The 115,343-nt window shown below is 68.8% G+C and carries 95 protein-coding genes, 1 tRNA gene and 1 other RNA gene (2 of these 97 cut by a window edge); 41 read left to right on the forward strand and 56 right to left on the reverse strand.

Annotated elements, in window-relative coordinates; translation table 11 throughout:
- Window positions 1-261 carry the 5' portion of an RDD family protein gene (locus ACFYRU_RS37500; RefSeq protein WP_387668162.1) on the reverse strand. The gene continues 201 nt to the left of window position 1, outside the view, so only the first 261 of its 462 coding nucleotides appear in the window; it begins with the start codon at window positions 259-261; its stop codon lies off the left edge, out of view.
- A gap of 201 nt (window positions 262-462) precedes the next feature.
- Here ACFYRU_RS37500 and glnA (ACFYRU_RS37505) point away from each other — a divergent pair, with 201 nt between their 5' ends.
- Window positions 463-1,887 carry a type I glutamate--ammonia ligase gene (gene glnA / locus ACFYRU_RS37505; protein WP_387668165.1) on the forward strand — a complete coding sequence of 475 codons (1,425 nt, stop codon included), beginning with the start codon at window positions 463-465 and terminating at the stop codon, window positions 1,885-1,887.
- A 153-nt stretch (window positions 1,888-2,040) separates the two neighbouring features.
- Window positions 2,041-3,726, forward strand: coding sequence for a sialidase family protein (locus ACFYRU_RS37510; protein WP_387668168.1), 1,686 nt, complete (start codon window positions 2,041-2,043; stop codon window positions 3,724-3,726).
- Here the strand turns inward: ACFYRU_RS37510 and ACFYRU_RS37515 are convergent.
- Window positions 3,716-4,597, reverse strand: coding sequence for an aldo/keto reductase (locus ACFYRU_RS37515; protein WP_387668169.1), 882 nt, complete (start codon window positions 4,595-4,597; stop codon window positions 3,716-3,718). The two genes, ACFYRU_RS37510 and ACFYRU_RS37515, sit on opposite strands and share 11 nt — an antisense overlap.
- A gap of 87 nt (window positions 4,598-4,684) precedes the next feature.
- On the opposite strand from ACFYRU_RS37515, the gene ACFYRU_RS37520 reads away from it, so the two are divergent.
- The gene (locus ACFYRU_RS37520) at window positions 4,685-5,281 is read left to right on the forward strand and encodes a TetR/AcrR family transcriptional regulator (protein ID WP_387668170.1); all 597 of its coding nucleotides are present in this window, start codon (window positions 4,685-4,687) and stop codon (window positions 5,279-5,281) included.
- Here the strand turns inward: ACFYRU_RS37520 and ACFYRU_RS37525 are convergent.
- The 3 genes from ACFYRU_RS37525 to ACFYRU_RS37535 form a co-directional block, all read right to left on the reverse strand.
- Window positions 5,262-7,139: a glycoside hydrolase family 76 protein gene (locus ACFYRU_RS37525; RefSeq protein ID WP_387668171.1), complete on the reverse strand. Its 1,878-nt coding sequence runs from the start codon at window positions 7,137-7,139 to the stop codon at window positions 5,262-5,264. The two genes, ACFYRU_RS37520 and ACFYRU_RS37525, sit on opposite strands and share 20 nt — an antisense overlap.
- Before the next feature lie 73 nt (window positions 7,140-7,212).
- The gene (locus ACFYRU_RS37530; RefSeq protein ID WP_387668173.1) at window positions 7,213-8,073 is read right to left on the reverse strand and encodes an aldo/keto reductase; all 861 of its coding nucleotides are present in this window, start codon (window positions 8,071-8,073) and stop codon (window positions 7,213-7,215) included.
- A gap of 68 nt (window positions 8,074-8,141) precedes the next feature.
- A complete protein-coding gene (locus ACFYRU_RS37535) occupies window positions 8,142-9,476 on the reverse strand; it encodes a DUF2252 domain-containing protein (RefSeq protein WP_387668176.1) in 1,335 nt (444 codons plus the stop codon).
- A 93-nt stretch (window positions 9,477-9,569) separates the two neighbouring features.
- Here ACFYRU_RS37535 and ACFYRU_RS37540 point away from each other — a divergent pair, with 93 nt between their 5' ends.
- Together ACFYRU_RS37540 and ACFYRU_RS37545 are read left to right on the forward strand one after the other, a co-directional pair.
- On the forward strand, window positions 9,570-10,619 hold the full coding sequence (locus ACFYRU_RS37540) for an LLM class flavin-dependent oxidoreductase (RefSeq protein ID WP_387668178.1): 1,050 nt from the start codon (window positions 9,570-9,572) through the stop codon (window positions 10,617-10,619).
- A gap of 106 nt (window positions 10,620-10,725) precedes the next feature.
- Window positions 10,726-11,478, forward strand: coding sequence for a peptidoglycan recognition family protein (locus ACFYRU_RS37545; RefSeq protein WP_387668181.1), 753 nt, complete (start codon window positions 10,726-10,728; stop codon window positions 11,476-11,478).
- A 117-nt stretch (window positions 11,479-11,595) separates the two neighbouring features.
- Here the strand turns inward: ACFYRU_RS37545 and ACFYRU_RS37550 are convergent, their stop codons facing one another.
- From ACFYRU_RS37550 to ACFYRU_RS37570, 5 genes are all read right to left on the reverse strand, one after another.
- A complete protein-coding gene (locus ACFYRU_RS37550) occupies window positions 11,596-12,156 on the reverse strand; it encodes an HAAS signaling domain-containing protein (protein WP_387668183.1) in 561 nt (186 codons plus the stop codon).
- Complete coding sequence (locus ACFYRU_RS37555) at window positions 12,153-12,494, reverse strand: PadR family transcriptional regulator (RefSeq protein ID WP_350851139.1); 342 nt, start codon at window positions 12,492-12,494, stop codon at window positions 12,153-12,155. Before ACFYRU_RS37555 ends, ACFYRU_RS37550 begins: the two co-directional genes overlap by 4 nt.
- A 51-nt stretch (window positions 12,495-12,545) precedes the next feature.
- On the reverse strand, window positions 12,546-14,087 hold the full coding sequence (locus tag ACFYRU_RS37560; protein WP_387668186.1) for a DUF6297 family protein: 1,542 nt from the start codon (window positions 14,085-14,087) through the stop codon (window positions 12,546-12,548).
- Window positions 14,088-14,187: 100 nt separating this feature from the next.
- Window positions 14,188-14,832: an ATP-binding cassette domain-containing protein gene (locus ACFYRU_RS37565; protein WP_387668189.1), complete on the reverse strand. Its 645-nt coding sequence runs from the start codon at window positions 14,830-14,832 to the stop codon at window positions 14,188-14,190.
- On the reverse strand, window positions 14,829-15,464 hold the full coding sequence (locus ACFYRU_RS37570) for an O-methyltransferase (RefSeq protein WP_387668192.1): 636 nt from the start codon (window positions 15,462-15,464) through the stop codon (window positions 14,829-14,831). The genes ACFYRU_RS37565 and ACFYRU_RS37570 overlap by 4 nt, the downstream gene beginning before the upstream one ends.
- Window positions 15,465-15,573: 109 nt before the next feature.
- Here ACFYRU_RS37570 and ACFYRU_RS37575 point away from each other — a divergent pair, with 109 nt between their 5' ends.
- On the forward strand, window positions 15,574-16,569 hold the full coding sequence (locus ACFYRU_RS37575) for a carbohydrate kinase family protein (protein WP_387668194.1): 996 nt from the start codon (window positions 15,574-15,576) through the stop codon (window positions 16,567-16,569).
- Between the two features lie 40 nt (window positions 16,570-16,609).
- Here ACFYRU_RS37575 and ACFYRU_RS37580 read toward each other — a convergent pair whose 3' ends face one another.
- The gene (locus ACFYRU_RS37580) at window positions 16,610-17,050 is read right to left on the reverse strand and encodes an ester cyclase (RefSeq protein WP_387668196.1); all 441 of its coding nucleotides are present in this window, start codon (window positions 17,048-17,050) and stop codon (window positions 16,610-16,612) included.
- An 89-nt stretch (window positions 17,051-17,139) separates the two neighbouring features.
- On the opposite strand from ACFYRU_RS37580, the gene ACFYRU_RS37585 reads away from it, so the two are divergent.
- On the forward strand, window positions 17,140-17,733 hold the full coding sequence (locus ACFYRU_RS37585) for a TetR/AcrR family transcriptional regulator (RefSeq protein ID WP_387668199.1): 594 nt from the start codon (window positions 17,140-17,142) through the stop codon (window positions 17,731-17,733).
- Here the strand turns inward: ACFYRU_RS37585 and ACFYRU_RS37590 are convergent.
- The 10 genes from ACFYRU_RS37590 to ACFYRU_RS37635 all read right to left on the reverse strand — a co-directional run bounded on the left by ACFYRU_RS37590 (window position 17,721) and on the right by ACFYRU_RS37635 (window position 31,056).
- A complete protein-coding gene (locus ACFYRU_RS37590) occupies window positions 17,721-18,416 on the reverse strand; it encodes a GntR family transcriptional regulator (RefSeq protein ID WP_387668201.1) in 696 nt (231 codons plus the stop codon). The two genes, ACFYRU_RS37585 and ACFYRU_RS37590, sit on opposite strands and share 13 nt — an antisense overlap.
- 39 nt (window positions 18,417-18,455) lie before the next feature.
- Entirely contained in the window at window positions 18,456-19,769 is a 1,314-nt protein-coding gene (locus ACFYRU_RS37595) for an alpha/beta fold hydrolase (RefSeq protein WP_387668203.1), read from the reverse strand.
- Window positions 19,766-20,590 (reverse strand): ATP-binding cassette domain-containing protein, encoded by an 825-nt coding sequence (locus ACFYRU_RS37600; protein WP_387668206.1) that lies wholly within the window; start codon window positions 20,588-20,590, stop codon window positions 19,766-19,768. Before ACFYRU_RS37600 ends, ACFYRU_RS37595 begins: the two co-directional genes overlap by 4 nt.
- Window positions 20,587-21,390, reverse strand: coding sequence for an ABC transporter ATP-binding protein (locus tag ACFYRU_RS37605; protein ID WP_387668209.1), 804 nt, complete (start codon window positions 21,388-21,390; stop codon window positions 20,587-20,589). Before ACFYRU_RS37605 ends, ACFYRU_RS37600 begins: the two co-directional genes overlap by 4 nt.
- Window positions 21,387-22,370: an ABC transporter permease gene (locus ACFYRU_RS37610; RefSeq protein WP_387668212.1), complete on the reverse strand. Its 984-nt coding sequence runs from the start codon at window positions 22,368-22,370 to the stop codon at window positions 21,387-21,389. The genes ACFYRU_RS37605 and ACFYRU_RS37610 overlap by 4 nt, the downstream gene beginning before the upstream one ends.
- The gene (locus ACFYRU_RS37615) at window positions 22,367-23,314 is read right to left on the reverse strand and encodes an ABC transporter permease (RefSeq protein WP_387668215.1); all 948 of its coding nucleotides are present in this window, start codon (window positions 23,312-23,314) and stop codon (window positions 22,367-22,369) included. Before ACFYRU_RS37615 ends, ACFYRU_RS37610 begins: the two co-directional genes overlap by 4 nt.
- Complete coding sequence (locus ACFYRU_RS37620; RefSeq protein ID WP_387668218.1) at window positions 23,311-25,008, reverse strand: ABC transporter substrate-binding protein; 1,698 nt, start codon at window positions 25,006-25,008, stop codon at window positions 23,311-23,313. Before ACFYRU_RS37620 ends, ACFYRU_RS37615 begins: the two co-directional genes overlap by 4 nt.
- Window positions 25,008-26,876: a glycoside hydrolase family 127 protein gene (locus tag ACFYRU_RS37625; protein ID WP_387668220.1), complete on the reverse strand. Its 1,869-nt coding sequence runs from the start codon at window positions 26,874-26,876 to the stop codon at window positions 25,008-25,010. The genes ACFYRU_RS37620 and ACFYRU_RS37625 overlap by 1 nt, the downstream gene beginning before the upstream one ends.
- Before the next feature lie 230 nt (window positions 26,877-27,106).
- Complete coding sequence (locus ACFYRU_RS37630; protein WP_387668223.1) at window positions 27,107-29,632, reverse strand: polynucleotide kinase-phosphatase; 2,526 nt, start codon at window positions 29,630-29,632, stop codon at window positions 27,107-27,109.
- Entirely contained in the window at window positions 29,632-31,056 is a 1,425-nt protein-coding gene (locus ACFYRU_RS37635) for a 3' terminal RNA ribose 2'-O-methyltransferase Hen1 (protein ID WP_387668225.1), read from the reverse strand. Before ACFYRU_RS37635 ends, ACFYRU_RS37630 begins: the two co-directional genes overlap by 1 nt.
- Window positions 31,057-31,278: 222 nt before the next feature.
- Here ACFYRU_RS37635 and ACFYRU_RS37640 point away from each other — a divergent pair, with 222 nt between their 5' ends.
- Complete coding sequence (locus ACFYRU_RS37640; RefSeq protein WP_387668228.1) at window positions 31,279-31,596, forward strand: hypothetical protein; 318 nt, start codon at window positions 31,279-31,281, stop codon at window positions 31,594-31,596.
- Window positions 31,597-31,626: 30 nt separating this feature from the next.
- Here ACFYRU_RS37640 and folE read toward each other — a convergent pair whose 3' ends face one another.
- A complete protein-coding gene (gene folE / locus ACFYRU_RS37645) occupies window positions 31,627-32,238 on the reverse strand; it encodes a GTP cyclohydrolase I FolE (protein ID WP_387668230.1) in 612 nt (203 codons plus the stop codon).
- Window positions 32,239-32,312: 74 nt separating this feature from the next.
- Between folE and ACFYRU_RS37650 the strand changes: the two genes are divergently transcribed.
- On the forward strand, window positions 32,313-33,032 hold the full coding sequence (locus ACFYRU_RS37650; RefSeq protein ID WP_387668233.1) for a helix-turn-helix transcriptional regulator: 720 nt from the start codon (window positions 32,313-32,315) through the stop codon (window positions 33,030-33,032).
- 86 nt (window positions 33,033-33,118) lie between these two features.
- Window positions 33,119-33,607: a Cys-tRNA(Pro) deacylase gene (gene ybaK, locus ACFYRU_RS37655; RefSeq protein WP_387668236.1), complete on the forward strand. Its 489-nt coding sequence runs from the start codon at window positions 33,119-33,121 to the stop codon at window positions 33,605-33,607.
- A 68-nt stretch (window positions 33,608-33,675) separates the two neighbouring features.
- On the opposite strand, the gene ACFYRU_RS37660 is transcribed toward ybaK, so the two are convergent.
- From ACFYRU_RS37660 to ACFYRU_RS37670, 3 genes are read right to left on the reverse strand one after another with little or no spacing between them, the layout of a single operon-like run.
- Window positions 33,676-34,470: an ATP-binding cassette domain-containing protein gene (locus ACFYRU_RS37660; RefSeq protein WP_387668239.1), complete on the reverse strand. Its 795-nt coding sequence runs from the start codon at window positions 34,468-34,470 to the stop codon at window positions 33,676-33,678.
- Window positions 34,467-35,465, reverse strand: coding sequence for an ABC transporter permease (locus ACFYRU_RS37665; RefSeq protein ID WP_387668241.1), 999 nt, complete (start codon window positions 35,463-35,465; stop codon window positions 34,467-34,469). The genes ACFYRU_RS37660 and ACFYRU_RS37665 overlap by 4 nt, the downstream gene beginning before the upstream one ends.
- A gap of 6 nt (window positions 35,466-35,471) precedes the next feature.
- Window positions 35,472-36,500 (reverse strand): substrate-binding domain-containing protein, encoded by a 1,029-nt coding sequence (locus ACFYRU_RS37670; protein WP_387668243.1) that lies wholly within the window; start codon window positions 36,498-36,500, stop codon window positions 35,472-35,474.
- A gap of 142 nt (window positions 36,501-36,642) precedes the next feature.
- Between ACFYRU_RS37670 and ACFYRU_RS37675 the strand changes: the two genes are divergently transcribed.
- Both ACFYRU_RS37675 and ACFYRU_RS37680 read left to right on the forward strand, forming a co-directional pair.
- Entirely contained in the window at window positions 36,643-37,698 is a 1,056-nt protein-coding gene (locus tag ACFYRU_RS37675; protein ID WP_387668245.1) for a LacI family DNA-binding transcriptional regulator, read from the forward strand.
- The gene (locus ACFYRU_RS37680) at window positions 37,695-38,339 is read left to right on the forward strand and encodes a nucleoside/nucleotide kinase family protein (protein WP_387668247.1); all 645 of its coding nucleotides are present in this window, start codon (window positions 37,695-37,697) and stop codon (window positions 38,337-38,339) included. The genes ACFYRU_RS37675 and ACFYRU_RS37680 overlap by 4 nt, the downstream gene beginning before the upstream one ends.
- Before the next feature lie 55 nt (window positions 38,340-38,394).
- On the opposite strand, the gene ACFYRU_RS37685 is transcribed toward ACFYRU_RS37680, so the two are convergent.
- Window positions 38,395-40,500 (reverse strand): phosphocholine-specific phospholipase C, encoded by a 2,106-nt coding sequence (locus ACFYRU_RS37685; RefSeq protein WP_387668250.1) that lies wholly within the window; start codon window positions 40,498-40,500, stop codon window positions 38,395-38,397.
- A gap of 53 nt (window positions 40,501-40,553) precedes the next feature.
- Window positions 40,554-41,633, reverse strand: a complete 1,080-nt coding sequence (locus tag ACFYRU_RS37690; protein WP_387668253.1) for a 3-deoxy-7-phosphoheptulonate synthase — start codon at window positions 41,631-41,633, stop codon at window positions 40,554-40,556.
- Between the two features lie 297 nt (window positions 41,634-41,930).
- On the opposite strand from ACFYRU_RS37690, the gene ACFYRU_RS37695 reads away from it, so the two are divergent.
- The 3 genes from ACFYRU_RS37695 to ACFYRU_RS37705 all read left to right on the forward strand — a co-directional run bounded on the left by ACFYRU_RS37695 (window position 41,931) and on the right by ACFYRU_RS37705 (window position 43,433).
- The gene (locus tag ACFYRU_RS37695) at window positions 41,931-42,272 is read left to right on the forward strand and encodes a hypothetical protein (protein ID WP_387668255.1); all 342 of its coding nucleotides are present in this window, start codon (window positions 41,931-41,933) and stop codon (window positions 42,270-42,272) included.
- A gap of 38 nt (window positions 42,273-42,310) precedes the next feature.
- Entirely contained in the window at window positions 42,311-42,865 is a 555-nt protein-coding gene (locus ACFYRU_RS37700; protein WP_387668257.1) for a histidine phosphatase family protein, read from the forward strand.
- Window positions 42,866-43,139: 274 nt separating this feature from the next.
- Window positions 43,140-43,433 (forward strand): WhiB family transcriptional regulator, encoded by a 294-nt coding sequence (locus tag ACFYRU_RS37705; RefSeq protein WP_387668260.1) that lies wholly within the window; start codon window positions 43,140-43,142, stop codon window positions 43,431-43,433.
- 37 nt (window positions 43,434-43,470) lie between these two features.
- Here ACFYRU_RS37705 and ACFYRU_RS37710 read toward each other — a convergent pair whose 3' ends face one another.
- The 4 genes from ACFYRU_RS37710 to ACFYRU_RS37725 are packed head-to-tail and all read right to left on the reverse strand — an operon-like array spanning window position 43,471 to window position 46,616.
- Window positions 43,471-43,857, reverse strand: coding sequence for a PLD nuclease N-terminal domain-containing protein (locus ACFYRU_RS37710; RefSeq protein WP_387668263.1), 387 nt, complete (start codon window positions 43,855-43,857; stop codon window positions 43,471-43,473).
- 26 nt (window positions 43,858-43,883) lie between these two features.
- Window positions 43,884-44,762 carry an ABC transporter permease gene (locus tag ACFYRU_RS37715; RefSeq protein WP_387668266.1) on the reverse strand — a complete coding sequence of 293 codons (879 nt, stop codon included), beginning with the start codon at window positions 44,760-44,762 and terminating at the stop codon, window positions 43,884-43,886.
- Window positions 44,749-45,534 carry an ABC transporter ATP-binding protein gene (locus ACFYRU_RS37720; RefSeq protein WP_387668268.1) on the reverse strand — a complete coding sequence of 262 codons (786 nt, stop codon included), beginning with the start codon at window positions 45,532-45,534 and terminating at the stop codon, window positions 44,749-44,751. The genes ACFYRU_RS37715 and ACFYRU_RS37720 overlap by 14 nt, the downstream gene beginning before the upstream one ends.
- Window positions 45,535-45,545: 11 nt before the next feature.
- Window positions 45,546-46,616, reverse strand: coding sequence for an ABC transporter substrate-binding protein (locus ACFYRU_RS37725; protein WP_387668270.1), 1,071 nt, complete (start codon window positions 46,614-46,616; stop codon window positions 45,546-45,548).
- A gap of 282 nt (window positions 46,617-46,898) precedes the next feature.
- Here ACFYRU_RS37725 and ACFYRU_RS37730 point away from each other — a divergent pair, with 282 nt between their 5' ends.
- Window positions 46,899-49,484 carry a family 78 glycoside hydrolase catalytic domain gene (locus ACFYRU_RS37730; RefSeq protein WP_387668273.1) on the forward strand — a complete coding sequence of 862 codons (2,586 nt, stop codon included), beginning with the start codon at window positions 46,899-46,901 and terminating at the stop codon, window positions 49,482-49,484.
- Here the strand turns inward: ACFYRU_RS37730 and trmB are convergent.
- The 4 genes from trmB to ACFYRU_RS37750 all read right to left on the reverse strand — a co-directional run bounded on the left by trmB (window position 49,462) and on the right by ACFYRU_RS37750 (window position 53,980).
- On the reverse strand, window positions 49,462-50,166 hold the full coding sequence (gene trmB, locus ACFYRU_RS37735; protein WP_387668275.1) for a tRNA (guanosine(46)-N7)-methyltransferase TrmB: 705 nt from the start codon (window positions 50,164-50,166) through the stop codon (window positions 49,462-49,464). The genes ACFYRU_RS37730 and trmB overlap by 23 nt on opposite strands.
- A gap of 10 nt (window positions 50,167-50,176) precedes the next feature.
- Window positions 50,177-50,608 carry an SRPBCC domain-containing protein gene (locus ACFYRU_RS37740; RefSeq protein WP_387668277.1) on the reverse strand — a complete coding sequence of 144 codons (432 nt, stop codon included), beginning with the start codon at window positions 50,606-50,608 and terminating at the stop codon, window positions 50,177-50,179.
- On the reverse strand, window positions 50,601-50,918 hold the full coding sequence (locus ACFYRU_RS37745; RefSeq protein ID WP_387668280.1) for an ArsR/SmtB family transcription factor: 318 nt from the start codon (window positions 50,916-50,918) through the stop codon (window positions 50,601-50,603). The genes ACFYRU_RS37740 and ACFYRU_RS37745 overlap by 8 nt, the downstream gene beginning before the upstream one ends.
- Window positions 50,919-51,073: 155 nt before the next feature.
- Window positions 51,074-53,980, reverse strand: coding sequence for a bifunctional [glutamine synthetase] adenylyltransferase/[glutamine synthetase]-adenylyl-L-tyrosine phosphorylase (locus ACFYRU_RS37750; RefSeq protein WP_387668518.1), 2,907 nt, complete (start codon window positions 53,978-53,980; stop codon window positions 51,074-51,076).
- A 203-nt stretch (window positions 53,981-54,183) separates the two neighbouring features.
- Here ACFYRU_RS37750 and ACFYRU_RS37755 point away from each other — a divergent pair, with 203 nt between their 5' ends.
- Both ACFYRU_RS37755 and ACFYRU_RS37760 read left to right on the forward strand, forming a co-directional pair.
- Complete coding sequence (locus tag ACFYRU_RS37755) at window positions 54,184-54,678, forward strand: hypothetical protein (RefSeq protein WP_387668282.1); 495 nt, start codon at window positions 54,184-54,186, stop codon at window positions 54,676-54,678.
- A gap of 52 nt (window positions 54,679-54,730) precedes the next feature.
- Entirely contained in the window at window positions 54,731-55,018 is a 288-nt protein-coding gene (locus tag ACFYRU_RS37760; protein WP_387668284.1) for a YiaA/YiaB family inner membrane protein, read from the forward strand.
- Here ACFYRU_RS37760 and glnA (ACFYRU_RS37765) read toward each other — a convergent pair whose 3' ends face one another.
- Entirely contained in the window at window positions 55,019-56,359 is a 1,341-nt protein-coding gene (gene glnA / locus ACFYRU_RS37765) for a type I glutamate--ammonia ligase (RefSeq protein ID WP_355688658.1), read from the reverse strand.
- A 113-nt stretch (window positions 56,360-56,472) separates the two neighbouring features.
- Between glnA (ACFYRU_RS37765) and ACFYRU_RS37770 the strand changes: the two genes are divergently transcribed.
- Window positions 56,473-56,880, forward strand: coding sequence for a hypothetical protein (locus ACFYRU_RS37770; protein ID WP_387668287.1), 408 nt, complete (start codon window positions 56,473-56,475; stop codon window positions 56,878-56,880).
- Here the strand turns inward: ACFYRU_RS37770 and ACFYRU_RS37775 are convergent.
- Window positions 56,806-57,708: a hypothetical protein gene (locus ACFYRU_RS37775; RefSeq protein ID WP_387668289.1), complete on the reverse strand. Its 903-nt coding sequence runs from the start codon at window positions 57,706-57,708 to the stop codon at window positions 56,806-56,808. The genes ACFYRU_RS37770 and ACFYRU_RS37775 overlap by 75 nt on opposite strands.
- Window positions 57,705-58,175, reverse strand: a complete 471-nt coding sequence (locus ACFYRU_RS37780) for a hypothetical protein (RefSeq protein WP_387668291.1) — start codon at window positions 58,173-58,175, stop codon at window positions 57,705-57,707. Before ACFYRU_RS37780 ends, ACFYRU_RS37775 begins: the two co-directional genes overlap by 4 nt.
- A 48-nt stretch (window positions 58,176-58,223) precedes the next feature.
- Between ACFYRU_RS37780 and ACFYRU_RS37785 the strand changes: the two genes are divergently transcribed.
- The gene (locus ACFYRU_RS37785; protein WP_387668294.1) at window positions 58,224-58,883 is read left to right on the forward strand and encodes a peptidoglycan recognition family protein; all 660 of its coding nucleotides are present in this window, start codon (window positions 58,224-58,226) and stop codon (window positions 58,881-58,883) included.
- Window positions 58,884-58,946: 63 nt separating this feature from the next.
- Entirely contained in the window at window positions 58,947-59,588 is a 642-nt protein-coding gene (locus ACFYRU_RS37790; RefSeq protein WP_387668296.1) for a dihydrofolate reductase family protein, read from the forward strand.
- On the opposite strand, the gene ACFYRU_RS37795 is transcribed toward ACFYRU_RS37790, so the two are convergent.
- Complete coding sequence (locus ACFYRU_RS37795) at window positions 59,575-60,717, reverse strand: DUF418 domain-containing protein (RefSeq protein WP_387668298.1); 1,143 nt, start codon at window positions 60,715-60,717, stop codon at window positions 59,575-59,577. The genes ACFYRU_RS37790 and ACFYRU_RS37795 overlap by 14 nt on opposite strands.
- Before the next feature lie 206 nt (window positions 60,718-60,923).
- Here ACFYRU_RS37795 and ACFYRU_RS37800 point away from each other — a divergent pair, with 206 nt between their 5' ends.
- The 7 genes from ACFYRU_RS37800 to ACFYRU_RS37830 all read left to right on the forward strand — a co-directional run bounded on the left by ACFYRU_RS37800 (window position 60,924) and on the right by ACFYRU_RS37830 (window position 74,580).
- Window positions 60,924-62,696 (forward strand): NAD+ synthase, encoded by a 1,773-nt coding sequence (locus ACFYRU_RS37800; protein ID WP_387668300.1) that lies wholly within the window; start codon window positions 60,924-60,926, stop codon window positions 62,694-62,696.
- A gap of 1,718 nt (window positions 62,697-64,414) precedes the next feature.
- On the forward strand, window positions 64,415-65,314 hold the full coding sequence (panB, locus tag ACFYRU_RS37805) for a 3-methyl-2-oxobutanoate hydroxymethyltransferase (RefSeq protein ID WP_387668521.1): 900 nt from the start codon (window positions 64,415-64,417) through the stop codon (window positions 65,312-65,314).
- Between the two features lie 130 nt (window positions 65,315-65,444).
- The gene (locus ACFYRU_RS37810; protein WP_387668302.1) at window positions 65,445-68,021 is read left to right on the forward strand and encodes an ATP-binding protein; all 2,577 of its coding nucleotides are present in this window, start codon (window positions 65,445-65,447) and stop codon (window positions 68,019-68,021) included.
- A gap of 656 nt (window positions 68,022-68,677) precedes the next feature.
- Window positions 68,678-68,872 carry a hypothetical protein gene (locus ACFYRU_RS37815; protein ID WP_387668304.1) on the forward strand — a complete coding sequence of 65 codons (195 nt, stop codon included), beginning with the start codon at window positions 68,678-68,680 and terminating at the stop codon, window positions 68,870-68,872.
- Window positions 68,873-69,040: 168 nt separating this feature from the next.
- Entirely contained in the window at window positions 69,041-71,395 is a 2,355-nt protein-coding gene (locus ACFYRU_RS37820; RefSeq protein WP_387668307.1) for an ATP-binding protein, read from the forward strand.
- Window positions 71,396-71,884: 489 nt separating this feature from the next.
- Window positions 71,885-72,862: a tetratricopeptide repeat protein gene (locus ACFYRU_RS37825; protein ID WP_387668310.1), complete on the forward strand. Its 978-nt coding sequence runs from the start codon at window positions 71,885-71,887 to the stop codon at window positions 72,860-72,862.
- 116 nt (window positions 72,863-72,978) lie between these two features.
- Window positions 72,979-74,580: an alpha/beta hydrolase gene (locus ACFYRU_RS37830; RefSeq protein WP_387668313.1), complete on the forward strand. Its 1,602-nt coding sequence runs from the start codon at window positions 72,979-72,981 to the stop codon at window positions 74,578-74,580.
- Here the strand turns inward: ACFYRU_RS37830 and ACFYRU_RS37835 are convergent.
- On the reverse strand, window positions 74,560-75,459 hold the full coding sequence (locus ACFYRU_RS37835) for an aldo/keto reductase (protein WP_387668316.1): 900 nt from the start codon (window positions 75,457-75,459) through the stop codon (window positions 74,560-74,562). The two genes, ACFYRU_RS37830 and ACFYRU_RS37835, sit on opposite strands and share 21 nt — an antisense overlap.
- Window positions 75,460-75,549: 90 nt before the next feature.
- Here ACFYRU_RS37835 and ACFYRU_RS37840 point away from each other — a divergent pair, with 90 nt between their 5' ends.
- A complete protein-coding gene (locus ACFYRU_RS37840) occupies window positions 75,550-76,029 on the forward strand; it encodes an NUDIX hydrolase (RefSeq protein WP_387668319.1) in 480 nt (159 codons plus the stop codon).
- A 1-nt stretch (window position 76,030) separates the two neighbouring features.
- Here the strand turns inward: ACFYRU_RS37840 and ACFYRU_RS37845 are convergent, their stop codons facing one another.
- Both ACFYRU_RS37845 and ACFYRU_RS37850 read right to left on the reverse strand, forming a co-directional pair.
- Window positions 76,031-76,207: a hypothetical protein gene (locus ACFYRU_RS37845; RefSeq protein ID WP_387668535.1), complete on the reverse strand. Its 177-nt coding sequence runs from the start codon at window positions 76,205-76,207 to the stop codon at window positions 76,031-76,033.
- 222 nt (window positions 76,208-76,429) lie between these two features.
- Entirely contained in the window at window positions 76,430-77,173 is a 744-nt protein-coding gene (locus ACFYRU_RS37850) for a helical backbone metal receptor (protein ID WP_387668321.1), read from the reverse strand.
- Between the two features lie 293 nt (window positions 77,174-77,466).
- Between ACFYRU_RS37850 and ACFYRU_RS37855 the strand changes: the two genes are divergently transcribed.
- Complete coding sequence (locus ACFYRU_RS37855) at window positions 77,467-78,048, forward strand: histone H1-like repetitive region-containing protein (protein ID WP_387668324.1); 582 nt, start codon at window positions 77,467-77,469, stop codon at window positions 78,046-78,048.
- A gap of 56 nt (window positions 78,049-78,104) precedes the next feature.
- Here the strand turns inward: ACFYRU_RS37855 and ACFYRU_RS37860 are convergent, their stop codons facing one another.
- The gene (locus tag ACFYRU_RS37860; RefSeq protein WP_387668326.1) at window positions 78,105-78,293 is read right to left on the reverse strand and encodes a hypothetical protein; all 189 of its coding nucleotides are present in this window, start codon (window positions 78,291-78,293) and stop codon (window positions 78,105-78,107) included.
- Window positions 78,294-78,346: 53 nt separating this feature from the next.
- Between ACFYRU_RS37860 and map the strand changes: the two genes are divergently transcribed.
- Window positions 78,347-79,195: a type I methionyl aminopeptidase gene (gene map, locus ACFYRU_RS37865; RefSeq protein ID WP_387668329.1), complete on the forward strand. Its 849-nt coding sequence runs from the start codon at window positions 78,347-78,349 to the stop codon at window positions 79,193-79,195.
- Window positions 79,196-79,213: 18 nt separating this feature from the next.
- Here map and ACFYRU_RS37870 read toward each other — a convergent pair whose 3' ends face one another.
- The gene (locus ACFYRU_RS37870; protein WP_387668332.1) at window positions 79,214-80,692 is read right to left on the reverse strand and encodes a S10 family peptidase; all 1,479 of its coding nucleotides are present in this window, start codon (window positions 80,690-80,692) and stop codon (window positions 79,214-79,216) included.
- A 44-nt stretch (window positions 80,693-80,736) separates the two neighbouring features.
- Between ACFYRU_RS37870 and ACFYRU_RS37875 the strand changes: the two genes are divergently transcribed.
- Entirely contained in the window at window positions 80,737-81,105 is a 369-nt protein-coding gene (locus ACFYRU_RS37875; RefSeq protein ID WP_387668334.1) for a DUF952 domain-containing protein, read from the forward strand.
- A 10-nt stretch (window positions 81,106-81,115) separates the two neighbouring features.
- Window positions 81,116-81,521: RNase P RNA component class A (rnpB, locus tag ACFYRU_RS37880), an RNA gene on the forward strand.
- A gap of 22 nt (window positions 81,522-81,543) precedes the next feature.
- On the opposite strand, the gene ACFYRU_RS37885 is transcribed toward rnpB, so the two are convergent.
- Window positions 81,544-82,272 (reverse strand): DUF899 domain-containing protein, encoded by a 729-nt coding sequence (locus tag ACFYRU_RS37885; RefSeq protein ID WP_387668335.1) that lies wholly within the window; start codon window positions 82,270-82,272, stop codon window positions 81,544-81,546.
- Between the two features lie 119 nt (window positions 82,273-82,391).
- On the opposite strand from ACFYRU_RS37885, the gene ACFYRU_RS37890 reads away from it, so the two are divergent.
- The gene (locus tag ACFYRU_RS37890) at window positions 82,392-83,537 is read left to right on the forward strand and encodes a hypothetical protein (RefSeq protein ID WP_387668338.1); all 1,146 of its coding nucleotides are present in this window, start codon (window positions 82,392-82,394) and stop codon (window positions 83,535-83,537) included.
- Here the strand turns inward: ACFYRU_RS37890 and ACFYRU_RS37895 are convergent.
- Window positions 83,534-84,019 carry a GNAT family N-acetyltransferase gene (locus tag ACFYRU_RS37895; RefSeq protein ID WP_387668340.1) on the reverse strand — a complete coding sequence of 162 codons (486 nt, stop codon included), beginning with the start codon at window positions 84,017-84,019 and terminating at the stop codon, window positions 83,534-83,536. The genes ACFYRU_RS37890 and ACFYRU_RS37895 overlap by 4 nt on opposite strands.
- 52 nt (window positions 84,020-84,071) lie before the next feature.
- Here ACFYRU_RS37895 and ACFYRU_RS37900 point away from each other — a divergent pair, with 52 nt between their 5' ends.
- Window positions 84,072-84,626: a TetR/AcrR family transcriptional regulator gene (locus ACFYRU_RS37900; RefSeq protein WP_387668341.1), complete on the forward strand. Its 555-nt coding sequence runs from the start codon at window positions 84,072-84,074 to the stop codon at window positions 84,624-84,626.
- Here ACFYRU_RS37900 and ACFYRU_RS37905 read toward each other — a convergent pair.
- From ACFYRU_RS37905 to ACFYRU_RS37925, 5 genes are all read right to left on the reverse strand, one after another.
- Complete coding sequence (locus ACFYRU_RS37905) at window positions 84,615-86,048, reverse strand: RNB domain-containing ribonuclease (RefSeq protein WP_387668343.1); 1,434 nt, start codon at window positions 86,046-86,048, stop codon at window positions 84,615-84,617. The genes ACFYRU_RS37900 and ACFYRU_RS37905 overlap by 12 nt on opposite strands.
- A 4-nt stretch (window positions 86,049-86,052) precedes the next feature.
- The gene (locus ACFYRU_RS37910; RefSeq protein ID WP_387668346.1) at window positions 86,053-87,180 is read right to left on the reverse strand and encodes a bifunctional RNase H/acid phosphatase; all 1,128 of its coding nucleotides are present in this window, start codon (window positions 87,178-87,180) and stop codon (window positions 86,053-86,055) included.
- On the reverse strand, window positions 87,177-87,785 hold the full coding sequence (locus ACFYRU_RS37915; RefSeq protein ID WP_387668348.1) for a zinc ribbon domain-containing protein: 609 nt from the start codon (window positions 87,783-87,785) through the stop codon (window positions 87,177-87,179). Before ACFYRU_RS37915 ends, ACFYRU_RS37910 begins: the two co-directional genes overlap by 4 nt.
- A gap of 165 nt (window positions 87,786-87,950) precedes the next feature.
- Window positions 87,951-88,775, reverse strand: a complete 825-nt coding sequence (locus ACFYRU_RS37920; RefSeq protein WP_387668351.1) for a Nif3-like dinuclear metal center hexameric protein — start codon at window positions 88,773-88,775, stop codon at window positions 87,951-87,953.
- 218 nt (window positions 88,776-88,993) lie between these two features.
- Window positions 88,994-90,640, reverse strand: a complete 1,647-nt coding sequence (locus ACFYRU_RS37925; protein WP_387668353.1) for an alpha-amylase family glycosyl hydrolase — start codon at window positions 90,638-90,640, stop codon at window positions 88,994-88,996.
- 109 nt (window positions 90,641-90,749) lie between these two features.
- Here ACFYRU_RS37925 and ACFYRU_RS37930 point away from each other — a divergent pair, with 109 nt between their 5' ends.
- Window positions 90,750-91,955 carry an ROK family protein gene (locus ACFYRU_RS37930; protein ID WP_387668356.1) on the forward strand — a complete coding sequence of 402 codons (1,206 nt, stop codon included), beginning with the start codon at window positions 90,750-90,752 and terminating at the stop codon, window positions 91,953-91,955.
- A gap of 99 nt (window positions 91,956-92,054) precedes the next feature.
- On the opposite strand, the gene nagZ is transcribed toward ACFYRU_RS37930, so the two are convergent.
- Window positions 92,055-93,533, reverse strand: coding sequence for a beta-N-acetylhexosaminidase (nagZ, locus tag ACFYRU_RS37935; protein ID WP_387668359.1), 1,479 nt, complete (start codon window positions 93,531-93,533; stop codon window positions 92,055-92,057).
- A gap of 225 nt (window positions 93,534-93,758) precedes the next feature.
- Between nagZ and ACFYRU_RS37940 the strand changes: the two genes are divergently transcribed.
- Window positions 93,759-94,721 carry an ROK family protein gene (locus ACFYRU_RS37940; protein ID WP_387668361.1) on the forward strand — a complete coding sequence of 321 codons (963 nt, stop codon included), beginning with the start codon at window positions 93,759-93,761 and terminating at the stop codon, window positions 94,719-94,721.
- Between the two features lie 433 nt (window positions 94,722-95,154).
- Here ACFYRU_RS37940 and ACFYRU_RS37945 read toward each other — a convergent pair whose 3' ends face one another.
- The gene (locus ACFYRU_RS37945) at window positions 95,155-107,076 is read right to left on the reverse strand and encodes an amino acid adenylation domain-containing protein (RefSeq protein ID WP_387668364.1); all 11,922 of its coding nucleotides are present in this window, start codon (window positions 107,074-107,076) and stop codon (window positions 95,155-95,157) included.
- A 444-nt stretch (window positions 107,077-107,520) separates the two neighbouring features.
- Between ACFYRU_RS37945 and ACFYRU_RS37950 the strand changes: the two genes are divergently transcribed.
- Entirely contained in the window at window positions 107,521-108,585 is a 1,065-nt protein-coding gene (locus ACFYRU_RS37950) for a serine hydrolase domain-containing protein (protein WP_387668367.1), read from the forward strand.
- 4 nt (window positions 108,586-108,589) lie between these two features.
- Here the strand turns inward: ACFYRU_RS37950 and ACFYRU_RS37955 are convergent.
- The 3 genes from ACFYRU_RS37955 to ACFYRU_RS37965 all read right to left on the reverse strand — a co-directional run bounded on the left by ACFYRU_RS37955 (window position 108,590) and on the right by ACFYRU_RS37965 (window position 109,594).
- Window positions 108,590-108,662 (reverse strand) — tRNA-Val (locus tag ACFYRU_RS37955).
- A 21-nt stretch (window positions 108,663-108,683) separates the two neighbouring features.
- Complete coding sequence (locus tag ACFYRU_RS37960) at window positions 108,684-109,154, reverse strand: peroxiredoxin (RefSeq protein WP_387668369.1); 471 nt, start codon at window positions 109,152-109,154, stop codon at window positions 108,684-108,686.
- Entirely contained in the window at window positions 109,151-109,594 is a 444-nt protein-coding gene (locus tag ACFYRU_RS37965; RefSeq protein WP_141862960.1) for a DUF3052 domain-containing protein, read from the reverse strand. Before ACFYRU_RS37965 ends, ACFYRU_RS37960 begins: the two co-directional genes overlap by 4 nt.
- Before the next feature lie 319 nt (window positions 109,595-109,913).
- On the opposite strand from ACFYRU_RS37965, the gene aceE reads away from it, so the two are divergent.
- The 3 genes from aceE to ACFYRU_RS37980 all read left to right on the forward strand — a co-directional run.
- Window positions 109,914-112,640: a pyruvate dehydrogenase (acetyl-transferring), homodimeric type gene (gene aceE / locus ACFYRU_RS37970; RefSeq protein WP_387668524.1), complete on the forward strand. Its 2,727-nt coding sequence runs from the start codon at window positions 109,914-109,916 to the stop codon at window positions 112,638-112,640.
- A 146-nt stretch (window positions 112,641-112,786) separates the two neighbouring features.
- Complete coding sequence (locus ACFYRU_RS37975) at window positions 112,787-113,872, forward strand: flavin-containing monooxygenase (protein ID WP_387668372.1); 1,086 nt, start codon at window positions 112,787-112,789, stop codon at window positions 113,870-113,872.
- Between the two features lie 32 nt (window positions 113,873-113,904).
- Window positions 113,905-115,343, forward strand: partial view of a LuxR C-terminal-related transcriptional regulator gene (locus ACFYRU_RS37980; RefSeq protein WP_387668375.1) — the 5' portion only. Its footprint extends 196 nt past the window's final position; 1,439 of the gene's 1,635 nt are visible here — the first part of the coding sequence; the start codon lies at window positions 113,905-113,907; its stop codon lies beyond the right edge, outside the window.

Here is a 115,343-nt window from a genome sequence, read left to right on the forward strand (position 1 = left end):
GACGAGGCCGACCAGGATCGCGGACATCGCGAAGAACGCCGTGGTGTGCATCAGGCTGTAGTTGTTGCCGCCCGCCCACATCGGCCGACCGGTCAGCGCGGAGGCGATCAGGCCCGCGATCAGCCAGTCGACCACCAGCGCCAGCACCCGCCGTCCCCAGGTGCCGACCGAGCCCGGTCCGTCCTCGGGAAGACCCAGCCGATTGCCCGGGTAACGGAATTCTTCGGAGGGTCCGGTTGCGGGCGACGCGGATGATGCCATGATGTCTAGCCTACGGACACGTTCGGAGGCGGCCCCGCGCGGGCCGGATCTCTCCCGGGATATCTCAGGGCGTAACCGCCGTACACCAGTGGGTCAGCGCGGACACGCTGGGCGTAACATCCGCGAAACATCAGGGTCACGACGGAGAAACCGGCGGGCCCTACGTTCAGATGCAATCTCTGAGCCACCCTAGGAGTACGTATGTTTTCCAGCGCGGAGGAGCTGCTCGCCTACGTCAAGGACGAGGGCGTCGAGATCGTCGACATCCGGTTCTGCGACCTTCCGGGCATCATGCAGCACTTCACCGTCCCGGTGTCGTCGTTCGGTCCCGAGGTCTTCGAGGAGGGCCTGGCCTTCGACGGTTCGTCGGTGCGCGGGTTCCAGCAGATCCACGAATCGGACATGAAGCTGCTGCCGGACCCGACCAGCGCGTTCATCGACGAGTTCCGGACCGCGAAGACGCTGGTCGTGAACTTCTTCGTGCACGACCCGCTGACCGGTGAGGCGTACTCGCGGGACCCGCGCAACATCGCCCGGAAGGCCCAGGAGTACCTGAAGTCGACCGGCATCGCGGACACCGCGTTCTTCGCGCCGGAGGCCGAGTTCTACGTCTTCGACGACGTCCGGTTCGAGACCAGGTCGAACGGCGCGCACTACTCGATCGACTCGATCGCCGGCGCCTGGAACACCGGCCGGGTCGAGGACGGCGGCAACCGCGGCTACAAGGTCCGCTACAAGGGCGGCTACTTCCCGGTCGCGCCGACCGACCACTTCGGCGAGCTGCGCGACGACATCACGCTGGCGCTGGAGCGGTCCGGGCTGATCGTCGAGCGCGCGCACCACGAGGTCGGTACGGCCGGCCAGGCCGAGATCAACTTCCGCTTCGACGAGCTGCTCAAGGCCGCCGACGACGTGATGAAGTTCAAGTACATCGTCAAGAACACCGCGTGGAAGGCCGGCAAGACCGCGACCTTCATGCCGAAGCCGATCTTCGGTGACAACGGCTCCGGTATGCACTGCCACCAGTCGCTGTGGAGCAACGGCGACCCGCTGTTCTACGACGAGTCCGGGTACGGCGGCCTGTCCGACGTGGCCCGCTGGTACATCGGCGGTCTGCTCAAGCACGCCCCGTCGCTGCTGGCGTTCACCAACCCGACCGTGAACTCGTACCACCGGCTGGTGCCGGGCTTCGAGGCGCCGGTCAACCTGGTCTACTCGTCCCGGAACCGTTCGGCCTGCATCCGGATCCCGATCACCGGTTCGAACCCGAAGGCCAAGCGCATCGAGTTCCGCTGCCCGGACCCGTCGGCGAACCCGTACCTGGCCTTCTCCGCCCAGCTGCTGGCCGGCCTGGACGGTATCCGCAACAAGATCGAGCCGGCCGACCCGGTCGACAAGGACCTGTACGAGCTGCCGCCGGAGGAGCACGCGGGCATCGCCCAGGTGCCGACCTCGCTGCCGGCCGTGATCGACTCGCTCGAGGCCGACCACAGCTTCCTGCTCGAGGGCGACGTGTTCACGTCCGACCTGATCGAGACCTGGATCGACCTCAAGCGCGAGAACGAGATCGCCCCGATCCAGCTCCGCCCGCACCCGCACGAGTTCGAGCTGTACTACGACGTCTGAGTTGTCGCTGAGCTTCAGCTGAGAGCCCCGTCCGGATCCCATCCGGGCGGGGTTTTCGTTTGCCCTGGACCGGTCCGGAATGCGGGCGCAGAATGCGCCTTATGTCCCTCGGGGGAGGTTCAGATGGGGGAAAGAACAGTGAGGCATTCCAGCATGCGCCGCACCGCGGCGCTCGGGGCGATCGGTCTGATCGGGGCGCTCGCACTCGTGGCGGTCGGTCCACCGGCCGGCGCGGCACCCGCGCCGGGCGGTCCCGCCGTACACAATCCGTTGCTCAAGGACGCCCTGGCAGAGGAGGAGGAGCCGGACCCGGAAGGTCCGAACCTGTCGGCGTTGTGCCAGTCGTATCTCGGGCAGCCGAACCCGTACCCGGCAACGGCGCCCAACGTCGACCAGATCGTCGGCGACACCGTCGTACCGGTCGGCTCGCAGGCCGGCTGCAGCGCGGCACAGAACGAGACCACGATCGCGGTCAACACGCGCAACCCGGACAACGTCGTGGCCGGCGCCAACGACTACCGGCTGTTCAACGCGCGCGAGAACCGCAACGACAGCTCGAGTTTCGCGTACACGTCGTTCAACGGCGGGCGCACCTGGGCGAACGTGATGATCCCCGGGCTGACCGTGACCGCCGGCGGCACCGGCCCGTTCAGCTGGTTCGACGGATCCGGTGACCCGGTGGTCGCGTTCGGACCGGGCAACACGGTGTACTTCGCCAGCCTGCTGTTCAGCCGGTCGACACCGCTCGGCGGACAGGAGGCGAGCGCGATCGTCGTCAACACGTCCCACGACGGCGGCCTGCACTGGGGTTCCCCGCACGTGGTCGCGATGGACGGCGTCAACCCTGACGGGACGCCGACAGTCACGCATTTCTTCAACGACAAGCCGTGGATGGCCGCCGACCCGTCGAACGGCCGGGTGTACGTGAGCTGGACCAGGTTCACGTACGACAACGACGACAACTACCTCGAGTCGCCGATCATGGTGTCGGCGAGCGTCGACTTCGGGTCGCACTTCGCGGCACCGGTCCGGATCCCGCCGTCGCTGAACGGTTTCTCCGGCGGCATCACGCCGTACGACCAAGGCTCGAACCCGCAGGTCGGCAACGACGGCCGGCTGTACGTCGCGTACGAGGCGTCGGTGTGCGCGACCGCCGCCTGCGACGGTGCGGGCGACCGGGACGCCACGGTCGTTGCCACGTCGACCGATCACGGACGGACCTTCCGGCACGCGATCGTCGACACCAACTACGACTTCCCGGACACGTTGACCGGGGAGAACTTCCGGGAGAACAGCTACCCGCAACTCGCCTACGACCGGCTCGACGGCAAGCTGACCGTGGTCTGGTCCGACGACCGTAACGGCCTGTACGACGCGACCACCGGCGCGTCGGTGAAGACGAACGGCGACAACGTCGTCTCCTCCTCGGGCAACGGCAGGACCTGGTCCCGGCCGCTGGTGATCGGCACGCCGCAGGACGAGTTCTTCAGCGCGGTGGCGGCGCGCGACGGCAAGGTCGCGATCACGTCGTACACCAGGCACTACGACCCGAACGGGATCAACCTCGACTACGCGTACTGGTCGGCCGACGGCACCCAGTCGCTGGGCCGGGCAACCACCCAACGGATCACCACCGTCTCCGAGAACCCGCAGGTCCAGTTCGCCTCGACGAACCCGGACGGCTCGGCGGTCCAGGGCGTCTTCGTCGGCGACTACTCAGCCGTCGCGATCGGCTCGGACCTCCGCATCCACCCGAGCTGGACCGACTTCCGCGGCCGGCCCGGCACGAACACCCCCAACCAGGACGCCTACACCCAGAGCATCCCGCTCAGGCGCTGACGCCCAGTTGGTCGAGCTCGGCGAGGACCCTCTCGCCGAGCTCGACCTCGGCCGTGCGGACGTTGTCCTCGAGGTGCCCGACGCTGCGGGTGCCCGGGATGAGCGCGGTGTGGTTGTCGTGGGCAAGGATCCAGGCGAGGCAGACCGCGGCCGGCGTGAGGCCTTCGCGATCGGCGATCCGGCGTACGACCGGATGTTCGGCCGGAGACGGAATCCGGTCGAAGGCCGAGCCGAGCGGGAAGTACGGGATCCAGGCGAGGTCGTTCGCGGCGGAGATCTCCAGCTGCTCCTCGGACGAGCGATCGAGGACACTGTAGGCGTTCTGCACGCAGACGATGCCGGCCGGCAGGGCTTGCTGGAGCTGGGCGGTGCTGACGTTGCTGAGGCCGATCGCGCCGATCAGGCCTTCGTTGCGGAGGGCAATCAGTTCGGCGAGCTGGTCGTCGAGCGGGACGACCTGGTCGCCCTCGGCGATGAGGCCCGGACCTTGGTCCGCCCGGCGGAGGTTGACGACCGGCACCTGTTCGAGGCCGAGCGACGTGAGGTCGAGGTGGATCTGCTCGCGCAGTTCGTGTGGCTGCTGGGCGAGCGTCAGCGGAACCGGCCCGTCGACGCGGCGGGCGCCGACCTTGCTGACGATCACCAGGTCGTCCGGGTACGGATGCAGGGCGGCCCGGATGTGCTGGTTCCCGGTCGTGTGGCCGTAGAACGAGGCGGTGTCGAGGTGGTTGACGCCGAGCTCGACAGCGCGGTGCAGTACCGCGGTAGCCGCGGCTGTGTCCACGTGTTCGAGCTGCATCGCGCCGTACCCGATCCGGGCGATCTCGTACTGCCCGAGCTTGACGGTGCCTCGGGGGCGTTGGAATGTCATCAGCTGAGGTTCCTCAGGTAGAGTCGACGGAAACGGAGAATTCTCCGCTTGGTTCGACGATAGCACTATCTGGAGGTTTCTCCACTTATGCCCGAGGGTGTCCGGCCGCTGCGTGCCGATGCTGCGCGCAAACGTGAGCAGGTGGTGGCGGCGGCCGGTGAAGAGCTGGCCGACCTCGCTGTGGCCGCGCGCAACGGCGAGCCGATCCGCCTGTCGCTCGACAAGGTGGCGGCCCGGGCACGGGTCGGCGTGGCGACGCTCTACCGCCACTTCCCCACTCGCGAGGCGCTGCTCGAGGCCGTCTACCACCAGGAACTGGCGAGGCTCTGCGAGGCCGCGCCCGACCTGGCCGCCGGTGCGCCGGCCGACGAGGCTCTGCTCACCTGGATGCGCCGCTACCTGGACTTCGTCGACTCAAAGCGCGCTATGGGCGCGGACCTGCGCACGATGGTCGCCTCCGGCGCCATCACCCAGACCGACACCCGCGCTCGTCTCACCGCGGCCGTCGAACCGTTCCTTGCGAGAGGTACGGCCGCCGGCATCTTCCGGTCCGACGTACTACCCGGCGACGTCGTCGCGGCCATGGCGGGCGCGGTCTTCGCCGCCGACCCGACCCAGCAGCGCGAGCAGACCGAACGCCTGCTCGCGCTGCTGATCGACGGGCTCAGTTGTACGTCGCGGTGACGTGGTAGACGCGGCCGCCCCAGCCGTCGTTCGGGAACGAGTCGGAGATGCGGACGTAGCCGGCCTTCGCGGTGCCAAGGTACGGCGTGAGGTCGAAGGTGCGGGTGGCCTTGTTCTGACCGTCGTGGTACTGGTTCGTCTCGGTGGCGACCGTGGTCCAGTTCTGGCCGTCGCCGCTGAGCTGGACGACGAACTCGTTGTCGATCGTCAACGCTACCGATGCCGACGTTGCGTCGGACGGGAACGGGAACCGGTAGACGAAGTACGAGTTCCCGTCCGCGAACCGGTTCTGTACGCCGTTGCTCTGCGACCCGTCGGCGTCGTACAGCCACGGCGTCTCGGCCGCGGTACCTGTGTCGAAGTCGGCCGTGTGGGCGATGAGAATGTCCGCGCGGGTCGTGTACGACAGTTGCGTACCGGACGTCACCATGGCCGTCACGGAGTGCAGGCCGTCCGCGGTATCGGCAGGGATCGTGACGTCGACGTTGACTGACGTCTCGACCGGTACGGCGTTACCACGGGTTGTCAGCGTCACCGTTGCCTTCGCGGGGGTCACCGTCCAGCCCGATGGAGCCGCAGCCTGGACTACGGCGGTGGTGCGGTCGCCGACCGGACCAGTGGCCTGAACGCCGACCTTGATCTTCACGTGCGTCGCACTGCCGGTCGCCGGCATCACCACGGGCAGGGCCGGATCGGTTGTCGCGGACAACGATCGCACGGGCGGCGTCGCGGGTACCGCAGCGAGTAGGGCGCTCAGAGCGCTTGCCTGCGTACGCCAGTCGAAGACGTTCGGGGCCTGGCCGGACCACCGCTCCCCCAGCCGGTCGGACGCGTCGCGGTCGTTGTCCCAGACCGTCGCGGCCTGCTGGGCGACGAACGCGGTGTAGCGGCTGTCGTGCGTCGTGTCCGCGAGGTCCATCCAGTACCGCATGAAGATGCCCTTGAACTGCTTGCCGTTGTCGTCACACGTCCGGCCCGGCGCATCGCAGTACTCGGTGAGCACGCCGTCGGTGACGAGTCCGCCCGGAGCGATCGCCGCGTCGGCGAGCCGCCGTACCGTGGTCAGCAGCGCGGGGTTGTGGGTCGCCCGCCAGAGTTCGAGGCCGGCGCCGATCGCGAGGCCTTGGTTGTAGGACCAGACCGTGTCGCCGTTGCTCTCGCAGTTGTCCTTCAGTCCGTCGTTCACCAGGCCGGCGGAGTTGATCATGCCGCTGTGGGTGAACCAGTTCCACCCCTCCTGCGCGCGGCCGAGCCAGCGCTGGTCGTGCGGCATCCGGTTGTGCAGTTCGGCGGTCAGGCGGATCCAGAGACCGTTGGTGACGGCGTTCTTGTACGTCCGTTCGCCGTTCCACCAGACGCCGCCGCCACACGTACTCGGGTCCCAGTAGCCTTCGACGTACTCGGCGATCTTCACCGCCATGTCGAGGTACTTCGGGTTCTTGGTCAGGTCGTACGCCTGGACCCAGGTGAGGCCCCACCACTCCGAGTCGTCGATCGCGCGGCTGGTGAAGTTGCCGAGCAGCTCGTCGCCGGACAGGTACCCGGCCGGGAACGCGCCCTTGTCCTTCTCGAACGTGTTGTCCAGCTGCGGCAGGTAGCGGCGGTCGCCGGTGCGCTGCATGTAGTCGCCGATCGTCTGCAAGGCGACCGCCGAGTTCCACCAACTCGACGGGAACCAGGCTTTGTTCGGCTCGTACGAGCTCATCAGCTGGTCGGCGGCGACCCGGGCGCGGGCCACGGCCGTCGGGCCGGACGCGGCCTGGTCAGGACTCGCGCCGGCGGGTGGTGACACCAGGCCGAGGGCGAGGGTCGCCGCTGCGGCGACGAGCAGGCGGAAGGTAGGACGGCGGACGGGCATGGGCGGGCTCCTCGAGCTTGGAAACGTTTCACCGAGCTTCGAGGCAGTATCGTCGTCGGGCCAGACAACGATGTCAATGGGTCAGCAGGCTCGCGATCTCGGCCAGTTGCGCGGAGGTCAGCGGACCGTGCTGCAGCGCGCCGGCGTTCTCCTCCACCTGGGCTACTGTCTTGAACCCGGGGATCGGGACGAACGCGTCGCTGCGTCCCCACAGCCAGCCGAGCGCACCCTGGGCGAGGGTTCGGCCGTTCGAGGTGAGTACGTCACGGATCGCGTCGAGGCGGCGGAGCGACTCGGCCTGGTCGCCGGTACGGAAGTTCCAGCCGTGTCGTACGTCGTCCTCAGGGAGGATGCTGTCCGCGGCGAACTTGCCGGTCAACAACCCCATGCCGAGCGGACCGCGGACGATACTCGCGAGCCCGCGCTGCTCGCACAGGTTCAGCACGTCCTCGTTGCCGCCGAACACGTTGAAGTGTTGCTGAATCGCCTTGCAGTGCGGGCTTTTCGCGAACAGCGCGGCCCGCTCCGGGTCGTCCGTACTCCAGCCGATCGCACGAACCTTGCCTGCGGCAACCAGTTCCTCGAAGACCGCGAGCACGTCCTCCGCCTTGGCGAGGTCGTAGCCACCGAGGTGGAACTGGTACAGGTCGATCCGGTCCGTGCTCAGTCGCCGCAGCGACTCGTCGCACGCCCAGCGGATGTACTCCGGGTCACCGTTCTCACCGGGCGCTTCGCGGGTCTCCTCGACGTACGTGTATCCCGCTTTGGACGCGACCACGATCTCGTCCCGCACATCCCCGAGCGCGTCCGCGATCAGCCTCTCGCTGTGCCCACACCCGTACACGTCAGCGGTGTCGAAGAACGTGACCCCTAACTCGAACGCCCGCCGCAACGCCCGCACCGACTCACCGTCGTCGATGTGCCCCCACCCCATCCTCCTCACGTTCCCGCTGGACGGTCCAACAAACGTTTCTGCTGACCGCGAGAACTGCTGCTACTGAGTCAGACTCCCGTTCGGGCTTCGATGCGGCCGGAGGTGGCGGCTTGGGTGAAGGTTTGGTGGTCTGATTCGTTGAGGTCGGCGTAGGTGGTGGCGAAGGTGGTGATGGCTTCGTCGAAGCGGGTGGATTTGCCCAGGTAGGCGGCCAGGGCGAAGCGGTCGCCGGAGCGGGCGTGGGCTCGGGCGAGGGTCCAGCCGCAGAGGCGGGCGTACAGGGTCATGGCTTCGGGGTTGAGGGTGTCGATGTCGGCGGACAGTTTCCAGTCGCGGAGTTGGCGGACGTAGTAGTCCTGCTCCCCGTCGGCGGTGTCGGCGCGGAGCCAGCCGAGGAAGATGTCGCTGGCAGCCTGCATCAGCCGCTGCCCGGCGACCACCCGCTCGCCTTGATTGGCATACGCAGAAGGACCGGCGTACGTCGACAACGCCGACGGGCCGGCCTGTTTCGCCTGCAACAGCAGCGCTTCGTCGGCGACGGTCGACTCGAGCAGCATGATCCACGCGCGCGTACCGACACTCCCGACGCCGACCACCTTGTGCGCGATGTCGGCCAGCCGGTAGTTGTCGAGCAGGTGCCGGCGGTCGGGCTGCAGTGTGCCGCGGTACCCCTCCATGAGATTCCGCAACTGAGCGAGAACGGCGGGTCCGTCGAGGTCGGTCAGCTCGTTCATGGGGACGACCAACGGTGGATCCGAGACGATCCGGCGATGCCCGTCGGCCAAGGACGTCAGCTTGCCGATCGCCTGCATGCTGGTCCTGGTATAGGCCTTGTACTGCCGGGCGACCTCCTCGACATCCAGCCGCGCGTACCAGACCGCGAGAATCGGCTGCCCGGCGAACTCCCGCAGCGCTTCGCGATAATGCCGTACGACGGTACGCACCACCTCACGGCACTGCTTGGCGTCGAACCCGTTGTCCCGCCCCGCCACCACGAAGCTCGCCGCCAGCCGCTTCACGTCCCACTCGAACGATCCCGGCAGCGTCTCGTCGAAGTCGTTGATGTCGAACACCAGCCGCCGATCGGGCGAGGCGTACGCGCCGAAGTTCGACAGGTGCGCGTCACCACACAGCTGCACCTCGAGGCCGGTCGGCGTCGTCTCCGCGAGATCGGCCGCCATCACCAGCGCCGCGCCACGGTAGAAGGTGAACGGCGAGACCAGCATCCGCCCGTGCCGGATCGGTACCAGCGCCGGCACCCGCCCCTCCGCCTGGGTCAGCAGCAACCCGACCGGATCCCGCGTCGGGCTCAGCCGGACCTCCGCGTGCGCGTCCAGCGGGACCTGCTGACGCACCGCCTTGCCCCGCGCCGCCCGCTCCTTCGCGGTCAACTGCTCGTCCATGCACCTCAGCGTCCCACGATCCACCGCCGACGGAGCAGACCACGACCCGAGACACCCAAAGTCAAGTAATCGAATAGACTTACTCTGCTGATCATGACTTTCCTCTGGTACATCCCGAACCAGGTCGACCCCGGCCACCGCGGGGACGACACCGTCCAGGGACACAACAGCATCGAGCGCCTCACCGAACTCGCCCGCCTGACCGAGGACCACGGCTGGTCCGGCGCCCTGCTCGGCACCGGCTGGGGCCGGCCGGACACCTTCACGGTGGCGACCGCGCTCGCTGCCCGTACGACGACCTTCCAGCCGCTCGCGGCGATCCGTCCCGGCTACTGGCATCCGGCGCACTTCGCGTCCGCCGCCAGCACGCTCGACCAGCTGATCGGCGGGCGGCTGCTGATCAACATCGTCTCCGGCCAGGACAACCTCGCGGCGTACGGCGACAGCGAAGGTGATCAGCCGCAGCGGTACGCCCGTACGAAGGAGTTTCTCCAACTCGTACGGCGCCTGTGGACCGAGGAGGACGTCACATACGACGGAGAGTACTTCTCCGTCAGCGGATCCACCGTCGCCACGCGTCCCGTCGTCCGCGAGGGCCGCCCGCATCCCACGCTGTACTTCGGCGGCGCGTCCGACGCGGCGCAACGAGTGGCCGCGACCGACGCCGACGTACAACTCTTCTGGGGCGAACCGTTGGACGGCGTCGCCGCCCGGATCGCCAAGCTGCGCGAACTGGAGAACGAGCTCGGCCGCGAGCACCCGCCGCTGGAGTTCGGCCTGCGCATCACGACGCTCGTGCGCGACACCACTGAGAAGGCCTGGGCCGACGCCGAGGCCAAGGTCGCGCAGATGGCCGAAAAACAAGGCTCCCGGGACCACCGCTGGTTCAAAGCAGTAGGCCAGCAACGGCTCCTCGACCTGGCCGAACGCCGCGAGGTCCTCGACGACAACCTCTACACCGCCCCCGGCAAGTACGGCGGCGGAGGCGCCGGCACCACCTGGCTGGTCGGCTCCCCTGACGACGTAGCCAAGTCCCTCCGCCGCTACCGCGACCTAGGCATCACCCACTTCATCCTCTCCGACACCCCGTACCGCGAAGAAACCGTCCGCATCGGCGACCAACTCCTCCCCCTGCTCTCCTGAACTGATTGGATGTGGTCACGGCTTGACTCCGCATGCCCTGTGTGATCGGTTGATTACCGAGCGCCAGCAGTGGGTATGTGGCGTGGTGAGGCATGTGAGGAGCACTATGGTCAACTATCTGCCCCGGTCCGCGTGGAATGCGCGGCCGCCGAACGCCGGGCCGGGGAATCTGATCGTGTCCCATGTCCAGGGCGCGGTCATCCACTGGCCGGGGACCGGCTCGACGAAGGTCATCCACACGCAGGCGGCGGTCGCGTCGGCGTTGCGTGGCTGGCAGGACTACCACATGGACACGCGCGGCTGGTCGGACATCGCGTACCAGATCGCGGTGGACCAGGCCGGCCGGGCCTGGACGTTGCGCGGGATGCGCACCAAGTCCGGTGCGAACGGCGACGCCGACGTGAACGACCGGTACGGCGCGATCCTGCTGGTGCTGGTCACCGGCGAGCAGCCGTCCGCGGCGATGAAGGCAACCACTCGCGCGGTGATCGCCGATTTCCGTAAGCTCTACCCCCGCGGTACGGCGATCCGGCCGCACTCCGCGGTCCGCCCGGAGCCGACCGACTGCCCCGGCGATCCCGCCCGCGCCGCGATTGCCCGCGGCGACTTCACCCCAGGTCACGTGGAGGACGACTTGCCGTACACACAAGCTCAGCTCAGGGCCATGATGCAGGCCGAGATCGAGGAGTACATGAAGCGGTTCTGGGCCGCTCCCACCGGCACCGGTACGGCGTTGCGCAAACAACTGAACCGGATCGAGGCGGCCGTCACCCACGCGGCCGTCGCCGAGAACACCGGCCTCGACCAGCCGCTGGTTCCCCCGGACCCGGAACCCCCGGCGGACGGCCAGCAGCAGTAGCCCGTGGACCTCACCGAGCTGGCGGCGCGGCTGGAGCTGACGCAGGCCTACCTCCAGCACACCGGCCGCGCCCGTCCGAAGGGCGCGACCGGCCGGGGTCGGGCGGAAGTGGCTGGTCTACGAGCGCTGACGCGGGGGGCGGGCGGTCAGTAGGAGGGCGGCGATCACGCCGATCGAGACCACCGTGTCGGCCGTCATGCTGAGCCAGATCGGGGCCTGGAAGAAGCCGTCCAGCACAAACGCGGCGGTGTACCCGAGCGGCCAGCTCAAAGTGCCGATCAGCTTCCACAGCGTGGTCCAGCGGTTCGACGTCCAAAGCAGCCCGAGGCCGACCCCCCAGGCGACCACAGCCAGGATCACGCTGAACGACAGCAGGTACGGACCGAACAGCAGCAGCCCGACCGCGACGAAGTCCTGCGGGCGCAGCCGCGGTCCGATCTCGACCTGTACCAGGCCCTCGGTGGCGGCGGCAACGATCTCGCTCGGCCGGCCGAGCCGCTGCAGCACCTCCCGGATCTCGTCCTCGGACGTCGCACCGCCCGCCCGCGCCTCGGCGATGTGCGCCTTCATGTCGGCGAGCAGTTCGTCGCGCCGTCCGGCCGGCAGCGCCGCGGCCTCCGTGGCCAGCTCGTTCAGGTACGCCTCGACCAGGCGGTCGCTGTCCAGTTCCATATTCATCCCCGTCTCCCACTCTGCAAGATCTTGTCGACCGAGGCGCAGAACCGTTGCCAGTCCGCGGTGAACGCGGCCAGCGCCTGGCTGCCCTCGGGTGTCGAGGTGTAGTACCGCCGCGGCGGGCCCGATTCGGACTCCTGCCAGCTGGTTTCGACCAGGCCTTCGCGGCGCAGCCTGGCCAGCAGTGGGTAGATCGTGCCTTCGGTCGTGACCAGACCGTCGACCTCACCCAACGCCTTCACCAACTCGAAACCGTACCGGGGCTCTCCCTGCAACAGCGCCAGGACGCAGAACTCCAGCGTCCCGCGGCGCAGCTGCGTGAAGACCTTCTCGGCTACCATGCGACACAAGGTACCTGTCCGCACCAAGATCCTGCAAGAAAGATTGACCCGTCAGTCGGTCTTGGGCCGGACCGCGAACATCCCGGCGATCACGACCGACGGAATGACCACCACCCACAGACTGCTCAGATTGAGCAGCACCGGCGCGAGGCAGACCATCAGCAGGTCGAACCCACGGGCCGGCTGCGAGAACAGGCCGGGCGGGATCGCGCCCATCGGCGACGTGACGAGCGGGCCAGCGTACGACGGCGGGCGCGCGGACGCCTGCCGGACGGTACCGGTGATGATGCCCGCGGCAACGGCGAACGTCGACGCGGCGCTGCCGATCGCCGGGGACGCGCACGCCGCCCAGAGGATCGTGACACCGGCCGGTACGACGGCCATCACCACTCGCAGTTCACGCAGGTCCCAGCCGAGGGCGCGGACCAGCCCGGTCGAGCGGCACGCCGTACGGAGTCCGTCGAGCAGAGGTCGTACGGCGATGAAGCCGGCGATCGCGGCGGCAATCGGTACGAGTACGTGGAACCCGGCGCCGTGGACGGCGTACGGAACGACGAGCAGCCCGAACGCGACCGCGAGCCGCCGCGGCCAGCGCAGGATCCGCCGGAACTCGCGCTGCACGATCGCGGCCCCGTTCGCGCCGCGCCCGCGATGCGACCGCACCCGCCCCTTCAACCGCCAGTGCCGGCCGGCGATCACGTCACCGAGCATGCTGATGTCCAGACTGCTCGCCGCACCCGCCAGCCCGGCCAGCAGCTCACCACCCGCAATCACACTGATCCGCCCCAGCCGATCAAGCGTCCGCGACATGAAGAGCGCCAAGGCGAGGCACACCACCACCGCGACCGCGGACAGCAGAACGAACTGACCGCCGTCGTCTTCGACCTGCTGAGCCTCGGCGAACGTCAGCACCACGTCGACGTGCTGCACATTCGCCTCAGGACGAGGCTGAAGCGCGAGAGCGACCGCTGGTACGACGGCCAGCAGGAGGAGCACATCCGCCACCCGCAGTGTCCACCAGGTACGCCGTGCTGTCTGCTGAGCCCATACCGTTGCGACTGATGCGCACACCAAAGCAGCGGCGATCAGTACGGCTGCTTCGAAGACGTCGTGCAGCGGGGCGCCGATGAGGGCCCAGATGAGGGCGCCGACGATGACGCCGATCACAGCGACCGTAAACATCACCAACCGATAGGCCGGGCGCAGGAGGGACGACCGGTTGATCGGGGTGGCGAGGAGCCAGAAGCCGGTCGCGCGGGAGGCCGAGACCGGGCCGACGGCGAGCAGCACCCGGAGTGTGGTTGCCAGCAGCAACGGTATGACGATCAACGGGAACCACGAGGTCAACTGGTGGCAGCTCAGCGACGAGCAGCCGGCCGCGTTCGAGTTCAGGTGCCGGACCACGTTGCCGCCGGTCGCGCCGGCCATCAGCAACGTGAAGACGACCAGGTAGATGTCCTCGAAGATCTCCCAGAACGACCGGTCCGCGTGCTGGCGCCGGGTGTTCCGCATCCATTGCCGGATCGACCGCGACGTCGGGATCGCACCGAAGTCCGCCGGGTCGAACTGCACCGGTCCCTCCGCTCCGCTCATCCGTCAGCCCCGTTCCCGGCCGGACCGCCGATCTCCGGAAACAATTCGGCTCCAGGCGCCGAAAATGTTCCGGAAACCCGATGTGGTGCATGATGGGCGCTCATGGCAGCGGGGTGAGCGTGACGACGGAGTCCGCGACCGTCTCGACGAGAGCGGGGTCGTGGCTGGCGAACAGGATCGCCGTACCGGACTTCTTCTCCTCGACCAGCCGGTCGGACAGCCACTGCACGCCGCCGGTGTCGAGCCGTGCCTCGGGTTCGTCGAGCACCATCAGCTTGCGCGGGCGGACCAGCGCGGTCGCGAGCGCGAGCCGGCGGCGCTGACCCGACGACAGCGAGCCGGGCAACTGGTCGGCCGCCGGGAGCAGGCCGATGTCGTCGAGGATCGTGTCGACCAGGTCCTCCGGCGTCGCGTTCCCGTGGGCGCGCGCGAGCAGGTCGAGGTGCTCGGCCGCGGTCAGGTCCGGGAAGAAGTCCAGGTCGTCGAGCAGCGTGGCGACGTCGCGGCGGACCACTTCGGCGCGCTCGTCGATCGGCTGGCCGTCGAGCAGGATCTTCCCGGCCGCCGGGACGGCCGCGCCGACGATGCACTTGAGTACGGTCGTCTTGCCGGCGCCGTTCGGCCCGACCAGCGCGATCGCCTGCCCGGCGGCGAGGGTGAAGTTCAGCCCCTCGATCACCGGGCGGTCGCCGTACTTGTGCTGCAGCCCCGCCACGGACAGCCTGGGCGCCGCCTTCTTGCTCACTTCTTGCGGACCAGGGTCAGCCCGTCGCCGATGCCGAGCATGATGACGTCGACCCGAACGTCCCGGGCGACGTGCGCGTTGAACTCCTTGCGGTCGGCCGGTCCGTCCGCGTTGATCACCCGGCCGCCGGCCAGCGTGTTGTCGAACAGCAGCAGCCCGTTCGGCCGGATCAGCGGCAGCACGGTCTCGTAGTACTTGACGTACCAGTCCTTGTCCGCGTCGACGAACGCCAGGTCGAACGAGCCGTCGAGCTTGGTCACCGACTCGTGCGCGTCGCCGATCCGCAGGTCGATCCGGTCCGCGACCCCGGCGCGCTCCCAGTACTTGCGGCCGATCGACGTCCACTCGTCGCTGACGTCAAGGCAGATCAGCTCGCCGTCGTCGGGCAGCCCGCGGGAGATCGCCAGCGCCGAGAACCCGGTGAAGGTCCCGATCTCGACCGCCCGGCGCGCCCCGATCAGCCGGGTCAGCGTGGTCAGCAGACCGGCCTGGTCCGCGGTGGTCAGCATCCCGGCCGGGCTGCCGAGCTGCTCGGTCTCGGCCCGCAACTCGGTCGCGATCTCGTCCAGCGGCATCCCGTGGGCGAGCATGTAGTCGTGCAGTTCCTCGGTCACCGGCACCTGATGGCCCATGGAAGTTCCGCCCTCCGTGTATTAAGTCGTCGCCTTGTAGTCTCTATGGGTTGCCCAAAGCCCGTACACCCACCCCAGCTCTGCCATAAAAGACGAGGGAGCACCAAGCATGCGAATCGCCATCGCCGGATCGATCGCGACCGACATCCTGATGACGTTCCCGGGCCGGTTCAAGGACCAGTTCCTCGAAGAACAGATGCACAAGGTGTCGCTGTCCTTCCTGGTCGACGAGCTGGTCGTACACCGCGGCGGGGTCGGCGCGAACATCTGCTACGGGATGGCCCAGCTCGGGTACCCGTCGCTGCTGGTCGGCTCGGTCGGCGCCGACTTCGCCGAGTACGGCGCGGCGCTGACGGCGGCCGGCGTGGACGTGTCGCATGTCCGCGTCTGCGAGAACGTACACACCGCGCGGTTCACCTGTACGACGGACCTGGACGCGAACCAGATCGCCTCGTTCTACACCGGTGCGATGGCCGAGGCGCGGGAGCTCGACCTGGGCGCGATCCACCAGGCCGCGGGCGGTGTGGACCTGGTGCTGATCGGCGCCGACGACCCGGACGCGATGCTCAAGCACACCCGGCTGGCGAAGGAGCACGGGATCGCGGTGGCGGCGGACCCGTCGCAGCAGCTGGCCCGGATGGACGGCGCCGACATCAGGACTCTCGTCGACGGGGCGGCGTACCTGTTCAGCAACGAGTACGAGTCCGGCCTGATGGCGCAGAAGACCGGCTGGAGCCACGACGAGATCCTGCAGCGGGTCGGCGTACGGATCACCACGCACGGCGGCGACGGCGTGGTGATCGAGGCTGGTGGACTGTCCGGCGGCACGGGCATCCTGGCGAAGGTCCCGGCGGTGCCGGCGCCGGGACTGGTGGACCCGACCGGCGGCGGCGACGCGTTCCGGGCCGGCTATCTGACCGGTCGCGCCGCCGGTCTCGACCACGAGGCCGCCGCCCACCTCGGCTGCACGCTCGCGACCACGGTCCTCGAGACGGTCGGCACCCAGGAGTACACCCTGGACCACCCGACGTTCCTCGACCGGCTCACCAGCGCCTACGGCGCGACCGCCGCCGCCACCGCCAAGCAGGCCCTCAGGTCGGCCTGACCCCCCTCGCGGTCAGGAAAGGCGGTCGGGAAAGAAAGCGTCACTCCGTGGCGAATTGTTTCCCAGCCAGCCGATCCAGGGCGCCGGTTTGGGCGAGCAGGGCGAAGCGGTCCGGGTTGCCCCAGTGCTCCACGATCCGGCCGTCCTGGACGCGCGCCTGCTCGAACAGCGCGATGTCGATCGGCGCGTTGCTCGGCGGTCCGAAGAACCCGCCGGTCGCCGTACCGCGGGCCCGGCCGCGCGCCCAGACCAGGTCGCCGACGACGACCGAGTCCTCCAGCGTGTAGACGATGTCCGGCATCAGCTCGTGCACCTGCCGGATCGCGGCCTTCACCTGCGCCCGCGCCTGCTCGCCACGCCCGGCCAGGCCGAACTGGTGCTCGATCAGGTCCGGCGCGCACACCTCGTCGACGATCGCCTCGTTCCCGGTCGCGAACCCCTCGTGCAGGATCCGCTCCAGAACCTCCAACGGTCCTTCCATGACTCCCCCAATTGACGAATCGTGCCCAATTCAGTAGTCGTGCACTCGATGCAGTGTTACTGCACTGAACACAGTGATAATGTTCCGGCATGGCCGAGCCTGTCAAGACCTATCGCCAGGTGCAGGCGGAGGAGACCCGGATCCGGATCGCGCAGGCGGCGCGCCGGCTGTTCGGTGCGCAGGGGTACGGCGCCACCAGCATCGACGCGATCGCCAAGGACGCCGGCGTCGCGACCCGGACGGTCTACTCCGCGTTCGGCACCAAGCGGGAGATCCTGTCGCTGATCTGCGACCTGTGGCTGACCGAGGCCGGCGCGCTGGAGCGGGCCCAGCAGGTGTTCGCGATCGCCGACCCGGTCGAACGGCTCAGCGGCGCGGCCGGGTGGCTGACGAACCTGTACTCGGCCGGCTTCGACGTGGTGCTGATCTTCGAGGCCGCGACCGACGAGAGCCCCGAAACCAAGGCGTTGCTGCGCTCGAAGCTTGCCGGGCGCAACGAAGTGATGGACGCGATGATCGCCTCGCTCGGCGACGTGTTGCGGGTCCCGCTCGACCAGGCGCAGGCGATCTACCGCGCGCTTGCGGCCCCGGGCGTGTACCAGGAGCTGGTCAGCGAGTCCGGCTGGACGCCGGCCGAGTTCGAAGCGTTTGTCGCGGACTCACTGAACCGTCAGCTGCTCTGAGAGCGGGCCCAGAGACCGCGGACATGGCCGATGTGGCGGCGCATCAGCTGCTCGGCGCCCTCGCCGTCGCCCGTCTCCATGAGGTCCAGCAGCTCGTGGTGTTCGGTCGCGGACGGGACCAGGCGGCCGCTCTCGACCAGCGGGGTGAGTCCGAGCAGCCGGGTCTGCGACCGCAGGTCCGACACGACGTCGACGAGCTTCTGATTCCCGGAGTACGCGAGCAGCGTGACGTGGAAGACCCGGTCGGCCTCGATGTACGCGATCAGGTCACCGGCCTCGGCCGCGACCACGATGTCCTCGGCCAGCCGGCGCAGCCGCGGGTAGTCCTTCACCGGGATCACCGGCACCACGTCGCGGACCGTCGGCGGCTCGATCAGCTGCCGGACCGCGGCCACGTTGTCCAGGTCGTCGTCGGACACCTCGGTGACCCGGAAGCCCTTGTTCCGCAGCGAGATCACCAGGCCCTCGCGGACCAGGTCGAGCATCGCCTCCCGGACCGGGGTCGCGGAGACGCCGAACCGGGCACCGAGCGTCGGCGCCGAGTACACCTCCCCCGGCTTCAGCTCGCCGGAGATCACCGCCGCCCGGAGCGCGTTCGCGACGCTGTCGCGCAGGTTCTCGCGGTGCGCCAGCCGCCGTACGCTCGGCTGCGGCTGCATCGGCTCCGTCGAATCGGCAGTCATCTCTTCACCTCCCTGGTGGCCTATTGTGAAACACGCCGGTCACCGATCCCGGACGCCACCCCCGATCGAGGCGACCAGCTCCTGGAGCCGCTCGAACACCCGGTCCGCGCCGAGTCCGTCGTGCTCGTACTCGTTCGTCACCCAGGCCTGTACGTTCCCGACCCGGTTCGCGGTGTCCAGCTGCAGCCCGGAGTCGACGTACATGTCGTCGAAGTAGACCGCGGCGGCCACCGGTACGTCGTTCGCCGCCAGCTTCTCGAGGTCGTACAAGGCCGGCCAGCTCGGGCGTTGCGCGAGCAGTTCGACGGCGCCCCGGAACGGCCGCAGCCCGCGGATCTCGGCGAACATCCAGGGGTACATCATCTCGCCCGTGAACAGCAGCGGCCGCGCATCCTCGGCGAACTCCGGATGCCGCGCGCGCTCCGCTTCGGCCGCCCAGGCGGTCGCACCGTCGCCGGACCCGTAGATGCTCTCCTGGAGCGCCGCGAACAGCGGATTCCCGAGGTACGACGATTGGGCCTGCACCTGGCCCAGGAACGTGTCGGACAGCTCGTCGCCGTCGAACGCCTCGTCGATCAGCCAGTGGATCCGCTCGTAGCCGGGCTTCATCCCGAAGTCGATGCCCAGCGACTGCAAGCGCCGTACGGTCAACCGGTCACCATCAGGCAGCCGTACGTCGTCCGCCGCGAGCCGATCGGCGATCCGGGCGATCCGCTCCACGTTGTGCGGGTAGCGCCGGTAGAACTCACGGTTCTTCGCCGCGACCCGCGGATACGTCCGCCGGTAGACCTCGGCGGCCGACGGGTCGATCGACGCGAGACCGCCGGTGACGTAGCAAGCACTCAGACCTTCAGGCGCTTGCGACAGGTAGGTGAGCGTGAGGAAGCCGCCGTAGCTCTGGCCGAGCGTCGACCAGCGCTTGCCACCGAACACGGTCTTCCGCAGGTGCTCCGCGTCCGCCACGATCGAGTCCGCCCGGAAACACGCGAGGTACGCGGCGCCTTCCTCGGCCGTCATCGACGCCATCTTCCGGCCGCTCACCGGCGTACTGCGCCCGGTGCCGCGCTGGTCCATCAGCACGACCCGATGCGTCTTCAACGCCCGCCCGATCCACCCGTCCGCCCCGACCGGCCGCGGCCCCTTCCCACCAGGCCCGCCCTGCAAGAACAGCAGTACAGGCAGCTCCTCGTCCACTCGAGCCGGATCAACCAACTCCCGGGCAAACAGGCTGATCGACTCACCCACCCCGCCCCGGCCCGCTTCACCGAGAGCGGCTCCCTTGGCATCCCAGTCCAAGGGGACGTCGACGGTGTGCTCACGTACGTACATCCGGGGAATCGTGTAGCTGATCATCCCGCCTCCTTCTGCCGCCGCCGCGCATCCCACTCCGGATTGATCCGCGGTACGGCCGCCAGCAACGTCTTGGTATAGGAATCCTGGGGCGCACCGAACACCTGGTCCCGCGACCCCAGCTCCACGATTCTGCCCCGGTTCATCACCGCGACCCGCTGCGAGATCTGCCGAACCACAGCCAGGTCGTGCGCGATGAAGACGTAGCTGAACCCACTCTCCCGCTGCAGCCGCATCAGCAGCTCCAGTACCTGCGCCTGGATCGACACGTCCAGCGCCGAGACAGCCTCGTCGCAGATCACCAGCTTCGGGTTCACGGCCAGCGCCCGGGCGATCCCGATCCGCTGCGCCTGCCCGCCGGAGAACTGCGCCGGGTACCGCCGGCAGTGGTCCGGGTTCAGGCCGACCCGCTCCATCAGCTCCTGCGCGAACGCGGTCCGGTTCGGAGTCGGCGCGATGCCCTGGTACGTGAGCGGCGCGGTGATGATCCGCTCGACGGTGTACCGCGGGTTCAGCGACGAGAACGGGTCCTGGAACACCACCTGCACGTTGTTCCGGAACGTCGCGAGATCCTTGCCCTGGGCCCGGGTGACGTCCTGTCCGTCGAAGACGACCGTACCGCTCGTGGGTTCCAGCAGCCGGGCCGCGATCCGGGCCGTGGTGGACTTCCCGCTGCCGGACTCGCCGACGATGGCCAGCGTCTCACCGAGCTCGACCTCGAAGCTGACGTCGTCCACCGCGGTGAACGTCGACTTCCGGGCCCGCGCACCCTCGCCCCGGGTGACGAACTCCTTCGTCACGCCCTTCACTTCCAGCAATGTCATGACGCTACCTCGTCGTCGATTCGCGGTACGGCGTCCAGCAGCATCCGGGTGTACTCGTGCCGCGGATCCGAGAACACCTGCTCCGCCGTCCCGTACTCGACCGGATCACCCGACTGCATCACCAGTACTCGCTGGGCGATCGAGCTGATCACCGCGAGGTCGTGGGTGATGAACATCAGCCCGGTACCGGTCGTCGACTGCAGCTCGGCCAGCAACTCCAGGATCTGCGCCTGCACCGTCACGTCGAGCGCGGTGGTCGGCTCGTCGGCGATCAGCAACGACGGCGAGCAGCACAAGGCCATCGCGATCATGACCCGTTGCCGCTGGCCGCCGGAGAACTGGTGCGGGTAGTGGTCGACGCGGCGCGCCGGGTCGGGGATCCCTACTCGTTCCAGCGCCTCGATCGCGACCTGGCGGGCCGCCTGCCGCGATCCGCCGCGGTGCGTCCGGTACATCTCGGAGATCTGCAGACCCACGGTGTAGTACGGGTTCAGCGACGACAACGGATCCTGGAACACCATCGAGATCGCGTTGCCCCGTACGGATCTGAGCTCCCGGTCCGAACGGCCGAGCAGCTCCTGGCCGTCGAGCTTGACGCTGCCCGACGTCCGGGCGCCGCGCGGCAACAGGCCGAGGACGGCGAGCGCGGTCATCGACTTGCCCGATCCGGACTCGCCGACGATGCCGACGGTCTCGTCCCGCCCGACCGTGAACGACACGTTCTTCACCACGTCGGCCGGCCCACGGCTGGTCGGCAACGTGACTGTCAGATTGTCGACAATCAAAAGTTCGTCACTCATGCGGACACCACCCGGACCCGCGGATCGAGCGCGGTGTACAGCAGGTCCACGACAACGTTGCCGATGACAACGAAGAACGCGGCCAGCAGGGTCACCGCCATGATCACCGGCTGGTCGTTCTTGGCGATCGAATCGGCCGCCAGCTTGCCGATCCCGTTCAGCCCGAAAACGGTCTCGGTGATCAGCGCGCCGCCGAGCAGGCCGGCGAAGTCCATCCCGAAGATCGTCGTGATCGGCGTCAGCGCCGGGCGGAGCGCGTGCCGGCGCATGATCAGCGAGCTGCTCAGTCCCTTGGCGCGGGCTGTCCGGTAGTAGTTCTCCGACAACGTGTCGATCACATTGCTCCGGGTCAACCGCGCGTACAGACAGGCGTAGCCGACCGCGAGCACGACCCACGGCATCAGGTACGACTCGAACCAGACAACAGGATTGTCGACGAACGACACCGCCGACGGAAACGGCAGGACCTGCAACTTCACGACCAGGACGTACTGCAGCACGAGCGCGAGCACGTAGTTCGGCACGCTGACCCCGCCGAGTGCGAGCGCCATCGCGGACCGGTCCCACCAGGTCCCCTGCTTGACCGCGCTGATCAGCCCGCCGATCACACCGGCGAGCAGCCACAGTACGGCGGCACCGACGGCGACCGTGATGCTCACAGGCAGCCGCGCGGTGATCATGCTCCACACCGACTCGTTGGTCTGGAAGCTGTACCCGAGACACGGCGCCGAGCAGTGCACCGACCCGTAGTCGCGGCCGGCGAAGATGCCGCTGACGAACTCCCAGAACTGGGTCAGGATCGGCTGGTTCAGCCCGAGCACGTTCCGGATCGAGTCGATCCGTTCCGGCGTACAGGTCTTGCCGCAGATCATCACCGCCGGATCGGGCGACAGCTCGAAGAAGATCAGGTACGTGAACAGACAAACGGCCAGCAGGATCAGTACGACGCCACCGAACCGGCCGAGGACGTAGCGCGTCATGCGGCTTCTCCTTGGTCGATGAGCGTGCGGATCTTGTCGCCGAGCACGGTCAGCGAGAGCACGGTGAGGAACAGGAACGCGCCCGGGATCGCGAAGAACATCGGGTCCACCGAGTACCAGCTCACCGAACTCGAGATCATCTGGCCCCAGGACGCCGTCGGCGGCGAGACTCCGACGCCGAGGAACGACAGGCCCGCCTCGGTACCGATGTAGCCGGGGATCGCGAGCGTGGTCATCACCACGATCGAGCCGCGCAGGTTCGGCAGGATCTCGCGGAAAACCAGCTGGCTGTCCTTCGCCCCGGACGCCCGCGCCGCCTCGACGAACTCACGGTTCGCCAGCGTCATCGTCTGGCCGCGGATCACCCGCGCCAGGTACGGCCAGCCGAACGCGCTGATCACCACGACCAGCAGCACCGGCCGGTTCCCGGACGGCAGCGAGGACAGGATCGCGATCATGAAGATCAGCGCCGGGAACGCCATCAGGAAGTCCATCAACCGCGAGATCACCTGGTCGACCCAACCGCGGTAGAAGCCCGCCAGCATGCCGAGCACGACCCCGAGGATTCCGGTCAGCAGGGTTGCCGACAACGAGATCGTGATCGACACCCGCGCGCCGTACACGATCCGCGCGAACAGGTCGCGGCCGTTCTGCGGCTCGACACCGAACCAGTGCGAGCCGCTGATCCCGCCGAGCGCACCGTGCGGTACGCCGCCGAGGTCGGAGTTGATCGCGGCCGAGTCGAACTGGTACGGCCCCCAGCCGCTGAGCTTGGTGATCAGCGGCGCGGCGACCGCCATCAGCACCACGATCCCGAGGAACACGAGGCAGGCCAGCGCGCCTTTGTCCCGCGTGATCGTGGTGAGCAGCCGGCGACCAGAGGCGGGTGGTGCCGCAGTCGGCACCACCTCCTCGACCTCGACCAGGGTGGGGCTCGTGGTCACTTGCTCGCGTCCTTCAGGCCCACCGACACCAGGTCGATGCCGCCGGAGAACCCGTCGTGAAGGTAGGCGCCACCAATGTTGCTGCCGACAAGCATCAGGACCTTTTCGTACAGCAGCGGGACGATCGGCGCGAGCGCCATGATCTGCTTGTCAAGTTCGCCGTACGCCTTGTTCGCGGCGGTCACGTCGGCGAGCTTCGAGATCTCGTCGATCTTCGCGTTCACCCCCGGGTCGTTCAGCTGCGACAGGTTCGTGTTGCCCTTCGGGGTGATGTTGCGGCCGTCGAACAGCGGCGGCAGGAAGGTCGCGCCGGACGGCCAGTCCGGGCACCACCCGGTGATCGCGGCGTCGTGCTGCTGCGACGTCGTACCGATCACCTCGTAGTACGTCGCGGTGTCGATCGTGTTGATCTTGACGGTGATCTTCAGCGGCTCGAGCGCCTGCTGGATCGCGACCGCCATCGCCTGCATCTTCGGTTGCGCGCGGGTGTCGAGCGTCATCGTGAAGCCATTGGCGAAGCCCGCTTCGGTGAGCAGCTTACGAGCGCCGTCGGCGTCGCCCTTGTGGTCCGGGCTCGGGTACGGGTCGTAGTCCACCCGGCCGATCAGCGTCGGCGGCTGGATCGACGTCCCGAGCTCGGCGAGCGCCGAGCCGCCGTCGGCGTCCCGGACCGTCTGCTTGTTGACGGCGAGGTTGATCGCCTGCCGGACCTTGACGTCGTCGAGCGGCTTCTTGGTGGTGTTCAGCCCCAGGTAGGTCGTACAGCCGTTGATGCCGTTCATCGTGCGCTGCTTGAGCTGCGGCGTCTGGATCCGGGCGACGCTGGCGGCCTGGACGGTACCGGCGATCGCGTCGGCGTCCGTACCCTGGCCGGCGATCATCCGCTCGTCGATCGTCGCCGGGTCGAGCCCGAAGGTCCACTGGAACACGTCCGGGTTCGCGGTCCGGACGTCGTCGGTCTTCTTGTCCCACTTGTCGTTGCGGACCAGCTTGAGCGACGCGCCGGGCTTGTACTCGGCCAGCTTGTACGGGCCGGATGCGATCGGCTTGCTGTCCAGGGTGTTACCCGTGCCCTGACCCTTCGGAATCGGGGTGAAGGTGTTCTGCGCGACCACGCTGCCGAAGTCCGCGAACGGCTTCTTCAGGTGGAAGACGATCGTCTTCGCGTCCGGGGTCTGGATCGTCGGCAGATCGCCGGACTTGTACGGGCCCTGGTACGAGGCGGGCGCCTCGATCAGCTGCTTCGCATACGGCGAACCGATCCCGATCTCGGGGTCCCAGGCGCGTTCGACACCCCACTTCACGTCGGCGCTGGTGATCGGCGCGCCGGTCTCGAAGAACAGGCCGTCCTTCAGCGTGAACGTCCAGGTCTTGCCGCCGTCGGTCGGCTTGCCGGTGTCGGTGGCGAGGTCCGGGACGATCTTCGTACCGTCCGCGCCCGGCGCCGCGCCCTGGGTGGTCAGCGTTCGGTAGATCAGCCGGTAGAAGTTGTTCACGCCGCCGTCGAACCCGCGGGCCGGGTCGAGGTGCGAGAAGCCTGCGTTCGCCAGTACCTGCAGGGTGCCGCCCTTGACGGCCTTCGCGCCGGGACCGGCCGCTTCGCCCTTGGTGCCGGACGTTCCGCCGCCGCCACACGCGGTGAGTGCGAGGGCGGCTGTCGCCACCAACCCGACCAGTTTGGAGGTTCTCTTCATCAGTCTTCTCTTTCGGTTCGCAGCCACACACGCATGGCCAGGGGCTGACGGTTTCCCCACAGGAAGTACGGCACGAAGGTCGCCGGGACGTGCCGGGAGGCCTTTTCCTTGGGCGTTTCGGTGATCACCGGGTACAGCTCGCGCGCCGGCGGTGGGGCGACTCCCACAGTCGCGTCGAGTACGACATGCTCGCCGTCGACCCGTACCGCCGCCTTCGCGACGGCTGTCGGTGACAGGAGCAGGTCGTCCACCGGGGCTTCCACATCTTGTTGCTCTACGCAATAGACGACCGGGCCTCGGGCGACAGCGATCGCGTCCCGGGCCGCGTCCAGGTACGGATGGGCGCCGTGTGCTCTGGGGGCCATTGGCAACGTCAGCCGGATGACATCTCCAGCGACGAATGTCCTCCGAACGCGAACCCACCCGTCTTCCTCCAGCTGTGGGACAAGAGGTTCGGCGGTTTGGCCAGGTGTGGTGAGGGTTGGGGTCGTGGTCCAGGTTGGGATGCGGAGGGCGATTGTCTGTTCGGTCGGGGGTGCTTGGTTGATGGTGAGGGTGATGTCGCCGTCCCACGGGTAGTTGGTGGTTACGGTGAGGGACAGGTCCTCGGTGGATATGCGGGCGTTGGTGTAGATGCCGATGTGGAGGGTGTTGTCGCGGACCAGTGCGACGTGGTCCTGGAGTTCGGACATCCAGCGGATGATGTTGGGTGGGCAGCAGGGGCAGCCGAACCAGGAGCGGCGGAGGAGTTCGCCGCCGTCCTCGGCACCGGAACGCTGCTCGTGGTCGGGACGCCGCTGCAGCGGGTTGTCGTAGAAGAACGCCGTACCATCGGCCGAAAGCCCAACGGCGTAGGCGTTGTAGAGCACGGTCTCGTACACGTCGAGGTACTTCGCGGCACCCGTCGCGCGGAACATCCGCCAGGCCCACTGCATCGTCGCGATCGCCGCGCACGTCTCGGCGTACGCGCGCTCCGACGGCAGTTCGTACCGGTCACCGATCGCCTCGTCGGAGTGCCGGCTGCCCAGACCTCCGGTGAGGTACAGCTTGGTCGCGACCATGTCGTCCCACAGCCGCTCCAGCGCCACGAGCAGCGTCGGGTCGCCGGTCTCCAGGTGTACGTCGGCCGCCCCCGCCGCGAGGTACGCCATCCGTACGGCGTGCCCGGTGACGGACGGCAGCTCACGGAACGGCACGTGGTCCTGGAAGTACTCCCCCGGGAAGATCGTGTGCTTGAGCTTCCCCCGCCCGCGCCGGTCGACGAACAACCGCGCCTGGGTCAGGTAGTCCAGCTCGCCGGTTTCTCGATAAAGCTCGACCAGCGCCATCTCGACCTCGGGATGACCGTCGATCACCGCCTCGCCGTCCACGCCGTACTTCCGCACGACGAGGTCCGCGAACCGACGGGCGATCGTCAGCAATCTGCCGTCAGACAACTGCCGCTGGGCCGCGACCGCCGCCTGGATCAGATGACCGAGGTTGTACAACTCGTGCCCCCAGCCGAGGTCCGACCACGGCTGCTTCGGCTGGTCCGGGTCCTGGAAGTACGAGTTCAGGTACCCGTCGTCGGCCTGCGCCTCCTCGAGCAGTACGACGACCTCGTCGAAGAACTCGCGCGCCCCGGCCGGTGCATCCGCTCGCCCGACCTCGTACGCCAGCCCTTCCAGCGTCTTGTACAGGTCCGTGTCCAGGAACGGGTACCGCCCGCGGTACGCCCCGACCGACGGATCGCTCAGCCGCCGGAGGTTCTCCAGGTTCCCGGCCTTGCGCAGTTCCGCGATCGCGTGCGGGATCGTCGCCGCCCGGTTCCGCTCCTGCCACCCGCGCAGGAGTCCCCCGGTCAGCTCCACCTCTGTACCGTGTGACATTGCACAGACCTTAAGTGCAATGTCACACCTTGCCAAGAGATTCCGTCAGACGTTTACAAGCCGGACACAACCACCGCTCCCAATCCGGTCTTCTGCCGGATGGCTGTTCGCGGCGGGGTGATGACGTGCAAGCTCGACAGGTAGTGCACCGGCGAGACGGTGTACGCGCGGACACGTTCACGCTCAGGTGCACTACCCGTCCACGCGACACATCCTGTCGAGCTTGCACATCAGAGGCGGGGGTCGATCGGTTCGGATTCGAGGGCCAGGACGGCGAAGACGCATTCGTGGATGCGCCACAGTGGTTCGCCGCGGGCGGCGCGAGCCAGGGACTCGAGGCCGAGGGCGTACTCGCGGAGGGCGAGCGACCGTTTGTGGCCGAGGTTGCGGTCCCGCAGGCGGGTGAAGTTGGCGGGCTCGGTGTAGTCGGGGCCGTAGATGAGCCGCAGGTACTCCTGCCCGCGCACCTTCAGCCCCGGCTGGGCGAGACCCTTCGCCGTCCGCGTGAGGTTGGCGGCCGGCTTGACGACCATCCCCTCTCCCCCGGCACCGGTCAGTTCCTCCCACCACGCGATGCCGGCGTCCCAGTCGTCCGCGCCGACCCACAGGCGGCGCGTCGGCGTGATCAGTTCCGGGCCTTCGGCAACCATCCGGTCCGCGATCGCGAGGTGCCAGGCGTGCGGCTGCTCCTCGTACGTCGCGCCTTCGGACGCGAGCACCTGGAACGGCGCCAGCCGCACGCCGTCGAGCCCGTCCGTCGGCCAGCAGTACCGCCGGTACGCCTCGGTGAACCGCTCCGCGTTCGCAGCCCGCCGCTCCATCGACTCCAGCAGCCCACCAACCTCCAACCCGCTGTCGCGAGCAGCCCGTAGCGCAGCGGTTGCAGCGGGCAACGAAGTACGCGCGGCCGCGCCGACGGCGGCGTACTGGTTCCGAAGCAGGTCCTCGGCCTTCGCGCTCCACGGGAGCAGCTCGGCGTCGAACAGGATCCACGACGTGTCCAGCTCGGCGAACAACCCGGCCTGCTCGGCGACGGAACGCAGGCGCAGCAACAGCTCGTCGGTCAGTTCCGGACCGAAGAACGAACGCCCGGTGCGGGTGTGGATCGCGCCGCGTCCGCCCAGGCCGAACCGCTTCTCCGCCACGTCGTCGTCCCGGGTCAGCAGTACGACGGCCCGCGAACCCATGTGCTTCTCCTCGCACACGAGTTCGGTCACGCCCTGCCCGCGGTACGTCTCGAACGCCTGCCGCGGGTGCTCCAGCAGCCCCGGCTCCGGCGACGTCGCGACCGGGCTCATCGTCGGGGGCAGGTACAGCAGGTACCGCGGATCGATCGCGAACCGGCTCATCACCTCCAGCGCCGCGCCGGCCTGCTCGGCGCGGACGCTGAGCCGCCCGTGCGTAGCGGTCTCGATCACCCGCCGGCCGGTCACGTCGGTGAGTTCGAGTACGTCGGGTTCGCGCGCCGGTGCGGTTGCCACGTGCAACGGTTTCGCGGGCGGGTAGTACTCCTCGGCGGCCGGTACGGAGACCAGCTCCCGCTCCGGATAGCGCAGCGCGGTCAGCGATCCGCCGAACACGCACCCGGTGTCGAGGCAGATCGTGTTGTTGATCCACTCCGGCTCCGGCGTCGGCGTGTGGCCGTAGACGACGGTCGCGCGGCCGCGGTAGTCGTTCGCCCACGGGTAGCGCACCGGCAGCCCGAACTCGTCGGTCTCGCCCGTCGTCTCGCCGTACAGGCAGAACGAGCGGACGCGTCCGGACGTACGGCCGAGCATCCGCTCGACCAGCCCCGCGTGCGAGACGACCAGGTTCCCGCCGTCGAAGACGTAGTGCGAGATCAGACCGTCGATGAAGGTGGCGACCTGGTCGCGGAACTCTTCCGGCTCGCCGGCGAGTTGCTCCAGCGTCGTTTCCAGGCCGTGGCTGATCTTCACGTTCTTGCCGCGGAGCGCGCGGAGCAGCTTGTCCTCGTGGTTCCCCGGCACGCAGTACGCGTTGCCGTCAGCAACCATTCCCATGACGAGGCGGAGTACGCCGGGGCTGTCCGGACCACGGTCCACCAGGTCGCCGACGAAGACCGCGCGACGGCCGGGCTGCATGGCGTGGGCAGCGTTGACAGGACGACCGAGGTCGTCACGCGTCAGGGTGTAGCCGAGGTCGGTGAGCAGGCGCTCGAGTTCCGGGCGGCAGCCGTGGACGTCGCCGATGATGTCGAACGGTCCGGTCTGGTCGGTGAGGTCGTTGTAGAGCCGGGTACGTTCGATGCTGACGGCATCGATCTCGTCGACGGTGTCGAGGACGTGGACGGTGCGGAAGCCTTCGCGTTTGAGGCTGCGCAGGCCGCGCTTGAGTTGCGAGCGCTGCCGGACCACCACCTTGCTGCCGAACTGGCGGTCGGCGCGCTGCTCGTTCCGCTCGACACACACCCGCTCCGGCGGATCGAGGACGATCGCGACCGGGAGTACGTCGTACTCCCGCGCCAGGTTGACGAGTTCCTTGCGGGCCTCCGGCTGGACGTTCGTCGCGTCGATGACGGTCAGCCGTCCGGCGGCGAGGCGTTTCCCGGCGATGAAGTTGAGTACTTCGAAGGCGTCCTTCGTGGCGGCCTGGTCGTTCTCGTCGTCCGACACCAGCCCCCGGCAGAAGTCGCTCGAGATCACCTCGGTAGGCAGGAAGTGCTTCCGCGCGAACGTCGACTTCCCGGACCCGCTCGCACCGACGAGCACCACCAGACAGAGCTTCGGAATCTGCATCAGTTCGCCTCCTCCCGACGGAACAGAGCGAGCTGGGTCGGCGGACCCACCTCTGGGTCGTCGGAACCCACGGGGCGGAAGTCGACCTGGTAGCCGTAGCGGTCTGCGGTCTGGGTTGACCAGGTGCGGAATTCCTCCCGGGTCCACTCGAAGCGGTGGTCGGGGTGGCGGTAGTTGCCGGCGGGGAGGGTCGGGAAACGGATGTTGTACTCGCTGTTCGGGGTGGTCATCACGACCGCGGCCGGGCGGGCGGCGCGGAAGACGGAGTCGGCCAGGGCGGGCAGGCGGGGTGGGTCGACGTGTTCGACGACCTCCATCAGTACGACGGCGTCGAGGCCGGCGAGGCGCTCATCGGCGTACGTCACCGAAGACTGGAGGAATGACAGGCGCTCGCGCTGGCGGTCCGGGAGGTCGTCGTAGTGCAGGCGGCGTTTCGCGGAGATCAGGGCGCGGGCGGACACGTCGGTCGCGATCAGCTCACCGATCATCGGGTCCTTCAGGAGTTCGCCGACCAGCGCGCCCTCGCCACAGCCGAGGTCCGCGATCCGGCGCGCGCCGAGTTCCCGCAGTACGCCGGCCACCGTCGTACGCCGCTCGACCGCGAGCGACACCGTCGGCTCCGCCGCGAACGCGACCCCGTCCTCCTCGGACGACTCGTCCGGGAGCGCGATGCCGTCGGCCTCGGCCAGCCGTTCCAGGGCGGCGTCGGCCAGGTACCGCCGGTGCGCGAGGTAGCGCCGCGAGATCAGGTCCTTGTCCGGGTGCGCCGCCAGCCAGCCCTCGCCGGCGCGGACCAGCTTGTCGACCTCGTCCGACCCGACCCAGTAGTGCTTCGCGTCGTCGAGCACGGGCAGCATCACGTACAGGTGTTTGAGTGCGTCCGCGAGCCGCAGTACGCCGCTCAGCCGCAGGTCGACGTACCGCGAATCGCCCCACGCCGGCACCTCCGGGTCGAGCGGTACCGGGCGGGCGTCGACGGCCCACCCGAGCGGCCCGAACAGCCGCTCCGCGAGCTCGGTACCGCCGTTGCAGGGCAGCGCCGGTACGTGCACATTGAGCGGGATCGCCCGCGCGGCGAGCTCCGGGCGGGCGTCGCAGCGGCCGTTCATCGCCGTACGGAACAGCTTTCCGAGAGCGACTGCGAGCAGGCTGGACGCGGCGTACGGGCGGTCGTTCACGTACTGCCCGAGCGTGAACCCCTCGGCGGCCTTGCCGCGGCCGGCCCGGACCAGACCGATCGGGTCGATCTCCAGCAGCACGGCCGCCGTACAGCGCTCGGCCGTGGCCTCCGGGTAGAACACATGGGCCGAACCACCGGTCACGTCGATCGCCTGCGGTCGCTCCGGGTTCTTGTGCAACAGGAACCCGAAATCACTCGCGGGAGCGCCTACTCCGGACAGGTCGGTACCAAGCGTCAGGAACACCTGAGGTATTCGATCACGTGTCGCGGATCGAGACACGCGGATTAGGGTCTGGCGCGTTCGGGCAGATTGGTTCTAGCTTGAGAACAGAAGAAGAGTCGCTACGGGCCGTTCTTCCCCGCTGACATTCTGTACACGTCCCCGGTTTGTGGCGAAGGTCTACCCACGCCACAACTACGGGGAAAGGATCATGGCAGCTCTTTCACGCACCCAGGGGTACCGCCGGTGAAACCCCAGACGTTCGAACTCGTTCGCTACACCGACATCAGCGGAGTCTCCGGGACCGGAGTCGTCGCCGAAGGCTGTGTCTTCACCGACGGCTCGGTCGCGCTCCGCTGGCACGGCGCCAACCCCTCCACGGCCGTCTGGCCGGACCTGGACTCGATCCTCGCCGTCCACGGCCACCGCGGTGCGACCGTCGTGCGCTGGCTGGACGTCTCCGAGATGGAACCCGTCCCAGGCACCGACCTGCTGCCCGGCGAGCTGACCCACATCCTCGCCACCGGCCGGCGCACCCACACCCCAGCCGCCGCCTCGGCCTGACTGACGTACGTACCTCGCGGCTGGCTGCCCTTACGGGGTGAGGCCGGTCAGCGCGAAGAACTCGGCGCGGGAACTGGGGTTGTTGCGAAGGGTGCCGTGGAGCGCGGATGTGACCGTCTTCGAACCGGTCGCGCGGACGCCGCGCAACGACATGCACTGGTGCTCGGCCTCGATCACGACGCCGACGCCCTTCGGCGCCAGGTGATCCTGCAGCCAGTCAGCGACCTGCTTGGTCAGCCGCTCCTGCACCTGGAAGTCGCGCGCGAACAGTTCCACCACGCGGGCCAGCTTCGACAGCCCGAGGATCCGGTCGCCGGGCAGGTACCCGACGTGGGCGACGCCCTGGAACGGCAGCAGGTGGTGCTCGCAGAGCGACTGCACCGGGATGTCCTTGGCCAGGACGAGTTCGTCGTACCCCTCGTCGTTCGGGAACGTGGTCAGCTCGAACTCCCGCGGGGTGAGCATCTCCGCGTACGCGTTCGCGACCCGGCGCGGGGTGTCCGCGAGGTGAGCGCTGTGCGGATCCCGCCCGAGCGCGGTCAGCAGGTCCGCGACCGCACGCTGCGCCGCCGGCAGGTCGATCTGCTCCCGGCGGGCGACGATATGGAGGGGGACGGACTCGAGGTCGGCCGAGATCGCCATGCGCTACTCCCTGAGGTCTCAACGAACTGACATCATACTGTTTGACCAACCGAAGTTGTCGATAGAATCATCCCGTGGACAGCTCCTGGGACGCCTCGGTTCAGGCAGTCGCGGTACTGGAGGAGCCGACGCGGCGCCGGCTCTACGAGTACGTCGCGGGCCAGGCCGAGCCGGTCAGCCGGGACGATGCCGCGGCCGCGCTCGGGATTCCGCGGACGACGGCCGCGTTCCACCTGGACCGGCTGACCGGCGAGGGTCTGCTCGACACCTGCTACGAGCGCCGGACCGGCCGCACCGGACCTGGCGCGGGGCGGCCTGCCAAGCTGTACCACCGCTCCGACCGCGAGATAGAAATCACCCTCCCCGAACGCCAGTACGCCATCGCGGGCCACCTCCTCGCCGCAGCCATCCAAGACGCCGAAACCACGAACCTCACGCCCCGAGAAGCGGTCAACCGCAGAGCGCAGGAGTACGGCGAAACGCTCGCTCACACAGCGCAAGCCCGTGGAGAGCAACTGGAACAGATCCTGGAGGCGCACGGGTTCGAGCCTCGGGCAGGTGGGGACGGGATTGTGTTGGGGAACTGTCCGTTCCGGCGGTTGGCGAAGGAGCATCCGCAGCTGGTGTGCGGAATGAACCTGCACCTGGTCGCCGGGTTGCTCGCGGGTCTCGGCGCCTCGTTCCAGGCCGAGCTCGGCCCGAACTCCGGCAACTGCTGCGTTCGCATCACCCGCACCAGCGGAGCTCCAGCACTCACCAGCCCGACCGGCGAGGCGCTGCCGGCCGACGGCTGAGCCGGCCGCACGCCGCCGCACGCCGCCGCGGAGCCCGCGGCGGGGCGTTGGTGAGTGGTGGGGGTTCGGCTCGGTAGGCTCGGCGCGTGGCGAAGGGTAAGCAAGGGCAGGGGACGCCGGCGACGGTTGCGTTGACGAAGGCGAAGGTCGAGTTCACGACGCATGCGTACGAGCACGACCCGGCCGCGAAGTCGTACGGGCTGGAGGCGGCGGAGGTGCTCGGGCTCGCGCCGGAGCAGGTGTTCAAGACGTTGCTCGTCGAGGTGGACGGGAAGCTGACGGTCGGCGTCGTACCGGTCGACAAGCAGCTCGACCTGAAGGCGATCGCGGCCGCGGCCGGCGGGAAGAAGGCGGTGATGGCCGACCCGGCCGCCGCCGAGCGCAGCACCGGGTACGTCGTCGGCGGCATCAGCCCGATCGGCCAGAAGCGCCCGCTCCCGACGGTCGTCGACAGCACCGCCACCAGCCACCCGACCGTCTACGTGTCGGGCGGCCGGCGTGGTCTCGACATCGGCCTGTCCCCCGCTGACCTGATCAGCGTGACGAAGGCCCGCACCGCAGCCATCGCCCGCTGACCAGCCGGCCGTCGCGCGCTCACCAGCCGGCCGCCGCCCGGCTGATCAGTCGGCCGTTGCCCGGCTGATCAGTCGGCCGTTGCCTCGTCCGGGATCTCCTCGGCGCCGGTGATGAACGACACGACGTCGCTCATCGAGACCTTCTTCGGATCGACGACCCCCGTCCGCCGGCCGAGCCGGTGTACGTGGACGCGATCGGACACCTCGAACACCGCCGGCATGTCGTGCGAGATCAGGACGACCGGCAGGCCGCGATTACTGATCCGCTTGATCAGTTCGAGCACGTGCGCGGTCTCCCGTACGCCCAACGCCGCCGTGGGCTCGTCCATGATCACCACCTTGCTGCCGAACATCGCCGCCCGCGCCACCGCGACCGCCTGCCGCTGACCACCCGACAGGCTCTCGACCGGCTGGGTGATGTCCTGGATGGTCGCGATGCCGAGTGCGTCGAGCTGGTTCCGCGCCTCGACCCGCATGGCTTTGCGGTCCAGCATCCGCAGCTTGCCGAGCAGTCCTTCGCGGCGGATCTCCCGGCCGAGGAACAGGTTGGTCGTGATGTCCAGCGCGGGTGCCACCGCGAGGGTCTGGTACACCGTCTCGATCCCGCTGCGCCGCGCGTCCAGCGGCGAACGGAACTGCACCGGGTGCCCGTCGAGCTCGATCGTTCCGGCGTCCGGCTGCAGGGCGCCGGTGAGTGCCTTGATCAGGCTGGACTTGCCGGCGCCGTTGTCACCGACGATCGCCAGCACCTCACCCGGGTACAGGTCGAAGTCGGCACCGTTGATCGCCGTCACGTGGCCGTACCGCTTGACCAGGCCGCGGGCGCTCAGCATCGCCGTCCGTACGGCGGTCTCGGTGGTCATGAGCTCCTCCTCCGGGTCGCCTGGTCGAACGCCACGGCGCCGATCACCAGCACACCGGTGGCCAGGTTCTGGTAGTTCGAGTCGATCCCCATCTGGGTCAGACCGCTGCGCAGTACGGCGACGATCAGCGCACCGACGATCGTGCCGACGACACCGCCACGCCCGCCGAACAGGCTCGTGCCGCCGATCACCACCGCGGTGATGCTGTCCAGGTTGCCGGTCTGGTACGCGTTCGGGTCGGCGGTCGGCGTCCGGCCGAGCGCCATCCAGGCAGCGAACCCGTAGATGATGCCGGCCACGGCGTACACGCTCACCAGGGTGCGGTCGATGTGGATACCGGTCAGCCGGGCCGCCTCCGGTTCGTTGCCGACGGCATAGACATGCCGGCCCCAGCCGGTCTTCGCCAGTACGAACCACGTGGCGGCGAACAGCACCGCGGCGAGCACCATGCCCATCGTGAACTGGACCCGGCCGAACAGGTACAGCGACGTACCGAGCCAGGTCAGCAGCCCGTCCGGTACCGGCCAGGTGGTGCCCTTGCTGTACAGGTTCGTCACCGCGGTCATCACCGCGAGCATCCCCAGCGTGACGATGAAGGGCGGCAGCTTGATCCGGCTCACCAGGAGACCGGACAGCGTCGCCACCACCGCGCACGCCACGATCGAGACGACCAGCGCGATCGGGCTGGGCAGATGCCCGGTGACGAGCCGGGTCATCAGCAGCGTGCCGAAGACGGCGATCGCGGCGTTGGCCAGGTCGATGCCGCTGGTCAGGATCACCAGGGTCTGGCCCAGCGCGAGCGTGCCGACGACGATCGACTGCTGGACGATGAACGAGAAGTTGTCGATGCTCGCGAACGTACTCGTCGCCAGCGAGAAGAAGACGATCGCGACGAGCAGTGCGGCGGTCGGGCCGAGCACCGGGTTGCGGGCGAACAACGCCCGGACCGCATCGCCGCGGCTGCCGGTGTCAACAGTGGTTGTTGCCGTGGACATCGATCGTCACCCCCAGCAGTTCTGCGCGCCCCAGGTGGTGTCCTTGGACGCCATCCCCGCGACGGGCTTGTCGGTGATCAAGGTGGCACCGGTGTCGATGAAGCCGGACGGCTTCTTGCCGGTCTTGGCGTAGTCGAAGACCGCGTTCACGCCGTCCTCGGCCATCTTCTTCGGGAACTGCATCACCGTGCCCACGAACAGGCCGTTCTTCACGTCCTGCACGCCCTGGCAGCCACCGTCGATGGCGCCGACGAGCACCTTGCCGGTCAGGCCCTTCTCCTTCAGCGCCTGGTACGCGCCCCGGGCCGCGGGCTCGTTGATGTTGTAGACCGCGTTGACCTGACCGCCGACACGCTGCAGCAGGTTCTCCATCGCGGCCTGGGCCTTGGTCTGGTCGCCCTGGGTGAGTGCGGTGCCGATGATGTCGGGGGTGTTCAGCGGCAGGCCCATGCCCTCGAGGAACCCGTTGTGCCGCTGGATGCCGACGCTGGCGCTCGGGTCGAGGTCCATCATCACCAGCTGCGGCTTGGTGCTGCCGAGCCGGGCCTTGACGTACTGGCCGATCAGCTTGCCGGCGGTCTCGTTGTTGGTCGCGTACGTCGCGGCCACCGCGTCCGCGGGCGTGGTCTGGGTGTCCAGCGCGATCACCACGACGCCCTTGTCCTGCGCCTGCTTGATCGCACCCAGCACCCCGGCCGAGTTGCTCGGCGTGATCAGGATGCCCTTGACGCCCTGCTGGACGAGGTTCTCGATCGCGGTCACCTGGCCCTCGTTGTCACCGTCGAACTTGCCGGCCAGCGCGATCAGCGAGCCGCCCTTGGCCTCGGCCGCGGCCTTCGCCGACTCCCGCAGCTTGACGAAGTACGGGTTGGTCTCGGTCTTGGTCACGAGCCCGACCTTGACCGGTCCGGAGCCGCCCGAGTCCGACCCGGGACCTGACTTCTTCGTCGTCGTACAGGCGCTGAGCGCCATTGCGCCGGCGCATGCGAGCACAGCCACGGCGGCGGTCGATCGCCGGAATCCGGTGAACTTCATCGGAGCACCTCCTGGTTTCCTGAACTGTTTGCGCGACCGGTACCCGGCCGAGCGGTGCAGCCAAGCTAGAACCGCTCAGATGAGCACGGAATGATTTGCGCAAAAGATTGCGGAGTTGTTTCCCGGCAGCGACGATTCCGACATGGCCGGTCCACGTCGCGGTGCTCGGCTGGTCGACGTGGCCAAGCTGGCGGAGGTGTCGATCAGCACCGTCTCCCATGTCCTGAACGGCACCCGGTACGTCGCGCCGGACACCCGGGAGCGGGTCCGGCACGCGCTCGAGGCGCTCGACTACGCGCCGCCGGGGCCGCTGGTGCCGAAGCGGTCGGGGCGCGCCCTCGGGCTGGCCATCACCGGAGCGTCGAACCCGTACTTCGGGGACCTGATCGCCGGCGTCGAGTCGGAGGCCAGCCGGGCCGGGTTCGCGCTGCTGCTCTGCGACACCCACGACGACACCCAACTCGAGGCCAAGGCGGTCGCCACGTTGCTCGCGCACCACGTCGAGGCCGTGATCATCGCACCGACCCCGGGCTGGACGGAGACAACGTTGCCTGTGTTGCGCAAGCACAACACACCGTTCGTACTCGTCGACCGGATGAGCGACGTCCGCGCCGACCAGGTCGGTACCGAGAACGAGTCGGTGGCCGCTGCCCTGGTGGAACACCTGATCGAGGTCGGCCATCGCCGGATCGGCATGCTCGCGGGTCTCGCGGGCCTGTCCACCACGGACGAGCGACGACGCGGGTACCAGCGAGCGCACGAGGCGGCCGGGATCGCTGTCGACCCGGGGCTGATCGTCGATGCCCACTCGACAGTCAGCGGTGGCCGGGCCGGAGTGATCTCGCTGCTGCACCAGCCGGATCCGCCGACCGCGATCTTCGGTGCCAACAACGCGATGACGATCGGAGCGCTGCTCGCGCTCAAGGAGACCCGGCGGCGGATCCCCGAGGACGTCGCACTGGTGACGTTCGACGACTTCGAGTGGGCCAGCGCCATGTCGCCCGCCCTCACCGCGGCCGCACAGCCGTTCCACGCGATGGGGGCGCGGGCCGTGCAGTTGCTGCTGCGACGGCTGGCGGACCCGTTCGCACCCCGCCGGATCGAACGGCTGCCGGCCGAGATCGAGCACCGGGAGAGCTGCGGCTGCCGGGTCGCGTCGCGAACGGTCACCGATCCCGGGGCGCAGGTGTCCGGATGACGCTGCGCACGACGCCGCGGTACGACGGCGCCGCCGCTCTGTCGCGTGCGGTCGTACTCCTGCAGCAGCCGCAGCGTTCGATCCTCGGGATCGCCGGATCGCCCGGTGCGGGCAAGTCGACGTACGCCGAACGACTCGTCCGGGAGCTGAAGGCCTTGGGTCATCCGGTGGCGCTGGTGCCGATGGACGGGTTCCACCTCGCGCAGACCGCGCTGACCGAACTCGGCCTGACGGCGGTCAAGGGGGCGCCGGAGACCTTTGACGTCGACGGGTACGCGGCCCTGCTGCGGCGGCTACGGCAGCGGTCCGGACGGACCGTCTGGGTACCGCGGTTCGACCGGGACCTCGAGGAGCCGATCGCCGCGGGTCTGGCGGTGCCGGACGAGACTCGGCTGGTCGTGACCGAAGGCAACTACCTGCTGCTCGATCAGGGGCCTTGGGCAACTGTTCGGCCGCTGCTCGACGAGTGCTGGTTCCTCGAACTGGACCCGGCGGTGCGCCGGCACCGACTCACCGCGCGGCACGTCCGGCACGGCCGTACCGAGGACGAGGCGCGAGCGCGGACCGCGGGCAGCGACGAGGCGAACGCACGCCTGATCGACGCCACCCGGGTCCACGCCGACGCCTTCCTGTCGGCCTGACCGGGACGCATTGCCGGCCCGACCGCCGGGCCGGTGCCTTGATGCGGCCTGAGCGTCAGCCGGTGATGGTTGGTTTGCCGGTTTCGAGGTGGCCGGAGAGGCGGCGGCGGTAGGTGGTGTCATCGGGGGTGGTGACCTCGACGTCGTACCAGCCCTGGTCGGTCGGCCAGAAGAGCGGGCAGGACTGCTTGCCGCGGAGTTCCAGCGTGGTGGTCTTGCTGATGTAGCCGCGGGCCTTCAGCTTGACCGTCAGCTGTTTGCGGGTCGTGTTGACCAGGTGGAGTTGCAGGGCGCCGGCTCGGTTCTCGATCCGTACGTCGAGGCCGGCTGCTTCGCCGGTGGACGAACCGGCTACTTCCACCCAAAAGCGGTTCGGTCCTTGGACTGCGAGTTCGAACGGGCCGTTCACCGGGATCTCGACCAGGGCCGGGGTGTCGCCCGGCGTGCGGTCGGCCGCCGAGTGGTGGACGTCCAGGTGGGCCGGCGCGGGGAGTTCGCCGCCGTACGGGTAGATGGTGAAGTGCGCCGACTGGGCGCCGTGGTTGCTGAGGGCAAGCATGAGCTTGCCGTCGGCCACGGATCCCGAAACCGACGGCCCGTAAGGGAGTGCGCGGGCCGGGCGGCGGCCGGTCTCCTGCAGCGGCAGCGCCTGGTCGGCCGGCGGGTTCGGGTGCCAGCGGTTGATCGGGGCCGGGACCGGGCCGGGCTTGTCGACCGACGGCTGCCGGTAGCTGCGGTCGAAGTCGAACGCCGACGTCAGGTCACCGCACGCCGTCCGGCGCCAGGTGCTGATGTTCGGTTCCCCTACTCCGGTCCACAGCTCGAGGAACCGCAGCACCGACGTGTGGTCGAAGACCTGCGAGTTCACGTGACCGCCGACTGTCCACGGGGACACGACCGTCATCGGGACTCGCGGGCCTAGGCCGATCGGCTTCCCGGCGTACCAGTCGTCGCCGTCGCCCGAGCTGGGTTGCGGCGCGACCGGCGGCGGGACGTGGTCGAAGTACCCGTCGTTCTCGTCGAAGTTCACGAACAGCACGGTCTTCGACCAGGTCTCCGGGTCGGACGCGATCGCGTCGAGGACGTCGTAGATCAGGTTCGCGCTGCCGACCGGGGTGGACGAGCCGGGGTGCTCGGAGTCGACCGCGGACGGAACCAGCCAGCTCACCTTCGGCAGCGTGCCGGCCTTGATGTCGGCGCGCAGCCGCGGCACGAGCGACTCCGGCTCGGAGCGGTACATCGCCTTGCGGAACAGCTTCTGGTCCGCGGGGGAAAGCTTCCCGACCGCCGCGTCGAGCTGCTGCAGCGCGACGGTCCGTTCGGCGTCGGACTTCGCGAACAGCTTGTCGTAGAACTCTTCGGTGGTCCGGTACCCGCCAGGGACGTTGGCGAGGATCCGGTGGCCGATGTCCTTGAACGTCTTGAAGTACTCGACGGCGTTGTCGGTGAAGTTGTCCCACTCCTGGTAGATCTGCCAGGAGACGCCGGCCTGCTCCAGCCGTTCCGGGTACGCCGTCCAGTCGTAGCCCTTGTGGTCGTACGAGTACGCCGCGTTCGTCACCGCGCGCTGCGTCGTACCGGGCTCGTAGCCGACGGTTCCGGACCACAGGTAGTTGCGGTTCGGGTTGGTGGAGCCGTTGACCGAGCAGTGGTACGCGTCGCAGATCGTGAACGTCTCGGCGAGCTCGTACTGCAGCGGGATGTCGCGGCGCTCGTAGTGCGTCATCGTGGCGGCGGTCTTCGCCTGTACCCAGTCGTCGTTCCAGCCACCGGCCCACGCTTGCGTGGCGTCGCCGAAACCGTGCGCCAGCGCACCGAGGTACTGGATGTCGTCGGGGTTGCGACCCTCGGCCGCAGCGGCCTTGCGGAGCGAGAACGGCAGCACCTCGCCACCACCGGACTTCGGTTGGTGGAAGACGCTCTTGCCGTTGCGCAGCCGGAGCGGCTGGCGGTCGCCGTACCCGCGTACGCCGCGCAGCGTCCCGAAGTAGTGGTCGAACGAGCGGTTCTCCTGCATCAGCACGATCACGTGCTCGATCGCGCGCAGACCACCACGCCTCACAGGTTGCGCCATCGCGGTGTGCAGTGACGGCGGAAGCAGCGAGACCGCTGCCCCGCCCGCCACCGAACCGAGCACCAAGCGCCGGGAGATCTCAGTCATGGTCCGGACCTTAAAAGCGTCCTTTGACGGCCGAGAGACCTCCAGGTGAACAGCTAGCCGCGACGGGCGATTGCTGCGTTCCGGAGCTTCTCGAGTGTTTCTACGGTTGTTTCCCAGCCCATGCAGGCGTCGGTGATCGACTGGCCGTAGGTCAGGTCCCGGGTCGGGTCGAGGTCCTGGCGGCCCTCCTGCAGGAACGACTCCAGCATCACGCCGACGATCGCGCGGTTCCCGGCCGCGACCTGCGCGCCGATCTCCCCTGCCACGACCGGCTGCCGCTTGTGGTCCTTGCGGCTGTTGCCGTGGCTCGCGTCGACGACGACCCGCTCGGCCAGGCCGCCCTTGCGGAGCAGCTCGACCGCGCCGGCGACCGAGTCCGCGTCGTAGTTCGGCCCGCTGTCGGAGCCACGCAGGACGAGATGGCAGTCCGGGTTGCCGCGGGTGTGCAGGATCGCCGGGGCGCCGTCGTGGTCGATACCGGTGAAGACGTGCGGTACGGCGGCTGCCTTGATCGCGTCGACCGCGGTCGCGATCGAGCCGTCGGGGCGGTTCTTCATCCCGATCGGCATCGACAGGCCGGACGACAGCTGGCGGTGTACCTGGCTCTCGACGGTCCGGGCGCCGATCGCGCCCCAGCCGACGGTGTCGGCGATGTACTGCGGGGTGATCGGGTCGAGGAACTCGCAGCCGACCGGCAGGCCGAGCCCGGTCACCTGGACGAGCAGTTGCCGGGCGATCCGCAGCCCGCGGTTCACGTCGCCGGAACCGTCCAGACCGGGGTCGTTGATCAGGCCCTTCCAGCCGAGCGTGGAACGCGGCTTCTCGAAGTACACCCGCATCACCACCAGCAGGCCGTCGGAGAGCCGCTCGGCGACCGGCGCGAGGCGTTCGGCGTACTCGAGGGCGGCGTCGGCGTCGTGCACCGAACAGGGGCCGACGACAACCATCAGCCGGTCGTCGGCGCCGTTCAGTACGTCGGCCACCGCCTGCCGGCCGGACGCGACCGTACCAGCGAGCTCGTCACCGAGCGGGAACTCGTCGTGCAGCGCCTGCGGCGTCACCAACGGGACGGTCTTCTCGATCCGGCGGTCGACGACGCGACTCTGTTCGCTCGGTTTCGGGAGGGTGTTCATGGGTGGGGACCTTTCCGCCGGTCCGCTCGCGTTGCAGCGCAGGCAGCCGGCTGTGGATACGAGAAAAGGCAAGGACGATGTCCTTGCCTTCGGGCCGGCTCTGGTGTCTGCGGGTGGGCGTCAGCGATCGGCTGAGTCGCCCGGCACCAAGGCCGGCCACTCAAAAAATCGCCAATAGCAACGCTTCACGGGAACGACCATAGCACCCGCGGCCAGGACCCACCGACCAGTAACCATCCGGTGCCGGCTTCGTTGACTGCTGCAAGACGGGTCGAGACATCGGGGAGTTGCTGACAGGTGGTGAGGCCGCGGACCTTCGAGCTGGTTCGGTACCGGGATCCCAGTGGTGTGTCGGGGACAGGCGTGGTGGCGGAAGGGTGTGAGTTCACCGACGGTTCGGTGGCCCTGCGCTGGCGCGGTGACAATCCGGCGACGGCCGTCTGGCCGAACGTCGAGTCCATCCTGGCCGTGCACGGGCACCAGGGGGCGACCGAGATCCGCTGGACCGACGCACCGAGGGCTCCGGGCAACCTGTTCGAGGAACTCCACCAGATCCGGTCCGTGACCTCCGCCAGCGATCCGCTCTCGCCGCCGCCCGGCCACCCACGTGGATGGGCAGGGGCACGACATCTGAGGTAGAACGTGCCCGTGATCCAGATCCACAGAGGGCAACGCCGATGCCCGTGACGCAGATCTACCTGGTCCGGCACGGTGAGCCGGACTACGAACCGATCGACTCCCGCGGTCTGCCGGGACCGGCGGCCGACTCCGCCCCACTCAGTGCCGTCGGCATGAAACAGGCCGAGGAACTCGCGGACCTGCTCGGCGGTATCCGCGCGACCTACCTGGTCAGCTCGCCGTACACCCGCGCGCTGCACAGCGCCGCCATCGTCGGCCACCGGCTCGCGCTCGGCGTCAAGGTCGACCACGACCTGCGCGACTGGTCGCCGGACCACACCGGCCTGTGGCGCGGGGTCGCCGACGTGCGCGCCGCACAGGCCGAGTTCGAGGCGTACGACGGTGAGTGGCCGGACGGGATCCAACGCGCCTGGGAACCGTTGTCACGGGTCCGGGAGCGCGCCCTCGCGGCCCTCGCACGGCACACCGCGAGCACCGACGGACCGGTCCTCGCGATCACGCACGCGACCGTCATCCGGGCCCTGACCGGCGAGCGGAACACCGCGCACGGCGCGCACGAGTACTACCGGTACGACCCCTCGGCAACAAGCTGATCGGGGCCCTGAGCAAGGGCTTTAAACGCTGCTTGGGCATCTGCACGTGCAGACGACTTTGCACCGTTGAAGTGACCTATGTCACACGGATTGATGACGTGAACACGCTTTCCGCCTGAAAACCGCCGATCACGGGCCGCGACGGCCCTCAACCGGGATCGCTGCGATAACGATGCGCCCGAACTTCGAGACAACAAGGGTTGAACTACGTAAGAGATGAGCATAGTTTTCACCGAGCGCCCGTCCGCGCTTACGGTGAGTCAAGGAGGTTGCCATGTCGAGAGGGATGCCTCGCCTGCCCCGCCCGCTCATGGATCTGTGGGACTGGCAGTCGCAAGCTGCTTGCCGGGACGTCAACCCGGAGCTCTTCTTCTCACCCGAATCGGAGCGTGGCGTTCGCAAACGCGCTCGCGAGATGGTGGCCAAGTCGCTGTGCGGCACCTGCCCGGTCCAGCCCGAGTGCCGCCAGCACGCGCTGTCGGTCGGTGAGCCGTACGGCGTCTGGGGCGGCACGACCGAGTCCGAGCGCGACACCACGGTGCTGCCCGAGCACCGCAAGTCCGCCTGACCTGCTGACAACGTACGGCGTCAAGGCCTGTGGAAACTCAGGCCTTGCCGTCGTCGCTGTCGGACGGGGTGTCGTCGGAACCCTTGGTGTCCTTGGGCTCGGGCTTGTCCTCGGGCGGCTTGATCGTCGTCCGCGGGTCCCGGTAGCGGTCCAGCGACTTGAGGAAGTCGGGATCGTCGTCGGGTGCCGTCGGCCGCGCGGCCGGTGGCGACGCGGGCCGTCGTACCACGGCCTCCTGCGGGCTGCCCTGGGCACGGGACATCAGCAGCCAGACGATCGGCCCGGCGAACGGGACGAACACGATCAGGACGATCCACAGCAGCTTCGGCAGGTGCGGTACGTCCTCGTCGGGGGTCTGGATGCACGAGAACAGCGCGTACACGGTCAGAACCAGGCTGATCAGGAACGGCAGAAATCGGACCACGTTCCAACAGTACGGCGCGAGGTGTCTCAGTGTGCGGAGGAGGTGAGTCCTCGCGCGCGGAGCACGCTGTTCTCGAGCGGGCGGAAGACGAGCAGCTCGATGCCGACGCCGACCACGAAGATCAGCACGATGCCGGCGAACACCATCGAGATGTCGGACAGCGACATGCCGTTGTGCAGGAACTGGCCGAGACCTTCGCCCAGTTCCGGTGAGGTCGCGATCAGCTCGGCGGCCATCAGCGACCGCCACGAGAACGCCCAGCCCTGCTTGAGTCCGCCGAGGAACCCGGGCAGCGCGGCGGGCAGCAGGATGTACCGGATGCCGCCCCAACGGCCGGCACCGAGCGCCTTGCCGACCCGCGGCAGGATCGGCGGCACCTGGTCGAGCCCGGACACGAGTCCGTTCGCGATCGACGGCACCGCACCGAGCAGCACCACCCAGTAGATCGCTCGGTCGTTGATCCCGAACCACAGGATCGCGGCCGGCACCCACGCCACCGACGGCAGGCTCTGCAGCCCTGACACCAGCGGCCCGATCCCCCGGCGGACGACCGGCAGGTTCGCGATCGCGAGCCCGAGCGGTACGGCGATCACCAGCGAGAACGCGAACCCGATCACGGCCCGGTGCACCGACACCCAGAACAGCCCGAGGATGTCACCGCTGGACACGACCTGCCAGATCTGGTTCCACACGGCGACCGGCGCGGGCAGCTTGTACTCGGGCCAGAACGCGGCCGCCCACAACGCCTGCCAGATCGCCACGAACACGACCACCGCACCGACCGGCGGGAGGACGCGGGCAGCGATCCGGCGGAACCGTGAGCCTTCTACCGCGTTGACCGGGGTGTCTAGAGCATCAAGTCCCGCCTCGACCGCACCTTCTTCGTGCAGGTCAAGCTGCGGCATGGCTGCTGATCACCTTTCGCAGGGCGGTGTTGATTTCCTCCACAGCATTGGGCGCGTCCTCGACGTCCCATTCGCGGACGACGCGACCGGGCCGCGAGGACAGCAGTACGACGCGCTGCCCGAGCCGGACGGCCTCGCGGACGTCGTGCGTGACGAACAGGATCGCCGTACCGGTCGCCCGCCAGATGCGCAGCAGCTCGCCCTGCAGGACGTCCCGCGTGATCGCGTCGAGCGCGGAGAACGGCTCGTCCATCAACAGCAGCGACGGCTTGCCCGCGTCGCCGCTGTCCGTCGTAGAGGCCAACGCCCGGGCCAATGCAACTCGTTGCCTCATGCCACCGGACAGTTCGTGCGGCCGCTTGTCGCCGAGGCCCTTGAGCCGGACGAGCTCGAGCAGCTCGGCCGCCTTCACGCGGCGCTGTGCCTTCGGTACGCCGGCCATCCGCAACGGGAGCTCGACGTTGCCGGCCGCCGTCAGCCACGGCATCAGCGCGGCCTCCTGGAAGACGACCGCCGGGCGTGACGAGTGCAGCTCGATCCGCCCGGTGGTCGGCCGGTCCAGACCCGCGACCAGGTTCAGCAGGGTCGTCTTGCCGCATCCGGACGCGCCGAGCAGGCAGACGAACTCACCGGCCCGCACCTCGAGGTCGACGCCGTCCAGCGCGACCACCGACTTGCGGCCGCTGCCGAACGCCTTGCCCACCTGGTGGAACCGCACCGGGCTCAGCTGGTCCGGCCGGGTCGTCACTTCAGCTTCGACGGTCACGGTCATCGGCCTCTCCCCTACTTCGAATCCAAGCCGGCGGCGTCGACCGCGGGCTTGCCTGCCTTGGCGAGTACTTCGTTCAGCGGGCCGAGGTCCGCGAAGCCGGCCACGGCCGGCGCCTGCTTGGCGATGCCCGCGGTGACCTGGTCCTTGGCGAGCTGCGGGAAGGTGCTCGCGATCGGGTCCGCGGTGATCTGGATGTGCTGGAACGCGCGGTCGATGACGGCCGGCTTCAGCGACTTTCCGGTGGCTGCCTTCAGCTGGTCGTTCACGACGGTCTTCGCCTCGGCGGTGTTCGTCGCGCTGAAGTCGATCGCGTCGACCAGCCCGGTGAGCAGGGCCTTCACGGTCTCCGGGTGCTCCTGCAGGAACTGCGTACGGACGATCAGCACGGTGGTCGGGAACTTCCCGTCCGGCCAGAGCGACGCTTCGTCGAGCAGTACCTTCGCGCCCGCGTCCAGGACGAGCCGCGACGACCACGGCTCCGGCAGCCAGGCCGCGTCCACGTCGCCCTTCTTGAACGCGTCGAGGGTCTGCGCGTTCTCCAGGTTGGTCACCTTGACCTTGCCGGTCAGGTTCTGCCCGGCGAGCCACTTCTTCAGCGCCACGTCCTGCGTGTTGCCGAGCTGCGGCGTGACGACGGTCTTGCCGACCAGGTCGGCGGGCTTGGTGATCGACGGCTTCACCACGAGCTGCGCGCCGCCCGAGGTCGCACCGGCGATCAGCCGGACCGCCTCGCCGTTCGACTTCGCGTACGCGTTGATCGCGGGACCGGAGCCGATGAAACCGGCGTCCAGCGAGCCGCCGAGCAGCGCCCCGACCTCTTCAGGCCCGGCGTTGAACTTGGTCGGGACGAGCTTGGTGTTGCCGAGGTCCTTGGCGAACAGCCCCTTGCCGAGACCGACGAGCGCGGCCGCGTGCGTGACGTTCGGGAAGTACCCGAGCCGCAGCTCGGTCGCGGGACCTTTGTCGCTGGAGGCGGCTTGGGTGTCGTCGCTGCCACCGGCGCGCGAGCAGCCCGCGGCAGCGACAGTAAGGGCCAAGGCGGCCGCGAGCAGGCGGAACGGACGGAAGGTGGAGATGCTCACAGGGGGACCTTTGCGGTATGCGTGTTTCGTGGACGGGACGAACGGCGGACGCTGAGGTGCTACGCCTGGGCCCGACAACCCGAAGAGTTCACGCGCAACAGATCGACGTGCCGGCGCCGCGTGAGGGCGTCTCCGGGCGCGTTCGCGATGATCTGCATAGGTCTATGAAAGCGGACAAAGTCAAGCAACCTGCTCTGGTTTCGCGATGTGAGACGAGAAATCGAATGCCGGATACGGACAGAAGGGTTGAACCGGCGTGAGCACGCTCTTACGGTCGTCAGCGTGCTGATCCCCCGCTCTCTCAAGACCGAGTACGCCGTGCGACCGCTGGGCGTCGACGTATCCCGTCCGCGCTTCAGCTGGGTCGCCGAGGCGCCCGGGTACGGGGCGGTGCAGGCGGCGTACCAGGTGCTGGTCGCGAGTGCGCCGGAGCTGCTGACGCCGGAGCGCGCGGATGTCTGGGACTCGGGCACGGTCGAGTCGGCGCGGACGTTCGGCATCGCGTACGACGGGCCGATAACGGCGCGGACGCACTACTACTGGACCGTCCGGCTGTCGGACGAACAACCCGGCGAGTGGGCTGCACCGGAATGGTTCGAGACCGGACTGCTCGACGAGGGGTTCGAGACCGCGCGGTGGATCGGCGGCACGACGGACAGCGCGCCGCTGCTCCGGCGTGGGTTCGCCGTCGACGGGACGGTCCGGCGGGCGCGGCTGTACGCGAGCGGTCTCGGGTACGCCGATCTGCGGCTGAACGGGCAGGCGGTGAGCGACGCCGTACTCGATCCTGGCTTCACCGCCTACGACCGGACCGTCCTCTACGTGACGCACGACGTGACCGATCTGCTGCAGGCGGGTGACAACGTGGTGGGGGCCGAGCTCGGGCGTGGGTTCTTCGGGCTGACGTCGGTGAACGTCTGGCGGTGGCACGACGCCCCGTGGACCGCCGACCCGCGGCTGATCGCGCGGCTCGTGATCGAGTACGACGACGGCCGCGTCGACGAGGTGGTCAGCGACGAGACCTGGCGGCTCACCGGTGGGCCGACGCTGTCCGACTCGCTGTACGTCGGCGAGACGTACGACGCCCGCCGCGCACTGCCCGGCTGGGACGCGGCCGGCTTCGACGACTCGTCCTGGGCGCCCGCGAGTGTCGTCGAGGCACCTCGCGGGACGTTGCGGGCCCAGGCGCACGAACCGATCCGGGTGATCGAGACGGTCGACCCGGTCGAGGTCACCGAGGTACGTCCGGGGGTGTGGATCGCCGACTTCGGGCGGACCGTGGCCGGCTGGACGCGGCTGACGGTGACGGCGGAGGCCGGGACCACGATCGGCCTGACCCACGGCGAAACAGTTGCTGACGGCAACGTGGTGGCCCAGAACCGGCACGTCGAGGGCGACCGGATCCAGCGCGACGAGTACATCGCGGCCGGCACCGGCGCGGAGACGTGGGAGCCGCGGTTCTCCTACAAGGGTTTCCGCTACGTGCAGATCGAGGGCGCCCAGGCGGACGTGCAGCTGCGGGTGGTGCACTCCGACGTCGCGTCGGCGACCACCTTCGCCTCGTCGCAGCGACCGTACGAACAGTTCGAGCGCGCGATGCGGCGGACGATCCTCGGCAACCTGCACGGGATCCCGACCGACACACCGTTCTACGAGAAGAACGGGTGGACCGGCGACGCGCAGGTCGGCGCGCCCACGATGCTCGCGGCCCTCGACCTCGCACGGTTCTTCACCAAATGGCTCGGCGACATCCGGGACAGCCAGGCGGAGTCCGGGCAGCTGCCGGTGATCGTGCCGACCAGCGGCTGGGGCTTCACCGACCTCTCCCCCGCGACCGAATGGCCGACCGTGTATCCGTTCCTGCTGCGCGAGATGTATCGCTGGTACGGCGACGACCGGCTGCTACGCGAGCACTGGGACTCGCTCACGCGGTACCTCGCGTGGGAACTCGACCGCGTCGAGGACGGGTTGTCGGTAAGCGTGCTCGGCGACTGGTTGCCGCCCGGCTACGGCGACGGTCCCGCGCCGGAGGACCGGCGGCTGACGGGTACGGCGTACCTCTACCGCGCGCTCGTGGTCGCGGCGGAGATCGGCGAGGTGATTGGGCAGGCCAACGAGTACCGCAAGGCGGCGGGTGAACTCGCGGACGGGCTGAACCGGGCCTTCCTGGACCGCGACGCCGGTCGCTACCGGTCCGCCGAGGACCCCGACTACCGGCAGACGTCGAACGCGGTCCCGCTGGCGTTCGGGATCGTCCCGGAGGACCTGGCCCCGAAAGTCGCAGCGGGCCTGGCGGCGGATGTGCGAGCGCGCGGGTTCCACCTGAACACCGGCTGCCTGGGCGTCGGCGTACTGCTGCCGGTGCTGACGAAGTACGGATACGGCGACGTGGCAACGAAGGTCGCGCTGCAGCGGAGCTACCCGAGCTGGGGGTACTGGATCGACCTCGGCGCGGACACGATGTGGGAGATGTGGGAGGACGACTCGCGGTCGCGCAACCACTACTTCCAGGGCACGGTCGTGCAGTGGATCTTCGAGAACGTCGCCGGACTGCGGGTGATCGACGCCGGCGCCGAGCGGATCGTCGTACGGCCGGACGCGCGCGCCGAGGTGGATTCGGCGAGCATCCGGACCGAGACGATCCGCGGGCGGGTCGCCGTGTCGTGGAAGAAGACGGGACGCGTGCTGTCGCTGGACGTACAGGTCCCGGTCGGTACGACGGCCGAGGTGTACGTGCCGTCGGCGCGGGCGGCCGATGTGGAGGCCGTACCGCGGTCGTTCGCGGGCTCGCCGTCGTACGACAACGGCTACACCGTCTACACCGTCGGCGCCGGGCAGTGGTCGTTCACGAGTCGGTCCGCTTCGTGAAGATGAGGTCGCGGACGTCGCGGCCTTCGGCCTGCGCGCGGGACTCGAACTTGGTGACCGGACGCCATTCCGGGCGCGGGGCCCACCCGTCGTAGGAATTGCGCAGCGACGGCTCGGCCGTGCAGACCTCGAGCATCCGGTCCGCGTAGTCCGCCCAGTCCGTTGCCAGGTGCAACGTTCCGCCGGGTCGCAGGCGGGACGCGATCAGCGCGACGAACGACTCCGTGACGAGGCGGCGCTTGTGGTGCCGCTTCTTCGGCCACGGGTCCGGGAAGTAGATCCGCACGCCGGACATCGTCCCAGGGGCCACGTGGTCGCGGAGGAAGTCGAGTGCGTCGCCTTGCAGCAGGCGGACGTTCTCCAGGTCGTACTTCTCGACCCAGAGCATCAGCTGACCCAGACCGGCCGGGTAGACCTCCGCGGCCAGGTGGTTCACCTCCGGCGCGGCGACGGCCAGTTGCGCCGTCGCTTCGCCCATCCCGGAGCCGATCTCCAGCACCGTCGGCGCCTCGCGGCCGAACCACTCGGCGAGATCGAGTACGCCCGGCGGCAGGTCCTCCTGCGTCCGGCCGAGCTCGGACCAGTGCGACTGCCAGACACGCTGCTGCCCAGCCGTCATCCGCACACTGCGGCGGACGGTGCTGAACACACCCGCCTGCCTGACCTGATCCGTTGCTCCCACCAGGTGGAGTCTATAGCTGCAGTGTGTGGCCGGTTTCCAGGTAGGTCTTCAGGTTGGCGAGGATCGGGCCCCAGCCGTTCCGCCAGCCCTCGACGGTGTCCTCGGCGATCTCGTCGTGCACGACCTGGAGTTTCACCACGGTCTCGCTGCGCGGCTCGATCGTGAAGGTGACCCGACCCGGGGCGGCGGGTGACTCCATGAACTCGTTCTTGAACGTGTACGCGAGCGTCTTCGGTTCGTCGTACACCAGGACCTCACCCGAGTCCGTGAGGCTGTCGTCGGCGCTGTCGTAGAAGCGGACCGGCGCGCCGACCGTCCAGTCGGACTCGATCCGGCGGCCGAACCAGTACAGCTGGGTGAACGCACCCGAGGTCAGTGCCGCCCACAGCTTCTCCGGTGTGGTCTCGATGTAGGTGACGTGGATCATGGCCGGCTTACTCATCGTTGTCCTCCAAAGCGGATTTCAGTGCGCTGAGGGCGCGGAGTTTGTCCCGCTCGTAGTTGCTCAGCCACCGTTCGGCGATCTCGTTGATCGGTACCGGGTTCAGGTAGTGGAGCTTGTGCCGGCCGCGCCGGACCGTGACGACGAGGTTCGCGTCCTCGAGGATCCGCAGGTGCTTGGTGACGCCTTGCCGGGTCAGCTCGGGCAGCAGCTCACACAGTTCCTGCAGGTTCTGCCCGTTCCGCTCCCGCAACGCGTCCAGCAACCGCCGTCGCCCCTCGTCGGCCAACGCCTTGAACACCAACTCCACGTCCCGACAATAGGCAACCAAAAGGTTGCCTGTCAATGCTGCGTACCGAAGAACGGGTAGTGGTCGGCCTCGGCGGGCAGGCGTGAGCGGGCGTCAGCGGAATGGTGGGTGGGGTCCGGCGGTCGGGCGGGAGGACTACCCGTTCTTCGGTACGGTCAGTCGTCCCAGAAGAGGTGGGCGACGGTGTTGTGGGCGCGGCGGGTGGTGCGGAGGTAGTCGTCGGCGAAGCGGCCGGACTCCCCCGGTGGGTAGCCGCAGATGCGGGCGACCGCGGCCAGGTCGCGGGGGTCCTGCGGGAGCGAGTCGCCGGGGCGGCCGCGGACCAGCATGATCGCGTTCCGGATCCGGGTGGCCATCTCCCAGGCGGCGCTGAGCGTGTCCGCCTCGGACGGGTCGACGAGGTTGGCGTCGACACCGGCCCGGAGCGCGGCGAGCGTACGCGTCGTCCGCAGGCTCGGAACGCGGTGCGCCTCGCGCAGCTGCAGCAGCTGGACGGTCCATTCGATGTCGGCCAGTCCGCCGCGGCCGAGCTTGGTGTGCGTCGCCGGGTCCGCGCCGCGTGGCAGCCGTTCGGCGTCGACCCGTGCCTTGATCCGGCGGATCTCCATCACGTCGCGCTGGTTGATCCCCTTCTCCGGATAGCGCAGCGGGTCGATCAGCTCGCGGAACGACCGGCACAGGTCGGCGTCACCGCACAGCGGGTCCGCCCGGAGCAGCGCCTGCGCCTCCCAGACGGCCGACCAGCGCGCGTAGTACGAGGCGTACGACGCGAGCGTCCGGACGAGCGGTCCCTGCCGGCCCTCCGGGCGGAGGTCCGCGTCGATCGCCACCGCGGGATCGGCACCGGGCAGCGCCAGCATCCGGCGGAGTTCGGTCGCCGCCTGGGTCGCGAAGTCGGTCGCCTTCTTCTCGTCCGCACCCGGCAGCGGGTCGTGGACGAACATCACGTCGGCGTCGCTGCCGTACCCGAGTTCGTGACCGCCGAACCGGCCCATCGCGACGATCGACATCCGGGTCGGCTCGGGCTCGCCCTTCGCCACAGCCTTCCGGGCGACCTCGAGTGCGGTCGTCAGCGTGCCGATCGAGGTCACCGTGAGCGCCTCCCCGACCGTTTCCACGTCGAGCATCCCGGACAGGTCGGCGGCCGCGATCCGGAACAGCTCGCGGCGCCGTACCGCCCGGATCGCCGCGACGGCGGCCTCCGGGTTGTCCTGCCGGCGCGCGGCCGCGGACATCTCGGTCAGCAGCGCCTCGGGGGTGCGTGGCGTCAGCTCGCGTTCGTCGGCGAGCATCGCGGTCGCTTCCGGTGCGCGCTGCAGGAGGTCGACGGCGTATCGGCCGCTGGCCAGCAGGTGGGCGAGGCGTTCGGCGGAGGCGCCTTCGTCGCGGAGCTGGCGGAGGTACCAGGGCGTGGAGCCGAGCGCGTCGGAGATGGTCCGGAACGCGAGCAGGCCGGCGTCGGGGGCCGGCGATTCCGCGAACCAGCCGAGCATCGCGGGCAGCAACGCCCGCTGGATCGACGAACGTCGCGACACCCCTTCGGACAGCGCCTCGATGTGCCGCAGCGCCGACGCGGGATCGGCGTACCCGAGGGCGGTCAGGCGTTGCTTCGCGGCCTCGGGCGTCAGCCGTACCTCGTTGCCCGGGATCCGCGCGACGGCCGCGAGCAGGGGGCGGTAGAAGAGCTTCTCGTGCAGGCGCCGGACCTCGAGCGCGTGCTTCTTCCACGCCGCGGTGAGGTCGGCCACCGGGTTCTTCGTGAAGCCGAGCGAGCGGCCGAGGCGGCGCAGGTCGGCCTCGTCCTCGGGGACCTGATGGGTACGGCGGAGGCGGTACAGCTGGATCCGGTGCTCCATCGAGCGCAGGAAGCGGTACGCGTCGGCGAGTACGGCGCCGTCCGTACGGCCGACGTACCCGCTGGTGGTGAGGGACTCCAGCGCGACCAGCGTCGTACCGCTGCGGACCGACTCGTCACTGCGACCGTGTACGAGCTGCAGGAGCTGTACGGCGAACTCGACGTCGCGCAGTCCACCCGGGCCGAGCTTCAACTGCCGGTCGACGTCGGCGGCCGGGATGTGGTCGATGACGCGGCGGCGCATCGCCTGCACGTCGTCGACGAAGCCCTCGCGGTCGGCCGCGGACCAGGTGAGGCGGCCGATCCGCTCGGAGTACTCGCGGCCGAGCTCGGCGTCGCCGGCCACCGGGCGGGCCTTCAGGAGCGCCTGGAACTCCCAGGTCTTCGCCCAGCGCTGGTAGTAGGCGAGGTGGCTGTCGAGGGTACGTACCAGTGGGCCGGACTTGCCTTCCGGGCGGAGCGCGGCGTCGACCGGCCAGAGTGTGCCCTCGCCGGTGTGCGCCGAGCAGATCCGCATCGCGGCCGCGGCCAGCTGGGTCGCGGTCTTCAGCGCGGGCGCCTCGGCGTCGCCCTCCAGCGGCTCGACGACGAACAGTACGTCGACATCGCTGACGTAGTTGAGTTCCCGGCCGCCACACTTGCCCATGGCAATGATCGCGAGGCGGCAGTCGGCAGCGCCGGGATGCGCGGCGAAGTAGTCGTTGCGGGCGATGTGCAGGGCGGTCTCCAGCGCGCCGGCGGCGAGATCCGCGAGGACGGCGGCCACCTCGTCGACGAGCAGACCTTCGGCCAGGTCGCGGGCGGCGAGGCGGAGCAGCAGTCGGCGGTATTCGATGCGCAGGGCATCGATCGGGTTGGCCGCGTCGATCGCGGTTGCGAGCTTGGCCGCGACATCCTCGACCGACGGACGCGAACCGGCGAGCGACGGGTCCGCGAGGTCGTACCAGTGCCGTGGATGGACACCGAGGTGCCGGCCGAGCGCCTCGCTCGCGCCGAGGACGTACACCAGCCGGCGGCGGAAGTCGTCGTCCATCCCGAGCGTGCGGGCGAACGCGGCCACGTCATGGCCGTGGCGGTGCAACGACTCGGCCATCGTACAGAGACCGTGCAGGGCGAGGTCGGGGTCGGCCGACTCGGACAGCGTGGTGATCAGCTGCTCGGTCGCCATCGGGGTGTGCGCGTCGAGCGCGTCCAGCTCCTCCAGCATCCCCGCGGCCCGCTGCGGGTCCTCGAACCCGAGCCGGACCAGCCGTCCCTCCCACGACCCTCTCCGACCCTCAGCCACTCCCGCAGGCTACCCAACCGGACCACGCCTGGAACCAGCGGTCCTGCTCACGTCTCAACCAGATTGCAGTGGATACACGGTGTTGTGTAGCGGATTCGGTGCGTAGTCGGGCATGATGACTTTTCATGGTCATGATGACGGGGTCGCTCGCCGTGAGCGGCATGGTGGTCTGGTTGACGCCGCAGCAAGGCGGCCGGGTGTCCGGACCGCCGGATCCGGACTACGACTACGACTACACCGCGACGGCGTACCTGCCGCCGCGGACGGCCGAGGACGGTCAGGCCGGGATCGCGCTGCGCCGGTTCGCGCCGGGTGCGTGGCGGACACCGGCCGAGGGGATTCTCGTTCCTGCCAAGGGGAATCGCGCCCAGCAGGTCATCCCTGGCTGCGTCGTCGTGATCACCGAAGGAGTCCGCCCGGTCGGGTTCCTGACCGTCGAAGAGGTGCAGCTCCTGGCACCTGACGGTACGCCGGTCGTACCACCAGCCGCCTCGGTTCCCGAGGTGGTCGCGGAGGTTGCGCCCGCCACCGAACCGCCGTACCGGCACTCGACCGCGGCCGCCCGCTGGACGTCGCGGCACGCCTCGGACGACGTACCGTCGGAGCCCGCGGGGGTCTGAACAAGTAGTTCTCCTCATGCGGGACCGGCGGTCCGGCGCCGACGATCTCCTCATGACGAACCGAATCCAGCCTCAGCAGACTCCCGCGTTCTACGCCCAGGCCATCGCGTCCTTCGGCATCTCCCTCACCGCGATGACGCTGGCCCTCATCTACCTGCCCGCGTCGCCCTGGATCCGCGCGTTCCTGACCCTGGGCCTCCTGTACGTCGTCACCTCGACAGTCGTGCTGTGCAAGGTGGTGCGCGACCGCCAGGAGGTTTCCGAGGTCACCAACCGGGTGGACCAGGCACGCCTGGACAAACTCCTCACCGAACACGACCCGTTCCGGGTCGAGGCCTGATCAGAGGACGGGCAGGAGTTTGTTCAGTTCGAACGGGGTGACCTGGCGGCGGTAGTCCTGCCACTCGGCGCGCTTGTTGCGGAGGAAGAAGTCGAAGACGTGCTCGCCGAGCGTTTCGGCGACCAGTTCGCTGTCCTCCATCGCGCTGATGGCCTCGGCGAGGCTGCCCGGGAGGGGCTTGATACCCAGGGCCTTGCGCTCGCGCGGAGTCAGCGACCAGATGTCCTCCTCGACCTCCGCCGGGAGTTCGTAGCCCTCCTCGATCCCCTTCAGGCCGGCCGCCAGCATGAGCGCGAACGCCAGGTACGGGTTGGCGGCCGAGTCCAGCGAACGGAACTCGACCCGGGACGACTGGCCCTTGTGCGGCTTGTACATCGGCACCCGCACCAGGGCCGACCGGTTGTTGTGGCCCCACGAGATGAACGACGGCGCCTCGTCCCCGACGGCGAGGCGCTTGTACGAGTTCACCCACTGGTTCGTCACCGCGGTGATCTCGGCCGCGTGCTGCAGCAGGCCGGCGATGAACGCGCGACCGGTCTTCGAGAGCTGGTACTGCGCGCCGCCCTCGAAGAACGCGTTCCGGTCGCCCTCGAACAGCGACATGTGCGTGTGCATCCCGGAACCCGGCTGGTCCGACAGCGGCTTCGGCATGAACGACGCGTAGATGCCCTGCGAGAGCGCCACCTCCTTCACCACGACGCGGAACGTCATGATGTTGTCGGCGGTCGACAGCGCGTCGGCGTACCGCAGGTCGATCTCCTGCTGGCCCGGCCCGCCCTCGTGGTGGCTGAACTCGACCGAGATGCCCATCGACTCGAGCATCGTGATCGCCTCGCGGCGGAAGTCGTTGCCGATCCCCTGCGGCGTGTGGTCGAAGTACCCCGACGAGTCGACCGGCTCCGGCGTCGTACCGGGCGCGCCGACCAGCGACTTGAACAGGTAGAACTCGATCTCCGGGTGCGTGTAGAAGGTGAACCCGAGATCGGCGGCCTTGGACAGCGTCCGCTTCAGCACGTGCCGCGGGTCCGCGAACGACGCCGACCCGTCCGGCATGTTGATGTCGCAGAACATCCGCGCGGTGCCCATGGTCTCGCCGCGCCACGGCAGGATCTGGAACGTCGACGGGTCCGGCTTGGCCAGCATGTCGGCCTCGGTCACCCGGGCGAACCCCTCGATCGCCGACCCGTCGAATCCGAGCCCTTCGGCGAACGCGCTCTCCAGCTCGGCCGGCGCCACCGCGACCGACTTCAGGAACCCGAGTACATCGGTGAACCAGAGCCGCACGAAACGTACGTCGCGCTCCTCCAGCGCGCGCAGCACGAACTCCTGCTGCTTGTCCATCAGTCCACCTCTCAACCGAGTCTGGAGACTCTCACAGTGTGCCTTGCCGTTGTTAACCAGACGTTACGTGGCGGCGCCACCCGGCGTACGTTCAGGGCCTAGCGTGTCCTCTTGTGCAGACGATCTTCCGGGCCGCACTGATTGTCGCGGCAGTGCTCTGCCTGAGCGACCTGATCGTCGGTACGGCCCGCTTCGTGCAGTCGCTGCGCCGGACGCGACCGGCCGAGCGGGATGTCCTCGGCCGCCGCTGGCTGCCGGTGCCGGAGCTCGGGTTCGGCATGGTCGCGTTCTGCTGCCCGGGACTCGTCACGCTCGGCCTGACGCATCACGACGCGACCGACCTGCCGACGCGGCAGATCCTGCTCGCGGCCCTGGTCTTCGGGTACGCCGGTGCGGTGCTGTCCCGGGTGGTCCGGACGCCCGGCCCCGGCGGGCGCCGGTTCAAGCTACGCGCCGGCCTGCTGCTCGGCCTGCCGGCCCTGTTCGGCCTGGTCTTCGGCCTTTCGGGCATCCCGGCCTGAACGGTCTGCACGGTCTGCTCGGCGCGCCCGGTACCACGGCACGATCCGTTCGAGCGGCGCGAAGGCGAGCCAACAGACCACGGTCGGCAGGAAGTGGATCAGCAGGATCGCCGTGTTCGCCGCGTGGAACCCGAGGAAGAACAGTGCACCGAACAGTTGCCACCGGCCCTTCAGCCACAGGATCACCGGCGAGCAGAACTCCCCGATGATGCCGACCCACTGCATGACGTGCAGGATCCACGGGTAGTTCAGCAGCCACTCCCCGACCGGATGTGGCCGCCGCACGATCGCCCAGGTGAGGATGGCGCTCCCGGGCCAGGTCAGCGCCCAGCCGGCGCTGCGCAGTTTCGCGATCGCGGACAGGAAGTACGTCGCGATCACACAGATCTGGATGCACCGGACGACCCAGCCGGCCGCCTCGGACTTCGTCTGGTCGCCGTACGACGCCCGCCCGACCGTGGGCAGTACCCACAACGCGATGACCAGCGCGAGGTGGTCGTGGTCGACCTTGCCGTCGCTCATCCCGATCAGCACCCACCAGGTGAACGCCGGTGCGACGATCCAGCCGGCGATCCGCGGAAAGCGGTTCGTCGCGCCGATCAAGCACGCGACGATGAGTACGACGTACAGCGTCGTGGTGTTCGCCACCGACGGCTTCGGGAGGTCGAGCAACCGGGCCAGCAGCAACGGCTGGTACAACCCCGGATGCTGACCCTTGTCGAGGGTGTCGCGGACGAAGGCGTGCATGTCGAGGATGACGAACAGATAGAGGACGGTCCGCAACCAGGCGATCCGGCCCATCGCGATCGGTGGGGTGAACCAACTCATCGCCGCACCTCCCAGGTCGCGAGCACCTGCGACGTCGGCGGCCCTTCGACCCGGCCCTTGACCAGTTGGGTCGTGTCGCGGATCAGTTCGAGCTTCACGTACTTCGGTTTGTCCGGGTGCTTGCGTGCCCATCCGTCCGCGACCTGCTGGAGCAGTGACGGGTCCTTCTCGATCTCGCCGGCCCGCGCCTCGATCTCGGCCCGGGCGACGCCCGCGCCCTCGATGTTCAGCGGTACGTCGACCGTCGTACCGGCGTCGGTGACCGCGCTGATCCGGGTGTAGTCGATCTTCGCGTCGTCCGGTACCGACATCGCGTACTGCGACATCGGGCCGAACGGCCAGGCGTCGTCACTGGCGCGGACCGAGCCGTTGATCAGCAGAGCGATCCCGGCCACCGCGACCAGGACCCGCAGCACCTTGCCGACCCGCCCCAGCCGGACCTGCTCACCATCAGTCACGCGGGCCATTACACCATTCCGGTTTGGAGGGCTTGTTCGTAGGGAATTTTCTATAACATGACCGCCCCAGAAAGTTTCAAACGGGTCTCCCGGCGTACCCTGCTCGGCGCTTCCGCCGGCGGCGTACTGCTCGGCGGACTCGCCCTGCCGACGGCAGCGCACGCGGCTCCCGCGCCGCGCTGCTACACGCGCACCGAGTGGTCGGCGCGCCCGCCCAAGTCCCCCACCCAGGTGATCGGCAAGCCCGACCACATCGTCATCCACCACACCGCGAGCCCGAACGTCACCGACTACTCGCTGGCCGCGGCGTACAAGGTCCAGCACTGGATCCAGGACCTGCACATGGACACCAACGGCTGGATCGACATCGGCAACCAGTTGACGATCAGCCGCGGCGGCTTCCTGATGGAGGGCCGCAGCAAGTCGCTGTCCTCGATCAACAACGGCCAGAACGTGCTCGGTGCGCAGACCGCGAACAACAACAGCCACACGATCGGGATCGAGCACGAGGGTATCTACGTCAGCGAGGACGTACCGGTCGCGCTGTTCGACATGTCGGTACTGACGTGCGCCTGGCTGTGTGCGAAGTACGGCCTCGATCCGCATGCCGCGATCGTCGGGCACCGTGACTACAACACCACGCAGTGCCCGGGTGACGTGTTCTACGCCCGGCTGCCGGAGCTGCGGGACCGGGTCGCCGCGGTTCTGCTCGGCTGATGTCAAAGTGACGGTGGGTGCTCCGACCGTAGGGTGACAGCAGCCAGACGGAGGAGCACTCACATGTCGCAGGTACGGATTCACAACTTCTCGATCTCCCTGGACGGGTTCGGTACCGGCGAGGGCCAGTCCAGGAAGGCCCCGTTCGGTCACGCCGGCGAACGGCTGCACGACTGGTTCGTCGCCACGCAGTACTTCCATTCGATGGACGGCGAGCCCGGCGGCACGCAGGGTGTCGACAACGCGTTCGCCGCGCAGCACGAGCGCGGGATCGGCGCCGAGATCATGGGCGCGAACAAGTTCGGTCCGCCCGGGTGGCAGGACGACGCCGACTGGACAGGGTGGTGGGGGCCGAACCCGCCGTTCCACAGCCCGGTGTTCGTACTCACCCATCGCCCGCGGCCGTCGGTGGAGATGGAGGGCGGTACCACGTTCCACTTCGTCGACGCGACGCCTGCGGAAGTACTGGCGCAGGCGCGGGCGGCGGCCGGTTCCGGCGACGTACGGCTGGGTGGTGGGGTGTCGGTGATCCGCGAGTTCCTGAAGGCGGGGCTGGTCGACTACATGCACCTGGCGGTGGTGCCGATCGTGCTCGGCCGCGGGGTCCGGTTGTGGGACGAGCAGGAGTCGCTCGAGCAGCAGTTCGACATCCAGAGCGTGACGGCGCCGAGCGGCGTGACCCACTTGAGTTTCATCCGGAAGTAACGGTGGTGGGGCGTCGGTAGGTGATGCGGCGGATCAGCAGCTCGAACGGGCCACGGTAGCCGGCGCGCCGCATCCGGTCGGCGAGTACGACGGTCGCGAGCCAGGTCGCGACGGCGAGGAGCGCTGTCGTGGTGGTGAGTGTGCCCGAGAGATCGAGCAGGTACGGCGTGAACACGACGGCCCAGACGACCGACTGGGACAGGTAGCACGTCAGCGAACGTTGTCCGACGGCGGCGATCGCCGCCGTGACCGGGCGTACGCCGGCGCGGTGGGCGATCAGCACCATCAACGCGGCGTACCCGAAACCGCCGAACACGCCGGTTGCGTCGTGCAACGGTCCGGCGATGGTCAGCGCATGGTCGCTCGGCCGGGCCAGTACGCCGCCGACGACGAGCGCCATCGGGAGCGCGCCGGCGACCGCGATCGTCAGGCCGAGCAGGGCGGTGGTCCGGAGCAGGGTGAGGTGTTCGGCGGGGCGTTCGAGGATGCGGCGGCGGCCGGCCCACAGACCGATCAGGAACGGGGTGACGAAGCCGATCCAGCCGAGGCCGGCGATGAACGGCTGGACGGTGATCCGTTCGGCGAACTGTCCGAGGAAGCTGTTCGGCACCATCGCCGGGTCCGGTCCGTCGGTGCGGCTCTCGTTACTCGGCAGCGCGGTCAGGATCAGTACGAACGCGGCGACTGCGAACAGCCAGCGGTCCTTCCAGCGCAGGGCCCAGACGCCGAGGAAGAGCAGTACACCGTACGCGGCGAGGATGTCGCCGATGTAGAGCAGCATCGCGTGGGCGAAACCGAGGACGACCAGGACGAGGCTGCGGCGCCACAGCAGCTTGCGGATCCCCCACCAGGTGTTGCCCGTTTCGCGTTGGCGGCGGACGATCTGCGCCACGCCGTACCCGAACAGGACACCGAACATCGGGAACGCGCGCCCGTCGACGAACGTCGAGATCAGCCCACCGACGATCCGGTCGAGCCCCGACCCCCCGACCGGAAACCCACCGAAGTAGGCGCCACCTGAAACGAAGTAGTGCGAGTTCGCCAACGCGATGAACAACAACATGAACCCACGCGCAAGATCCGGCCCAAGCGCCCGCTCCCGCAGCCCAGTCGGCCCTCGCGCATCCATACTGCCAAGTCAACCCATCCCGCCCCGCCCCCACATCCAACCAAAGTCCCCACCAACTGAACCTTCGTCGCTGTTCGATGGACTCCCCTATTTCCTCTCCCGAACGGGGTCGCGGTGACCTGGAGTTGGTCCGGACTTTTCTAAGGCATTCGTAAGAGTTGGTGAGGGGCGTGGGGTCGGGCGGGGGGAACCAGTAATGTGCTCTCGTGCCTCAGCTTCGGGTTGCTCTTGCTCAGATCGATGTGACCGTGGGTGACATCGACGGGAACACCGACAAGATCGTCGCGTGGACCCGGAACGCGGTCGAGCAGGGTGCGCAGGTCGTCGCGTTTCCGGAACTCGGGCTGACCGGTTATCCGGTCGAGGACCTGGCGTTGCGGGCCTCGTTCGTGGATGCCTCGCAGGCGCACATCAAGAAGCTCGCGCAGCGCCTGGCCGACGAAGGGCTCGGCGAGATCGTGGTCGTCTGCGGGTACCTGGATCGCGCCGGCGGTACGGCGATGGGCATCGACCGGCTCGGCCGGCCGAAGGGTTCGCCGACCAACTCGGCCGCGGTGATCCACCAGGGCCGGGTCGTCACCAGCGCGGTCAAGCACCACCTGCCGAACTACGGCGTCTTCGACGAGTTCCGGCACTTCGTACCAGGCAACACGCTGCAGGTCGTCCGCATCCACGGTATCGACGTCGCGGTCGTCATCTGCGAGGACCTCTGGCAGGACGGCGGCCCGGTCGCGGTCGCCCGCGAGGCCGGCGCCGGTCTGCTGCTGGTCGTGAACAGCTCGCCGTACGAGGCGAACAAGGACGACGTCCGCGGCGACCTGGTCCGCCGCCGCGCCCGCGAGGCCGGCTGCGCGCTGGCGTACGTGAACCTCGTCGGCGGCCAGGACGAACTGGTCTTCGACGGCGACTCGCTGGTCGCGGATGCCGAGGGCAAGATCTTCGCCCGCGCCCCGCAGTTCGAGCAGGGCAGCATGATCGTCGACCTCGAACTGCCTTCCGCGACAGGCACTCCGGCCGGTACCCACAAGGGCATCGAGATCGTCCACACCGTGCTGCAGTCCGACGAGCTCGCGCCGTACGAACCGATGGCCCCGAACGTCGCGCCGCGGTTGTCCGACGAGGCCGAGATGTACGGCGCGATCGTCACCGGGCTGCGCGACTACGTCCAGAAGAACGGCTTCAAGTCCGTACTGCTCGGCCTGTCCGGCGGGATCGACTCCTCGCTGGTGGCCGCGATCGCCTGCGACGCGATCGGTGCCGAGCACGTGTTCGGGATCTCCAACCCGAGCGTCTACTCCAGCGACCACTCCAAGGACGACGCCGCCGAACTGGCCGCGCGGACCGGCCTGAACTACCGGGTGATCCCGATCCAGCCGATGGTGCAGCCGTTCCTGGACACTCTCGGGCTGACCGGCCTGGCCGAGGAGAACCTGCAGGCCCGGGTCCGCGCGGTGATCTGGATGGGCCTGTCGAACTCCGACGGCCACCTGGTACTTGCCTGCGGCAACAAGTCGGAGCTGTCCGTCGGCTACTCGACCATCTACGGCGACGCCGTCGGCGGGTACGCACCGCTGAAGGACCTGCCCAAGACGCTGGTCTGGCGGCTGGCGAAGTGGCGCAACGAGGACGCGAAGGCGCGCGGCCAGCAGCCGCCGATCCCGGAGAACTCGATCGCGAAACCCCCGTCCGCCGAGCTCCGCCCGGGACAGCAGGACACCGACTCGCTGCCGGCGTACGACCTGCTCGACGACATGCTGGACGACTACGTCGAGCAGGACCGCGGCAGTGCGGAACTGGTCGCGGCGGGATTCGACCCCGAGCTGGTCACGAAGGTGATCGGGCTCGTCGACAGAGCGGAGTACAAGCGCCGGCAGTACCCACCGGGCCCGAAGCTGACCCACAAGGCCTTCGGGCGGGACCGCCGGTTGCCGATCACGAACGCATGGCGTGAGGACGCACGGAAGGCAGCCGAGCACTGAGCGACTCCTGGCGGTACCGCCCATCCCAGCCCGACAACCCGGGCCAAGACTCCCCGTGGGGCTCGCGCGAAGAGCCGTACGATCGTTCCGGCCTGCCCAACCAGGATGTGAACTCCTCCACAGCCGGTGGCGCTCACCCTCCGCATCGGTGGGACGATGAGGCCATGGCTGACAGCTCGGACTACGAGGACGACAACTGGCGGGACCGGGGTCTCGGTCTCGACCCGTCGCCGTCGCTGCCGAACGCGCCGCGGACGTACGAGCGCGGCCCGGTGCCGCAGCAGCCGTACGTACCGAAGCCGCCGTACCTGCCGAGTGCGCCGCCACCTCCCGGCCGGCAGCCGTACTACGAGCCGCAGCGCGAGGAGCAGTTCGGACGGGAGCACCAGGAGCAGAACCCGTTCCGCCCGCCGCAGCAGCCCCCGGCGACACCGCCGGCACCGGGGCGGCCGAGTCCGTTCGGTCCGGGTTCGAACGGGAACGGCGCACCGGCTCGTCCGGCCGGCGGGAACGGTACGCCGCCGCGTCCGTCCTCGAACGGCAACGCGAACTGGAGCAGCCCGGCGCCGCAGCAGCCGAACCCGTTCGCCCCACCGCCGGCCAGCAGCAACGGCCACGGCAGCAACGGCCACACCGGCAACGGTGTCAGCGGCAACGGGGTCAGCGGCAACGGGGTCAGCGGCAACGGGTTGGGCGGCAACGGTCTCGGGAGCGGCAACGGGTTGCCGCCGCAGCAGCCGCCACGGCCGCCGCAGCGTCTGCAGCCGCCGGAAGCCCCGCGTGCACAGGAAGAACCGCCTCGACGGTACGAGCCGGGACCGGGTCCGGAGCCGGTCTGGGGGCATGAGCCGGCCCGTCAGCCGGAGCCGCCGCAGCAGCGTCCGCCGGAGACGTCGCGGCTGAGCGATGCCGCGCAGGCGTACGGCGCGGGTCGGTCGCAGGAAGGCACCCGGCCGGACGAAGCACGCCGCCGCGAGCCCGAGCAGCGCTACGAGCCCGAGGTACGGCCCGAGGCCGGGCAGCGGTATGAGCCACAGCCGCCGGCAGAGCGGCGTCGCGAGAGCGAGCAGCGATACGAACCACAACCGCAGGCAGAGCAGCGCCGCGAACCCGAACAGCGCTACGAGCCCGAGGCCGGGCAGCGGTACGAACCGGAAGCGCAGCGCGAGGCTGGGCAGCGGTACGAGGCCGAGGTGCAGCGCGAGGGCGGGCAGCGGTACGAACCGGAGGCGCGGCCCGAGGGCGGGCAGCGGTACGAGGCGCAGCCTGAGGAGGCGCGGCGGCGCGAGGGCGGGCAGCGGTATGAGGCGGGGGGTCGGGGCGAAGCCGGGCGGGGGTACGAGGCTCAGGCGGCGCAGCAACAACAGGAGCAGGTGCGGGAAGCAGAGCAGGTGGTTGAGGAGACGACTCAGCCGCAGGAGATCCGGCTTCGGGCCGAGGGGCAGCCGCGCGAGTCGGGGCGGCCGCGGGACAACGGGTACCTGACCGATCCGAGTGCGGAGTACGAGATCCACGCGCCGGTGACCGAAGAGCCGGCCGCTGAGCAGTCGCAGGCGACCGAGGCCTCGCGCCCGCTCGGTGCACGCCGCCGTGCCGACGTCCAGCAGGACGCACCGAGCCAGGTCCCGGCCGAGCAGGTAACGTCGCACCGCGCCGCGCGCCGCGCGTTCGCCTCGCCAGCAGCCGAGGAACCACAGCCGCAGAACACCACCGAAGAAGTGTCGCCGTACGGCGGACCCGCAGCCAAGCCGGCCGCGTCGACCCAACCGAGCGAGCCGACGGCGGCAACACCGGCAGCGCCACCAACCAACCAGGCCAAGCGACCGCGGCGGTACCGGGTCCACCACCTGCGCGACTTCAAGAGCCGCGGCGAGAAGTGGGCGATGCTGACGGCGTACGACCAGTACACCGCCGAGATCTTCGACCAGGCAGGCATTCCGGTCCTGCTGGTCGGTGACTCCGCCGCGAACAACGTCTACGGCTACGACACCACGCTCCGCGTCACCGTCGACGAACTGATCCCGCTCTCCCGCGCCGTCGCGAACGCGGCCGAGCACGCGCTGGTCGTCGCGGACCTCCCGTTCGGTTCGTACCAGGCGTCACCGGAGCAGGCGTTCCACACCGCCGTACGGTTCATGAAGGAAGCCGGCGTGCACGCGGTGAAGCTCGAGGGCGGGCGCACCGTCGTACCGATGGTGGAGAAGCTGACCCAGTCCGGCATCCCCGTGATGGCGCACATCGGGTTCACCCCGCAGAGCGAGCACAGCATCGGCGGGTACCGGGTGCAGGGCCGCGGCGAGCAGGCGGCCGGCCTGATCGACGACGCGGTCGCGCTCGCCGCGGCCGGTGCGTTCTCGATCGTGCTCGAGATGGTGCCGGGCGACGTGGCGGCCGAGATCACCAAGCGGGTGCCGATCCCGACGATCGGCATCGGCGCGGGCCGCGACACCGACGCCCAGGTGCTGGTCTGGCAGGACATGGCCGGCCTGCGGTCCGGCACCATGCCCCGCTTCGTCAAGCAGTACGCCGACCTGCGCGGCATCCTCACCAGCGCGGCCACGACGTACGCCGCCGAGGTTGCCGCCGGCGCCTTCCCGGCAGACGAACACACCTTTTAGGAAGTGATCGACTACGTGGAGTGCACGAGGTGAAGCGAACCTGATCCGGACATGACGTCTGCTTGATTGCCTGTGTCAGGACCGAATCCTGTCCTGCGAACTGGGCAATCCTGCGTGCGATCATCGAACCATGAGGTCGCAGATCCTCGAGCGGGAGCATGTCTTCGAGTGCCTGGCTGAAGCTGCAGCTGAGGCGGCAACCGGTCGCGGCTGTGTTGCGTTGGTGTACGGCGAGGCCGGAATCGGCAAGACCAGCGTGGTCGAGGCTGCGCAGAGCCGGATATCGACACCGGCGAGACTGCTGATCGGCAGGTGCGACGACCTTGCGACGGCTCGTGTGCTCGGGCCCTTCCGGGACCTGATCGGACAGGTGGGCGAGGAGGCCGAAACAGCCCTCGTGGAGGGCACACAGCAAGGTCGCATACTCGAAGCCCTCCGGAGCGAGCTCGACCAGCCCGATCAACCGACGCTGTTGGTCATCGAGGATGTCCAGTGGGCAGATGACGCAACTCTCGATGTCCTTCGTTATCTGGTCCGCAGAGTTGCGGACATGCATCTCGTTCTGCTCCTGACCTATCGCGACGACGAGCTGCTCGAGACTCATCCGCTGCTGCAACTGCTCGGTAACATGTCTGACAGAACCCTTCGGTTTCCGCTGCACCCGTTGTCCAAGGGCGCCGTACGTACCTTGAGCTCCGGAACCGGGATCAACACTGATCAGCTCTTCACCGTCACCTCGGGCAACCCGTTCTTCGTGACCGAGGTTCTCGGGATCGCGCCACGAAGCGGAGTGCCGGCGACGGTCATGGACGCCACGCTCGCCAGGCTCGCCAGGGTCGACGACGGGACTCGTCGCACCGTCGAGCAGCTCAGTGTGGTGCCGACCGCGATAGATCATCAGTTGCTCGACGCCCTGCTGCCCGGTAGGTCGGCCGATCTCATCGCTGCTGAGCAACACGGCATCGTGGAGGTCACTCCGCACGAGGTCAAATTCCGGCATGAACTGACCCGTTGTGCGATTGTGGACTCCCTGGCCGGTATGCGACGAGCCAGGTTGAACCGACGGGTGCTGTCCGTCCTGCTCCAAGACCCGACTGCCGACCTTGCCAGGATCATGCACCATGCCGCCGAGGCAGGCGACTGGTCCGCGATCGTGCGATTCGGTCCCGAGGCAGCCCGCCTCGCCGCTGCTGGTGGATCTCACCGTGAGGCCGCAGCGCATTATCAATTGCTTCTCGGACGCGCCGACTCGTTCTCCGCAGTCGAACGTGCCGCCCTTCTCGAGGGGTACGCGGTGGAGAGCCGCGCGATCGGTGAGAGCGATCGTGGAGTACTTGCCCAGCAGCAGGCCGTCGCTCTGCGCCGAACTCTGGGTGACGACGCCGCCGTCGGCGCTGGGTTGCGCTGGCTCTCGCGGGTGTACTGGTGGAGTGGTCACCGTCGAGAAGCAGAAGAGGCTGCCAGCGAGGCGGTCCGGATCGCCGAACGCGTCGGCGATCCGCATCTTCTCGCAACCTGCCTCACCCAACAGACGTCCTTGGACATCATGGACTTTCGTGCGCGGTCGGCGGCTCCGGATGCTGAGCGTGCCACCGAGCTGGCCCGTTCGATCGACGACCGATCAACGCTGTCGCATGCATTGAACAATTTGGCGCTGGCACGCTGGTTCATGGGCGGAGACGGCCGGGACTTGATGGCGGAGAGTCTGCAGGTTGCTCTCGACGCCGCCGACGACGACGCGGTCAGCCGGGCCTACAACAACATGGTCTCCGAGCTGTGGAGTCGTTTCCAGTTCGATGCCGCCGACGCCTACATCGATGCCGGTACCGAGTTCGCACAGCGTACCGATCAGGTTGTGGCTCTCCACCTCATGCATGCCTACCGTGCGTATCTTCAGCTCGGCCGCGCCGAGTGGGCTTCGGCCTTGGCAACCGTGGCCTCCATGGTTGACCCGGTCCCGATCGCTCGTTTCGCCGCGTTGACGATCACCGGGCGTATCCAGGCTCGCAGGGGCGATCCGGAGGCTGTGGCCCAGCTCGACGAGGCGGTCGCACTCGCCTACGAGATGAGTGATCTGCAGACGCTCGGGATCGCCGTGTCAGCAGCAGCCGAGGCTGCGTGGCTGCGCGGTGACGACGAAGCCGTCAGGACGTTGGCAGCCGGGCTGTACGACGAGCTGTCCGAGTTGGACTCGCCCTGCTTGACGCCAGAACTTGCTTACTGGCTGATGAAAGCGGGCTACTCTACGTTGCCTCGCCCCTCCGAGGAGCCGTACGGACTGCTGGTTGCCGGGCGCTGGCGGGACGCGGCCAGGGCGTGGCAGACAGCTGGCTGCAGTTACGAGTACGCGATGGCGCTGACGGAAAGTCCTGACCCGACCGACATCCTGGCCGGGCTGGAAAAGCTGGACGCTCTCGGCGCCAAGCCCCTTGCGCGGATCACCAGACTCAAGCTGCAGGAGATGGGTATCACCCGCGTTCCTCGCGGCCCGATCGCCACGACCCGGGACAACCCGGCGGGCCTCACCGCTCGCCAGCTGGACGTGCTGAACCTCATCGCGCGCGGCCTGACCAACGCCCAGATCGCCGATGAGCTGGTCATGTCGGTACACACAGCCGCCAACCACGTGGCCGCGATCCTCACCAAACTCGGAGTCCAGAGCCGGGACGAAGCTGCCGCCTACTGGTCAGCCCAGGCAGAGAATTAGTCAGCCTGCGCCGTCGATCTGATCAGCAGCAGATCACGAGATGCCCACGGCAACCAACGTATAAATACCTTCCAAGAGGAAGAGCATCAGCAATCTGGATGCAATTCCAAAAAATGTCCACAAATGATTTCGATCATCCAAATGGACACTACTACGGAAGGAATTGGGCCATGAAGCCGAAGCGCGGTATCAACCTCAACCACGCCCTGATTGTTCGCGGCGCCTGATTGAACCACAGCGTGTGGGCGGAACCGACGGTTCCGCCCACACGCTTGTTTGTTGCCGACGAGACCGGAGTCAGATTCCGTTCAGCTGTGATTCAGCCAGATGGCGAAGAATCGGGTGGGCTGACCTTGCCCACCGCGCTCGTCACACCTAAGGGGGCCGAATGCTTGCGAAGACGCGACTGCCACTCGCCATTCGCGTGTTGATCGTGGGCAATCGCGTGTCCGCATTCAGTTCCGGGGCGACCCTCCAAGCCATTCCCCTGACAACCGTCCCGGCCGGAATCGGCGGCCTCCTTTTGCCTACGGTGTCGGCGGCGCCGTCCTGGTTGTTGCTCTCGGCACCTTGCTGGGACATCTGACCCCCGGAGCATCAGACCCGGACGCTCAGCTCGGCGAGCCTGACAAACACCGCGGCTGAGCCGTCTCTTCGTGGTCGCTACAACGGCGCTCAAGCACTTGGCCTTCACCAGTGGCTGGCTGGATGGCACCGGGATGACCGGTGCCGTCCTCGCGTTCGCCCTGGAGAAGGACCTCTTCGCGATCCTCCTCGCCTTCGCCACCGGCGCTCTTCTGCTGCCAAGATCCGGTCGCCGCACCGCGGCATCGGCGGGCACAAGTTCCTGAATCATCGCGGGCGCCTCCACCGGCGACGCACACGCTCCAGCAACGCTCGTGCACGCAGTGTGCACTTCAACGAACGAGTCTGAATCCTTGGTGATGTCTGCCTGATCCGGAGTCGCCGAGGCCGGCTTTCACCCGAAGAGCGGTGCCCAGGTGTGCCATCATCGGGGCATGGGGGCGCGGATCCTCGAGCGGGACGACGTGCTGGCGGCTCTGGAACAAGCTCGCCTGGACGCCGAGCGCGGCCATGGTTCCACGGCACTTGTGTTCGGCGAAGCCGGCATCGGCAAGACGAGTGTCGTCGATACCCTGCGGGCCGGCCTTCCGGCTGACACGCGCTTTCTGATCGGCCGTTGCGACGACCTCACCGCGGCACGCGTGCTCGGCCCGTTCCGGGATCTGATCGGCAGCATAGGGGCCGACGCGGCAGAAGCACTTCGTGACGGAACCGATCAAGATCACACACTGTCAGCCCTGCGAACCGAGCTCGATCGGTCGGACCACCCAACAATCCTGGTCATCGAGGACGCACAATGGGCCGACGATGCCACCCTCGATGTTCTGCGCTACCTGACCCGGCGCGTCGCGCGGATGCATCTGGTCGTTCTGCTGACGTACCGCGAGGATCAGCTGTCGGGCAAACACCCGCTCCGCCAACTGCTCGGCATCGGGGGCGGGCAAGTACACAGATTCGCCCTGCGGCCGCTGTCGCCGGCGGGCGTCCGAACACTGAGCGCGGGCAGCAGCATTGACGCAGACGAGCTGTTTGCCGTGACCTCGGGCAACCCCTTCTTCGTGACCGAGGTGCTTGCCAGTGGCACTCACGCCGGAGTGCCGGCCACCGTTGTCGATGCAACTCTCGCGCGACTCGCCCGCATCGACACAATGACTCGGCGGGCCGTCGAGCAGCTCAGCGTGGTGCCGACCGCGATCGACTGTCAGCTCGTGGACGCCCTACTGCCCGAGGGGTGGGGCGCGCTGATCGCGGCTGAAGAATGCGGTTTGCTCGATGTCACCCCGGACGAGGTGACGTTTCGCCACGAGCTGACCCGCCGCGCCATCGCCGACGCACTGCCGGGCATGCGCCGCGCACAACTCAACAGCAGAGTCCTGGCCGCACTCGCCGATGATCCGACGGCCGATCTCACCCGAATCATGCACCACGCTACGCAAGCCGGAGACCGTGCAGCGATTCTGCGCTTCGGGCCGGCCGCGGCACGCGCAGCAGCATCCAGCGGTGCTCATCGGGAAGCGGCAATCCACTTCACCTCGGTCCTCGAGTACTCCGAGCTGCTTACCCTCGACGAACGCGCCGATCTCCTGGAGGCCTACGCAGTCGAGAGCAGGGCAATCGGCCAGAGCGACCTGGGCGTCGTCGCACAGCAGGAGGCCATCGAGTTACGACGCAGCCTTGGTGACGACGCCGCCGTCGGCGCCGGCCTGCGCTGGTTGTCACGGGCCTATTGGTGGAGCGGACATCGCAGAGAAGCCGAAGTCGCAGCAGAAGAAGCCGTCAGCGTTGCCGAGCGGATCGGCGATCCTCGTCTACTGGCGACCGCTCTCACACAGCAGGCCGCGCTGGAAGTGATGGACTTCCGAGCGAGCCGGGCCGCACCGGTCGCCGAGCGAGCGATCGAGCTTGCCCGGGCAGCCGGCGATGACGGAACGCTCTCGTACGCCCTGAACAACCTCGCGCTGGCACGGTGGTTCCTGGGCGGCGACGGTCGCGAACTGATGGCGGAGAGCCTGGCCGTGGCCATGGCCGCAGGCGACGACGACGCTACCAGCCGCGCGTACAACAACATGGTCTCCGAACTGCACAGCCGCTTTCGGCTGGACGAAGCAGATCCCTACGTCGATGCGGCCATCGCGTTCGCCGAGCGCACCGACCAACTCGTCGCTCTCGACCTCATGCACGCGCAACGCGCCTACATCCAGCTCGGCCGGGCTGACTGGGACGGCGCCTTGTCGACATTGGCCCACATCACGAACCCGGTCCCGGTTGTTCGCGTCACCGAGCGGACCATCGTTGGGCGCGTACTTGCCCGCCGTGGCGACCCGGATGCGGCCGCCACGCTGACAGAGGCAGTCCGGCTCGCGACCGAGATGGGTGACCTGCAAACACTTGGCCTGGCGGTCAATGCCGCGGCTGAAGCAGCCTGGCTGCGCGGCGACGCGCTCGGCGCGGTCGCCTTGGGGGCCGACCTCTACGACGAGCTGTCCGCTCTGGATTCACCGTGCCTCACTCCGGAGCTTGCCTATTGGATGCGCAAGGCAGGCCATTCCCTGGCAGTTCGTCCGTCCGACGAGCCGTACGGTCTTCTCCTTGCCGGTCGATGGCAGGAGGCGGCCGATTTCTGGCGCGCGGCCGGCTGCACCTATGAGCATGCACTGGCGCTGACCGAGAGTTCGAACCCGGCCGCTGTCTTCGCCGGACTGGAGGAGCTGGAGCTTCTCGGCGCCAAGCCCTTGGCGCAGATCACCCGGAGGAAGCTGCACCACTGGTCAGCTCCCGGCAAGATCTAGTCAGTCCTGCGCCATGATCTGATCATCGACAGATCATGAACCACCCGCGCACCGCGGGATACAAATACACGACAGGTTCGAGCGGGTGTACTCGCCCCGCTCGCACCTGTTTTCCGAAACCATAGAGATTGCAATACTCCAGCGGCGGAATTGCCGCTGTACCCGGCTGCGCTGAGTCAGTTCTGATTCAGCCCAGCTCCAAATCCCTCTGCGACTCTCGCGTCAACAGGCCTGCATCCCGCGGCCACCAGAGAGACGAGAGGAGAGAATCATGGTTCGTCGAGGCGTGAACCTGAACCACGCGCTTATCGTGCGTGGCGCCTGATTGCCGTGACTTCGGTCGCGTGAGGGACGGTGCGAGTGGAGCGAGTACATCCGCTCGCACCTGTCCTGGCGATCGCAAGAATGTCAGCACAGGTCAGGTTCAGGCCAACTCCAACTCCCTCGGGAATCCTGGCTCCAGCAGCTATCAGAGCATCAGGAGCCTCGATGGACAGATCATTTACTGAGCAGGAAAACGGCGCCGCCGGCAACCGTCTCGGAACAGCTCGCCAACTCCGGCAAGACGGTCGTCCAGCGGAGGCCGAGGCCATTCTCATTGAGCTTGCCGAAGAATATTCGTGGACCGCTGATCCGGACGCCGCCGAAGACTCATCCAATCAGCTCGCCTTTGACATCCGGCAGGAACTCGGTGGCCTGCAACTCGATCTCGGGCGCTATACCGATGCGGAAGCGACACTCCGCGAGGCTCGGGCGCAGGTGATGATCACCATTGGCGGGGACAGCCTTGCCGCGGCCCGGGCATCGAACGATCTTGGCGTCGTCTACAAATACCTCGGCCGGTTTGCCGACGCGCGGCAGATGTATGCCCACGCGCAACCGATCTTCGAAGAACATGATCCAGCCGGCGACATGGTGGCATCGCTGTTTCACAATTTGGCGGGTCTTGCCCACAGCGAAGGCCGCTACGCCGAGGGCGAGGTCGTCTCTCGGGACGGACTCGCGATGCGGATCGCTCTACATGGCAACGACCACCTGCTGGTAGCGGCAGACACGGCGGCTCTTGGCGGACTCTTGGAGGCGCAGGGGCAGTTCGAAGCGGCCGCAGGATGCTTTCGTCGCGCTGTTGAGATCTTCGAGCTGGCTCACGGTCGCCGGCACCCGGAGGTAGCCATCAACCTCAGCAATCTCGCGGCGGTCAGTGAGGCAGCTGGACAGTTCACCGAAGCCGAAAAGCTGTACAACGAAGCGTTGGAGCTCGAGCGAGATCTCTTCGGCGAGTCCCACCCGGAGACGATGCGGACACTCAACAACCTGGCCTATCTCCACAGGACGGCGGGTCGCGTGGACGAGGCTCGCGAAGCGTACCGGACAGTGGTCGCAGCCTTGGCGCCCCGAGTTCCGGACGACAACCCGGTACTCCGCGCGGCTCGCAACCAACTCGAAAAGCTCCGGGAAGCGAGTTGATCGACGCTCCGTGAGAGTGACGTCGCTCTCCGAAACAACAGGTTCTTCGGCTGACAAACTCTTGTTCTTGCTTTGGGGTGGGTTCAGGATGTTGCGCGGCAAAGGGGAGGCCGATCATGATCCGTCGATTCGTTGTTGCCGCAGGGGTTTCGTTCGCGTTGGTGGCCGGGGCGGTAACGTCGCTGCCGGCGGCGAGCGCCGTACCTGACCGAGCGAAGCCGTCGAGCTACACACCGCCGCCGATCAACTGGGGCCCGTGCGCGAGCCCCGGGCTGGCAAGACGCGGTGCGCAGTGCGGTGTGGTGTGGGTTCCACTGGACTACAGCCATCCGGACGGGACGAAGATCCAGCTCGCGGTGTCGCGTATCAAACACAAGACGCCCGACGCTCAGGCGCAAGGCCCGATGCTGGTGAACCCGGGCGGACCGGGTGGTTCCGGGCTGACACTGTCGGTGCTGGGCGAGTTCGTGCCGAACGGCGGCGGCGACCCGTACGACTGGATCGGCTTCGATCCGCGCGGTGTCGGTTCGAGCCTGCCGTCGCTGCACTGCATCGCGGACTACTCCGGGTACAACCGCCCGTTCTACATCCCGGTGACGAAGCAGATCGAGCAGGTGTGGATCAACCGCTCCAAGGCGTACGCCAAGGCCTGTGACAGCGCCCAGCATGCACTGCTGGGGCATCTGACCACGCTGGACTCGGTGCGCGACATGGAGAGCATCCGCAAGGCGCTCGGCGCACCGCAGATCAACTACTACGGCTTCTCGTACGGCACGTACCTCGGCCAGGTGTACGGCACGCTGTACCCGGACCGGCTGCGCCGCGCGGTCTTCGACGGCGTCGTGAACGCGACCCGCGTCTGGTACCAGGCCAACCTCGACCAGGACGTCGCGTTCAACAAGAGCGTCAAGGTGTTCTTCGCGTACGTCGCCGCGCACGACTCCACCTGGCACCTCGGGACCACCGAGGCCGCGGTCGAGAAGCTCTACTACAAGGAGATGCTGAAGCTCGTCGGGCATCCGGCAGACGGCAAGATCGGGCCGGACGAGTGGACCGACATCTTCACGCAGGCGGCCTACTACGTGTACGGCTGGGTCGATGTCGCGAACGCGTTCGCGGCCTGGGTGCACGACGGTGACGCCGCGCCGCTGGTCGACCTGTACGGCGGCCCGCCGTTCGACGACAACGGGCTCGCGATCTACCTCGGGGTGTCCTGCACCGACGCCAAGTGGCCGACGAACTGGAACACGTGGCGCCGCGACAACTGGAACTACTTCGCGAAGGCGCCGTTCCTGACCTGGGCGAACGCGTGGTTCAACGCACCGTGCGCGTTCTGGCCGGTGAAGGCCGGTCACCCGGTCAAGGTCGACGGGCGGCGGGTCAAGAGCCTGCTGCTGATCAACGAGACGCTCGACGCGGCGACGCCGTACTCGGGCGCGTTGCAGACCCGGAAGACGTTCCCGAACTCGGTCCTGATCGAAGGTGTCGGCGGTACCACGCACGCGGGCTCGCTGTCCGGGGTCTCGTGTACGGACGACCGGATCGCGGCGTACCTGCTGACCGGTGCGCTACCGGCACGGGTGCCGGGGAACCGGTCCGACGTGCAGTGCGACCCGGTGCCCGCACCGGAGCCGCTCACCGCACTGAGCCCCACCGCTTCGAGCATGGGGGCTCAGCGTGCAGCGCTCACCCGACTACTAGATCCACGGCAGGGCTGAGCGTTCGGTCCAGTACTCCTCGGGTTGCTGGGTGAACTCGAGGAGCGGGCCGTCGACGTGGTACGCGAGATTGCTCTCGAGTTGTTCGGTCGTGGTGGCTCCGCTGAGGACGACGTCCGCCCAGGGTTGAGCCACCGCGGCGCCGATCGCGAGCGAGTCCGGTGCAACGCGGTGCTGGCGCGCGAACTCGTTGAACGGGGTTTCGCCGGCACGTGCCGTCAGACGGCCGTTCGCGACCGCCTCCTTGATCACGACGAACCAGCCGGCGTCGTGCGCTTCGGCAAGTGCGGTGCCGGCAGAGGTTTCCAGTACGTTCCAGGTCGCCTGTACCGCGGTGAACGGCGTATCCGACGCCAGTGCCTTGCGGAGTGTCTCGGCCTGGCGCGGGCCGCTCGTGGAGAGGCCGACGCGTACGCCGGTGTCGGCCAACTCGCGAAGACGATCCAGCAAACGCTTGTCCTCCAACGCAGGACTGTCGGCGGTCAGGCTGTGGACGAGGTAGAAATCGGGCGGTCCGCCAAGCGCTTGCAAGGTCTCCGGCCACTGCCGTTCGAACGTCGCGAGGTCGTGGCTCTTCACCTCATGCGTGTCCGCGTCGTGCCGCCAGTCAGCGACGTACGTGTAGCCCCACTTCGAGCCGACAGTGAGTTGGCGACGGCGTTCGGGTGTCAGCCACTCGCCGAGGAACTGTTCGGCAAGCCCGTACGAACGCGCGGCGTCGAAGTACCGAACACCTGCGTGCCAGGCCTGCTCGAGCAGTTCGTGCGTACGTACCCGCAGGTCCTCGACCGCACGCCGCGGCGGCAGGTCCTGGTCGTGCCCGAGATTGATGTACCCAGGACGCCCCAGCGCCGCAAGACCCAGCCCGATCGTTGCCATGTGTCCGATCGTAGATGTGGACGGCAACAACTGTGAGACGCGCCGCACTGGTCGACGCCCGGTGGGCACTGTCCTCTAGCGTTTTGTGGTGTGACTGAAGCTACGGTTCGGCGGCGGACGACGGCCCGCGTACTGCCGGTGCGCCCGGACGGCAAGGTGTTGCTGCTGCACGGGTGGGACCCGCTGAAGCCGGCCACGACGTACTGGTTCACGATCGGCGGCGGCGTCGAGGACGGCGAGACGATCGCCGAGGCGGCCTGCCGCGAACTGCGCGAGGAGGTCGGGATCGAACTGCCGGCCGGCGAACTCGGTGCACCGGTGGCGACGAACACGATCGAGTTCGAGTACAGCGGCAGCCTGATCGTCCAGCGGCAGACGTTCTTCGCGGTCGCGGTGGACCGCGTCGACGTGACGTTCGCGAACCAGGAGGAGATCGAGCAGCAGACGATCAGCGAACATGGCTGGTGGTACGGCGACGACCTCGAGGCGACCGGTCTGGCCGCGCACGTCACAATCCCGGGACTGCTCCGTCAGGCCACGGACGCGATCACGTTGCGGAGGGCCTCGTAGCTCAGCGGGCGCGCGCTTCCTTCAGCACCTTCTTCGGGATCTTCTTGTCCACCTTGTAGTGCACGCGATCGAGCCGCTCGGCGCAGCCTGCCTTGGACAGGCGCAGCAGGACCACCGGGCACTTCTTGCACCTCGGCTTGTCCTTGCAGCACTTCTTCTTCGCGGTCATCGACGGCACCCGGTGAGCGTAGGTGAGGCATACCTAACCCGTCCAGACGTCGAGCGCCGATCGTGGCGGACGTCACGCTGGTGCCCCGTGAGTGCTGAGGCTCGAGCGATAGCGGTGTCCAGGTGCGTGCATCGGGGTGCTTCGGCAGTGACCTCGATGCGGAGCATCGTGGGCGCTGGCGAAGTGCCGCGAGGTGCGTGCATGGGCGCCGATAGCGCCGAGCCTCAGCACTCACGGGGCACCGAGCTGTCCGCTCAGCAGGCGGCGTGCCTCGACGAGTGACGGTCCGTACCAGGTCAGATGCCGGCCCGATACGCACTTCGCGGGTTTGCCGAAAGCCTCCGGTCCGTCGTCCGGTGAAAACGCGTACGGCTCGTCCGGGAGTACCGCGATGTCGTACTCGGGTAACGCGTCCGGGTCGAATCGGGGATAGCGTTCACCGGAATCTCTCAGGATGTTGTCGATACCAATACGCGCGAGCAGATCGCCGGCGAACGTGTCCCGTCCTAGTGCCATCCATGGTCTACGCCAGATCGGTACGACCGCCCGCCGGCGCATTCCGTCGTACGGCGTACTCCACACGTCGCGTGCTGCGTGCAGCCATGGTGGTTCGGTGCCGATGATCGCGGACAGCATGCGACCGAGTGAGTCGAGTGATTCGGGTACGGTCGTCGGCGCGGTCACCCAGACCGCGATTCCGTCGGCGCGCAACGCGTCGAGATCGACGGCTCTGTTCTCTTCGGCGTTGGCGACGACGACATCCGGTGCGAGCTCGCGGATGCGATCGAGGTCGGGATTCTTGGTACCGCGAACGCGCACCACGTCGAGGTCCGCGGGATGCGTACACCAGTCGGTCGCACCAACGATTTTCTCTACGTCGGTGATCGCGATCGACTCCGTCAACGACGGCACGATGCTGACCACCCGACGTACCTCGCGCGGTAGTTCGACGACGTTGTCCAGGTCGTCGTACACGTGCTTCAGCTCCTCTGTTCGCAGGACGTTGCCGAGGACAACACTCGCCGATCCGGCACTTTCGGGGGCGAAACTGCCGCGTGTCGCGAAGAAAATATTCCGGGCATCCGGCATGCTGCTGGCGCGGCGGAATCCCTTCTCTACAAGGATTTTCGGCATTTGTGCCCCGACACGCCGCCAGTTCGCCTTAGCCTGGGTGTGTTTCCGGTGCTTTACGTAACGCACAAGTGTTGTCATCATCAGGACGACGAGGAATCCACCGTGGTTTTCCTCAGCCGCACCAAGGAGGCAGAGTGCCAGCCAAGAAGGCAGCCGCAGGGAAGGCGACAGCCAAAAAGGCTTCTCCCGCCAAGAAGACTGTCGCGAAGAAGGCCAGCGCCGCGAAGACGACAACCGCGCGCAAGGTCAGCGCAGCAAAGAAGACAGCGACGAAGAAGGTGAGTGCGGCCAAGAAGACCGCGGCCACGAAGACGGTGGCGAAGAAGGCGCCGGCCAAGAAGGTCGTGGCCCGCAAGACCACCGCGAAGAAGGCCGTTGCGAAGAAGGCCCCGGCGAAGAAGGTGACCGCCAAGAAGACGGTCGCGAAGAAGACGACGGCCGCGAAGCGGACGACCGCCGCCAAGAAGGCCCCGGCCAAGAAGGCTCCGGCCCGCAAGACCGTGGCGAAGAAGGCGCCGGCGAAGCGGGCTCCGGCCAAGAAGGTCGCCGCCAAGAAGGCCCCGGCGAAGAAGACGGTCGTGAAGAAGGCGCCGGCGAAGCGCGTTGCCGCGAAGAAGGCGCCCGCGCGGACGGCCGCCAAGAAGACCGCGGTGAAGCGGACCGCTGCGAAGAAGGCTCCGGCGCGTAAGGCGCCGGCCCGCAAGGCCGCTCGCTGACGCAACACAACCGAGGGGCACCACCGCACTGCGCGGTGGTGCCCCTCGGCACGTTGTCAGTCGTCTTCCCAGTTCGGGTCGTTGTCCCAGTTCTCGTTGCGTTCCTGGACCTTCTCCAGCGCGCGGGCAGCCTCCTCCGGCGAGCTGTACGGACCGAGCCGGTCGCCCGACTTCGCACCCTGGTACGGCTCGACCTTGCCGGTCTTGGTGTTGTAGTACCACTCGTTGCTGTGATCGTCGCTCATCTGGATGACCACCTCCCGGGGTCTTTGTCGCGGCTCTCTAGAATGATCTCACCATGTCTGTCCTTACTTCTGGCGTCATTTCGCCGCGCCGCGACGTACCCGCGTCCATCACCCGTCCGGAATACGTCGGCAAGGCGGCGCCGACGCCGTTCGACGGTTCGTACGTGACGTCGCCGGAGTTGGTCGACAAGATGCGCGTCGCGAGCAAACTGGCCGCGCAGGCGTTGCAGGCGGTCGGTGCCGCGGCGAAGCCCGACGTGACGACGGACGAACTGGACGCGGTCGGGCACCAGTACCTGATCGACCGTGGTGCGTACCCGTCGACGCTCGGCTATCGCGGATACCCGAAGTCGTTGTGCACTTCGGTCAACGAGGTGATCTGCCACGGCATCCCCGACGACCGGCCGCTCGAGGACGGCGACATCGTCAACGTCGACATCACCGCGTACCTCGACGGTGTGCACGGCGACACCAACGCGACATTCCTCGTCGGTGACGTCGACGAGGAGAGCCGGCTGCTGGTCGAACGGACGCAGGAGGCGCTGAACCGCGGCATCAAGGCGGTCCGGCCCGGGCGGCGGGTGAGCATCATCGGGAGGGTGATCGAGTCGTACGCGAAGCGGTTCGGGTACGGCGTGGTGCGTGACTTCACCGGTCACGGCATCTCGACGTCGTTCCACTCCGGGCTGATCATCCCGCACTACGACGACGAGCGTTTCGACGACGTGATCGAGCCGGGCATGACGTTCACGATCGAGCCGATGCTCACGTTGGGCACGTACGACTACGACCTGTGGGAAGACGGCTGGACCGCCACCACAAAGGACAAGTCCCGCACCGCCCAGTTCGAACACACCTTGGTCGTCACCGACACCGCCGCCGAAGTACTAACCCTCCCGTGACAATCACCCAGTACGCCGTCAGCGGTTGGAGGCGGACTGGATGAAGGTGGCCAGGTCGGTGGATTGTTGGATTCGGGATTGTTCGTGGATGTACATCATGTGGCCGGCTGGGTAGTACTTGGTTTCGATGTTGGTTGTGAGTTCGGCGGGGATCTGTAGGCGGGCCAGGGTGTGTTCGGTGGCGAAGTACGGGGTGGCGCCGTCGTAGTGGCCGGAGGCTACGTAGACCTTCAGGTGCGGGTTGACGCGCATCGCCTCGGCGAGCTTTTCCGCGACCGTGATCTGCTGGCCCTCGAACTCCTTGAACGACCAGTTCTTCGCGGCGTCCATGTTGAGGATCTCGTACGGTACGTCGTTCTCGTAGCCGAGCTCGACCCGCACGTAGTGGTTCAGCGCGGCCGAGTACGGACCGGTGATCGCGTTCATCGACGGGTCGCGGTCCTGCCGTTCGCCACCGGAATCCGGATCCCAGCCGGCGAAGCGCCCGTCCAGGCGGCCGACGATCAGGCGCCGTGCGCGCAACAGTTCGGCGTAGAAGCGGCCGTGTTCGATCCGCAGGTTCACCCGGTCGATGTAGTCCTCGCTCAACCCGGTCAGCGCAGCCAGCCGGGTGACCACCTCGGCCCGGTAGTCCGCCGGAATCCTGTTGCCCTGGGCAAGCGCATTCGGGTACCGCCCGGCCGCGAACCGTTCGGCGTCGGCGAGCAGTTCGTCGAGCTCCCGGTCCGGGACGAGCCCGTGGTAGTGCGCGATCGCCGCGTACGTCGGCAGGAACAGCGTGTACGGCAGGTCGTTGCCCGGCGTGAAGTCCAGCGTCCCGAACTCCAGCACCACCGAGATCAGCATCACGCCGTTCAGGTACATCCCGTACCGCTCCTGCAGATGCGCCGCGAGCCCGGCCGCGCGGGTCGTACCGTACGACTCCCCCGCGAGGAACTTCGGCGACATCCATCGCCCGTTGCGCGACGTCCACAGCCGGATCACCTCGCCGACCGACTCCAGGTCGCGGGTGAACCCGTGGTAGTCGGCCGGCTTCTCCCCCTCCGCGGCGCGCGAGAACCCGGTCGACACCGGGTCGATGAACACGACGTCGCTGTACTTCAGCAGCGTCTCCGCGTTGTCGACCAGCTCGTACGGCGGCGGCGCGAGCGCACCGGCGTCACCCGACACCACGCGGCGCGGCCCGAGCAGCCCGAGGTGCAGCCAGATGCTCGACGAACCCGGCCCGCCGTTGAACGCGAACGTCACCGGCCGGTCCTTCGCGCCAGAGCCATCAGGGTCGTCCAGCGTGTACGCCGTCAGGAACACCTCGGCCTTGGGCTTCAGCCCGTCGAACTTGCCGTCGGTGTACACCTCCTCGCGGAGCACGATCCGCCCGGTCGTCGCGGTGTACCGCAACTCCTGCCCGTCGACGGTCATCGCGTGCTGCGTCGCGACCAGGTCGTCGGCCGGTTCCGCGCGCTTGGTCTCGGTGTCCGTCTGCTCCTCGTTCGCCATGTCGAGCACCTTAATCCACGCCCGGAACCACTAGCGTTGCCTTTATGGCGACGATTTTCCACATCGCGTTCCCGGACCAGTGGGAGGCGGCGGTCGAGGCCGGGTGCTACCGGTGGTCGACGCGCGGCAAGAGCCTCGACGACGGCGCGACCTTCATCCACGCCTCGCGCTCCGAACAGGTCGCGATGGTCGCGAACTTCGCGTACGACGACGTGGACGGGCCGCTGTTCCTGCTGGTGATCGACACCACCCGGCTGGTGTCCGCGCTCTGCGACGAGGACCTGGACGGTACGGGGATGAGTTTCCCGCACATCTACGGGCCGTTGAACCTGGACGCCGTGGTCGACGTACGGCCGTACCACCGCGGACCGGACGGCCTGTGGCCGGAGGTCTCCGCGGAGGCCGTATCCTGACGGTACGGAACGGGTCGGTCGGGCGATCGCGTCGTCCTGGTACTCGTGACCAGGGCGCCGAGGAAAGTCCGGACTCCACAGGGCAGCGTGGTGGGTAACGCCCACCCGGGGCAACCCGCGGGACAGTGCCACAGAGAACAGACCGCCAGCGGCTCCGGTGAACCCCGTGGTTCACAGGAGTGCGGGTGAGGGTGAAACGGTGGTGTAAGAGACCACCAGCTCCGCAGGTGACTGCGGAGGCTAGGTAAACCCCACGTGGAGCAAGGCCAAGAAGGGCGGTGGGAGACCACCGTCCGCGCGAGCGTTCGAGGGCGGCCCGCCCGAGCTCGCGGGTAGGCCGCTGGAGGTGCCCGGCAACGGTCACCGTAGATGGATGATCGCCACCACAGAATCCGGCTTACAGACCGGCCCGTTCCCTTCACCCTCGAACGCCTGTGCTCAGTGGCAGTGCTCGGTTGGTGGTACGGAGCGGCCCTCCGGCTTCTCCCAGGGTTCTTGGCGGCCGAGGGCCGTCATGTCGAGCGCGTTGGTGGAGAACGTCATGGCGTCCGGGCCGCGGCCGTACGTGGAGTACGTGTGGTAGACCCGCTCGTCGACGCGGAGGAAGCAGCTCAGACCGTGGAGGTCGAAGGGCTGGTCCTGCTGGATGAAGCCGGCGTCGGGCCGGTTGTCCCACTCGGCCTTCGAGCGGTAGTTGTACTCGAACGGTACGACGGACTCGTCCAGCGTCACGTGGTAGTCGTAGTTGAAGTCCGTCCCGGCCGACGAGTACCACGGATGCTGCCAACCCCGCTCGGCCTTGTACGCGGCGAGTTTCTCGTACGGTCCGCGGGAGATCAGCACGAACGTGGTGTCGGTCTCGTTCAGCGCACGCTGCGATCCGATGTCGTCGACGAACCCGGTGCAGCTCGGGCAGGCCGCGTCCCATTCCGGCGGGTACATGATGTGGTACACGACCAGCTGGTGCCGCCCTTCGAACAGGTCCGCCAACCCAACCGGACCGTCCGCTCCGGTCAAGGCGTACGGCTTGTCGACCAGCACCATCGGCAGCTCCCGCCGTCGCGTGTTCAACGCGTCCCGCTGCTTCGTGAACTCCTTCTCCGCCGCGAGCAGCTCCCGCCGCGCCACCAGCCACTCGTCACGCCCAACCACATCCGGCAAACTCATTCCCATTCCTCCTTGAACCCAACAGAACACCGGGTACGTCGGAGCCGCCGGTCTCAGTTCGACATCGACCGCAGGAGTTTCTCCCCCGGCCGACCCAGCCGGAGTGAGAAGGTTGGGACATGCGGAGGCGGGTGCGTACTGGGGTCGTGATCCTGCTGCTGATCGTGCTGCTGGGTGGGGCCGGGTACGTCGGCTGGGTGCTCGTGCAGCGATCCGAGCCGGTGTCGCTCCCGGAGACGACCGGTGACTTCCAGGTCGGGCGGCGCACGTTCGAGTGGACGGACACGCCGCGCCGCGATCCGTACGCGGACGGTCCGCGCCGGCTCGCCGTCTGGCTCTGGTACCCGGTCGCCAAGACCACCACCGGCCAGCACGTCCAGTACGCACCGGACGACTGGAACGGCCTGCACCTGAAGGCCCCGATCTCGATCTTCCAGGGCCCCTTCGACACGCTGCAGGACCGGGCCCTCGACCGGGTCGCGATCGCGCCGGGCAAGTTCCCCGTCGTCGTGCTGATGCCGGGCATGGGCCTGTCCGCTCCGATGTACGCCGCGCTCGCCGAGGACCTGGCCAGTCACGGATACCTGGTCGCCGGTGTCACCCCGACGTACAGCGCGAACCTCACCGTGCTCGGCGGTCAGGTCGTGGCCAGCAAGCCCGAGGCGAACCCGTCGAACCTCGGCGACAGCAGCGAGAGCTCGCAGCAGGTCGGCGATCATCTCGTCGGTATCTGGGCGGCCGACGCACGGTTCGCGGCCGGCATGGTCGCGAAGGAGCTGCCGAACTCGGTCGAGTCCGCTGTCGGTCCGGCGTACGTCGGCCACTCGTTCGGCGGCGCCGCCGCGCTGGAGGCCTGCCGCCTGGACGCACGGTGCGCGGCCGCCGTCGACCTGGACGGCAGCCAGTTCGGCGACGTGGTGAGGAAGGGCGTGAAGGCGCCGATGATGCTGCTCGGCGCCGACAACTCCTGTATCACCAGCGTCTGCGGCCCGGACGCCAAGAACGACACCGACCGCGACCGCGCCTTGTCGTTGCTCAAGGCAAGTACCGGTACGTCGTGGTGCGCCACGATCCCCGGCACCCGCCACTTCAACTTCACCGACTACGGCGTGTACTACCTCGCCTATCCGCTGCGGAAGTTCCTGCCGCTCGGCAGCGTCGGCCCACGCCACGCGCTGACGGTCACCAGCGGCTACCTCAACACCTTCCTGTCGCACGTGATCTACAAGACCGCAGCCCCCGGCGCACCGGTCTGCAAACGCTAGAGGTCGAGCTCGTACGTCTGCCCGGTCAGCCGGTCGCCCCACATCTCGTGCACTTCGGAACCCGTCAGCCGGAACCCGCGCGACAGGTAGATGTGCCGGGCCGCGACGAGCGGATCGTTCGTCCACAGCACCATCCGCTTGTACCCGACCGACCGCGCGAACTCCAGACACGTGTCGACCAGTTCCGCGCCGAGCTTCAACCCACGTGCCGCCGGCGTCACGAGCAGCAGCCGTAGCTGCGCCGTCGTCTCGTCCGGCCCCTGGACGCAGAAGATGCTCCCGGCCCGTTCCCCGTCGACCTCGGCGATCCACGCGGCCTCGCGCTCGTCGTCGTGGTCGGTCGCGTACTGCGCCACGATCTGCGCGATCAGCGTTTCGTACGCCACGGCCCAGCCGTACTCCTGCGCATAGATCTCCGCGTGCGCCTGCACCACCCAGCCGAGGTCTCCGGGCTGCCCCAGCTTCCTGATCAGTTTCGTCATCAACCCTACCCGATCTACTGACACGACTGTTTCAGTGAGCAATACTAGACCCGTGCCGACCACAACGGAAGCTCCATCCGCGCGACAGCAAGAACTGCTGGAGCGCGCGTACTCCTACTCGCTCACCCACGGGCTGGCCGACCTGTCGCTGCGCCCGCTGGCGAGCGCGATCGGCTCGAGCCCGCGCGTGCTGCTGTTCCTGTTCGGCAGCAAGGACGGCCTGATCCGGGCCCTGCTCGCCCGCGGACGCGCCGACCAGCTCGAGCTGCTCCGCGAGACCGAGCAGCGCTACGCCGCCCCGCCCGGCCTGACCGTGATCGCCCGGGAGCTGTGGACCTGGCTGGCCGCGCCGGAACGCCGGCCGCTGATGACGTTCTGGGTCGAGGCGTACGGCCGCTCGCTGGTGGCGCCCGAGGGCCCGTGGGCGGACTTCGCCCGCTCGACAGTGGACGACTGGCTCGAACTGCTGAAGGCGAGCGAACCCGGGCAGACCGAGGCCCGCCGCACGGCCGTACTGGCGATGCTGCGTGGCGCGCTGATCGACCTGCTGGCGACGGGCGACCTGGAGCGGACTACCGCTGCGGTCGAGGACTACCTAGCCGATTAGCTCGAACGCCACAGTGCGCTTGGCGATGTCGGCCTCGACGAGCTTGACGCGGACCTGCTGACCGAGCGGCAGGTCCGTACCGGTGACGCGGCCCTCGATCGCGAGCGTGGTGAGCGCGACGACGCCGCGGCTTTTCTCCTTCTCGTCGACATCGGTGATCACGCCGTCGAAGGCGGCGCCGACCTGGTCCGCGACCAGCCCGGCCTCGACCATGCTGACGATCGACCGCTCGTACGCGTGCGCGCGCCGGTCCGCGTCGTCCATGATCTTCGGGATCTCGTCCATCGACTCGCGCACCCACGCGGGTACTTCGACGCCGGCCGACAGCGCGACGCAGATCTCCCCGGCCCAGCGGTCGACGAGGCGCCGCAGCGGCGCGGTGACGTGCGCGTACTCCGCCTTCATCGCGGCGTGCTGCGGCTTGTCCGGAACCGTGCCGTCGAAGGCGGTGTAGCCGGCGCCGCGGAACAGTACGGTGCAGGCCGCCAGCATCGCCGCGTGCGCGGGCACCTTCGGGTCGAGGCCGTGGATGAACTCGGCGTACGACAGCTCGGCCGGCCAGTCGATCCGGAGCGCCTTCGCGGTGTTGCCGAGCTTGCGGCGCAGGTCGTCGTGCGACTCGGGCAGCGTCCGCAGGATGCCGATCCGGCCCTTCATCATCAGCTGCGCGGCGGCCATCCCGGTGAGCAGCGAGATCTGCGCGTTCCAGCCCTCGACCGGTAGCGGTGCGCGGAACTCGAGTCCCCAGCCGCCGTCGGAGGTGACGACCTCCTGGTCCGGGATCGGCAGATTCACGCCGCCGCGTTCGAGTTCGCGCTGCTCGCGGAGCTTCCCGACCTCGCGGAGCAGCTGCAGCGACTCGGATGCCGTACCGGCATCAAGGTCCTTCTGTACGCCGGCGTAGTTGAGCTTGGCGCGCGACTTGACCAAGGCGCGTTGGCAGGTGACGCCTGTGATCTCGCCGGTCGCGTCGAGCGTGACCGTCCACAGCAGCGCGGGACGGACCTGGTCGGGCAGCAGCGAGGCGGCTCCCTCGGAGAGCTCCGGCGGGTGCAGCGGGGTCCGCTTGTCCGGCGCGTACAACGTCTCGCCGCGGCGGCGCGCCTCGGTGTCGATCGGGTCGCCGTCCTGGACGTACGCGGCCACGTCGGCGATCGCGTAGTAGACCGTGAACCCGCTGTTGCTGCGCTCGATGTGCAACGCCTGGTCGAGGTCCATCGAGTCCGGCGGGTCGATCGTGACGAACTCCAGGTCGGTCCGATCGAGGTCCGGCAGCCGTACGTTCCGGGCGGCCTGCAGCGCGGCAGCGGTCACCTCGGCCGGGAACTCCGCCGGTACTTCCTGCTCCCGGCGGATGTCCTGCAACGACGCCCGGAAGACCTCCGGCACACCCTCAGCGAAACGAACCCTCTGCAGCGGCATGGGGTCAGACTAGCTGCGGCACCACGTTGAAGGAGCGTAAGGACGCCAGGCCGTCGGCGTGCCAGTGGGCTTCGGTGATGGTGGCGGGGCGGAGTTCCATCCGGAAGATGGAGGGCATCGGGGCCTGGAGCACCGATCGGACCATCAGCTTGATCGGGGTGACGTGGGTGACCACGACAACCGTCTTGCCGGGGTGACGCGCCAGCAGACCGTCCCGGGCGGCGCGGGCTCGGCGGGCGCACGCGTCGAACGACTCACCGCCGGGCGGCGCCACCGTCGTCGATTCCATCCAGGCGTTCAGCGCGTCCGGCCACTTCTCCTGGACCTCGGCGAACGTGTGCCCGTCCCAGTCACCGAACGCGCACTCGACCCAGCCCTCGTCGACCACGGCATCCAAACCGAGCTTCTCGGCGACCACGGCCGCCGTCTCCCGGGTCCGCCGCATCGGGGACGTCACGATCGCGTCGACCCCACCGAGCCGAGCGATGTACTCCGCCGCCGCGGCCGCCTGCGCCCGGCCGGTCTCGCTCAACGACGGGTCGTCGCCGCCGGAACCGGAGAACCGCTTCTCCGCGGTGTGCGGCGTCTCGCCGTGCCGCAGGAAGATCAGCTGGGTCGGGGGCTCGGCCTGCGCACCCCAACCACGCATCGCCTTCTGCTGATCGCTCGGCGGCGCGACCGGCTGCGCCGCAGGCACCTGCGCATCGGCCGGCTGCAGCGGGATCGGTACGCCGTCGAGAGCGTTGTTCGCGAGCGCGTCCGCCGCCGCGTTCTGCGCGCGCGGCACCCACGTCCACTCGGTCCCGAACGGTGCGAGGCCCTGCGCCTTGATCGCGAGCGGCTGCAGGTCCGGGTGCTTGATCTTCCATCGCCCGGCCATCTGCTCGATGACCAGCTTGGAGTCCATCCGTACCTCGATCGACGCGTCCGGCGCGTACTCCGCGGCGAGCTCCAGGCCCGCGATCAGCCCGGAGTACTCCGCGACGTTGTTCGTCGCGATCCCGATCGTCTTACCCTGCTGGACGATGACCTTGCCGGACACCGGATCCCGCACGAGCGCCCCGTACGACGCCGGCCCCGGGTTCCCCCGCGATCCACCGTCAGCCTCGACGATGACGTGGTTGTAGCTCATACCGCGCTGTCCGCCGTCCTCACCAGGATGCGGCCGCACTCTTCGCAGCGCAGTACGGCGTCAGGTGCCGCGGCCTTGATCGCGTTCAGGTCGGACGGCGCGAGCTCCATCCGGCAACCCATGCAGCGCTTGCCCACCAGCGGCGCGGCACCGATGCCGCCGTTGTGCTCACGGAGGCGCTGGTACTGCGCGATCAGCCCCTCGGGCAGCTCCGCCGCGACGACCGCACGCTTGTCGGCCACCCCGGCGCGCTGCTCGTCCAGTTCCTTGATCGCGGCGTCGCGGGACGTCTCCAGCTCGGTCTGCCGGCCGGCGAACGCCTCCGCGCGCGAGCGCAGGTCGGTCTGTACGACCTCGGCGGCCTCGAGCTTCTCCATCACCTCGAGCTCGGCGTCCTCCAGGTCGGAGATCCGCCGGTCCAGCGAACCGATCTCGTGCTGCAGGTTCTCCAGGTCGCGCGGCGACGTGACCTGACCGGAGTCCAGCCGCTGCTGGTTCCGGGCCCGGCGCTGCCGGACCTGCTCGACATCGGTGTCGGCCTTCTTCTGCTCGCGCTGCAGATCGCTGACCTCGGTGTCCGCGGTGACCAGCTCGCGGTCGACCACGGACTTCTCGGCGGCCAGCTCCTTCAGCGCCTGGTGCTCCGGCAGCGACGCGCGCTTGTGCGCGACCTGATCAAGCTGCAGGTCGAGATCCTGCAGGTCCAGCAGCCGGCGTTGGACGGCGGGCTCGGCGTTCAGAGTCGGCTCCTTAGATCGTTGGCGGCGTACTCAGATCCGCAGCGTCCATGCGTCCGTGCAGAGTGTTGAGATGTGAGTGTCCACGGTACTGCCTCGGGTCGCGAGACCTTCGAGCAGGAGGCGCTCCGCGTCCGCGAGCCACGGCCACTCGCTGGCCCAGTGCGCGACGTCGACGAGCGCGGGGTCACCGTACGCCTGCGCCTCGGTCGCCGGGTGGTGCCGCAGGTCCGCGGTCAGGTACGCGTCGACGCCGGCCTCGCGGACCCGGGCGAACTCCGAGTCGCCCGCTCCCCCGACCACCGCGACGGTCCCGATCATCCGGTCCAGGTCACCGGCGACGCGCACGCCGTGCCCGGTCCGCGGCAGCCTCTCCGCAACCAACCGCGCGAACTCCCTGAGCGGCAACGGCTCCTCGAGCACGCCGACCCGCCCACCACCCAGCCCGCTCGGAAGCTGATGCTCGGCCGGCATTGCCTTCAGCGGGTGGGTGTCGCGCAGGCCGATCGCGGCGGCGAGTGCGTCGCTCACACCGGGGTTCGCGTTGTCGGCGTTCGTGTGACACACATGTAAAGCGACACCGGCACGAATCAGGTCGGTGATCACCCGGCCCTTGGGTGTCGTCGCGGCGACGCTGTTCACTCCGCGCAGCAACAGCGGGTGGTGCGTGACGAGCAGGTCGAAACCGCCGTCGATCGCCTCGTCGACCACGGCCCGCATCGGATCGACGGCGAACAGCACCCGCCGTACCTCTTGATCGGGATCGCCGGTGACCAGGCCGACCGCGTCCCAGTCCTCCGCCCAGGCAGGGTCGTACAGCCGATCAAGTACCGCGAGTACATCCCCAAGCGTCGTCACGACGTTTATCTTGACAGTTGTCGTTGCTGCATGGATCGCGACGGGGGCAACCGCCCGGTGCCCCCGCCACGACCATGTCCGCCGGTACCGGTGACGGCGTGCTGGTGCGGCCGCCCCGCCGCATCCACCACAACACCCGCACCGGCGGGTACGCCCCGGTCACACAGGGGGAGGACCGTCTCGGGACGGTCGACCGGGGCGCGTTCTGGGGGCCTGGCTCAGATCAGCCAGGCCGTCGTGTCGCTCGGCAGCTTGTCGCCGTCGAGCGGACCGCTGGACAGGACCACGGCGGCGTCGGGCAGTTCGATCGGGGCCGCGCCGAAGTTCGTCACCGACTGCCAGCCGCCGGAGCGGACGAAGTGCAGTACGTCGTCGGCGCCGTCGATCCAGGTCAGCGCACTGCCGGTGCGCAGCCCACGCCGGACCGCGAGGGCCTTGCGGTACAGGCTCAGCGTCGACTCGACGTCGTCCTGCTGCGCCTCGACCGAGTACGCCCCGAACCACTTCGGCTGCAGCAGGTGCGAGCCGCCGGAGCCGAACCCGAACGACAGGCCGTTGACCGTCCACGGGATCGGGACGCGGCAACCGTCGCGGCCCTTCTCGGCACCCTTCGACCGGAAGTACGCCGGGTCCTGCAGGTTCGCGGCCGGCAGTTCGCCGACCTCCTGCAGACCGAGCTCCTCGCCCTGGTACAGGTACGCCGATCCGGGCAGCGCGAGCATCAGCAGCGTCGCGGCGCGGGCCCGGCGCAGGCCGAGCGCGACGTCGACGGTCGGCTCGGTGCCGTTGCTGAGCAGCCAGTCCTTACCGTCCTGCCACCCGCCCTTGGGGTTCTTCGGCAGGCCGTACCGGGTGGCGTGCCGGACCACGTCGTGGTTCGAGAACACCCACGTCGACGACGACCCGTTCTGCTCGGCGAACTCGAGGTTCGCCTCGATCACCTTGCGGAACTTCTCGTACTCGAAGTCGGCCTGCAGCAGGTCGAAGTTGAACGCCTGCCCGAGCCCGTCGGCGCTCGCGTACCGGTGCCGGCGGGCCGCCGGTACGAACGCCTCGGCGACCGCGGACCGCGGCGGGTCGTACGTGTTCAACAGCTTGCGCCAGTCCTGGTAGATCTCGTGCACGCCGTCCTGGTCCCAGAGCGGGTGCTTGCCGTACGACTCGGACTGCCGGGGCAGCGTGGCCTTCGACGGGAACGGCTCGGACAGGTCCTTCACCAGCGCGTGCGCGACGTCGACGCGGAAGCCGTCCACGCCCCGGTCGGACCAGAACTTCAGCGTCTCCAGGAAGTCCGCGCGGACCTCGGGGTGCTCCCAGTTCAGGTCGGGCTGCTCGGCGGCGAACATGTGCAGGTACCACTGGCCGTCGTCGGTCTGCGCCCACGCCGAACCACCGAAGACCGAGTCCCAGTCCGACGGCGGCTGGTCACCCTTGCCGTCGCGGAAGATGTACCGGTCCCGGGCCGGGTGTCCCTTGGCCGCCTCCAGTGCCTCGACGAACCACTCGTGCCGGTCGGAGGTGTGGTTCGGGACGATGTCGACGATCAGCTTGATGCCCTCGGCGTGCAGCGCCTCGACCAACTGGTCGAAGTCGGACAGGGTGCCGAGCCGCGGGTCGACGTTGCGGTAGTCGTCGACGTCGTAGCCACCGTCGGCCAGCGCGGACGGGTAGAACGGGCTGAGCCAGACCGCGTCGATCCCCAGCGCCACCAGGTACGGGACTCGACTGATGATGCCGGGCAGGTCACCCACGCCGTCGCCGTTGGAGTCGGCGAAGCTGCGCGGGTAGATCTGGTAGACGACGGCCTGCCGCCACCAGTCGGACGGTGTCGTTCGGGTGGCTTGGGTCGTCTGCGGACTCGTCACGATCGCCTCACTCGGAAATCTGCCGGTAACCCGGGGTTTATATATAGGCTCTAAATTTAGAATCTGCATGTATTCTGCGGTGGAACAACGACGAGGTCAAGGGGCTTTCATGGCGAAACCACCGGCTACCCCGCCCACGGCCACGCCGACGATGTTGCGCCGGGTGAACGCGGGCAAGGTACTCGGCGTGCTGACCCGCGCACGGGTGATGACCGGAACGGGCCTCATCGAGGCCACCGGGCTCACCCGCGCCACCGTGCACGCGGTCTGCAACGACCTGATCTCGATGGGCTGGGTGGTCGAGCTCGATCCGGGACGGACGTCGGTGGGGCGGCCGTCGCGGCGGTTCGAGTTCAACAGCCACGCCGGGTACGTGCTCGGCATCGACATCGGCGCGGCCCGGACGACGGTGCTGGTCTCCGACCTGCGCGGCGAGACGGTGGCGAAGGTCGGCCGGTCGATCGCCGGCGTGAAGACGCCCGGCGAGCGGACCGAGCTCGTGCACGAGACGGTGGTCGAGGCACTGGCGTCCGCGGGGGTGTCGGACGCCGAGGTGCTCGCCGCCGGTGTCGGGGTCGCGGCGCCGGTCGACCGGGACGGGAACCTGCTCGTCGACGACGAGTTCTGGCGGCGGTTCGACTCCGGGCTGTCCTCGCGGCTGACCGAACTGCACGGCTGGCCGGTCCTGCTCGAGAACGACGCGAACCTCGCGACGCTCGGCGAGCACTGGCGCGGCGAGGCGCGCAACGTCGACGACCTCGTCGTACTGCTGGCCGGCGAGCGGTTCGGGTCCGGGCTGATGGACTCCGGGCGGCTGCTGCACGGCAGTCGCGGCGGCGCCGGCGAGATGGTGTTCCTGAAGCTGATTGAAGGCGTTGGTGACACCCACGGTATTGCCCGGATCGCGCGCGAGGACGGGACCGCGGCGGTCGCGGACGAGGCGGTGGAGACATCACTGCGGGAACTGGCCACCGACGGTGAAGTGACGGCGGAACAGGTGTTCCGGGCCGCAGCGGACGGCGACAAGGTTGCCCAGGGCATCCTTCACGACATCGCCGACCGGACCGCCCGGGTGATCGCCACCCTCGGCACCCTCTTCAACCCGGAACTGGTCGTCATCGGCGGCGCCGTCGCCCAGGCGGCGGCTGCGCTGCTCCCCGACCTCGAGGAGCAACTCCCCCGCTACACCAGCACCCCGCTCCGCGTCGCGGTGTCATCCCTCGGCGACGCGATCGTCTCAGTAGGCGCCGTCCGCCACGCCCTGAACTACGTCGAACTGCACGCCCTGGACCTGGAACTCACCTGCCGTCCGTGAGGGTGCGGACGCCCAGGCCATCACAATCGCCCGTCGGGGCCCGTGCCCCGCTCAGGCGCGCTCGGCGCGCTGGATTGTGATGGCCTGGCGGTCCGTACCCTAGCGGGTCAGCTCCCGAGCGATCGCTTCCAGGACGATCACGTTGCGGCCGGACGTGGTTGCGGACGGGACGCCTGCGGGCACCAGCGCCTGGTCTTCGGGGATGCCAGTGCAGAGTACGAAGACGTTGTCCGGGTGACCTTCCACCAGGTGGTTCAGGGCGGCGCGCATCCACGGCGTACGTCCGGCGTCTTGGACGGCGATCACCAGCGGGCGGCCTTGCGCTGCCTTCGCCGCCTGGGCGATCGCGTCGTTCTGCGGTTCGCCGTTGGCGGTGAGGTGGTGCTCGCCGCGCAGTACGACGCCGTCCGCCTGCGGCGCCACCCGCGTGAAGATCTCCGGAAGCCCTGAGAAATAAGGGTTCCACGCGGGGTGCAGGCCCTGCGTCAGATCCACGACGTACGGCGCTGCGCCGAGCGCGGGGAACGCCTGCCGGGCCACGACCCGCGCAGCTACCTCGCGGATCGGGGCGCCGTCCAGACCGGCCCGCCGGGAACGCTGCCCGAGCGAGGCGGCGAGCGTACGGACCCGGGCCGCGGCGTCGGCGACCCGCTCGGCCGGGAGGGTTCCGGTCCGTACGGCGTCGACCACACGGGCCGTGAGCGCCTGCGGGTCCGCCGTACCGACCGCGATCATCGCGAGGTCCGCGCCGGCGCCGATCGACGCGACCGCGGCGTCCTCGATCGAGCGGCCCTGGGTGATCGCCTGCATCTCGAGCGCGTCGGTGGTGATGACACCGGTGAAGCCGAGCTCGTCGCGGAGCAGCCCGGTGAGGATCCGGTGCGAGAGCGTCGCCGGCTTGTCGTCGTACGCCGAGAAGATGATGTGCGCGCTCATCACGACGTCGGCGCCCGCGGCGATCGTCGCGCGGAACGGCGCCAGCTCGACGGCCTGTACCTCCTCGATCGAGCGGTCCACCCGCGGCAGGTCGGTGTGCGAGTCGACGGAGACGTCGCCGTGACCCGGGAAGTGCTTCGGGCAGGCGGCGATGCCGGCGTCGTGGACGCCCTCGACGAACGCGACACCGTGCCGCGAGACGACGTCCGCCGTCCGGCCGAACGAGCGGGTCGAGATGATCGGGTTCGCCGGGTTGCTGTTCACGTCGACCGACGGCGCGAGCATCAGGTCGATGCCGAGCGAGGCCAGCGTCGCGGCCGCGTCCCGGGCGGCGGCACGGGTCAGTTCGACGTCGTCCAGGTCGCCGAGCAGCCGCGGGGATGCCAGCGGCCACGGGTTCGCCGGGGCGAGGTGGCTGAACTCGCCGCCCTCGTGGTCGATCGCCACGATCAGATCGGGGCGCTCGGCACGGAGCGCGGCGGTCAGTGCGGCGACCTGCTCGGCGTCGGCGACGTTCCGGGTGAACAGGATGACCGCCCCGAGTCCGCCGGCCACCGCGCGGCGCAGGTCGTCGGGAGCCGTCGTCCCGGTGAAGCCGACGACCAGCGATCCGGCCGCGTCACGATCCAGTTGAGCACTCATCCCCCAACCCTCTCGCAGCCCGGGCCGGCCGCGCCAGCCGGTCACGCAGGGCTGACAAATCTCCGCCTCGACAGGCTCCGAGGGGCATCGTTGTCAAGCGCTCTCACGACCGTTAACGGCCTCCTTCCTGCGGGTTTTCCGTGATTACCAGGAATCACCCCTGTCTGTTCGGGCCGACTACAGATAACGTTGTCTCTCGACCTGACCGCCCTGACCGGGGGGACGATGAGCGACGACACCGTAGACGACACGGGGGACGGCACAGTGGTGGCGCGGGAATCCGTGCTGGGAATCGACATCGGCGGCACCAAGATGGCCGCCGCTCTGGTGTCCGCGGACGGCACGATTCTCACCGGCGACCGGATCCGGACCCCGTCCGGCGGCGCCGACCAGGTGTTCGGCGCGCTCGGTGAGCTGATCGGCCGGATCCGCGGTCAGGCGCCCGAGCTGACGCCGCTCGCCGTCGGGATCGGCTCGGCCGGTCCGCTCGACCAGAAGCACGGTCTGGTGTCCCCGGTGAACATCCCCGGGTGGCGCAACTTCCCGCTCGTCGACCGGGTGCGCGCGCTGACCGGCGACGTACCGGTGGCGCTCGGCATGGACGGACACTGCTTCGCGCTCGGTGAGTTCTGGAGCGGTGCCGGCCGCGGCGCGCACACGCTGCTCGGCATCGTCGTGTCGACCGGCGTCGGCGGCGGCCTGGTGGTCGACGGCAAGCCGCTGGTCGGGCAGTCCGGCAACGCCGCCCACATCGGTCACGTGGTCGTGGACCAGGACGGCGAGGCGTGCGCCTGCGGTTCGTACGGATGCGTCGAGGCGTACGCGAGCGGTCCGCGGATGGTCGCGCGGGCGCAGCGCAGCGGCTGGCGTACGGACGAGGACGTGGACGCCGAAGTACTGGCTGCCGACGCGGCGGCCGGGGACGAGCTCGCGCTGGCAGCGTTCGACGACGGCGCGCAGGCGCTGGCCGCAGGGATCGTGGCGACGGCGGTGACCGTCGACCTGACCACGGTCGTGATCGGCGGCGGGGTCGCGCAGGCCGGACCGGTGCTGTTCGACCCGGTGCAGGCGTGGGTCAAGCGGCTGGCGCAATTGCCGTTCGTGGCGGATCTGACCGTCGTACCCGCTCAGCTGGACAACGCCGGTCTGCTCGGCGCCGCGCACCAGGCCTGGGCCGCGCTCCGCTGATCTTGATCCGCACCAGCTGATTCGCACAGCTCGCGTCGCGCGGTAACCCTTCTCCCGCGCAATTTTGCGCAATTTTTACGAATCTCCCGAATCCGTGTAACGACTGCCCTACGCGCAGCGATTCAAGGGATGGATGGGGTGGGGGCACCGTCATCCACGACCGGCCGAGGGGGCTCGGGCCGGACGCCACAACGGGAGATCGAGGGGGGCCTTGGATCTTCCGGAACACGCGAGCGGCGGGTGAGGAGACTCCCCGCCGCAACCGTGTGCAGCACCGGTCGGGAACCCGCATGCCTTCGGCAACGTCCGACCGGTTCGGTCGCGATCGATCCCGTGGAGGGACGGAATCGAACGCGGGTTCTGCACCGTGAACGGTGGACGATGGCAGCGGAGGGGTCTGCCACCGGCCTGACCCCCCGTCCGCGGTGCAGAACTAGGGCCTGAGCCATTCGGGTTCGGGGAGGCGGGCGCGGTCGAGGCGGCCGATGTCGTCGAGCGGGAGTTCCTCGATCGGGATCAGGTCCGCCGGGACCAGGTAGATCGGCAGCTGCTTGCCGAGGTCAAGCATCAGCCGGGCCAGGACGGCGGGGTCGCTGTCCTCGAGGACGACGTACCCGATCAGGCAGGTGTCGCCGGCCGGGTCCGCCTGCGCGACCACGACCGCGTCGACCACGCCGGGCTGGTCGGCCAGTACGTGCTCCGTCTCCCCCGGCTCCACCCGGTGGCCGCGGATCTTCACCTGGTCGTCCGCGCGGCCCAGGTACTCCAAGGTGCCGTCGATGCGCCAGCGGCCGAGGTCGCGGCTGCGGTACAGCCGGGCGCCCGGGTGACCCGGATCGCCGACGAACGCGTGCTCGGTCTCCTCCGGCCGGCCGAGATAGCCCTGGGCAACCGCGGCGCCACCGAGGTGGATCTCGCCGACCGCGCCGACCGGTACCGGGCGCAGCGCGGCGTCGAGCAGGCGGACGGCCACGCCCTCGATCGGACGGCCGATCGACGGCCGGTCCTCGCCCGGGTCGACCTCGTGGATCGTGGTCACGATCGACGCCTCGGTCGGCCCGTACTCGTTGAACAGCCGGCACTGCGGATGCGCGTCCAGGAACTCCCGCACCTTGTGCGTCAGCACCATCGCCTCGCCACCCGCGACGATCTCCCGCAGCGCGGGCAGCTCGGGCAGCCGGCGCATCGTCGCCAGCAACGCGGTCAGCGGGCTGAACGCCATGAACAGCCGCTGTACGCCGTGATCGCGGAGCGCCGCGACGACCGCGTCCGGGTCGTACCGGTCGTCCTCGCCGATCAGTACCAGCGCCGCGCCGGACGCGAGGGTCGTGAACATCTCCTGTACGTGGACGTCGAAGCCGAACGAGGTCCACTGCAACGTCCTGAGCGACCGCCTGGTCCGCAGGTAGTGCCGGACCAGGTTCACCGGGCCGCGGTGCGGGACCACGACGCCCTTCGGGTTGCCGGACGAACCGGAGGTGTAGATGCAGTACGCGATGTCGTCGGCCGCGGCCCGGACCGGCGGCGCCTGCCGCGCTCGCGCGTCGCCGTCGGCGGCGACGACCGGTACGAGTCGCAGGCCGAGGCGATCCGCCAGTGCCGCGTCGTCGCCGACCAGCGCGACGGCGGCCGCGTCGTGCACCATGAACGCCCAGCGCGACTCCGGTACGCCGGGGTCGAGCGGGAGGTACGCAGCGCCGGACTTCAGCACCGCGAGCACGGCGACGACCATTTCGGTGCCGCGGGCAACACGGACGGCAACGATCTCGCCGGGCTTCACGCCGAGGTCGGCGAGCTGCCAGGCGACGGCGTTCGAGCGGCGGTCGAGTTCGGCGTACGTGAGCTCGCGATCGCCTTGGATGACGGCGATCGCGTCCGGGGTCCGGGCGACCTGCTGCTCGAACAGGGTGTGCAGTCCGCTGAGTTCGCCGGCCACCACGGCGTCGCGGCGTACTCGCCCGATCGGGGCGATCGGGTCGGCATCCGACTCGAGTTCGCGGAGGAGTTCGAGGTCGGAGTCGACCGGGAGGACGAGCTCGGGCAGCCGGAGCTGCGGGTTGGTCGTTGCCCTGCGCAACACTTCGGCCAGGTAGCCGAGGAGGCGTTCGACGGTGCGCTGCTCGAACAGGCCGGTCCGGTAGTCCGCCGTACAGGTGATGCCGGCACCGTTGTGGGTGAGCCGGAACCTCAGGTCGATCGACGGCGGCAGCTCGTCGTCGCCGTCCTCGAAGTCGACGAGGATCTGGAACAGCGGGTCGCGCTCGAAGAACCCGAGGTCGGCGCCGGCGTGGTCGGACGCGGCCGTCGTGATGTCGCGGATCCGCTCGGTCAACTCGCCCAGCTCGGGCTCGCCGGACAGGTCGATGCGGAGCGGGAGCGCCGGGCGCGGATCCGGCTCGCCCTTCGGGCGGATCAGCGCGGAGCCGATCGTCACGTCGTCCTGCGCGGCGAAGCGGCCGAGTACGGTCGCGGTGGCCGCGAGCATCGTCATCACCGGACTGAGTTTGCGGTCCCGGCTGTACGCGAAGACGGCGTCGGCGAGCTCCTCGTCGAGCTTCCGTTCGACCGAGGCGACCGCGTCGTCGCCGGGTCCGCGCACGCGATCCGACGGCAGGACCAACGGCTCGGCTCCGGCGAGTACTTGTTCCCAGTACGCGAGGTCGCGGCGCATGTCGTCCGGCTTCGGGGCGACTGCCGGCAGGTCGTCCCAGGAGGTGGAATCCAGTACCCGGACCTGCAGAGCGTTCGCATCCGGCTCTTCTGTTGATTCAGTGAGGAGGGCCAACTGTTCGCGCATCAGCTTGGTGACGCCGTCGACCAACTGACCGGCTACCCGCAACTGCTGCGACATGAGCGCGGCCATACCGCTACCGGGCAGGTCCGCCTCACTGGTGGCGGCCGCCGCCTCGTCAACCTTCGCCGCCAACTCCGCAAGCCCCGACCCCAACACCGCCAACGCCGCCCGCGGATCCCTTGCAGCACTCTCGGTCTCCACCGGCTCTTCGATCTGTACTGGTTCCTCAGGCTGGGGCTCCTCCACGACAGGCTCAGCTGTTTGGACAGCGACTGCGGTGGCGAGTTTGTGTGGGGTTGTGTAGGTGAGGAACAGGTCGTCCGGCGCGAGACCGGCCTCGAAGCGGCTGTTCAGTTCGTCGATGACCGGCGCCATCGACGCCGGTGTAGCACCCAGTTCCGCGAACGTGTGGTCCACGGTCAGGTCGTACGGATCGAGGTTGTGCACCTCGCACGTCAGATCGAGTACGACATCCAGCGACTCGCGGTACCGCTCCGCCGACATCTCGTTGCCGGACAACGACCCCGCCTGCGCCAGGTAGTCCGCGTCGATCGCATGCGTCTCGGCCGGTAACGCGAACGCGTCCGGCTCGTCCCGTTCCGCCTCGTCGCGCTCCGGCTCGACCGGCTCCGGCGTGACCGGCGGGTCCAGCGGAATCCGCTTCACCGCCGCACTCGACGGCGGCTCGAACACCACCGACTGCGCCCGCGCGGCCCGTTCGAACGCGTTCAGCCGCGGCGCATTGTTGTCCCCGGCAACTGCCGTACCAGGACCGGCGAGCACCGTCACGGACGGGTCGACCGGATGGTGCACGCGACGGAACGGGTACGTCGGCAGCGGCACGCGACCGCCGTCGGCGTACACCTTCGCCCACGCGATCTCGGTCCCCTGCTCGTACAGCTCGGCAAGCCCGTTCATCGTCGCGAGTACCGGATCCTGCCCGAGGCGCTGCGCCGGAATCCACGTGCTGTTCGGCGCGATCCGGCGACCGGCCGGGCTCAGTACGGCATCCGGCCCGAGCTCCAGGAACCGCCGGCACCCGGCCGCGGTCACCGCCTCGACCGCGTCCCCGAACAACACCGGCTGCCGCAGCTGACCGACCAGGTAGTCGCTGTCGAGCACCGTTCCGGACTCGAGCAGATCACCCGACCAGCTCGACACCATCGGCGTCCGCAGCGGCTTCAGCGTGATCTCTCGAACGATCTCCGCGAAGTCCGAAAGGATTGGGTCGACCAACGAACTGTGGAACGCCCGGTCCACGTCCAGCCGTTGCCACGCGACCTGCAACTGGTCCAGCTGCGCCGCCAGCTGCCCGACGATCACCTCGGACCCGGTCAGCACGAACGACTGCGGACCGTTGCCCGCGGCAACCTCCACGCCAGCGGTCCGGGCGATCTCGCGGACCCGGTCGGCATCGGCCCGGACGGCGACCATCGCGCCGGGCACGGTGCCGCGCTGCATGAGTTCGCCGCGCTTGGCGGTCAGCCGTACGCCGTCCGCCACCGACAGCGCGCCCGCGACACACAGAGCCGCGTACTCACCGACGCTGTGGCCCACGACGAGTGCGGGCTGCACACCGAACGACTGCCACAACCGCGCCAACGCGACCTCGAACGCGAACAACGCCGGTTGCGCCGTCTCGGTCGGCCAGACACCTTCCGCGCCGCCGGCCGGGGTGAGGAGCAGCTCGTTCAGGCTGCCGCCGGTCTCCTCGTGGTACACCCGGTCGCACTCGTCGAGCACCGAGCGGAACACCGGGAACCGCGCCGCAAGCCCGGCAGCCATCCCACGGCGCGCAGCGCCCTGCCCGGTGAACGCATACCCGAGCGGGCCCGGCCCGCCCCGCGGTACTTCGGTCGGCTGCGCGGATCCGAGCGCGCTGACGAGTTCCAGTTCGGAAGCGCCCGCGACCGCGATCCGGTACCGGTGCGCGGGCCGGCCGAGGGCCGCCGTACCGGCAAGGTCGATCAGCCGGTGGCCGGTGCCGTGGCCGAGGTCGGAGCGGTACAGCTCGACCAGATCGGCGAGCGCGTCCGGGTCCGGCGCGGACAGCGGCAGGACGACCGGGCCGTCGTCGCCGCGGCGGATCTGGCGCGGCGCCTCCTCGAGGATCACGTGCGCGTTCGTACCGCTCGGGTCCAGCGCGCTGACGCCGGCGCGCAGCGTCGTACCGCCGGACTGCAGCGGTACGGTCCACTCGCGCGCGTCGGTACCGATCACGAACGGGCTGCCGTCCAGCGCGAGCGCCGGGTTCGGCGCGGTGAAGTTGATCGTCGGCACGAGCGTGCGGTGCTGCAGCATCAGGATCGTCTTGATCAGGCCGGCCATCCCGGCGGCGCTGTCCAGGTGGCCGATGTTCGGCTTCACCGACCCGAGCGTGCAGAACCCGACCTTGTCGGTGTGCCGGCGCAGCGCGATCGTCAGCGCCTTCACCTCGGCGGCGTCCGCGGCCGCGCTGCCGATCCCGTCCGCCTCGATGTAGCTCAGCGAGTCCGCGTCGAACCCGGCCCGCTGCAGCGCGCGCTCCACCAGTTCGACCTGGTTGCCGTCGGCGTTGCTCACCGCGGTGCCGCGGATCACGGCGTAAACGGTGTCGCCGTCGGCGAGGGCCTGGTCGAGACGCTTCAGCAGTACGGCGGCGACGCCGTTCCCGCCGACGGTGCCGTCGGCGTCCGCGGCGAACGCGCGTACGTGGCCGCTCGGCGACAGGATCGAGTCCGGCGTCGGGTGGTAGGTCGTTGCCTGCGGCACCTGTACGGCGGCGGCACCGGCCAGCGCGAGATCCGCGTCGCCCGACCGCAGCGCCTGGCAGGCCAGGTGCACCGCGACCAGCGACGACGAGGACGCCGACTGCACGCCGATCGCGGGACCGGTCAGGCCGAGCCGGTACGCGACCCGGGTGGCGATCGAGTCGCGGGACTGGTGCTGGCGGTTGTACAGGTTCATGCCGGAACCGGCGAACACACCGACGCGGTCCGACGTACCCGCGTACCCACCGTGCTCCAGCGCCTGATGACAAACCTCGAGGAACAACCGCTGCGCCGGCTCCATCAACTCGGCTTCACGATCACTCAACCCGAAGAACTTGGCGTCGAACGCCTCCACATGCTCCAACACACCCGAAACCGCAACAACCCCGTCCCCCGCCTCCGGCCGCCCGCGCCGGACACTCTCCACACCCCCCACAAGGTTCTCCCAGAACCCCTCCAACGTCTCCGCCCCCGGAAACCGCCCAGCCACCCCCACCACAGCCACCGGCTCCACAACCCCAGCCCGCGCAACCACCTCAGCAGGAGGCGCAGCTACGTGCTCCGTTCCCCGCACACCACGACCCGCCACAGCCACACCCGCCGCAGCCACACCCGCCGCAGTCACACTCGCCGTAGTCACACCCGCCGCAGTCACACCCGGCCCGACCACCGCGGCCGCTACGCCGCTCGCACCGGCACCCGTGTCCGCGCCGCCGTTCCCCTCACCGCCGGGACGACCCGCACCCTCCCGGACCCCGTCGTTGCCCTCAGCAACCACCGTGCCGACCGTCGCCGCGTCCTCCGCGACAACCACCCGCTCGCCACCAACCCCCACGACCGCCGCGCCGTCGTTGCCCTCAGCAACCACACCGTCCATCTCCGCCGCATCCCCGGCGACAACCACCCGCTCGCCACCGACTCCCACGAGCGCCGCACCGTCGCCACCCGCGCCGTCGCCACCCGCGCCGTCGCCACCCGCCGCACGCTTCACGCCACCGAGGCTCTCCACACGCCCGGCAGCCCCGTCATCCGCCTCGCCCGCGCTCCCCGACTCCGCAGCCGCCTCGCCCGCAGCGTCTACCGCCCCGGCAGAGACCACGTCCTCTCGGGTCGCCGCGTCCGCGATCTCCGCAGCGTCCGCCGCACCGGCACTACCGGCACCCTCGGCAACGTCCACCGCCCCGGTGCCATCGACAACCCCGGCGCCGGCATCCACGTCCTCAGCAGCTGCTATGGCGGCGTCCTCAACCGAACCCCCGACGCCCTGCGAGCCCACCGCAACGTCCACGCTCTCGACACCCAAGGCGGCAGCATCCGCGTCAGCAGCGTCGACGTCCTCGCCGACATTCCCGTGCCCCGTCGCCTCTGCACCGCCGCCAACCTCCGAACCCCCGGCAACACGCACGCCCTCGACAGCACCTACGTCCTCGACAGCCTCCGCATCATCGACAGCACGCGCGTCCCCAGCAGCACTCGCGTCCCCGGCAACACGCACGCCCTCGACAACAGGTACGTCCTCGACAGCCTCCGCATCATCGACAGCACGCGCGTCCCCAGCAGCACTCGCGTCCCCGGCAACACGCACGCCCTCGACAACACGTACGTCCTCGACAGCCTCCGCATCATCGACAGCACTCGCGTCCCCAGCAGCACTCGCGTCCCCGGCAACACGCAGGCCCTCGACAACACGTACGTCCTCGACAGCCTCCGCATCATCGACAGCACTCGCGTCCCCAGCAGCATTCGCGTCCCCGGTAACACGTACGTCCTCGACAACACGTACGTCGTCAGCAGCCTCCGCATCATCGGCGGCATCTGCGTCCTCGGCGATCGCAGCGTCGTCGGCAGCGCCCACTACCCCAGCGACAGGCGTCTCACCGGCAGCATCCACGTCCTCGACGACCGCTGCATCCCCGGAAGCATTCGCGTTCCCGGCGGCCGCCGCGCCCTCGACCGCATCCGCCTCCCCAACCCCACGCGCCCAACCTGTCGTCTGCCCCTCGCCGGTAGCGCGCACATCGACTGTGACTGCTTTGTCGTCCGCGGCGTCGGAGATGTCCTCGGGCTCGAGGCCGACGTCGGGCTCGTCAGTGGCGGCCGCGCCCTGCGTGGCGGCAACTGTCGGCGGTTCTGCCGAGAGGCTCAGCGTCTCGGCGGCATCTGCGTTCTCGCCTGCGGCGTCGTGGACGTCCAGGGTGGTATGCGCGTTCGCAGCTTCCGACTCCACCTCCGAAGCCTCGGCAGTCGTCGTACTCGCGCCCGCCCCGCCCCCGTCGACCGGCTGCGAGCCGCCGCCATCCGCCCCGGCTTCTCCCTCACCCGCTACGTCAGACGCAGGTACATCCGATCCCTCGGACTCACGATCGCTCGAACGGAGCTCCTCAGCCAGCTCGCCGCGAGCTTCACTGTCCGTTCCCTCGGCCTGCTCGTCAGCCGTCCGACCGTCGCCGGCCGACTCATCGTGGAACGGTACGCCGGGCACACCTGCAGCAGGTTCAACTACGGCACCCTCGCCCGCCACGCCCGCGGCAGGTTCGAGTACGGCGCCCTCGCCGGCGGCAGGTTCGAGTACAGCGTCCTCGCCCGCCTCGCCGCCTGCTTCACCGACCGTTTCGTCAGCCTGCTCGCCAGCCGTCTGAACGTCGCCTGCCGACTCGTCGCGGGACCGTACGCCGACCACATCTGCAGCCGGTTCGAGTACGGCACCCTCGCCCGCCACGCCCGCAGCGGGTTCGAGTACGGCGTCCTCGCCCGCCTCTCCCGGAGCGACCGCGTGGTCCGCGCCAACCGCCGCTTCATCGCGTACGAGTCCGACGTCGTCCGCACCAGCCTCGCCGAACTCCGCGAGCACCCCCGACCCCGCGACAGACACACCATCTGCGTCAGGCTCCGCGACAGACACATCGCCCGCGTCGGGGTCCGCGACGGACGCACCATCCAGGTCGGGCCCCGCAACGGACGCATCGTCTGCGTCGGACACACCATCCGCGTCGAGCCCCGCGACAGCCGCAGCAGTCGCGTCGGGCTCTGCGGCCGGCGCGCCGTCCGCGTCGTCGGCTGGCTCGTCCTGTTCGGACGCTGCCGCCTCAGCTGCAGTACCGTCGACGGCGGCCGGGGCGTCCGCACCGAGAGCTACCTCGTGCAGGACTTCGCCCTCAGCCGCTTCGGTCGGCGCAACAGCCGGGCCGTGCTCGTCAACAACTGCTTGCTGAGCCTCAACGTCAGCCCCGTCGACAACCGCCTCGCTTTGCACAACAGCCGAGCTGACCTCGTCCGCACCCGCGTACTCGGACCCGGCCGCACCGACACCAGGCCGGCTCTGTCCAACAGCCGAATCGTCCTCGTCCACACCCGCGTACTCGGCCCCCGCCGCGTCGAGAACAGGCCGGCTCTGCGGAACAGTCGAGCCGGTTTCGTCGGCAGCCGTTTGCTGGGTCTCGGTGTCGGCGGGCGTCTCGGTGTGGGGCGCCGGTGAGTTGTGATCCTCGACTGCCGCCTGGGGTTTGGTGGGGGCGTCGTGCTCGGTGTCGGCCAGTTCGTCGTGGAGACCGGACGCGTGGTCTTCGCCGACGGTCGTGTCGTCGGCAGGGGTCGTGTCAGCGTCGGGGGCTGTGTCGGCGGCGAGGGCTGCGGTCTGTTGGTTCGTGGCTTGTTCGGCTTGGGTGGTCGCGGCTTCGTGATCGGCGCTCGGCTGGTCGGCGTCCGGCTGCGCGTGCTCGGCAGTCGCCTTGTCGCCGTCGCGTGTGTCGTACTTGTCGTCGGCCGGGTTCTCGTCGGCGAAGTCTTCGGCGGTGGGTGCGGTCGGTTCGGCGTTGGGTTGCTGTTCGGCGGTGGGGGCGTCTTCGTTGGTGCGCTCGGAGGTTGTCTGGTCCGAGCTGCCCTGTACGTCGTCGGTGAGGTGGGTGTCCGCGGCCTCCGACAGTTCGTCGGGCGCGTCCGATACGAGCGGCGGTTGTTCGTCGTTCCGCGCGCTCAGGTCCTCGGAGTTCGCTGCATGGTCGGCAGGCTGAACCTCGGCGTGCGTTCCGCTCGCATCTTCGGCCGTCACTGCCGCGGTTTCGCCATTGCCAGCGTTCGACGCCTCCGCAGTACGACCCGTAACCACGTCCGCCGTACCCGCTTGTGTGGAGAGGGCCGGGGTTTCGGCTGGGTCCTCGGGCGCGCCTGCGGCGTCCGTGCGGGCGTCCGAGATTGCGTCGGTCGGGATGGGTGCGTAGGCGGCGGGAGTCTCATCGGCGGCTGCACCCACGCCGCCGGATGCGCTCGCGCCGGCCCTACTCGCACCGTCAGCCATACCCGCGTCGCCGGTTGCGCCCGCACCGTCAGCCGTACCAGCATCGCCGGCCGTACCCGCGCGGCCAGCCGTACCCGCACCGTCGGCTGCGCTCGCTTCGCCGGTCGTACCAGAGGCGTCAGCCGTGCCCGCGCCGTCGGTTGTGATCGTGGTGTCGGGGTGGGAGGCGGCGGCTTGGGGGTTTGGGTTGGGTGGGGTGGGGTCGGGTTGTGCGGCGGTGGCTTCGGCTTGTTCGGTTGGTGGTGGGGTGGTGGCTGTGATGCGGGTTAGTTCTGTGGTTGCGGGCTCGTCGGTTGGGGGTGGGGCGGGGACGGTTGTGGTGGGGTCGGCGGGGCGGGAGACGGGGGCGGGGCCGTACTCCGACAGGGGTACGGCTGGGGGCGGAGCGGTCTGCGGTTCCGCGGTCTGCGCTTCCGCGGTCTGCGCTTGCGCGGTCGCCGGTTTCGCGGTCGGCGGGGTGGTCTGGGGGGACTGCTCCGGAGCGGTGGGGGACGCGAGGTCCGTACGCACGTCGGTCGGCGTGGGAACGTAACTGCGGGAGTCCGGCTCGGTGGTGGTGCCGAGGGTGGGGCGTTCGGGGGGTGTGGGGATGGATTGCTGGAGCTCTCGTTTCCACGCGAGGTGTACGACCGGGAGTTCGGTGGTGCGTTCGGACGGGTCCTCGTCGGCGTACGGCGTGAGCTCGGGGGTCGTGGACGGGCCCTGGCCGGTGGGGCCGCTGGACTGGGTGGCGCCGGCGGGTTCCACGTGCGGGTGCGAGGCGGGGTCGAGGGTGCCGTCGATCCAGCGTTGCTTGAGGAGCGGGCGGAGGATCTTGCCGCCGGGGGTGGTCGGGAAGTCGCGGCGCGGGACGCCGACGACCTGCGCGGCCAGGCCCAGGCGGGTTTGGATCAGGCTGCGGATGGCCTGGTCCATGCCGGGGACCGAGTCGGCGGTCAGGGCGTAGAAGACGACCAGCCGGTCGGTGCCGGTTTCCTCGTCGGCGATTCCACAGGCGGCCACCAGGCCTGACGAGGCGCCGACCACCGTCGCGGCGACGGATTCGATGTCGTGGGCGTAGTGGAGCTTGCCGGACATGATGATGCGTTCGCTGTCCCGGCCGGTGACGACGACCTGCCCGCCGGTGATGAAGCCCTGGTCGCCGGTCGCGAGCCACTTCCGGGCGGGCCAGTTGCCGACCGGGAATGCGACCCGGTCCGCTTCGAGGTTCCCGAGGTACCCCGGTGTCACCCGCGCGGACGCGACCTGCAGCTGACCGATCCGGCCTTCGGGGAGGACGGCACCGTTCGGCGCGACGATGCGTACCGTCGTACCGGGCGCCGGCGCCCCCACCGAGACCAGCGAGAGAACGCCAGGCGCCTCGACCCGCGGCGCACCCGGCCGCGCGACGGCGACCTTGCCGGAGGACGGGCGTTGGTCGACCCACTCGACGACGCCGGTCGGTGGGATCCGTACGCGGTGCACGTTCGGCGTCAGCCCCGGCCGCGCGAACGTGATCCCGGTGACCGTCTCGGTCATTCCCCAGGCCGCGACGAAGGTTTCCGGTACGACACCGAACCGGTTCGTGACGCGCAGGAACTCCGACATCACCGGCACCGTGATCTGCTCGCCGCCGCTGACCAGGCTGCGCAGCGCGGACAGGTCCCAGTGCCGGTCGGGCTCCCCCGCGACGGCCGCGGTCGCGAGCCGGTACCCGAAGTTCGGCGACCAGGAGTGGTTGACCCGGTGCTGTTCCATCAGGTCGAACCACCGCAGCGGGTTCGCGAGTACCCAGTCCGTGTTGACGTGGATGTTCGTACATCCCGTGAACACCGGCAGCAGGTGGTACAGCAGGAACGCCCCGCTGCGATCCAGCGGCAGCCAGTTCAGCGTGGTCTGGCCGGGGCGGACCGGGAGCATCGCCGGCGTACCGGCGGCGAACTCCACCAACCCGCGGTGCGTCAGCTGAACCATCTTCGGCGCACCGGTCGAACCGGAGGACAGCATCAGTACGGCGACGTCGTCCGCGGCCGGGCGGTGGAAGTCGGACGTCGGCTCGTGTCCGGCCAGCGCGTCCGGGTCGAGGACCGGCAGGCCGAGGTCGTTCGGCAGGTCGGACGGACGGCCGATCAGGACCGTCCAGCCGAGCAGGTCGGTGATCCGGCGGAGCCGTTCGCGGCCCTCCTCGGTCCGGTCGCCGCCCGGATTCGGCGCGACCAGCAGCGGGCGGATGCCACCGAGCGTGCAGGCCCAGAACGCGGCGAAGAAACCGACCGGCTCGGTGCAGTGCACGACCGCCGGATCACCGGCGCGTACGCCGTTCGCGCGTAGGCCGGCGAGGATCCGCGCGGCGAGCTCGAGCAGGGTCGGGAAGTCCAGCTTGGTCTCACGGCCGTCCGGGCCGATCTCGACGACCCCGGCGCCGGCGAAGTCACGCGCGGCCCGCAGCAGCGCACTCGGCAGGTCGCGCGGGTACCCGGCGGGAATCATCAACGCCGGCCCGGTGGAGATCGCCGGCCGGTCCGCACCACTTCTCACGCCGATGCCACCACCAGCGGGGCCTCACCAGCGGGTACGCCGGGACACGGGCAGACGCCGGTCTGTTGGCGACCCACGGACACGTGCCTCCCCAACTGGACGGAGCGGATCCGGGCAGACCCGCCTCACTTCTCACCGACTGCAGCCCCGTTCTCCAGCAGCCGGAACAGACGCCGCGACCGGGCACACCCGGTGCAACATCTCGCCGACCGACAGCCGTGAACCCTACCAGCCGGGACCCGCCCTGGAGGAGTCCGTTCTCGCCAGCCAATGGTTAAGAATCCCGGGACTGCCGACATGGTTCCAACGAGTGACGGAAGGTTCCGATACGCCCCGCACGAATGCCGTACACCAGCACTCCGCGTCAGCGCCGTGGCGGTGTCGTGTCAGGCCGCCCGGGGATCGTCGTCGACGTACAGCAACAACGACGACGAGGAGCAACGAATGTCCGTACAGGATCTGCAGCAGGCCGCCCAGGAGTTCGTCGACGCCGGCTTCGGCGGGCTCGAACTGCGGGTGTCCGACGAACACGGCGAGCAGACGGTCACCGCCGGGATCCGGGAACTGGGCCGGACCGATCCGCCGCCGGTCGGCGGGCAGTTCCGGGTCGGCAGCGTGACGAAGACGTTCGTGTCGACCGTCGTCCTGCAACTGGTGGCCGAGGGCAAGCTCGCGCTGGACGGTTCGGTCGCCGACCGGCTGCCGCGGTTCGAACTGGACCCGCGGATCACCGTCCGGATGCTGCTCAACCACACGAGCGGGCTGTTCAACTACACCGGTGAGTACTACCCCGACGGCACGGTCGTCGCCGGTCTGCCCGCGACCGGGAAGGAGTGGGCCGACAACCGGCTGCGCGGGTACACGCCGGACGAGCTGGTCGGGTTCGCGCTGTCCAAGCCGGCGCGGTTCGAGCCGGGCGCCGAGTGGAGCTACTCGAACACGAACTACTCGGTCGCCGCGTTGCTGATCGAGGCCGTGACGGGCCGTACGTTCGCGGAGGAACTGGACAGCCGGATCGTGAAGCCGCTCGGCCTGAGCGGCACGATCGAGCCGGGCGACCGTACGGACATCCCCGGGCCGCACTCGCACGGGTACTTCCGCTATCAGGACGGCGAGGAGTGGAAGGTCGTCGACGTGACCGAGCAGAACCCGTCGCTGCTGTTCGCGGCCGGCAGCATGCTCTCGACCGCGCGGGACCTCCAGGTGTTCATGTCGGCCTTGCAGAGCGGCAAGCTGATCCCCGCGGACCAACTGTCCGAGATGCGTACGCCGGAACCGAAGAGCGGCCCACTCAACTACGCCCTCGGCCTGTTCAAGGAGGAGGTCGGCTCGCAAACCCTCTACCACCACAACGGCAGCGCCCCCGGCGGCTACGGCGCCCTCATGTACAGCACCCCCGACGGCACCAAAACCCTCACCGCCGCCATCACCATGGGTGACTCGGATGCCAACATCCTCGAGATCTTCCCGCCAGCACTCGAACGCCTGGTCGCGACGGTGTTCAACTGAAAGGTGGGCGAAGAGGGACTTGAACCCCCGACATCTTCCTTGTAAGGGAAGCGCTCTACCAACTGAGCTATCCGCCCGGATCAAACGACCGGAGGAGTCTACCTGAGATCTGAGCCGAGCTTTGCCAGTGCCTCGGCGTAGTCGTCGAGGTTGCGGGGTTCGGGGAGGGGGTTGACGACGGACCAGCGGATGGTGCCGGTGCGGTCGATGACGAAAGTGCCGCGGAGGGCGCAGCCGCGGGCCGGGTCGAAGACGCCGTACGCCGACGCGATCGCGCCGTGGGGCCAGAAGTCCGTCAGCAGGCTGAACGGCAACGCCTGCGCGTCGGAGTACGCGCGGAGGGTGAAGAGCGGGTCGCACGAGACGGCGAGGAACTCCGCCGCGGCCAGCAGCGAAGGGCGGTCGCGGAGCGCGGCGAGTTCGCTGGTGCAGACCTGGCTGAAGGCGTACGGATAGAAGACCAGTACGACGTCCCGCCGGCCGGCGTAGTCGCTCAGCCGGACGGGTTCGCCGTACTGGTTCTGGGTGCTGAAGTCGGGTGCCCGGCTGCCCGCAGCCGGGAAGGTCACCCGCGGCGACCGGACTTCGGGACCACCAGCTTGGTCGCGGACCAGTCGTCGGTCACGCTCAGCGTGCTCGTCGTGGCCAGGCCCGCCACCGGGGCCGCCTCGGCGATGTCGCTGGTCTCGACGTAACCGTCGCGGCCGACCTTCGGAGTCATCAGCCAGACCACTCCGCCGGCCTTCAGGTCGGTCAGGATGTCGAAGAACGCGTCGACCAGGTCGCCGTCGTCCTCGCGGAACCAGAGCAGGACCGCGTCCACGACCTCGTCGGTGTCGTCACCGACGAAATCCTCTCCGGTGACCTCCCGGATGGCGTCACGCAGGTCGTCGTCGCAGTCGTCGTCGTACCCGATCTCCTGGACAACCCAACCGGCTTCCAAGCCGAGCCGGGAGGCCATGTTCGGGCCGCCGCTCTTGCCGTCCGCGTGATCCGCGGTCGCGCTCACGTGTCCTCCTCCGTGGTCCCCGCTTGCCCGGGGGTAGGTGTCATAGCTCTACTACTAGCGATACAGCTAGCGGTAGTCCATCGTGACGTACCGCGTCGCGCAAGTATGCACCAGGGTTCCGTGACGTGTCCGGTATCCGCGTGGCGGGTACCAGGCGTGTCCGCTCAGATCACGCCTGACCAGCCGGAATCCGGCCGGAAAGCAAGGCCAAGTAGAACGCATTCCGAACAGGTGACAGGATTGCGGTGAAGACAACCAGAGAGAACGGCAGGACACCGTGGCTTCCGGACACGAACCACCAGCCATCATCACCGAGGGGATGCCCACCCAGCTCCCCGACATCGACCCCGACGAGACGCGTGAATGGGTCGAATCGCTCGACGCCGTCCTGGACGAACGGGGCAAGGCGCGAGCGCGCTTCCTGATGCTCAAGCTGATCGAGCGGGCCCGGGAGCGACAGGTCGGGGTGCCCGCACTGCGGAGCACCGACTACATCAACTCGATCCCGCCCGAGCGCGAGCCGTGGTTCCCCGGCGACGAGCACATCGAGCGGCGGATCCGCGCCTTCATCCGCTGGAACGCCGCGGTGATGGTGAGCAAGGCGAACCGCAAGGGTCTGGAGGTCGGCGGTCACATCGCCACCTACCAGTCGGCCGCGAGCCTGTACGAGGTCGGTTTCAACCACTTCTTCCGCGGCAAGGACCACCCGGGCGGCGGCGACCAGATCTTCATCCAGGGGCACGCCTCACCCGGCATGTACGCGCGCGCCTTCCTCGAGGGCCGGCTGTCGGCCGACGACCTGGACGGCTTCCGCCAGGAGGTCTCCCGCGGCCCGCACAAGGGCCTGTCGTCGTACCCGCACCCGCGGTTGATGCCGGAGTTCTGGGAGTTCCCGACGGTCTCGATGGGGCTGGCCGCGCTGAACTCGATCTACCAGGCGCGCTTCAACCGGTACCTGCACAACCGCGGTATCAAGGACACCAGCCAGCAGCACGTCTGGGCGTTCCTCGGTGACGGCGAGATGGGCGAGCCGGAGTCGCTCGGCGCGATCGGCCTGGCCGCGCGCGAGGAGCTGGACAACCTCACCTTCGTGATCAACTGCAACCTGCAGCAGCTGGACGGACCGGTCCGCGGCAACGGCAAGGTCATCCAGGAGCTGGAAGCGTTCTTCCGCGGTGCCGGCTGGAACGTGATCAAGGTGATCTGGGGTCGCGAGTGGGACAACCTGCTGGCCCAGGACCACGACGGCGCGCTGGTGAACAAGATGAACACCACGCCGGACGGCCAGTTCCAGACGTACTCCGTCGAGTCCGGTGAGTACATCCGGGAGAACTTCTTCGGCGGCGACCAGCGGCTGCGCCAGATGGTCAGCGGGCTGTCCGACGAGGACCTGCGCAAGCTGCCCCGCGGCGGTCACGACTACCGCAAGGTGTACGCCGCGTTCAAGAGCGCGACCGAGCACGTCGGGCAGCCGACCGTGATCCTCGCCCAGACCATCAAGGGCTGGACGATCGAGGCGCTGGAGGGCCGCAACGCGACCCACCAGATGAAGAAGCTCACCTCGGACGACCTGAAGGCGTTCCGCGACCGGCTGTACCTGCCGATCGAGGACAAGGACCTCGAGGACGCGTACAACCCGCCGTACTTCCACCCCGGCACCGACTCGCCGGAGTACCAGTACATGATGGAGCGCCGCAAGCAGCTCGGCGGTTCGCTGCCGGAGCGCCGGGTGCAGCCGAAGCAGCTGACACTGCCGGGCGACGACGTGTACAAGCCGCTGTCCAAGGGCTCGCACGCGCCGGTCGCGACCACGATGGCGCTGGTCCGGCTGTTCCGGGACCTGATGAAGGACCCGGAGATCGGCCACCGGATCGTCCCGATCGCCCCGGACGAGTACCGCACCTTCGGTATGGACTCGATGTTCCCGACCGCGAAGATCTACTCGCCGCACGGCCAGAACTACGACGCCGTCGACCGCAACCTGCTGCTGTCGTGGAAGGAGTCCACGGCGGGTCAGCTGCTGCACGAGGGCATCAGCGAGGCCGGCGCGATGGGCTCGGTGCTGGCCGCGAGTACGGCGTACGCCACCCACGGCGAGCCGATGATCCCGTTCTACATCTTCTACTCGATGTTCGGGTTCCAGCGCACCGGCGACTGGATGTGGGCGCTCGGCGACCAGCTCGGCCGGGGCTTCCTGGTCGGCGCAACCGCCGGACGTACGACGCTGACCGGTGAGGGACTGCAGCACGCGGACGGGCACTCGCCGCTGCTGGCCTCGACCAACCCGGCCGCGGTGCACTACGACCCGGCGTTCGCGTACGAGATCCCGTACATCGTCAAGGACGGCCTGCGCCGGATGTACGGCTACGGGCTCGAGGCGGACAAGCCGCTCGGTGACGACGTGTTCTACTACCTGACCGTCTACAACGAGCCGGTCCCGCAGCCGGCCGAGCCGGAGAACCTCGACGTCGCGGCGCTGCTGAAGGGCATGTACCGCTTCAGCGAGGGCCAGGTCGCTGACGCCGAGGACGCCCCGCGGGTGCAGCTGCTCGCGTCCGGTGTCGGGCTGCCGTGGGTCCAGAAGGCCCAGCAGATCCTCGCCGACGAGTACTCGGTAGCCGCGGACGTCTGGTCCGTGACCTCGTGGAACGAGCTGCGCCGGGATGCGGTCGCAGCGGAGCAGCACAACCTGCTGCACCCGGACGAGCCGGAGCAGGTGCCGTTCGTGACCGAGCAGTTGAAGGACACCAAGGGCCCGGTCGTTGCCGTCAGCGACTTCATGCGCGCGGTGCAGGACCAGATCTCCCGCTGGGTACCGAACGACTACACGTCGCTCGGCACCGACGGCTGGGGCCTGGCCGACACCCGGGCCGCGGCCCGGCGCCACTTCCAGGTGGACGCCGAGTCGATCGTGGTCGCCACGCTGGAGATCCTGGCCAAGCGCGGCGACGTGAAGCCGGAGGTGGCCGCCGAGGCCGCCCGCAAGTACCGCATCGACGACCCGACCGCGGTCGCCGGCGTGAAGCAGGAGGGCGCCGGCGCCTGACGCCGACGCTCCGACGGGCCGCCCACCACCTGGTGGGCGGCCCGTTCTGCTCCACCGGCGTACGAGGAATGTCGTAGGCCGCGGCGCCGCGGGATTGGGTATTCCGTCCGACGCGGTGGGCAGGCCTGGATTTCTACCGTCGGGGCATGAACACCATCATCATCGGCGCGGGACAGGCCGGACTCGCCACCGGCTACCACCTACAGCGGCTCGGTGAGCCGTTCACGATCCTCGACGGCAACGCGCGGCTGGGCGACCAGTGGCGGTCGCACTGGGACAGCCTGCGGTTGTACTCGCCGGCGAAGTACGACGGGTTGCCGGGCCTCCCGTTCCCGGGCGAGCCGTGGCACTACCCCGGCAAGGACGAGGTCGCCGACTACCTCACGTCGTACGCCGCGCGCTTCCGGCTGCCGATCCGGCACAACGCCCGGGTCGACCGGCTGGAGCGGCTCGACGACCAGTGGGTCGTCACGGCCGGACCGGACCGGATGGTTGCCGACAACGTCGTGGTCGCCACCGGGACGTTCGGGCGGACGCCGTACCTGCCGGACTTCGCGGTCGACCTGGATCCGGCGATCCGGCAGCTGCACTCGTCGGAGTACCAGCGGCCGGGGCAGCTCAAGGACGGGCCGGTGCTGGTCGTCGGCGGTTCGCACTCGGGGACGGACATCGCGTACGAGGTTGCCGAGACGCATCCGACGATCCTGTGCGGGCGCGATCCGGGGCAGGTGCCGTTCACTCCGGGCAAGCCGAGTCAGGCGTTCTTCTGGCCGCTGATGCTCTTCGCGTGGCGGCACGTGCTCACCCGGCGTACGCCGATGGGCCGCAAGGAGATGGGACACATCCGGCACCACGGTGGTCCGATGATCCGGGTCAAGCGGGCCGACCTGCTCGCGCGCGGGGTCGAGCGCGTGCCGGCCCGCGTCACCGGCACACAGGACGGGATGCCGATGCTGGCGGACGGGCGGGTACTCGACGTCGCGAACGTGGTGTGGGCGACCGGGTTCCGGCAGGTGTTCGACTGGATCAAGCTGCCGGTCGCGGGTGCGGACGGGTGGCCGCGCGAGTACCGCGGGGTGGCCGAGGATGCGCCGGGGCTGTTCTTCTGCGGGTTGTCGTTCCAGTACGCGTTCAGCTCGATGGTGCTGCCCGGGGTCGGGCGGGACGCGGCGTACGTCGCCCGCCGGATCGCGGCGCGAGCGCACGCGGACCGGAGCCTTGCCGCCGCCTGACCGGGAAGGGCATGCTCGCGGTGGGGGGTCTGATGGGGATTGTCGACGATCTGCACCGAGCCAGAGCAGCGTTCGAACGCCGCGACTGGGCCACCGCGTACGCCCGACTGACCGCCGCCGACACCGACGTGGAGCCGGGGTTGGCGGCGGACGAGTTGATGGCATTGGCCACGGCGGCGTTCCTGCTCGGCGACATGGACGCGTGTATCCGGGCGTTGCAGCGCGGGTACCGGTTGCGGATCGACGCCGGCGACGTGCTCGGGGCGATCCGGTTCGCGTTCTGGCTTGCACGGGTGTTGCACGGCCGCGGCGAGGGCGCGATCGGCAGCGGCTGGGCGGCGCGGGCCGAACGGCTGATCGCCGACCAGCCCGAGGACGTCGTGGAGCGCGGCTACCTGCGCATCCACGACTTCTTCCGGCACCTCGACGCAGCCGACTTCCCGACCGCGCTCGCGGTCGGGGACGAGATCGTCGCGATCGCCCGCCGCCACGACGACCCGGACCTGCTCGCGCAAGGCCTGGTCTGCAAGGGCCGGCTGCTGATGTACTCCGGCCGCGTCCCCGAGGGCCTCGCCCACCTCGACGAGGCGATGATCGGCGTCGCCGCCGGCGAACTCTCCCCGATCTTCGCCGGCACCATCTACTGCGCGATGATCGAAGGCTGCCAGGAGGTCCTCGACTTCGACCGCGCCGCGATGTGGACGGCGGCCCTGACCCGCTGGTGCGACAGCCAGCCGGACCTCGTACCGTTCACCGGCCAGTGCGCCGTGCACCGCGGGCAGATCCTGCGGCTGCACGCGGCCTACCCGGAAGCGCTGGCCGAGTTCGAACAGGCGTGCCGCCGCTACCAGGCGCTCGGATCCGATATGGCGGCAGGCCTGGCGATGGGCGAGCACGGCGAAGTGCTCCGCATCCGTGGCGACTACGCGGCAGCGGAAGCGTCGTACGACGAGGCCGCCCGGTACGGGTACGAACCGCAACCGGGCCGGGCGTTGCTGATGGTCGCCCGCGGTCGTGTCCCGGCCGCGGTGGCCGCCGTACGCCGGCTTCTCGCCGAGACCCTGGACCCGGTGCACCGCTCGCGACTCCTGGCCGGCGCGGTCGAGGTACTGCTCGCCGGTGACGAGTTGCCCGAAGCCGACAATGCCGCAACGCAGTTGTCGGCAATCTCCGAATCGTTCGGCTGCGCCGGACTCCGCGCGTCGGCGGCGTACTGCCAGGCCCTGGTCGCGTTGGCGGCCGAGGACCCGCGGCGCGCGTTGCCTCAGGCGCGTACGGCGGCACAGCTCTGGGGCGAACTGCGCGCGCCGTACGAGGTGGCCCGCGCCAAGGTCCTGGTCGGGCGGGCCGTCCGACTGCTCGGTGACGAGGACTCGGCGGCGGCCGAGCTGACCGCCGCCTGCCGTACGTTCGCCGAGCTCGGCGCCGTTCCCGCCCGGCTGGACGCCGAACGGCTGATCGGCCGCGCCAC

Source organism: Kribbella sp. NPDC004536 (assembly GCF_042873835.1).
Classification (GTDB): domain Bacteria; phylum Actinomycetota; class Actinomycetes; order Propionibacteriales; family Kribbellaceae; genus Kribbella.

Excerpts from the sequence above, each read along its gene's own strand:
- ACFYRU_RS37570 (WP_387668192.1), bottom strand. The coding sequence starts at position 15,464 with ATGGGCCATCAGGTGCCGGTGACCGAGGAACTGCACGACTACATGCTC.
- ACFYRU_RS37510 (WP_387668168.1), top strand. The coding sequence starts at position 2,041 with ATGCGCCGCACCGCGGCGCTCGGGGCGATCGGTCTGATCGGGGCGCTC.
- ACFYRU_RS37860 (WP_387668326.1), bottom strand. The coding sequence starts at position 78,293 with ATGAGCGACGATCACAGCAACGAGTGGTACTACAACACCAAGACCGGC.
- glnA (WP_355688658.1), bottom strand. The coding sequence starts at position 56,359 with ATGGACAAGCAGCAGGAGTTCGTGCTGCGCGCGCTGGAGGAGCGCGAC.
- ACFYRU_RS37830 (WP_387668313.1), top strand. The coding sequence starts at position 72,979 with ATGATCCGTCGATTCGTTGTTGCCGCAGGGGTTTCGTTCGCGTTGGTG.
- ACFYRU_RS37555 (WP_350851139.1), bottom strand. The coding sequence starts at position 12,494 with ATGGTAGCCGAGAAGGTCTTCACGCAGCTGCGCCGCGGGACGCTGGAG.
- ACFYRU_RS37525 (WP_387668171.1), bottom strand. The coding sequence starts at position 7,139 with ATGCCCGTCCGCCGTCCTACCTTCCGCCTGCTCGTCGCCGCAGCGGCG.
- ACFYRU_RS37790 (WP_387668296.1), top strand. The coding sequence starts at position 58,947 with ATGTCGCAGGTACGGATTCACAACTTCTCGATCTCCCTGGACGGGTTC.
- ACFYRU_RS37930 (WP_387668356.1), top strand. The coding sequence starts at position 90,750 with ATGGCGAAACCACCGGCTACCCCGCCCACGGCCACGCCGACGATGTTG.
- ACFYRU_RS37630 (WP_387668223.1), bottom strand. The coding sequence starts at position 29,632 with ATGCAGATTCCGAAGCTCTGTCTGGTGGTGCTCGTCGGTGCGAGCGGG.
- ACFYRU_RS37685 (WP_387668250.1), bottom strand. The coding sequence starts at position 40,500 with ATGACTGAGATCTCCCGGCGCTTGGTGCTCGGTTCGGTGGCGGGCGGG.
- ACFYRU_RS37660 (WP_387668239.1), bottom strand. The coding sequence starts at position 34,470 with ATGACCACCGAGACCGCCGTACGGACGGCGATGCTGAGCGCCCGCGGC.
- ACFYRU_RS37590 (WP_387668201.1), bottom strand. The coding sequence starts at position 18,416 with ATGACTGCCGATTCGACGGAGCCGATGCAGCCGCAGCCGAGCGTACGG.
- ACFYRU_RS37670 (WP_387668243.1), bottom strand. The coding sequence starts at position 36,500 with ATGAAGTTCACCGGATTCCGGCGATCGACCGCCGCCGTGGCTGTGCTC.
- ACFYRU_RS37890 (WP_387668338.1), top strand. The coding sequence starts at position 82,392 with ATGCGGAGGCGGGTGCGTACTGGGGTCGTGATCCTGCTGCTGATCGTG.
- ACFYRU_RS37625 (WP_387668220.1), bottom strand. The coding sequence starts at position 26,876 with ATGTCACACGGTACAGAGGTGGAGCTGACCGGGGGACTCCTGCGCGGG.
- map (WP_387668329.1), top strand. The coding sequence starts at position 78,347 with ATGTCTGTCCTTACTTCTGGCGTCATTTCGCCGCGCCGCGACGTACCC.
- ACFYRU_RS37795 (WP_387668298.1), bottom strand. The coding sequence starts at position 60,717 with ATGGATGCGCGAGGGCCGACTGGGCTGCGGGAGCGGGCGCTTGGGCCG.
- ACFYRU_RS37810 (WP_387668302.1), top strand. The coding sequence starts at position 65,445 with ATGAGGTCGCAGATCCTCGAGCGGGAGCATGTCTTCGAGTGCCTGGCT.
- ACFYRU_RS37975 (WP_387668372.1), top strand. The coding sequence starts at position 112,787 with ATGAACACCATCATCATCGGCGCGGGACAGGCCGGACTCGCCACCGGC.
- ACFYRU_RS37530 (WP_387668173.1), bottom strand. The coding sequence starts at position 8,073 with ATGGGGTGGGGGCACATCGACGACGGTGAGTCGGTGCGGGCGTTGCGG.
- ACFYRU_RS37595 (WP_387668203.1), bottom strand. The coding sequence starts at position 19,769 with ATGATCAGCTACACGATTCCCCGGATGTACGTACGTGAGCACACCGTC.
- ACFYRU_RS37775 (WP_387668289.1), bottom strand. The coding sequence starts at position 57,708 with ATGAGTTGGTTCACCCCACCGATCGCGATGGGCCGGATCGCCTGGTTG.
- ACFYRU_RS37895 (WP_387668340.1), bottom strand. The coding sequence starts at position 84,019 with ATGACGAAACTGATCAGGAAGCTGGGGCAGCCCGGAGACCTCGGCTGG.
- ACFYRU_RS37870 (WP_387668332.1), bottom strand. The coding sequence starts at position 80,692 with ATGGCGAACGAGGAGCAGACGGACACCGAGACCAAGCGCGCGGAACCG.
- ACFYRU_RS37700 (WP_387668257.1), top strand. The coding sequence starts at position 42,311 with ATGCCCGTGACGCAGATCTACCTGGTCCGGCACGGTGAGCCGGACTAC.
- ACFYRU_RS37905 (WP_387668343.1), bottom strand. The coding sequence starts at position 86,048 with ATGCCGCTGCAGAGGGTTCGTTTCGCTGAGGGTGTGCCGGAGGTCTTC.
- aceE (WP_387668524.1), top strand. The coding sequence starts at position 109,914 with ATGCCCACCCAGCTCCCCGACATCGACCCCGACGAGACGCGTGAATGG.
- ACFYRU_RS37835 (WP_387668316.1), bottom strand. The coding sequence starts at position 75,459 with ATGGCAACGATCGGGCTGGGTCTTGCGGCGCTGGGGCGTCCTGGGTAC.
- ACFYRU_RS37610 (WP_387668212.1), bottom strand. The coding sequence starts at position 22,370 with ATGACGCGCTACGTCCTCGGCCGGTTCGGTGGCGTCGTACTGATCCTG.
- ACFYRU_RS37910 (WP_387668346.1), bottom strand. The coding sequence starts at position 87,180 with ATGAGCTACAACCACGTCATCGTCGAGGCTGACGGTGGATCGCGGGGG.
- ACFYRU_RS37720 (WP_387668268.1), bottom strand. The coding sequence starts at position 45,534 with ATGACCGTGACCGTCGAAGCTGAAGTGACGACCCGGCCGGACCAGCTG.
- ACFYRU_RS37680 (WP_387668247.1), top strand. The coding sequence starts at position 37,695 with ATGACGCTGCGCACGACGCCGCGGTACGACGGCGCCGCCGCTCTGTCG.
- ACFYRU_RS37515 (WP_387668169.1), bottom strand. The coding sequence starts at position 4,597 with ATGACATTCCAACGCCCCCGAGGCACCGTCAAGCTCGGGCAGTACGAG.
- ACFYRU_RS37825 (WP_387668310.1), top strand. The coding sequence starts at position 71,885 with ATGGACAGATCATTTACTGAGCAGGAAAACGGCGCCGCCGGCAACCGT.
- ACFYRU_RS37950 (WP_387668367.1), top strand. The coding sequence starts at position 107,521 with ATGTCCGTACAGGATCTGCAGCAGGCCGCCCAGGAGTTCGTCGACGCC.
- ACFYRU_RS37520 (WP_387668170.1), top strand. The coding sequence starts at position 4,685 with ATGCCCGAGGGTGTCCGGCCGCTGCGTGCCGATGCTGCGCGCAAACGT.
- ACFYRU_RS37675 (WP_387668245.1), top strand. The coding sequence starts at position 36,643 with ATGGCCGGTCCACGTCGCGGTGCTCGGCTGGTCGACGTGGCCAAGCTG.
- ACFYRU_RS37940 (WP_387668361.1), top strand. The coding sequence starts at position 93,759 with ATGAGCGACGACACCGTAGACGACACGGGGGACGGCACAGTGGTGGCG.
- ACFYRU_RS37785 (WP_387668294.1), top strand. The coding sequence starts at position 58,224 with ATGACCGCCCCAGAAAGTTTCAAACGGGTCTCCCGGCGTACCCTGCTC.
- ACFYRU_RS37620 (WP_387668218.1), bottom strand. The coding sequence starts at position 25,008 with ATGAAGAGAACCTCCAAACTGGTCGGGTTGGTGGCGACAGCCGCCCTC.
- ACFYRU_RS37820 (WP_387668307.1), top strand. The coding sequence starts at position 69,041 with ATGGGGGCGCGGATCCTCGAGCGGGACGACGTGCTGGCGGCTCTGGAA.
- ACFYRU_RS37780 (WP_387668291.1), bottom strand. The coding sequence starts at position 58,175 with ATGGCCCGCGTGACTGATGGTGAGCAGGTCCGGCTGGGGCGGGTCGGC.
- ACFYRU_RS37715 (WP_387668266.1), bottom strand. The coding sequence starts at position 44,762 with ATGCCGCAGCTTGACCTGCACGAAGAAGGTGCGGTCGAGGCGGGACTT.
- ACFYRU_RS37580 (WP_387668196.1), bottom strand. The coding sequence starts at position 17,050 with ATGGAAGGACCGTTGGAGGTTCTGGAGCGGATCCTGCACGAGGGGTTC.
- glnA (WP_387668165.1), top strand. The coding sequence starts at position 463 with ATGTTTTCCAGCGCGGAGGAGCTGCTCGCCTACGTCAAGGACGAGGGC.
- ACFYRU_RS37665 (WP_387668241.1), bottom strand. The coding sequence starts at position 35,465 with ATGTCCACGGCAACAACCACTGTTGACACCGGCAGCCGCGGCGATGCG.
- ACFYRU_RS37560 (WP_387668186.1), bottom strand. The coding sequence starts at position 14,087 with ATGAGCGGAGCGGAGGGACCGGTGCAGTTCGACCCGGCGGACTTCGGT.
- folE (WP_387668230.1), bottom strand. The coding sequence starts at position 32,238 with ATGGCGATCTCGGCCGACCTCGAGTCCGTCCCCCTCCATATCGTCGCC.
- ACFYRU_RS37755 (WP_387668282.1), top strand. The coding sequence starts at position 54,184 with ATGGTCATGATGACGGGGTCGCTCGCCGTGAGCGGCATGGTGGTCTGG.
- ACFYRU_RS37740 (WP_387668277.1), bottom strand. The coding sequence starts at position 50,608 with ATGAGTAAGCCGGCCATGATCCACGTCACCTACATCGAGACCACACCG.
- ACFYRU_RS37750 (WP_387668518.1), bottom strand. The coding sequence starts at position 53,980 with ATGCTGGAGGAGCTGGACGCGCTCGACGCGCACACCCCGATGGCGACC.
- ACFYRU_RS37545 (WP_387668181.1), top strand. The coding sequence starts at position 10,726 with ATGGTCAACTATCTGCCCCGGTCCGCGTGGAATGCGCGGCCGCCGAAC.
- ACFYRU_RS37875 (WP_387668334.1), top strand. The coding sequence starts at position 80,737 with ATGGCGACGATTTTCCACATCGCGTTCCCGGACCAGTGGGAGGCGGCG.
- ACFYRU_RS37690 (WP_387668253.1), bottom strand. The coding sequence starts at position 41,633 with ATGAACACCCTCCCGAAACCGAGCGAACAGAGTCGCGTCGTCGACCGC.
- ACFYRU_RS37540 (WP_387668178.1), top strand. The coding sequence starts at position 9,570 with ATGACTTTCCTCTGGTACATCCCGAACCAGGTCGACCCCGGCCACCGC.
- ACFYRU_RS37600 (WP_387668206.1), bottom strand. The coding sequence starts at position 20,590 with ATGACATTGCTGGAAGTGAAGGGCGTGACGAAGGAGTTCGTCACCCGG.
- ACFYRU_RS37585 (WP_387668199.1), top strand. The coding sequence starts at position 17,140 with ATGGCCGAGCCTGTCAAGACCTATCGCCAGGTGCAGGCGGAGGAGACC.
- ACFYRU_RS37605 (WP_387668209.1), bottom strand. The coding sequence starts at position 21,390 with ATGAGTGACGAACTTTTGATTGTCGACAATCTGACAGTCACGTTGCCG.
- ACFYRU_RS37760 (WP_387668284.1), top strand. The coding sequence starts at position 54,731 with ATGACGAACCGAATCCAGCCTCAGCAGACTCCCGCGTTCTACGCCCAG.
- ACFYRU_RS37885 (WP_387668335.1), bottom strand. The coding sequence starts at position 82,272 with ATGAGTTTGCCGGATGTGGTTGGGCGTGACGAGTGGCTGGTGGCGCGG.
- nagZ (WP_387668359.1), bottom strand. The coding sequence starts at position 93,533 with ATGAGTGCTCAACTGGATCGTGACGCGGCCGGATCGCTGGTCGTCGGC.
- ACFYRU_RS37550 (WP_387668183.1), bottom strand. The coding sequence starts at position 12,156 with ATGAATATGGAACTGGACAGCGACCGCCTGGTCGAGGCGTACCTGAAC.
- ACFYRU_RS37575 (WP_387668194.1), top strand. The coding sequence starts at position 15,574 with ATGCGAATCGCCATCGCCGGATCGATCGCGACCGACATCCTGATGACG.
- ACFYRU_RS37535 (WP_387668176.1), bottom strand. The coding sequence starts at position 9,476 with ATGGACGAGCAGTTGACCGCGAAGGAGCGGGCGGCGCGGGGCAAGGCG.
- ACFYRU_RS37705 (WP_387668260.1), top strand. The coding sequence starts at position 43,140 with ATGTCGAGAGGGATGCCTCGCCTGCCCCGCCCGCTCATGGATCTGTGG.